The organism is Ruegeria sp. F5, from assembly GCF_056533845.1.
The window spans coordinates 111,844-227,186 of the sequence record NZ_JBQFOU010000004.1 but is presented as its reverse complement, the minus strand read 5'-3'; the positions used below and the strand labels follow the sequence as shown (position 1 = coordinate 227,186).

The window sequence follows — 115,343 nt, the reverse complement described above, 5'->3', positions numbered from 1 at the left end:
GGATGCACCGCCTTCGCGCGCGCCCTTTGAGTTGATGCGCAAGAATGCCCGGACGGCCTTTCCGGGCGTGACATGGAAGGAGGAGGTAGAGTGGATGGGGCACAGGCCCGCACCGGCTGACTCGATCCCGATCATTGGCGATGTTCCGGGGGTTGATGGGGCGTATATGGGTTTTGGTCATCATCACATCGGCCTGACAGGCGGGCCGAAAACCGGGCGTCTTCTGGCGCAGATGATCGCGGGCAGAACCCCAAACACGGATATGAGCGTCTATGCGCCCTCACGTTTCGCAATATAACAACAGGCCGGTGGCAAACATCGGCGCTTTGAAATCAAACAGGGAGACTATGATGAAAAAACTGACACATCTTCTGGCAGCGACCGCTCTGACTGCCGCTGCAGCCGCACCTGCACTGGCCGAGAAATGGGACATGCCGATGGCCTATTCGGCGTCGAACTTCCATTCGGCCACGGGCGCAGAGTTTGCCAAATGCGTGACCACCGGCACGGGCGGCGAGATTGAAATTGTCACCCATCCGTCGGGCTCGCTGTTCAAAGGCGGTGACATCAAGCGCGCGATCCAGACCGGGCAGGCCCCGATTGGCGAACGTCTGCTGTCCGGCCACCAGAACGAAAACGCGCTGTTCGGGTTCGACTCGATCCCGTTTCTGGCGACTTCTTTCGACGACAGCGCCAAGCTGTGGGAGGCTGCGAAGCCTGCAATCGAAAAGCTGCTGGCCGAGCAGAACCTGACGCTGCTTTATGCCGTGCCATGGCCGCCGCAAGGCCTCTATTTCAAGAACGAGGTGAACTCGGTCGCTGACATGAAGGGCATCAAGTTCCGTTCGTACAACAACGCCACATCGCGTCTGGCCGAACTGACGGGGATGCTGCCCGTGACCATCGAAGCGGCTGAGATCAGTCAGGCCTTTGCCACCGGTGTCGCGGATTCGATGGTGTCTTCCGGGTCCACCGGATATGACCGTAAGGTCTGGGAAAGCCTGAACTATTTTTACGAAGTCGACGCCTGGCTGCCGCGCAATTACGTCATGGTGAACTCGGACGTCTGGTCGGGCGTGTCGGATGCCAACAAGAACGTCATCAAGGCCTGCTCGGAACTGGCCGAATACGCCGGCAACTGGCGCGCCAAGGAATACACCGGCTTCACCCTGCAGGGTCTGCGGGATGGCGGCATGACCGTTGGTCCGGCCTCGGATCAGATGGTGGGTGAGTTGAAGGAAATCGGCGTCACCATGACCAATGAATGGCTGGAAGCCGCCGGGGACGAAGGCAAGGCCATCGTCGACGCGTTCAATTCGTCACAGTAACGGCACATGCGGGCGGCGGGGTCCCTGCCGCCCGAAACCTGCACAATCATAACATAACGGGGACGGTATGGCGGTATTGCGAGGGCTTCGGTCCGTACTGGATTTCATCTATCTGGCAGCAGGGGTTCTGGCGGCGCTCAGCCTGATCGCCATCCTGTTGCTGATTGTCGTGCAGATGCTGGCCCGCTGGACCGGCGAGGTCTTTCCGGGCGCGCCCGACTATGCCGGATACGCGATGGCCGCCGCCTCGTTCCTTGCTTTTGCCAATGCCCTGAACCGGGGCAGCCATATCCGCGTCTCGATCCTGCTGAACGCGGTTCCGGATGGCGTCCGCCGCATCCTTGAAATCTGGTGTTTTGCCATCGGCACCGCCGTCATGTGGTATTTCTGCTGGTACGCCTACCGCTTCGTCTACTGGAGCTGGAAGTTCAACGATATCAGTCAGGGGCAGGACAAGACCGCCCTTTGGATACCGCAATCCGCCATGCTGATCGGGGCCGTGATCCTTGCCATCGCGCTGACCGATCACCTGTTCCATGTCCTGTTCAAGGGTGACCACCGGATAACCCGCGATCTGGCCGACCAGAGCCACGGAGAGTAAGCGCATGGAAAACCTGTCCGTCATCATCCTCTTCCTCTTTGTTCTTTTCACCCTTCTGGGCACCGGCGTCTGGGTCGGGCTGGCGCTGATGGGCGTCGCCTGGGTCGGGATGGAGTTGTTCACGACCCGCCCCGTCGGCGACGTGATGATCACCACCATCTGGTCGGCATCCTCATCCTGGACCTTGACCGCTTTGCCGATGTTCATCTGGATGGGCGAAATACTCTATCGAACGCGATTATCCGAGGACATGTTCAAGGGTCTGTCGCCCTGGATGGCGCCGCTGCCCGGTGGTCTGGTGCACACCAATATCGTGGGGTGCACGGTTTTTGCCGCCGTTTCAGGCTCTTCCGCCGCCACGCTGACCACGGTTGGCAAGATGTCGATCCCGGAATTGCGCAAGCGCAATTACCCCGAGCGGATGATCATCGGCACCCTTACAGGGGCGGCGACGCTGGGTCTGATGATCCCGCCGTCACTGACGCTGATCGTCTATGGGGTCACGATCAATGAATCGATCACCAAGCTGTTCTTTGCGGGCATCCTGCCGGGCCTCGTGCTGGCGGCGATGTTCATGGGTTATGTCGCGATCTACTCGAAGCTGGGAAAGGACTGGAACCCGAACAGCGAGGGCAAGCTGACCTTTTCCGAGAAGCTCAGGAACTCGCGTTTTCTGCTGCCGGTGATCCTGCTGATCATGGTGGTGATTGGATCGATGTATCTGGGCTATGCCACCGCGACCGAGGCCGCCGCCTTTGGCGTGATCGGCGGGTTGCTGCTGGCCGCAGGGCAGGGTTCACTGAACTGGAAGACCTTCACCGAAAGCCTGATGGGCGCGACCCGGACCAGCGCGATGATCGCCCTGATCCTTGCGGGTGCTGCATTCCTGTCGCTGTCGATGGGCTTCACCGGCCTGCCGCGGGGCTTGGCCGACCTAATTGCCGGGTGGGAGCTGACACGGTTCGAGCTGCTCATGGTCCTGCTGGTGTTCTACATCATTCTTGGCTGCTTCCTTGACGGGATTTCCTCGGTCGTGCTGACCATGGCCGTAGTCGAACCGATGATCCGCGAGGCCGGGATCGACCTGATCTGGTTCGGCATTTTCATCGTGGTTGTTGTCGAAATGGCTCAGATCACGCCGCCGATCGGGTTCAACCTGTTCGTGATGCAAGGCATGACCAACCACGAGATGAGCTATATCGCCCGCGCCGCGATCCCGATGTTCCTGATCATGGTGCTGATGGTCTTTATCCTGATCTGGTTCCCCGACCTCGCCACCTGGCTGCCCGAGAACCTGCGTCAGAGTCCCGGCGGGTAGGGCGGCGCCTGTGAACCCGCTGCTCTGGGCGGCGCGCAACGGCCCTTATGTCATGGTCTCAGGGCTTGTGGCCGGGTTGCTGCTGCCCGGGCTGGCCGAGCCGATGCTGCCCCTGTTGCCGCCGCTTGTGGTTCTGCTGCTGTTCGTGACCATTCTGCGGATGGAGCCCGCAGCCATTCTGGGATCGCTGGCCGATCTGCGTCAGGTCATGACTGCGGTGATCGCGTTTCAGCTTCTCACGCCGCTGGCCTTCATCGCGGTCGGGTTCGTCGGAGGATGGATAGGGACAGCGATCATCCTGTCAGTGCTGATCATGACCGCCGCGCCCTCCATCTCGGGCAGTCCGAACATGTGCATGATGATGGGCTACCCCGCCGAACATGCCATGCGTCTGGTCGTGGTCGGTACCGCCCTATTGCCGCTGACGGCATTGCCGATCTTCTGGCTGATGCCCGAGCTTGGCGATCTGAGGGCGGTTCTGAAGGCGGCATTCAATCTGTTTCTGACGATTTCCATCGTCACGCTGGTTGCCGTCAGCATCCGCCAGTCCGTACTGCGCAATCCATCGCAAAGAACGCTTTTGAAACTCGAAGGCGTCGCGACGATCACCTTGGCCGTTTTTGTCACTGGTCTGATGCCAGCGGTCAGCGCGGCGGCGCTGACCGATCCGTGGCGTGCCGGGTTCTGGATCGCTTTCGCCTGTCTGGTGAATTTCGGCGCTCAGATCGTCACCTTCCGACTGACACGCAATCGCTTGCCACCGGCCAGCGCGACCGCAGTGTCCGTGATCGCCGGAAACCGCAACGTCGCGCTTTTCTTCCTGGCCCTGCCGCCCGAGGCCACGGCACCGATCATGGTGTTCATCGGGGCCTACCAGATACCGATGTACCTGACGCCTCTGGTCATGCGCCGGATGTATCGCGCGTGATCAGGCGGCGTGCGGTTGGGGCCTTTGTCCAGTCAGTCAACTTTCACGACCATCTTGCCAAAGTTGCCACCGGCCAGCAGTTGATTGAAGGCTTCCGGGGCATTCTCCAACTCCTCAACCATATGTTCCTTGTAGTGTATTGACCCATCCGCCAGCCAGGCGGTCATGTCGCGGACAAACTCCTGATACACGTCGGCACCGAAATTGTCGTAGATGATGAACCCCTGCATTTTGACTTTCATCCGCAGGATCGTGCCCAGGATCGCTGGCCCCATGTCCGGGCCGTCCGGCAGGCCCGGCAAGTTGTACCACGATACAATGCCGCAGACAGGGACGCGCGCGAACGGGTTCAACAGCGGCAGCACCGCGTATAGCACCTTGCCCCCGACATTCTCGAAATACACGTCAATGCCATCCGGGCAGGCCGCGCGCAATTGTGTCGCCAGATCGTCGGAGCGGTGGTCCAGACAGGCGTCAAACCCAAGGTTCTCGACAACATGCGTGCATTTGTCCGAGCCGCCGGCGATGCCGACCACGTGGCACCCTTTGAGCTTTGCAATCTGCCCGACCGTTGCGCCAACCGGGCCTGCCGCAGCGGCCACGACAACCGTCTCGCCAGCCTTGGGCTCTCCGATTTTCAGCAAACCGGCATAGGCCGTGTATCCCGGCATGCCCAGAATGCCGAGCGACCATGACGGGTTGTCCGGGGATTTGCCCAGATTGACGACCTGCGTTCCGTCTGAGACGGCGTAGTCCTGCCACCCGCTTGGATTGAGCACGTAGTCTCCGGCCTCGTAGCCCTCGATGTTCGATTTCACCACCTGTCCCACGACCTGAGCTGTCATCACGCCGCCAATCGCAACCGGTTCAGCATAGGATTTGCCCTCATTCATGCGACCCCGCATGTAAGGGTCCAGCGACATATACACCGTTCGCACCAGCATCTCTGCCGGGCCGGGTTCGGGGATGTCCGTGGTTTCAAGACGCAGCGTATTTTCGTCCGGTTGTCCCTTGGGGCGTTCGGCCAGTACGAAACGACGGTTGGCGGTGGATGTCTGGGGCATTGTGACCTCGTGCAAAGCGGATGTCGTGCAGCAGAAACCGTATGCGGCCGGAGTGCAACCAAAACAGTGTCAGCACTGGGCTTATGAACTTCGTAGCCTCAGAGTCCTTTTAGAAGCGTTTCGCCATCTCACACCGCTTTGATCCTGAGTGCGACCGGGAAATGATCGCTGAAACCGGTCTTGTCCACGTTCTTTCCGGCATTTCCCTTCGGCAACCCGAACCGGCGCGGCCCTTCACCCGTTTTATGGGAAACCATGGCAGGAAAGGCGAACAAGCCCGCACTGCCATCGACATATTTGAAGCCGCTGTCTTTCTTTGCATCAAGAAGCGGGCGATTGATCAGGATCTGGTCGAACAGATTGCCGTTGCTCTTGAAATACAGCGTGCCCTCCAGTTGGCGCTTCTTCCCGTTCAGATCCACGGCGTCCGAGATCAGGTAGTCCCAGGACAGGTTGTAGAACTTCGGGGACGTCGCCCGCCGAACATCGCCGCGTTCCCGCGTGGCCAGCGCGTTCACGGTGACACTTCTGTCCCACGGATCGTCATTCAGATCGCCAAACGCGACGACCGGCGTTCGCTTTTTGAGAGGCGCGGCCTCGAAAATACGGCTGTGCCAGTAAGACAAGGTTTCCCCCGCCGTGGCCCGGAACCCGGCCGAGTCCTGCGCGCTCCCTCCTGACCGCGAGGGCCAGTGATTGGCCATGACCACGATTTCATTGTTATCGGCAACGGCCTTGAACGTTGCCTGCAAAATATCCCGCGTCCCGGTTCGGCGCATGACGAAATGGTTGAAGACCAGCTTCTTGTCGACGCTGAACTGGTTTTGATCATAGATGAACGCGGTGTCGATCCCCCGCGAACTCAGGTCATCCGAGGCAAACACCGTCGCAAATTTCCGGGCGGGCAGCATCGGTGCGAGTGTTGCGATGAGGTCCTTCAGAACCGCTTCATCCTCGGCCTCGCAAACGCCAAGAATATCCGGCCCTGCACCTTCGTTCATGGCCGCGATGACTTTTGCCAGTTGCTTAAGCTTGGTGCCGTAAAGCGCCTTGGTCCAACCCTTCAGATCGTTCTTGACCTGCTTTTGCACCCATTCCGGCCTGTCCGGATGGTTCGACGGGCCAAAGAGGTTTTCCAGATTCCAGAACGCAAGATAATACTCGGCCATTGTCTTTTCTCCCAAAGCCGCTTTTCAAGAAATCCTTTGCCGCCACTTTAGGCACAGCGCTTGGGCTGGCTGCAACAGCTTTGATTAACGTGTCTGGCTGCGGTGCAAGGTTGGGGTGAGCCGTTCGGATTGATTTGACCGCACACATTCCGTCACTCAAAAACTTCAAGCTTAAAATATTTTTACTTGAAAGGACTCATTCCCCGATCTAACCTTTCAGGCAATCAGCTTTTGGGGGGATATCATTTCATGCGCATTGCATGTCTTGGCGGTGGTCCCGCAGGTCTCTATTTCGGGATATCCACGAAGTTGCGCGATCCATCTGCCAAGGTGGTGGTGATCGAACGCAACCGCGCGGATGATACATTTGGCTGGGGCGTGGTTCTGTCGGATGAAACGCTGGACAATCTGGCCGCCAATGACCCCGTCTGCGCTGAAGCCATCCGCAAGCATTTTGCCTATTGGGATGACGTGGCGCTGGTGCATCAGGGCAAGCGGACGGTTTCAAGCGGCCATGGCTTTTGCGGCATCGGGCGCAAGCAACTGTTGTTGATCCTTCAGGACCGTGCCCGCGAGTTGGGTGTCGAAATGCGGTTTGAGACCGAGGTGGAAAGCGCCTCGGCCTATATGAGCGAGTTCGACGTGGTGGTGGCCGCAGACGGGCTGAACTCGAAAACGCGTGTGGAATTTGCTGATGTTTTCAAGCCCGATATCGACGAACGGCTGTGCCAGTTCGTCTGGCTCGGCACCCATCAGAAATTTGACGACGCGTTCACATTTATCTTCGAGCACACCGACAAGGGCTGGGTCTGGGCCCATGCCTATCAGTTCGACGACGATACAGCGACCTTCATTGTCGAATGCACGCAAGAGACCTTTGATGCCTACGGCTTTGGCGAGATGAGTCAGGCAGAGTCAATCAAGGTCTGCGAAGAGATTTTCCGCGATCATCTGGGCGGCCATTCCCTGATGACCAATGCCAGCCATATCAGGGGCTCTGCCTGGCTGCGCTTCCCCCGGGTGCTTTGCGAAAAGTGGAGCTACAAGAATGTCGTCCTGATGGGAGATGCGGCCGCAACGGCGCATTTTTCGATCGGCTCGGGAAGCAAGCTGGCGATGGAAAGCGCGATTGCATTGGCCGAATATATCGTCAGCGAAAATACGCTCGAGGCCGCGTTCGCCCGCTATGAAGACGAGCGGCGGCTCGAGGTTCTGAGATTGCAGTCAGCGGCGCGGAACTCTCTGGAATGGTTCGAAAATGTCGAGCGTTATCTAGATCTTGATCCGGTGCAGCTGAACTATTCGATGCTGACCCGCTCGCAACGGATCAGCCATGAGAACCTGCGCGAACGCGATGGTGCGTGGTTGAAGCAGGCCGAGGCCTGGTTCCTGCGGCAAGCCGGTGCAGGGGCCAATGCGCCCGTCCGGGCACCGATGTTCGCGCCGCTTCGTTTGCGGGACATGAGCCTGAAGAACCGTGTCGTCGTCTCCCCCATGGCGCAGTACAAGGCGGTCGATGGCGGCCCGACCGACTGGCACCTGATCCATTATGGCGAGCGCGCCAAAGGCGGTGCCGGGCTGGTCTATACCGAGATGACCTGCGTTGCCGCTGATGGACGGATCACCCCCGGCTGCCCGGGGCTCTATGCGCCCGAACACGAAGCCGCGTGGAAGCGTTTGACCGATTTTGTCCATGCTGAGACCGAGGCGAAGATTTGCTGCCAGATCGGTCATGCGGGGCGTAAGGGGTCGACCCGTTTGGGGTGGGAGGGCATGGATCAGCCGTTGGAGACGGGCAACTGGCCGATCATTTCAGCCTCGGCCATTCCCTGGTCCGAAGGCAACGCCGTGCCAAAGGCGATGGACCGCGCCGATATGGATCGGGTCACGGCTGAATTTGTGGCCGCCGCCGAAATGGCGGATCGCGCGGGCTTTGACATGATCGAACTGCACGCGGCACACGGCTATCTGATCTCGTCTTTCATCTCTCCCCTGTCGAACAGGCGCGACGATGCCTATGGCGGCGCGCTGGAAAACCGGATGCGCTATCCGCTTGAGGTTTTCAGCGCAATGCGTGCCGTCTGGCCCGACGCAAGGCCAATGGCCGTGCGGATTTCGGCCAGCGATTGGGCAGGGGATCACGGGGTGACGGCTGAGGAAGCGGTCGGGATTTCCAGGATGTTCGCCGCCGCGGGGGCCGATATTGTGGACGTGTCTGCGGGCCAGACCTCGACCGGGGCCAGGCCTGTTTACGGGCGCATGTTCCAGACCCCGTTCTCGGACCGTATCCGCAACGAGGCCGGGATCAGGACAATGGCGGTGGGCAATATCTATGAGCCGGACCATGTAAATTCGATCCTGATGGCGGGGCGGGCCGATCTTGTCTGTCTGGCGCGCCCGCATCTGAACGACCCTTATTGGACGCTGCACGCCGCGACCGCCCTGGGCGACCGGCAGGCGGTGTGGCCGAAACCTTATGAAGCGGGACGGGATCAGGCGTGGCGACTGGCGGATCGGGAAGTGGAAATGGAGTTGAAGGCATGAGACGGGTTCTGGTCACGGGTGGCGGCACAGGTATTGGTCGGGCGATTGCTCGCGCGTTCGCCGAAGAAGGCGATGATGTCACCATCTGCGGCCGTCGGTTGGAGCCGTTGAAGGACACTGCCGAAGGCTTTGAAATGACGGTGAAACAAGCGGACGTGACGGATGAGGACTCGGTCGCGGAGCTGTTTGAAAGCCCCTTTGACGTCGTGATCGCCAATGCCGGGATCGCGCGCACCGGGAAAGTGAAAGACCTGTCGCTAACCGATTGGAACGACACGTTGAACACCACGCTGACCGGAGTTTTCCTGACCTTCCGTGCTGCGCTCAGGGGCATGGATCCGGGGGGGCGGCTGATTGCCATCGCCTCGACCGCGTCTTTGCAGGGTGGCGCGACGCTGGCGGCTTATTGTGCGGCCAAGCACGGGGTTCTGGGTCTGGTCCGGTCGACCGCCAAAGAAGTCGCCAAGGGCGGGATCACCTGCAACGCCATCTGCCCCGGCTTTGTCGACACCGAAATGGCAACGAATGCGGCGCGCGGTGTGGCCGAGAAATTCAATGTGGATGAGGCAACCGCGATGGAGAAGATCACCGCCGCCAACCCCATGCACCGCCTGATCGCGCCCGAAGAGGTTGCGGCGACGGCGATTTTTCTGGCCTCGAAAGGGGCGGCGTCGATCAATGGTCACGGCCTCAGCGTCTCGGGGGGCGAGGTATGAGTTCGGGCCTGGCGCAAATCCCGCTGGAGGCCGCATCGAAGGAGCGGTTGCGCCTTTGGCTGCGGCTTCTGAAAACGACCCGCGCTATCGAAGGGCGGCTGCGCGAGAACCTGCGCGATGAATTCAAAACCACGCTGCCCCGGTTCGACGTGATGGCGGCGTTGTCCCGCTACGAGGATGGTCTGAAGATGAGCCAGATTTCGGGTGCACTGCGTGTGTCCAATGGAAACGTGACCGGGATCGTGGATCGGCTGGTCGAAGACGGCCATCTTGAGCGTGTGGCCGTACCGGGCGACCGGCGCGCGCATCGGGTTCGCATGACGCGGCAGGGGCGCGCGGAATTCGCCCGTCAGGCCTCGGCCCATGAGGCGTGGATTGCCGATTTGCTGGGCCAGTTCTCGGCCGAAGAAGCCCGCGCCTTGGCCGCCGAATTCAACATGCCGGAGGATACCGATGCGCAGTGACACAAAGCACTTCCAGTGCCGAATCGAAAACCGGGTTGCCACGGTGGCGCTGAACCGGCCCGAGCGGAAAAACCCGCTGACCTTTGAAAGCTATGCCGAACTGCGCGACTGGTTCCGGGATCTGGGTTATGCCGATGATGTGGATGCGGTGGTCTTTGCCTCGAACGGTGGGAATTTCAGTTCGGGCGGGGATGTGCATGACATCATCAGGCCGCTGACGCGCATGAATATGAGGGAGCTTTTGGCCTTTACCCGGATGACCGGCGATCTGGTCAAGGCGATGGTCAATTGCGGCAAGCCGATCATCGCGGCGATTGATGGCGTCTGCGTGGGGGCGGGTGCAATCATTGCCATGGCCTCGGACCTGCGTATCGCGACGCCCGAGGCTAAATGCGCCTTTCTGTTCACCCGGGTCGGTCTGGCGGGTTGTGACATGGGGGCTTGCGCCATTCTGCCCCGGATCATCGGGCAGGGTCGGGCGGCAGAACTGCTGTATACGGGTCGGTCGCTGACCGCCGATGAGGGCGCGGCGTGGGGGTTTTACAACCGGATCGTTGGTGTGGACGAACTGGACGGCGCAGCGCGCGAGTTGGCCGAACGGATCGCGGCAGGGCCGAACTTTGCGCATATGATGACCAAGACGATGCTGGCGCAGGAGTGGTCGATGTCGATCGAACAGGCCATCGAGGCCGAGGCGCAGGCGCAAGCCATCTGCATGCAGACCGGCGATTTTGAACGGGCCTACAATGCCTTTGTCGCCAAAGAAAAACCGGTGTTCGAGGGGGATTGATGGCGGATCAGACCTTCCTCGACTGGCCTTTCTTTGAGCAACGCCACCGCGACTGGGCAGCGCGGGTGGAAGAGGTTGCGGCAGGTCTGGACGTGGATCATGCCGACACCGATGCCGCATGCCGCCAGTTGGTGGCGCTTTTGGGCGAGGCGGGGCTGTTGAGTGTCACCGCCGACCAGAACGGTCAATTGGATGTGCGCACGCTGTGTCTGGCACGCGAGACATTGGCGCGCCATGACGGGCTGGCCGATTTCGCCTTTGCCATGCAGGGGCTCGGGACCGGGGCGATTTCGCTGTTCGGCTCGGACGCGCAAAAGGCGCGGTGGCTGCCCGAAACCCGCGCGGGACAGGCCATTTCCGCCTTTGCCCTGACCGAACCGCAATCGGGCTCGGACGTGGCAAATTCCACGATGACCGCCACGCCGGACGGCGACAGCTATGTGCTGAATGGCGAGAAAACATGGATATCGAACGGCGGCATCGCCTATCTCTACACGCTGTTCGCGCGGACCGGAGAGGCCCCCGGGGCCAAGGGGCTGTCAGCCTTCATCGTCACGCCCGACCTGCCGGGTTTCGAAGTTGTCGAGCGGCTGGACACCATCGCACCACACCCCCTCGCACGGCTCAGGTTTACCGATTGCCGGGTGCCGGTGACGGCGATGATCGGCGCGCCGGGGCAGGGGTTTCGCATTGCCATGTCGGTGCTGGATGTCTTCCGCTCGACCGTGGCAGCGGCGGCTTTGGGCTTTGCCCGCCGCGCGTTGGACGAGGCGCTGCAGCGGGTCACCACTCGGCAGGTTCAGGGCGCGCCGCTGTTCGATCTGCAGATGGTGCAGGGCCACATCGCCGACATGGCGCTGGATGTGGACGCAAGCGCCTTGCTGGTCTATCGCGCGGCCTGGGCCAAGGACAGCGGCGCGCCCCGGATTACCCGCGAAGCCGCCATGGCCAAGCTGTATGCCACGGATCAGGCCCAGCAGGTGATCGACAAGGCGGTTCAGCTGTTCGGCGGCGAGGGCGTCCGCTCGGGCAAATCGGTCGAGCGGCTTTACCGGGAAATCCGCGCGCTGCGCATCTATGAAGGCGCGTCTGATGTGCAAAAGGTCATCATCGCACGCGCGGCACAGGCGGCACATTTGGGAGGTTCGTGATGCTTGGTCCTTCGGCCCATACCGACACATTCGCACGGGACAACCTGCCGCCGCAGGATCAATGGCCGGACTTCCTGCTGGACGGGTTCGACTATCCTGATCGGTTGAACGTCGGCTACGAACTCACTGATAAAATGGTTGAAAAAGGCTTTGGCGACAACACCGCGCTGATCGGCAATGGCCGCCTGCGCACCTACAAGGAACTGACCGACTGGACCAACCGTCTGGCCCATGCGCTGGTTCAGGATCTGGGTGTCGAACCCGGCAACCGGGTGCTGATCCGGTCGGCCAATAACCCGGCCATGGTTGCCTGCTGGCTGGCCGCGACCAAAGTGGGCGCGGTGGTGGTGAACACTATGCCGATGCTGCGGGCCTCTGAGTTGACCAAATATGTCGACAAGGCCGAGATTCAGTTCGCGCTGTGCGACACGCGGCTGATGGATGAGATGTCGACCTGCGCCAAGGGCAGCCAATATCTAAAGAAGGTTGTGGGTTTCGACGGCACCTCGAACCACGACGCCGAACTGGACCGGATGGCGCTGGAAAAGCCGGTGAAGTTCGATTGTGTCGCCACCGGGCGCGATGACGTTGCGCTGCTGGGGTTCACCTCGGGTTCCACCGGCGAGCCCAAGGCGACGATGCATTTCCACCGTGACATCCTGATCATCGCCGACGGTTATGCGCGCGAGGTTCTGGGTGTCACGCAAGAGGATGTCTTTGTCGGCTCGCCGCCGCTGGCCTTCACCTTTGGCCTGGGCGGGCTGGCCGTGTTTCCGCTGCGCTTCGGGGCGACGGCAACCTTGCTGGAACAGGCCTCGCCCCCCGGCATGATCGAGATCATCGAGAAATACAAAGCCACCGTCTGCTTCACCGCGCCCACCGCTTATCGCGTCATGCTGGGCGCGATGGACGAGGGCGCGGACCTGTCGAGCCTGCGCGCTGCTGTTTCCGCCGGTGAGACCTTGCCCAAGCCCATCTATGACGACTGGATGGCGAAGACCGGCAAACCGATGCTCGACGGGATCGGCGCGACCGAGCTTTTGCATATCTTCATCAGCAATCGCTTTGACGATCACCAGCCTGCCTGCACGGGCAAACCGGTCTCGGTCTATCAGGCCAAGGTGTTGCGCCCCGACGGGTCCGAAGCGGACATCGGCGAGGTTGGCCGCCTGGCCGTGCGCGGCCCAACGGGCTGCCGCTATCTGAATGATGACCGGCAGGCGGGTTATGTTGCAGATGGTTGGAACATCACCGGCGACAGTTTCTCGAAGGACGCCGATGGCTATTTCCACTTTGCCGCCCGCAACGACGACATGATCGTTTCGGCGGGCTACAACATCGCGGGCCCCGAGGTCGAGGCCGCGCTGCTGTCGCATCCCGCCGTCGCCGAATGCGCGGTGATCGGCGTGCCGGACAAGGAACGGGGCCATATCGTTCAGGCACATGTGGTTCTGGCCGAAGGTGCCGAGCCGTCCGATGCCACTGTCGAAGCGCTGCAAGAGCACGTCAAAGCCGCCATCGCCCCCTACAAGTACCCGCGCAGCATTGTTTTCTGCGACGACCTGCCAAAAACGCAGACCAGCAAGGTGCAACGGTTCAAGCTTAAAGCAGAAGCGGTTGCAAGCTGATGAAACCTAACCATAATCGCCGGGATTGGGGCGTGAAGCCGATAACCAACAAGGGGAGACTGAAATGAAAAAACTACTTATGGCCGCTGCCGCCACGGCGCTGTGCACCTCATCGGCACTGGCCGAGGTCAAGGTCGGTATGATCACAACGCTGTCCGGCGGCGGGGCCGGGCTGGGCATCGATGTGCGCGACGGCTTCATGCTGGCCATCGCACAGTCGGGCCGCGACGATATCGATGTCGTGATCGAGGACGACCAGCGCAAACCCGACATCGCCGTGCAGCTGTCCGACAAGATGATCCAATCCGAGCGTGTGGATGTGATGACCGGCATCATCTGGTCGAACCTTGCGATGGCCGTTGTGCCTGCTGCGGTGAACCAGAACGTGTTCTACCTGTCGCCGAATGCGGGGCCGTCGCCATTGGCGGGCAAGAACTGCCATCAGAACTATTTCAACGTGGCCTGGCAGAACGACAACCTGCACGAGGCCGCAGGGGCGTATGCCAATGGTGCCGGATACAAGAACAGCTTCATCCTGGCCCCGAACTACCCGGCGGGCACCGACGCGCTGACCGGCTACAAACGCTTCTTCGAAGGGGATCTGGCGGGCGAGGTGTATACCCAGCTTGGTCAGACGGATTACGCCGCCGAGCTGGCTCAGATCCGGGCCAGCGATGCCGATAGCGTGTTCTTCTTTCTGCCAGGCGGTATGGGGATTTCTTTCCTCAAGCAATATGCAGACAGCGGCATTGATTTGCCCGTGGTCGGCCCCGCCTTCAGCTTCGATCAGGGTATTCTGCAGGCCGTTGGCGATGCGGCGCTGGGCGTGGTGAACACCTCGCAATGGAACAAGGATATCGACAACCCGACCAACGTGGGTTTTGTCGAAAGCTTCCAGGCGGAATACGGGCGGCTGCCGTCGCTCTATGCAAGTCAGGGATTTGACACGGCAAACCTGTTGCTGTCGGCGCTGGATAAAGCCGATCCTTCGGATGCCGATGCCTTCCGCGAAGCGCTGCGCGCCGCCGAATTTGACAGCACGCGCGGCGATTTCTCGTTCGGGCCGAACCACCACCCAGTACAGACGATCTATGCGCGCGAGGTGATCAAGGACGGCGACGTCTTCACCAACAAGATCATCGGCACCGCGCTGGAAAACCACTCGGATGCCTATGCGGCTGACTGCAAGATGTAAGCCCTTTGCGCGCCCGGTTTCGGGCGCGCAACGTCCGGAGATTTCATGTCCTCGATCCTGATTATCGAACAGGTCCTGAACGGTCTGCAGTTCGGCGTCATGCTGTTTTTGATGGCCGCCGGTCTGACGCTGATTTTCGGCGTCATGGGGCTGATCAATCTGGCCCATGGCTCGCTTTACATGGTCGGTGCCTTTGCGGCTGCGGCGGTGGCGGGTGCGACGGGGTCGTTTTTTCTGGGCCTCGTGGCCGCCTTGGCCGCGGCGGCGCTGGCCGGGGCGGTGATCGAAATGGCGGTGATCCGGCGGCTCTACAAGGCGCCGCATCTGGATCAGGTGCTGGCAACCTTCGCGCTGATCCTGATCTTTTCGGAAGGAACGCGCTGGGTCTTTGGCTCATTCCCGCTGTTTCTGGATATCCCCGAGGCGCTGTCGGGCCCGGTCACGCTGCCCGGTGGGATCGAATACCCGCTTTACCGCCTGACCCTGATCGCCATCGGCCTTGCGGTCGCCATTGGTCTTTGGGCGCTGATTGAACGCACACGTCTTGGGGTGCAAATCCGCGCCGGTGAAAACGACCGCGAGATGATCGCGGCGCTTGGGGTCGATATCTCGAAACTCTACACGCTGGTCTTCGCGCTCGGTGCTGCACTGGCCGGGCTGGCCGGGGCGCTGGTGGGGGCCATCCAATCGGTGCAGGTCGGTATGGGAGAGCCGGTTTTGATCCTTGCCTTCGTGGTGATCGTCATCGGCGGCATCGGCTCGATCCGGGGGGCCTTTATCGGTGCGCTACTGGTCGGGTTGACCGACACGCTGGGCGGGGTTTTCCTGCCCGAACTGTTCAAGCTGTTCATGGACACCGGCGCGGCGCAGAAAAGCGGCGCGGCGATTGCCTCGATGGGGATTTACGTGCTGATGGGGCTGGTGCTGTTCTTCCGACCCACCGGACTGTTCGGAGCGCGTGCATGAGGGTCAATGAACGCTTGCTGAACGCGCTGGTGATCGGCGGTCTTGTGGCGCTGCCCTTGTTTGCGCTGGTCGTGGATGAGCCCTTTACCATCACACTGGTCACGCGCGCGGTGATCCTGGCACTGGCCGCCGTGGGGCTGAACATCATCCTTGGCATCGGCGGCATGGTCAGCTTTGGCCACGCGGTGTTTTTCGGCCTCGGCGGTTATGCGATGGGCATTCTGGCCTATCACGCGCAGACCTATACCACGCTCGATCTGGGGCTGTTTTCCACCGGCGGCACCAATTCCATGCCGGTGATCTGGCTGGTGGCCATGCTGGTCTCGGCCATCATCGCCTTTCTCATCGGGCTGCTGACGCTGCAGACCACGGGCGTCTACTTCATCATGATCACGCTCGCCTTCGGGCAGATGTTCTTTTACTTCGCCATCTCCTGGGCTGAATACGGGGGTGAGGACGGGGTGTCGATCTATGTGCGCAACGGGTTTCCGGGGCTGAACACATTGGTCCCGATCCAGTTCTTCGGCATCTGCTTTGTGATCCTGTGTGCGGTCCTATACCTCAACGCGCGGCTGCAGGCGTCGCCCTTCGGTCTGGCGCTGAACGCCGCCCGGCAATCCAGTATCCGGGTCGAGACGGTGGGGATGAACCCGGTGCGTCTGAGGCTGCTGGCCTTCGTGATCTCCGGCGCAATCACCGGGCTTGCGGGTGCTTTGTTCGCCGATCTCAACCGCTTTGTCTCTCCTTCCATGTTCGGCTGGCAGTTGTCGGGCGAGTTGATCGTTCTGATCATCATCGGCGGGGTCGGTCGCCTGATGGCGCCGGTTGTCGGAGCCTGCGTTTTTGTGGCGCTCGAGCATTTTCTGGGCGGGCTGACCGAGTACTGGCACGTGTTTCTGGGCATCATCCTGCTGTGCATCGTCCTGTTCGGGCGTGGCGGATTGATCGGTCTGTTGACCGGCAAGGAGGGCGCACATGTCTGATCCTGTCCTCGCCACCCAAAACCTGAGGAAGAGCTTTGGGGCCCTGAAAGCCACGGATGACGTATCAATCGATCTGAAAGCCGGAGAGATACATGCAATCATCGGACCAAACGGCGCTGGCAAGTCGACCCTGATCCAGCAGATTTGCGGCGGGCTGACGCCGGATTCCGGGCGGGTGTTTCTGCAGGGGCGCGATGTGTCTGCCCTCAGCACACAGGCGCGGGCCCGGGCGGGGATGGGGCGCACCTTTCAGATCTCGGCCCTGTGCATGGAGGATACCGTGCTGGAAAACGCGGTTCTGGGCGCAATCGGGGCCAGCGGGGCCGCCTGGCGGTTCTGGCGTGCTGCGTTGAAGACCAGGGCATTAACCGAACGGGCCGAGGCTGCGCTGGAACGTGTCGGCCTCAGCGATGACCGCAACACCCGTTGCGCCAACCTGAGCCACGGGCAGCGCCGCCAGCTAGAGGTCGCCGTTGCCCTGACACTGTCCCCCCGCGTGTTCGTCATGGACGAGCCGATGGCCGGGCTTGGGGCAGGGGGTTCGAAACGGCTGACCGGTTTTCTGGATGGCCTGCGGGCCGAGGCGCCGATCCTTCTGGTCGAACACGACATGGACGCGGTCTTTGCGCTGGCCGACCGCATCAGCGTTCTGGTCTACGGCAAGGTCATCGCCACCGGTACGGCGGACGAAATCCGCACCAGTGCCGAGGTGCGCGAAGCCTATCTGGGGGAAGAGGCATGAGCTTTCTGACCCTCGACACCCTCACCGCGACCTATGGCGTCAGTCAGGCGCTGTTTGGCGTTGACCTGACAATGGCCGAGGGCGAGGTGACGGCGCTGATGGGGCGCAACGGCATGGGCAAGACGACAACGGTCAAGGCCATCTGCCGCATGATCCGGTCCGAGGGCGGGCTGAGGTTTGACGGCCACGACCTGCACGCGCTTCCCAGCCACAAGGTTGCCCGTTTGGGCGTCGGGCTTGTGCCCGAAGGCCGTCGGTGCTTTGCCGATCTGACCGTGCGGGAAAACCTGATCGCCGCCGCGCGGCCCGGCGCGTGGACCTTGCGCACCGTGGCCGACCTGTTCCCGCGCCTCGGCGAACGCTCAGATCAGCGCGCGGCGTCCTTGTCGGGGGGCGAGCAGCAGATGCTGGCCATCGGCCGCGCCCTCATGACCAACCCACGCCTGTTGATCCTGGATGAAGCGACCGAGGGGTTGGCCCCGATCATCCGGCAGGAAATCTGGGCCGCATTGCGCCGCCTCAAGTCGGAAACCAGTGTCGCCATCCTGCTGATCGACAAATCGCTCAAGGAAATCGCTGCCGTGTCGGACAAGGCGGTGATTCTGGAGCGTGGCAAAACCGTCTGGTCGGGGGTGATGACGGATCTGACCCCCGACATCTCGGAACGGTATGTGGGGGTGTGATGGCGTTTTCCTTTCCGCAAAAAGTGCTGTTCAAACATTGCGACCCTGCCGGGATCGTCTTTTTCCCCCGATATTTCGAGATGATGAACGACTGCATCGAGGCTTTTTTCGACGAAGCGCTGGGCCTTCCGTTCGAAACCCTGCACAAGACCGGCGCTGTGCCCACCGGCCAGATCCAGACGCGGTTTTCCGCCCCCAGCCGCCATGGCGACCATCTGGTGCTGCAATTGGTCATCACCCGGATCGGCACCAGCTCGGTCGATTACCGCATGACCGCCCATTCGGGGGACGAGTTGCGCTTTACCACCACAGCAACGCTGGTTCACACCGGTCCGGGCGGGCGCTCGGCCCCGTGGCCGGACGAAATTCGCGAAAAACTCTCAGCATTCAAGGATGAAACCTCAGGCCCCGCACAGTGATTCATCCGCAAGGCTGGCTGTCGGTCAAGGGCTACGCAAACGGCACGCTGACCCGAGACAGGTCTGAACTGACCCGACGTCGCCACGGGGTCGAACCCTCGCTCTGATATCCATTGTAGTGTAAGATTGCCAAGTATCCGAACACATGTACGGAGGCGACAAGCATGCGCGTCTACCTTTCGTCAACGTTCCGCGACCTTCAATCCTATCGGGATGCCGCAGCGGCGGCCTTGCAGCGGCTGGGTTTTGCCGTCGTTCAGATGGAGCACTACGGGGCCGAAAACCGAACGCCGCTTGCAAAGGTCATGCAGGACATTCGCGGCTGCGACGCCTTTGTCGGCCTGTATGCGTGGCGGCTGGGGTCCAAACCTCCGAAAACGGGGAATAACAATCTGGTGTTGCCCGATGACATCAAGCTTGGCGTGTCCTCTTACACCCAATGCGAATTGGCTATCGCCAAAGAGGCCGGGGTTCACGATTTTCTCTTCGTGCTGGAAGACACGGTCCCCTGGCCGCCCTATTACATTGACGGGCTGGACGAAAATTCGACGATCGAGCCCATCAAGGCGCTTAGAAAGCAGGTACAGGTCAGCAATCTGGTGGCGCAATTCCGCAGCCCCGAGGATCTGGCAACCAAGGTCGCGACCTCGCTGTCCAATTTTGAACCGACCCGCCAGTTTCTGATACTGATCTCTCCGGCGATGGCTATGAACATGAACGATGAGCTTATGCTGGCAAACACGGAGATTAGTGAAAGCAGCCTGAGCGCGATTAGCGAACACTTGGACGACATCGCCACCGCCGTGGCCAGCGATCGAAGCGTTCGCGTTTTCAGGATCAATATCGACAACGTCTGGTGGTCGACACGACTTCTGCTGCTAGCCGCTTTAGGCAGGAAACTTTCCGACATTCAAAGGATCATGATCACCGGAGGTCAGGGGGAAAACGAAGCGTTCGTTGGGCTGATCTCGACCGATACGGTCATCAGCAAGCTCTTGCAGGTTCACCCCGAACTCAAGGACGCCATAGACAAGATCGGAACCCTGACCGACGACAAGACCACCCGTGAGGAAGAAGTTAAGTCCTACATAGAAGAATTCCGGCAGACCTTTTCGCAGAATGCGCCGTCAACCGGGGCCAAAGGCGGTCGCGGCAAGAAATCCGCCCGGTCAAGCAGCGCCAAACCTAAAAATAAAGCCGAGTGGGAACACAGCATCGTTGTCACGCGCGAAATTCTGCGGCGCTGGTTCGGGGATGCGCTTCTGACAAAGCCACTGGTCATCAGCGATGCGGAAAGACCGACGCGCATCGATCTGGCCCTGGTTACGCGCTATCCGCACAACTTTGTCCCCATCGAGCTGCGCCGACCCTATGAGCGCAAGGGTGACAAGAACCCAACCGGATCAGCCCAGCGTTTCTGGGTGATCGATCAGTCCGGATTGTCCGAGACGATGGCCGAGTTCTACCTTTCCGAATTGTTTGCCCGGTAAAATTTCCAGCGTTGGTAGCGACTTGGGTGGCGTAGTTAAAGTCTAGCAACCGGCTTCGTTCAGGATGTCTGGCAATCAAATTCAGCCAAAGAACCAGATCGGTTCGTCTTCTTCGCGCCAAGGTTTGTATTTGTTCATGATCAGCCCAAAGGCTTTGCTATCCAGAAACCGGTCCAGCCACGCGATCAGATTTGGCCAGGGCTGATGGTCAAACCAAGCCCGGTCGATATGAGCAAACTGGCGGACAAACGGCAGCAGCGCCAGATCGGCAAGGGTCGGGCGGTTTCCGAAAAGCCATGGCCGACCGCTTAACTGCCGGTCGAGGTCGATCAGATAGCTGGCCGCCTTGATCCGCTCGGCTTCGTGGTCCAGTTCGGGATACCGGGTGGCGTATTTTGTGTGATCCAGTGCTGCCTTGAACGGGCCATCATTCGTCTCGATCAGGTGCCATCCGTCCTTAGGCATGTCCAGCAAGCGCTTTGGATCGTTTCGCTCCAGCGCCCAGATCATGATGTCCAGGCTTTCATCGAGAACCCGATCCTCCAGACGCAGGGCGGGTACCGTTGCTGTGGCCGAGGTCTCAAGAAAAGCCTGCGGTTTGTCCCTTAGCAGGATTTCCCGCAACTCGACGGTTACGCCCGCGCTCAGGATGCCAAGGCGTGCCCGCATGGCGTAGGGGCAGCGGCGGAACGTCCACAGGATTGGATGCTGCGTCATGCGGCACTCTATCCGTGAAATTTCCGGCGGGGTCAAATCGCTACCGGATGCGCATCTCGAGCCTTGCGGTTGGGAACGATTTAAGGATGGTCTGCGATTGCGCAGCGGGGGCGGCGCAGAGGGCGGTCGACAGGCCGTCCGCAAGCGCTGCCTCGGGTGCGGAAACAGATACGGTGTCCGGTGTCGCCGCCGGACCGTTGGGGTTCAGGATATGGCCCTGGCCATCCGCAAACAGTGTGCCCTTGGCCGATGAGGTAGCAACCGCCCGGTCCCGCAATGCGATTTCCCGGATCACCGTTCCCGCGTCGGACAGACCGACCTGCCAGGGCCGTCCATCTTTGCGATGGCCCATGGCGACAATTTCCCCCATATCCACCATGACATCCCGCAACCCGAAAGATCGCAGTAAGGCCGCGACGCGATCCGTGATCGCGCCCTGCGCGATGCCGTTCAGCGTAAGGGCCGAGATACCGGGCACCGGCAGGCGCACCTCGCGCCCGTCAAACCGGACCCGGTGCCAGCCAACGGTCTTTTGCGCCGCGGCAAGGTCCGAGGCATCGGCCTGCAACGCCAGAGCCTGCCAAACCGGTTGAATGGTCGGGTCGAATGCCCCGTCCGAGGCCGCATGCAGCGCCGAGCACAGGCTCAGGACGTTCAGCAATTCGGGGGCCGGTGCTGTCAGAACCCCGTCCCGGTTCAACTGGCTGAGCTGCGATTGCGGTTGGTAAAGGCTGAAAATGTTCTCCAGGCGGCTCAGTTCGGCTTCGATCGACGAGATGAACGGCGCGGCTTGCGTGTCGTCCATCCCCACCAATTGCAGGCTGGCCTTTGCCCCAAGCGCGGTACCGCGCCAGCGGGCGACGGGTGCAGCGAACGTGATCGTCGGAACCGCAGCGCAGGCGGCGGAAATGGACAGGAAGCGGCGGCGGGACAGGGGGGTCATGCGGGGGTCTCCAGCTTTAGGTCCAGATCGACGGGGCCCAGCACCTCGGCATCCGGGATATCGGACAGGGGCAGGGCCGCGCCGCCATAGTCATTGATGAACGCCTCGGCGGCGGTCGGGTCGGCAAAGGGCACTACTTCTCTTGCGCCCATGCCGCCGGCGACGTTGGAGCCCACCACGAAAGTCGCGCCATCGGCGGCGATCCAGTTGGAAATACCCGGCTGCCGCCAACTGGGGGCCGCGCCCATATCGCTGACATAAACGGCGGTGATGTCCGCATCCCGCTCGGGGCTTTTTAGATAGGCCACCATATCGCGCACTTGGGCAAAGAACAGCGGCGCGGGGTAACCTTCCAGATGGATCTGACCCTTGGGGCCGCCATGTTCGGCGATGTTCATCTGGCAGAAAAAACTCAGCGCGTCGGGGGTCAGGTCGACCGGGTCGGGGACCTCGGCCAGCTCTTCCTTGCAGGCCACCAGCGCGACCAATGCGATCAGGGCAAGGCGTTTCATGGCTCGACCCTCCGGAACGCCAGCCGCGCGAGGGCAAAGCCCAGCACCGGCCAGATCATCAAGGACACGGGCGCGGCCCAGACCGGCAGCGCCTGCGCGGCCCCGGTCATGCCGGATGCCATGGCGACGCCTTCGGTCGCGGCGATGTTCCACAGACGGAACGCGTCGGCCGGGTTGGCCACCATCACCCATGGAAAGACGGATTGGGTGAAGACGCCGCCCTTGTCCATGACGACGGCCCCCAACAGGCCCAGATCATAGAGGACGACAAAGACCAGCCAGAGCCCGGCCGACAGACCCGCCGCCGCCGTGGCCCCCTTTGCCAGGGCGGACAGCAGGTATCCCAGCGCCAGAAAGACAGCGCCCAGCAGGATGGAGGTGAGGATGAGGCGGACCAGTGCCATCAGGCTGTCCGGCCCCGCGCCGCCAAAGAACGCGGCCACCGCGCCGGCGGTACCGAAACCGACCGTCATGGCAAAGGCCAGCGCGGCAAGATGGGCGGTGAATTTGCCCAACAGGATCTCTCCGCGTCCCGCCGGATAGGACAGCAGCAGCGACAGGCTGCCCCGATCCACGTCGCCTGCGATGGCGTCGAACGAGATCATCAGCGCCAGAAGGGGCGCGAGGTAAACCGACAGCGTGGTCATCGACGCAACCGAAACGGTCAGCATGTCAACGCCCAGCGTGCCGGTGGGCGCGCTGCCTGCAAAGGTCAGGGCCAGCGCGAACAGCACCATGATCAGCGTGGCGACCAGCAGCCAGCGGTTGCGGCGCAGGATCAGCATTTCGGTGCGGGTGATGGCGAGGAAGCGGGTCATTGCAAATCCTCCTGTGCGTAGTGGCGATAGAGGTCTTCCAGCTTGGGCGGGGTCATTTCCACATCCGCCACGGCGTCGCCCAATCCGGCGATGCGGCGCAGGGCCTGCATCTTGTCATCGGGGGTGCAGAGCAGTTCGACCGACGCTCCGTTGATCCGATTGCCGCCCAGTTCGGCGGCCAATGCGTCGGCGTTGGCGCTGGCGCGGACCTTCAGGCGGATCGGCAGACCGGCCAGCGCCGACAGGTTGGTCAGTGTGTCGTCGGCCACCATCCGGCCCTTGCGCATGATGGCGATGCGGTCGGTGCGGGCCTCGACCTCGGTCAGTGCGTGCGACGCGATCAGAACGGCGGTGCCCTGCGCGGCCAGCTCGTCGATGATGGCATAAAGATCCTGTCGCGAGATCGGATCCAGCCCGCTGGTCGGTTCGTCCAGCAAAGCCACTGTCGGCTGACCCAGCAGCACCTGCGCCAGACCCAGACGTTGCCGCATCCCCTTGGAATAGGCTCCGATCCGGCGGTCCAGCGCGTCGCTCAGGCCGACGCGGTTCAACAGGCCGGGCACATCGGCCTTTGCACCCGACAGTTGTGTAAACAGGGTCAGTTGTTCTCGGCCCGTCAAAGCCGGGTGAAACGACACCGCTTCGGGCAGATAGGCCGTCTCGCGCCGCGCTTGCGCGCTGCCGGGGGTGGCGTCTCCGATCCGGATGGCGCCGCCATGGATCGGCGTCAGGCCGAGGATGGATTTGATCAGCGTCGACTTGCCCGCGCCGTTATGGCCCAGCAGTGCAACGCGCTGACCAGGGGCAAGAGACAGGGTGATATCGTCCAGAACGCGGGTTTTCCCCCGGTCCTTGCAGACGTTGTTTATCGTCAGGGCCTTATCCGTCATGAGGCACCTTTTTCATAGCTGGGGGTTCAGGGGCTTGCATTAAGGGGTTGCTGTCCATCACGCCCCCCGGCAACAGCGCCGGGAAGGCCGATTGCGACCAGCGCACCAGCTGAACGGCGGGCGAGCCGAGCAGCAGTTTGGCTGCGGGTTGGGTCCACAGCACATGGTCCATCGAGTCATTGGGGCGATAGGGGGCGTCGGCGATGCCGTTGCCATCCACATCAAAAGCGGCGAAATCGGACCAGTAATTGCCGCGGCCACCTTCCGACCACTCGACCCATTTGGTCGAGACGTATTTCACTTGCGTCCTATTGCCGACAAAGGCGTTGCCGACGATCCGATTGCGCTCGGACCCGGCGGTAAAGTGGATGCCGATGCCGCAACCCTGGAACCAGTTGTCGGTGAATTCGTTCTTGTTGGAATTATACAGGAAGGTGCATTTTTCCTTGGCACCTTTCACCACATTGCCGGTGATGGTGCTTTTATTGGCATAGTTCAGCATCACGCCATGCTCGCGGTCGCCGATGGATACATTGTTGGCGACAGTCACATTGGTCGTGAACATCACCGCATAGCCCAGATGATTGCCGATTGAGACGTTATCGCTGACCACCGAATTGTCGGCATACATGTAGTGCACAGCGAACCGCAGGTCGCGGAACAGGTTGCCGGTAAAGGTGTTTTTCTTGGACGAGTTCACAAAAATCCCGTCACGACCAAACCTTATGTCATTGTCTTCAACCACCGATCCCGGCGCATTCCAGACATAAACACCGTTGCCACGCGCGTTCATGTGGCGGTCCTGCCGCCCTTCGATCCGGTTGCGCCGCACGATACTGTCTTTTGCGCCGTGAATGTCGATGCCATAGAGATTGCCCAGCAGCACGTTATCCTCGACCACCGGCGCGGTGGCCGTTTTGGTCAGCTGGATGCCGCTGTCGATCCCGTCATGGTCCGAGCCCGAGCCGATCACCGTCAGCCCGCGCACGGTCACGCCCGGTCCGGTCACGGTGATGACGCTGCCTTCCCCCTGTCCGTCAATCGTCGCCAAGCCCTGACCGTCGATGGTGACAGGCCGGTCCAGAACCAGCGTTTCGGCATAAGTGCCTGGGCGCAGGCGGAGGGTGTCTCCATCCGCCGCCTGCGCCAGTATCTGATTGATGGCCCCCGCCCGGTTGGGCACATCCCAATCCGCCGCCCAAAGGGGCGAGCCGAGCAGGAGCGGTATGAGCAGGGACCAACGCATGTTTATGCGCTCCGCGGCTCAACGAACATCCGGCCGCGCATTTCCATGTGCAGCGCGTGGCAGAACCACTGGCAATAGAACCAGTGCACGCCCGGACGGTCAGCAATGAACGTGACCGAGGCGGTGGCCTGCGGCGCGACCTCCATCGCGATGCCGAAATTCGACAGGCACAGCCCGTGGGTCACGTCATCCACATCGTCCAGGTTGGTGACATAGATGGTCACCTCGTCGCCCTGTTTGACCGTGAACTTCTCCATGCTGAAGATCGGCGCGGTTGAGGTCATGTAGACGCGGACCTTGTTGCCATCGCGGATGGGTTCCTCGGCGCCTTCCTCAAGATCGACACCGTCGGCGGCGGCCTGCTGGCGGGCATCTTCCCACATCGGGTCGTTGCGGTCCCAGACATTGACCGGGTTCACCTTGGAGCGGTGCACAAGGATCGAGTCATGCGGCTCGGCAAAGGTCGGGCCGTCATGGACCACCTTCATCTTGTCGCCCGAAATGTCGATCAACTGCTCGTTTTCCGGCTTCAACGGGCCGACGTTCAGAAAGCGGTCTTTCGAGAACTTGTTCATCGAAATCAGCCACTTGCCGTCAGCTTCGGCCGTTTCGCCCATCGAGGTCGAGTTGTGGCCCGGCTGATAGTGCACATCCACCTTGTCGACGATCGGGTCAACATCCGCCCCACCATAGGCCTCGATGGCTTTGGCGATGTCCCATTTTACCACCTGGCTGTCCAGGAACAGGGTGGTATAGGCGTTGCCCTTGCCGTCGAACGCGGTGTGAAGCGGGCCAAGACCCAACTGCGGTTCCGCCACGATGGCCGAACGCGGGTCGGCATTATCGGCAAACAGCGCGTCGACCTTTTCCACGTCGATCACGGACACGGTCGGCGACAGTTTCCCGTTGATCATGATGTGTTTCTTGTCAGGCGCGGCGTTGACACCATGCGGCGAGTTCGGGATCGGAATGTAACGGGTCAGGTTGCCACCCGCCTCTTTGCGGCCATCCACAACCTTGACGCCGTTCAGTTCCTGAAAGTTCCCGGCAGCAATCGCGTCTTCGATGCCCTTGAGGTTGAACACGACCACATGGTCCAGCTCATTCTCGGTCATCTCGGCCAGGTTCATGCCCATTTCCGAGTTGTACGAGGTCGAGAAGGCGTATTTGCCCTGATAGTCGCAGTCGGTGTTGTCGAGGTTGCCCGACACCATTACCTGCCATGCGATCTCCATCGTGTCGCCGTCAATCGCGGTGAAGATGTTCACGTATTGCGACGGATCGTCGAGGATTTCACCATCGTTGACCAGCGGTGCCTCGTGTTCGCCGTTCGCAAAGACATAACCGGTGCGCGGATATTTCTGCGGGCGCAGACCGTGGATGTCATGGGCGTTCGGGATCTCAATGATCTTGTCGCATTTCATCACGTCGCAGCGCACACGGGCGACGCGGGTGTTGGCCTTGTCGTTCATGAACAGATAGCGGCCGTCATAGGTGCCATCGGTGAAGGACATGTGCGGGTGGTGCAAGTCGCCGTTGTCATAGGTGACCTTGCCGTTTGCGGCCAGATATTCCTTGGTTTCCGGCAGCAACCCTTCGGTCAGGATCTTCAGCGATTCATTGGTCTGACCCCAGCCCGTGGCCGAGCAACGGTTGAACACGGGAATACGCATCAGCTCGCGCATTGAAGGCACACCAAGGATGCGAACTTCACCGGTCTGACCCGAAGACCAGAAGCCGTAGTATTCGTCCAGCTCACCGGGTTCCAGATGCGCATTGGCGGCGGCACTGGCCTCGCGCGCGGTCATCAGGGTTGACCCCAGACCGGTCCCCGCGATCACGGCACCGGTGGCAGTTGCTCCCAGCATCCCGCGGCGGGTGATGTTCAGTTTGTTTTCGTGGTCCGACATGATCGTTCCTCCTTTTTAGGAAACGGATTGCGGTTTGGCGTTCGGATGGTTCGCCGGTGGTTGCCCGAGGGGGGTCTTGATGGTGACCGACCCTGTCTTGGCCCGCCGTTTCAACTGGCGGATAACGACGGGACATGTGTCCTCGGACTGGTAGAGCACCTGACAATGCAGGCAGGTGACGCACTCGTTCGGATTGATCTCGCCAGTGGGGTGGATCGCCTGAACGGGGCATTCATTGGCGCAGGTCTGACAGGGGGTGCCGCAATCCTTGTAGCGGCGCAGCCAGTCGAACATGCGGATACGGGCGGGGATCGCCAGCGCGCCGCCTAAGGGGCAGAGATAGCGGCAGTAGAACCGTTCGATGAACAGCCCGATCCCCAGCAGGGCCAGCGCAAAGACCACAAACGGCCAGTCGCGCATGAATTTCAGAATGATCGCGGTCTTGAACGGCTCGATCTCGGCATATTTCTCGGCCAGCGGGATCGAGACGAAACTGATCCCGAACAGCACGAGGAAGATCATGTATTTCGCAGGCCAAAGCCGTTCGTTCAGGCCCCAGGGCAGGGTCCATTGCGGCACTTTCAGCGCGCGCGCGAGTTTGTTGGTCAGTTCCTGCAGCGCGCCAAACGGGCAGAGCCAGCCGCAATAGGCCCCACGCCCCCAGAACAGCAGCGCGGCGGCGACGGCGAACCATTGGATAAAGACCAGCGGGTCCAGCAGGAAGGCATCCCAAGAGAACCCGGTGCGCAGGCTGCCGGCCAGTGCCATCAGGTTCACCACGCTTAGCTGCGCATTGGCGTACCAGCCGATGAAGAACAGCGTCATGGTCAGGAACCCGATGCGGAACCAATAGAAGACCCGCGCATTCATCGTGGCGTGGAACTGGAAGAAGAAGGTGGCCGTCAGCAGCAACAGCATCGCGCCCAGCACCGCGATCTCGGCCACGCGGTCTTTCCAGATTCGCTGCCACAGGGCGGCCTTGGCGGCGGCCTCGCCGGTCGCGTCATCAACCACTGCGGGGGCGGCGACGGGCAGCAGATACTGTTCCGGCAGCTTGTAGCCCAGATCGAAGGTCAGAAAGGTCTTTTCAACCGCACCCACGGCGCGCTGCACCAGCAGTTGCAGGCGGAAGGGCTCGGCCGGGTCGAACTCGGCATCCGCGGGGATCTTGAAGATATCCAGCTCGGTAAAGCTGGGTGCATCGGGGGCGGCGACCTTGCCCAGACGGCGCTGCTGCTTGTCGAAGAACCGAACCGAACTGTCGCCCTGGATCAGCTGAATCCGGTCGAATATCCCACCGCGCACATAGCCCGATCCCTTGAAGCTGTAGGCGCCGCGCCCCAGCACCAGAATGGCCTGTTCGCCTTCGTCCAGCCAGTCGACAAGGTTCTGGTACTCGGCTTCGCCCAGCAGCGACTTGCCGATCGACGGCACCGAAACCAGCGCCATATGCATGTCGATAAAGGTGTCATCGGGTTCACCCGGTTCGGGGCGCTTGATGGCGCGCTGATCGCCCGTGGCCTCGAACGCCGCATTGACCTGTCCGATATCCAGCGTCAGCCGCCGGACCGAGCCGTCACCGGACAGGGTGGTCCAGTCATAGACCGCATCCTGCGCCATATCGACTTCGCGCTTTGGCCCATCGGCCTGCAAGGGCGACAGCCCGCCCAGCCCCAGCGCCCGCGCGACTTTGATGCCGCCGCGCACGAGGCTGTCATCGATCACCATGATCGTGACCGTCGCACCCGAGATGATGTCGAGGTCATGCCCCTCGCCCCCGGTTTCGGCCTCGACCTTCAGGTCCAGACCCGCATAGCCTTCGGTCAGTTCGACCATGCGCGCGTTGGGGATGCCGATCAGAACGATGGGTTCGGAATGTTTGACCAGTTTCACCCCGGTCAGCACCGCATCACCGTTGATGGCGGCAACCACGTGGATGGGTTTGCCGGAATAGCCCGTGGTGCCCACGAAATCCGAGGTCAGAAAGGCCCAGGCAACGGTGTCTGCGCCCTTCAGCACCGGGGCCACCGGCACGTCATCGCGGACGGGGCCAAAGGCATCGGCACCGGGCACCAGATCGGCGGGGTCTATGTCGGGCAGGAAGCTGGCAAGGCTGTCGGCACGGGCGCTGATCGCCATCAGGCAGGACAGGGCAAGGGCCAGCAGGATATGGATTGCGCGACTTACGACCATGGCGCACCTCCGGTCTTTTGGGTGGGGGCCATGGACGCGCGCAGGGCGCGTTCAGATGTGTCTTGGATTGCTGGCGGAGGCCCACGGGTTTCGGGCCACAACCGTTTCACGCCATCGGGCCGGACTTCACAACGCGGTGCTGCAGGCGCGCTCTGAACCCGGTCGTGCTGCATCAGAACCGGCAGGCCGGGCACCGGGGCCGCCGAGGTGACGGCGCATAACGCGCAGTCGGCGCATTTGGTGCAGGGCACGGTCGGGTCGTGATCTTCCTCCTCTAGGTCTATCTGGACCCAGACCGCCCCTGCGTCCGAGCAGATCTCAACCCACATGCTCTGCCCGGGACTCGCCAGCACCGGGCCAAGCATTTGCATCAACAGCAGGAAGATACCCGCCCATGCACAGGTCGCGCGCAGGGCACGAACAGGGAGACTGTGCAGAGGGTTAGAGGCGGGCATTGAGAATCCAACTCGGCAATCTTTCCTGAGTCCTATGCCTCTCTCTCGATTCGAAACTTGACTTATGTCATTTGTTTTTGAGCGGGCTGAAATTTAATTTCCGGCATTTTTTGATATGAAAACATGCGATTAGAGGGGCGCCTCAGCCATCCGCCTCATCCATCAGCCCGCGCAGCCAGCGGCCCGCCAGCCACGCCGCTGGCACGCCCAAAGGCACGGACCATATCAGCGCGGTGACCGGCGGGATCACCCCGAACCCCGCGCTGTTGGCGATCAGACCGGCCAGAAACAGGTTGATGGCCACCGCCAGCGCCGTGGCGGGATAAAGCAGGAGGGCCAGTTTCCAGACCGGCCAGCGCCCGTCAGTGGCTGGTGCCTTCCGAGAAGGTGATCTTGTTCCAGACATTGTATTTCCCCGAGGGTTTGCGCATCGGCAGGCGGCGGACCTCTTCCAGCGTCTGCGCGTCATAGACAATCACCGCGCCGTCATCTTCCCAGATTGACACCAGCGCGTGGCGGCCATCCTTGGTGAATTCCACATGTGCCACCGTCTTGCCGGGGGCGGGGCGCAGGGTTTTGACGATCTCAAGGCTCTGCTTGTCGATCACATGCATCGCGTCCTTGTTGGGGCCAAAGAACACGTCGGCCCAGACATAAGGCGAGTTTTCATGGCTGCGCATGAAAAAGCCCGGCCCTTCGGTCTTGATCCGTTTGACGGTCTCCCACGTTTCCATGTCGATCACCGACACGGTGCCATCGGTCAGATGCGGCGTCGCCATTACGGTCGTGTCGCCATGTTTCCAGGTAATCCCCGAGCCCAGATGCGGCATCCCCGGCAGGTCCAGATCGGCCACTTTCTGACCGATCACCAGATCGATCACCTGACCGCCCGTTCCTTCGCGGGACGCGCCCATGACATATTCATAGCTCTGGTCGAAAAAGAAATCGTCCAGATAGTCGGGCGTGGTGATCTTGCGCACCGGGAACGGGTCAGGGTTCTTGAACTGACCTTCGATGCGGAAGTCGTGCCCCAGCCCGAATTGCGGCGGGTTGGCACCGTAGAAGACTTCCCAAATCTCGGGCACGTCTTTCAGCGCCAGAACAAAGCTTTCACGCGGCGGCGCCTGATAGACGGCAGAGACCCGGCTGGGAACGCCCTTCTTGCTTTTAACGTCGACAACCTTGGCGACCGACAAATCCTCGGTCGACAACAGAGTCAGAGAGTTGGGCAGATAATTCGCCACCGCCACCCATTTGCCATCCCCCGACATGGCGATGTTGCGGCTGTTCAGACCGGCGCGCACGCGGCCCACCTGCCGCAAAGCCCAGATGTCATATTTTTGCACCCAACCATCGCGGGACATGATGAACACATAGCGCCCATCGGGGCTGAATTTCGGCCCGCCATGCACGGCAAAGGGCGTCTCGAACCGGTCCAGAACCTCGAACGTGTCGCCATCCAGAACGCTGACATGGTGATCGCCGGTCTCGACCGCCAGCGTGATGTTCATCGGATCGCTGTCCCAGATCGGCGCATCCACCGCCACATATTCGTCATCCAGCGAGCGGCTGGCCATGATATCCGCCTCACCCCATTCCGGGTTGGTCTCCAGCGGAGATTTCAGCCACCCCGCCAGTTCCTCGATCTGCAGCGCATCCAGTTCATGCGAAAACGCGGGCATCTGCGTTGCCGCGCGCCCCTCGGCAATCACCGCCGCCACCCGTGGCCCCCGCATCCGCTTGAGCGTCTCGGGGATCAGCGCCGGACCAACTCCTCCCAACCGGTTCTCGCCATGGCAAGAGGCGCAAAACTCCGCATAATCCGAAGGCGCATCCGCCCAGGCCGCACCCACGCTCAGAAGGCAGACCAGCCCCCCCATCTTCATCTTTTCAAGAATACTCCCGCCGGAGGCTCCCGCATTCTCAACCCGAGCAGGGGCTGGGCTGGAACGACCAAGGGTTTCAAAAGAACTGATGCGCCGGATCATGACGTTTCCCCCGGAATGGCGTGACCTGCAGGCGTTCGCCCGCCTCATCCACGCCGATTTCTTCGTTTGACAGGTAACAGGCCGGATCTTCCGCCCAGGGATCGCCGGTCAGTTGCAGCGCGCGAATGCGGGTGTTGCCGCCGCACACGTCCTTCAAGCGGCAGGCCCCACAGCGCCCTTTCAAAGGTCGCGGGCGGGTGCGCAGCATCGCCAGCATCGGGTCATCACCGGTCCAAAGCTCGGAAAATGGCGTCGTTTTCACGTTCCCCACCGTGTAATCCGACCAATAGGTATCGGGATGCACGCGGCCCAGATTGTCGATATTGGCCACGCCCAACCCGCTGGAGTTGCCACCCCACGCGGCCAGATGCGCGCGCACATGGGCCATTTTCTCGTCGTCGAAATGCGCCTGCACCCAGTTCAGGAAATAGCCCGCATCGGCGTCATTGTTGCCGGTCACTACATCCAGCGGACGCCCGCCCGAGGCGGCCTCCCACGCGCGTTCCAGCAACAGGTCCATGCCCTTGCGGGTGCGCAGATGCTCGGCATCCTCGCCCCGGTTCTTGTCGCCACGTCCGGCGTAAACAAGGTGGGACAGGTAGAACTTGTCCACCCCTTCGTCGTCGCACAGCTGCAGCAGGTCGGGCAGGTGATGCTGGGTGCCTTCGGTCAGGCAGAACCGCAACCCCACCTTGATGCCGCGTTTCTTGCATTCGCGGACACCGCGCAACGCGTCGGCAAAGGCCCCCTCGACGCCCCGGAACCAGTCATTCGTGGCCCCGATCCCGTCCAGCGAAATGCCGACATAGCTGAAACCGACATCGGCGATCATGTCGGCGGTTTCATCATAAATCCGCGTGCCGTTGGTCGACAGCGCCAGCATCGGCACCAGTTCACGCGCCCGTTTGGCGATGTCGAAGAAATCGAACCGGTCCAGCGGTTCCCCACCCGAGAGGATCAGGGCCGGGACGCGGAACTGGCCCAGATCCTCAAGGGTTACCATGGCTTGCTCATGGCTGAGCTCACCGGGGAAGGCCACATCCGCCGAGACGGTGTAGCAATGGCGGCACTTCAGATTGCAGCGCCGCGTCAGGTTCCAGATCACCACCGGTTTCACCGGTCCGGGGCGGCGCTTGCGCACGGGAGTTGGGTGAACCAGTTGATGCATGTATTCGGTCAGGCGGAACATGGATCTCAGCCTTTCGCTTTCAGGCGCAGCCCGGTTTTCTTCAGGATGCGCGTGGAATAGAGGATATCTTTAGCCCGGCAGGCATCGCCAAGGATCGCGGCGATTTCGGCGCGTTTCTCTTCGACCTCGGCCTTGTCGGTGCCATGCACCATGGCAAACAGGTTATAGGGCCAGTCGGGCAGGGCGCGGGGGCGTTCGTAGCTGTGGGTGACAAAGGGCAGCGCGCCGATCTGCGCGCCCAACTCGGTGATGCGGCTGTCTTCGACATCCCAGACGGTCATGCCATTTGCGGTCATGCCCAGCTTAAAGTGGTTGGGCGCTGCCGCGATGCGCCGGATGACGCCGCGCGATTTCATGTCGGCCAGACGGAACAGCAGGGTGTCTTCATCCAGACCCAGCCCCTCGGCCACCTGCGCGTAAGGTTCAGGCACCAGGGGCAGACCGCCTTGCAGCGCCGCGATAATCTCTCTGTCTTTTGCGTCGATCATGCTGCCACCCGGAAGCCGATGAAGAATTCCTGAAGTTTGGGGAATTGCAGGACCTTGATCCCGGTTTCCCGTTCGATTGCTTGGGCTGCGCCGGCGATCCCTTCGGGCGTTTCTGTCGCCAGAACGAACCACATGTTCAGCCGGTGCGTGCGCTCATAATTATGCGCGACTTCGGGATGCGCATTGACTTTGGTCAGTACGGTTTCAAAATCTTCCGAGGGGACTGCCATCGCGCACAGGCAAAAGGCCCCGCCCATCGCAGCGGCATCGAAGAAGGGGCCAAACCGGGTGATCACGCGGTCGTCCTTCATGCGGGTCAGTCGGGCCAGCAAGTCAGCCTCGTCAATCCCCAGTTCTTCGGCCACGGCGGCGTAGGGGCGCGAGGTCAGCGGCAGGTCGTCCTGCATCCGGTTCAGAATCGCGCGGTCGGTGTCGTCGAGCGTCATGCGGCCACCTCTTTCGGTTGGATCAGCGCACCGGTCTGTTTAAAGCAACGGGTCGAGAACAGCACTTTGTGCCGCGCGCCCGCCATTTCGGGCAGGGCGGTGGCCCCGGACAGAACCTCGTGCGCCTCGGGGCGCGAGCGGGCGTGGATCATCGAATACAAACGATAGGGCCAGACCCCTTCGACCGGGTTGCGTTCGTAGCACAGCGTGACACCGGGATGCGCCGCAAGGGCGGGCCCAGCAGAGCCGACCTGTTCGGCGGGCATATCCCAGACCACCATCGCATTGGCCGACCATCCCAGCGCACGGTGTCGCACGATGACGCCCAGACGCGAAATGATGCCCGCAGTATTCAGCGCCTCGATCCGCGCCATTACCCCGTCTGCGTCGCGGTTCAGGCTATGGGCCAGCTTGGTGTAAGGGTCAGAGATCAGCTGCAACCCGGAACTGAGGGCCTGCAACAGGTGCCGGTCACCGTCCTGCATGACCGAGCGATCCACCTTGCGCGCGCCGGGAACGTTGCGGGTTTCCCCGGACATCCGGAACCCCAGATCCACGTTGAACGGACGCACCAGCCGCAGATCGAGAACCCGCAGCCCGGTGCGCTGGGCGATCCGGGCGAGCGTGTCATTGACGTGCTGCCGGTCGGGGCCGGTGGCGACGAACCAGAGGTTCCAGTCATCCTCGCGCTGGTAATTGTGGTTCACGCCGGGTTCCGCGTCGATCAGGGCCGCGACCTGTTCCAGCCGGTCGTCTGGCGCGGCGACGGCGGCCAGAGTACTGGCTGAAACGGCGCCGGGTGCGATGGTAGCACCGACGCGCGTGATCCGCCCGGTTTTGCGCATCCTGGCCAGACGGTCCAGCACCTCGGCCTCGTCCAGACCCAGCGCGTTTGCCAGAACCTGAAACGGGCGTTCGGTGATTGGGAAATCGCGCTGGAACTCGTCCAGCAGGCGACGGTCGATCGGGTCGGTGATGTGCTGCATCGGTTACAGCCCCGTTCTGTGCGCGCGGGCGGTGAAGAATATGCCCGAGGGGCTGTCGGCCTCGATCTCGCGCAGTTTCTCGAAAGTCTGCGTGTCGTAAACCATGACCTTGTTCGCATCGCGCACGCTGAGCCAGACCTCATGGCCGCGCGGCGTAAACTCCATATGCAGCACCGCAGGGCCGGGTTGGAGTTCGTGGATGATCTCTTTGCTGACCGAGTCGATCACCTGAATCGTGTCGTTCAGCGGGTGGGCGAAATTCACCCAGACCTGCCGTCCGTCAGGACGCGCCATGGCAAAGACCGGCTGACCGTGGGTCTTGGTGCGACCGGTTTCGGTCAGGGTGTCAGCGTCGATCCACAGAACCTCGTGATGGCCAACGGCGGGCAGCACGAATTCGCGGCCCGTCAGCGCCCAGCCTTCCAGATGAGGCATCTTGTAAACCGGCATTTCTTCCTGTCCGCGCCCGTAGTTCGGCAGCACGCGGATCGGTTCCGGCGTCTCGGCCCACAGGTCCAGCGCGGTCAGGCCGTCTTCGCCGAACAGGCCGGTGATATAGGTGCGGCCATTGGCGGTGATCAGCGCGTCATAGGGGTTCTTGCCCATGTCGGGGATCTTTGTGATCGCGGGGTCACCCTTGGCGAAATCGGCGATCCAGGTCTCGCCCGTGTCCCACATGGTGAACACAAACCGGCGGCCGGGTGCATCGACCAGACCGATGGTTTTGCTGTCGGTGGGAATGTCGGCGACCAATTCCAGCGTGTCGGCGTCAAAGACCCGCACGCCGCCGGGTTCATAGTTCGATACGGCAACCAGTTTGCCATCGTCCGAGATCGCGCCGCCGATGGCGTTGCCCGCCTGCACGACACGGTTCACGATCTGGCGGGTGACGATATCAACCTTGGTCAGCCCTCCGTCCCGTCCAAAAACATAGGCAAACCGTTCGTCGGGCGAATAGACCAGCGAGGCGTGGGACAGATCGCCCAGCCCGTCGATCCGGGCCAGCGCGGCGCGGTCGGATTGATCGACCAGCAGGACCGAGCCCTTGGCCCGTTCGATCACAAGCCCGAGGTCCCCGGTCGCGGTGGGTTCCGCTTGTGCGGTGGTCATCATCAGGGTGGCGGCAAGGGTGAGGATGAGCTGTTTCATTGTGCCTCTGGCTCCAGAAGATAGCGGGCGATCCATTCGGCCTCTTCCTGGCTGATCAGGGGCCGCCATGGGGGCATCGCGGTGTCGGGAATGCCGTCAAGGATCACGCCGGTCAGGACATCCGCGTCGTAGTGTTCCAGCGTCCCGGACCGCAGATCGGGGCCAAGCCCGCCTTTGAGCGACAGCCCATGGCATGAACCGCAATCCTGATGGACAAGGCGTTTCAGCGCATTGGGGTCGAGGGTTTCGGCGGCGAAGGCCGAGGTTGCAACAAGCACTGCGGTCGTCAGAACAGCGCGCGCGGTCCAGCCGGATCGTCCGGCGGGCAACGCCCGGGCCTGCCCCGAACTTCTACATCCAAGCCTAGCCATGAGCCTGCTCCAGCAACTCGGTTACAGGCTGGTCCGCATAAAGCGAGACCACCTTGCCGATGATAAACAGCGTCGGTGCTTTCAGATCGGCCTCGCGCACGTCTGCCGCCAACCGGTCCAGCCGTGAGACAAGGCGGCTTTCATCCGGTGTGGTGGCCTTGCCAACCGCCAGAACGGGGGTCGAGCCGGGCAGGTTCTCGGTCATCAGCCCCATGGCGATCTGGCCGATATTGGCGACGCCCATATAGACGACCAGCGTTGAATCCGGGTCGGCCAGACGTTTCCAATCGAGGTCAAGCACCTTGTCGGCCTGCCGATGCCCGGTGACATATTGCACCGAGGTCGCCAGCCCGCGATGGGTCAGCGGCACGCCGGTGGAACAGGACGCGCCCTGAGCGGCGGTGATACCAGGCGCGTATTCGACCGGGATGCCTCGAGCCATGAGGAAGGCAGCCTCTTCCGAACCGCGCCCGAAAATCATCGGATCGCCGCCCTTCAGCCGCGCAACCGTGTGACCGGCGCGGGCTTCTTCGACGAGGATGTCGTTGATGCGATCCTGAGGCACGGTGTGGCATTTGGGGGCTTTGCCCACGGGGATCAGCCTTGCGCCATCGGCGTGCAGGTTCAGGATGTCGGCCGAGACCAGACGGTCATAAACCACCACATCCGCCTGTTGCAGCATCCTCAGGGCGCGCAGGGTCATCAGTTCGGGGTCGCCGGGGCCTGCGCCAATCAGAAAAACCTTACCGCTCATGTGCAAACTCGCTTGGTCTGAAGCTTTCCGAAGCCCGGGTTACCCGCACGATTCCGCTGAGTTTACGGGACGTTGCTGGGAAGGCCGGGCGTGTCATGGGGGCAGACTGGCGCAATCGAAAACAATCCTCCTTGACATAAGTTAAGGAGCGCGGGTTTTACGCCCGCGCTCCTCTCTCTCGTGCCTGTATGGTTGCCTCGGCTCAGGGTTCGACTGTGATCATTCCGATCATGTTCTGTGTCTCCCAATGCGGCCCGCACAGGTATTCCTGCGGGCCGGGGGTGAGGAAGGTCAGGTCAACCGTTTCTTCGGGGAAAAGCCGGTCGCTTTCGGGTTTGCTGCCGTCTTTCAGCAGCACCGAGTGGCTGGTGCGTTTGTCGACGTTCACCCAGCGCACCGTTGTGCCCGGTTTCACAGTCAGCTCGACCGGGCAGAAGGTGTATTTGTACATCAGCACCACCTCGGCATCCTCAACAGCCGAGGAGGGCTGGCCGAACAGTTCGACATAGCGCTCTTCCGCTTCGGCGCACAGTTCGGCGGTCTCATCCGCCCATGCGGGGGCGGCCAGACACAGCAGTGCGGGAAGAAGGTGTTGGGGTTTCATCGACTTCTCCTCATCCAGGGGAAGGGGCCGGATTGCCCGGCCCCGATCCGTTATTGTTTGACCACGTTTATGAAGGCGCTGTCGTCATCCAGCGCCAGGCTGGTGTCCAGCGTTACGTGGTGGAACCGCGCGGCGGCAAAGTCATCGTGGATGGCAAAGCCCACAGTGTAGGTTTGGCCTGCTTCCAGCGGTACGTCGCCCGGCGCGCCCGAGTTCAGCGGGCGGGTGAACACCACCGTCCAGATGCCGCCGTCCAGGCTGGCCGAGGCGGCAATCTCTCCGTCATTGACCACGCGCTGCTCCAGCAGATAGCCGTTGGTGGCGCTGCCATCGGCATAGACGCGCATCAGGTCCAGATAGGTGCCATCGGCCAGATACTGCTCGATCTGTTCAGCGGCCTGCAGCTTGTCCCAACCTCCCAGCGCTTTGCCGCCACGGCCTTTGATTTCGACCTCGGTCCGGCTTTCGCTGATGTATTTGGTCACGGTGTCCTGTGCGGTCATGCGACCGGCGACATCGCCGTTGGCGGCAATCGCCTCGGCGCCCGGATCAAAGGGCATATAGCTGTTGTCGGCGTGGCACGAGGCCCAGCAACCCACCTGATCACCCATCTCGATACCGGTGCCGGTGATCATCATCGCCACCTTGATCTGGTTGTCGGGGTCCATCTTGCCACCATCGACGAAGGGCGCAGGATTGTGTCCGGCATCCGGCCATTGCAGACGGATATACAGGTTCTCGTCATCATGGGCCGCCTGCACAGAGGCGTCTATCACGCCGCGCTTGCCGGGGATCGGGGTTGGCTCCAGATCGCCGCCCGCCACGATCTTGTTGCCGATCGCATCCAGTTCCTTGGCGTGACAGGTCGTGCACTGATCGCCGCCCTTGGTCAGAGGCCGCGCGCCGCCATGGGATCGTCCGTTCTGCACCCATTCAAACGAGGCCTGACCGGGGTAGAACAGTTTCATGTCTGCGCTCGCAACCGCGTTCCAGTCGATATTGCCTGCGACATCGCTACCGCCGCCTGCGGGCGCCGCCGGGGCGTCACCGCTGGCGCTGGCGCGTTCCTCGGCCAACGCGGCGTCAACTGCGGCTGCAATCTGTGCCTGCACAGCCTCTTGCTGGGCGACGCGCGCGGCTTTTTCGGCCTCGGCTTCGGCGGCTTCCTTGGCTTCGATCCGCTCAAGGCTGGCCAGATATTCAGGCGGAATCTCGCGGATGAAGGCGGGGTTCGGGGCTTCGAGTTCTTCCAGATACTCTTCATCCGCCCGGTCACGGGCATCCGAGTGCGCAATCCCCTTGTGGCAGTCGATGCAGGTCTGACCGACCGTCATCGCGTTCAGGTGCTGCTGACGCGCGCGGGGTTTCTGGAACTCGGGCATCATCGATTCGAAATCGTGGCAGTTGCGGCATTCGCGCGAGTCGGTGGACTTCATCCGCTCCCACTCGTTCATGGCCAGATGCACGCGCTTGGCTTCGAACTTCTCGCGCGTGTTGATCGAGCCGACCATCTTGCCATACAGCTCTCGGGACGCCTTGATCTTGCGGATCATCTTATGCGTCCAGTCCTTGGGCACGTGACAATCGGAACAGACCGCCCCCACGCCCGAGCGGTTCACGTCGTGGATCGTGCCGGTATATTCCTCGTAGACGAAATCGCGCATCTCGTGGCATGAGATGCAGAATTCCTTGGTGTTGGTGGCTTCCATGGCGGTGTTGAATCCGCCCCAGAAGATGATGCCGGCGGCAAACGCCACGGCGATGCCGGCCACGGGCATTCCCCACAGGAAATACCGGCGCCAGATTGGTTTTTTCTTTTCCGGTTCCGAGGTCATATCCGGGCTCCGTTTTGGCTGTCTTGACTGGCCCGGTGTGCCGGGCGGGCGTGTTTGGCTGATGGGTCAAACGTGGAAAGGGCGGGCGAGGGGCCCGCCCTTTCCGGTTTCTGGTGTCATATCCGTCAGGTGACGTGGTTCGACCGGTTGTAGACGTTGAACTTGCCGGTCGGGGCAAACAGACCCTTCACGCGGCCGATCTCTTCCAGCGTCTTGGCGTCGAAGATTACGATCTCACCGTTGGCCTCTTTCGAGGTCGAGCGGTTCCACTTGGAAACCCAGACCTCGGAGCCGTCCTGGTTGAACTCGAAGTGGACGGCGACGTTGCCTTCCTCTTCGGTGATCTGGATCGTTTTCACGATCTCACCGGTTGCCTTGTCGATGACCTGCACCGATTGCTGAATTTCAGGCTCGGGGTGCTTGGTCTGGTCGGCCCAGATGTAGTCCGAGGTCGGGTGTGTCCGGATGAACAGACCGGGACCATCGGTTTCCACCTCATAGCAGACCTTCCACGCGTCATCCGGGCGACCTTCGGGGTCGTTGCCCCAGACGGTGACCGTGCCTTCGCCCAGGTGGGTCGTACCGGCGACGGGACCGCAATTCGGGTCATCCCAGTTCGCGCCCGGGCCGGGGTGCGGCAGCGGTGCGGTGTCGATCATGGCTTCCAGCTTGTGGGTCTGGGTATCGACCACAACCATCTTGTTCGACGCATTCGCGGCGATCTGGAAGAAGCGACCGGACGGATCGAAGAACCCGTCATGCAGGAACTTGGCGCTGTCGATCTTGTCGATGCGCAGGTTCTCGAGGTCGGTATAGTCCACCTGCCAGAGCTGACCGAGTTCCTTGACGGCCACGATCCAGGTCGGTTCGTTCGGGGTGGTGTAGATGGCGGCCACGCGGGCCTCTTCCACGTAATCCCCGTCCACGTTGTAGCCGCGGGTCGAAACGACCTTTTTCGGCTCCATGGTATGGGCATCGACGATGGCGAAATGCGGCGGCCAGTAGGCCCCGCCGATCACGTATTTACCGTCACCCGATACGGCCACGTCGCGGGCGTCATAGCCAATGGTAACTTCCGCGACCAGCATGTTCTCGGGGTTCTGCCACAGGTCGATCTTGGTCATCTTGCCGTCGCGGCCCATGGTGTACCAGAAGCGGCCCGGGTTTTCCGGCTCTTCCAGCTTGTGGTGTTCCGAGGCTTTCAGAACGTGCACCGCATATCCGGTCGGAATATGCGCCAGCACCTCCTTGGTGTCGCCGTCGATCACGGCCACCTTGCCCACGTCCCGTTCGATGACCACAAAGAAGTTTTCCCAGTTGCGGCCATGCAGCGGCTCGGTCGGGTAATCTTCGGGTTCGACATAGACCTTGCGGGTCGCCATCATCTGCTCAAGCGACATTTCCGGCGGCTTGGGCGGCTCCATCTGGATATAGGTCGCCATATCGCGGATTTCGTCCTCGGACATCACGTCCGAGAAGTTGTTCATCCCGCCTTCGGTGCCCCAGGCGATGATCTTTTCAAGCCGCTCCTGACCCAGTTTCAGGGTGCCGGATTCGGTGACGGTGCCATCGGCGTTCTTTGTTTCCACCAATGGCTCGAGGCTTTTGCCCGTCGCCCCTTTGCGCAACACGCCGTGACACCCGGCGCAGCGTTCAAAGTAAAGTTGTTTGGACGATTCAAAGGCTTCCTTGCTCAGGGTTGGCTCTTCGGCAAAGGCTGGCGCGGCAACGCTGCCCAGCAACATCGCCAAACCGACCCCGAAGGCGCGGCCAGTTTTGTTGTAGCTGATTCCAAGTGACATGATCACTCTCCGTTTGCTGGTGAGGCAGGTTCCAGCCTGATACATCGACGCAGGATGGTCCTTGACGAAAGTCAACAGCGCGGCGGTGAGCGTGGCGATTTCCGCAAAAAGATTGCCGTAAAATCTGAGTCTTAGGTTCATATTTCCGCGCCGTTTTGACTTTGGTTAAGCCGCGCGTCCGGACGGCCTGCTAGGGTTGCCAAAACCGTTCAGGAGAGCAGTCATGCCCGCAATCATCACCCGTATATTCGGGGAGGGGTTCCGTGTTTTCTTTTTGTCCGCAGGGCTTTACGGTCTGTTCGTCGGGCTGGTCTGGGGGCTTTGGCTGACGGTGCCCTATATGGCGCCGGATTACGGCATGACCCCACCGATGTGGCACGCGCATGAGATGATTTTCGGCTATGCCACTGCTGCGCTGGGCGGCTTCTTTCTGACAGCCGTGCCCAACTGGACCGGAGCACCCGACGCGCGGGCGCGATTCATCACTCTGGCTGCGGGTCTGTGGCTGGCCGGGCGGATGGCGATGTGGTTTTCGGGGGTGCTGTCGCCGGTGCTTGTGGCAGTGGTCGATCTGGCCTTTGTGCCGATTCTGGCGGCCAAGATCGCAACGCAGCTGGTCCGGCGTCCGAAACCGCAGAACATGATCTTTCTGCTGCTGCTGACCTTCATCTGGCTGGCAGATTTGCTGACCCATCTGGAATGGATCGGCCTTACCGCCGGCACGTTGCAAACCGGGCTGCGCGCGGGGCTGCTGACGCTGTGTTCCATGATCGCGATTCTGGGCGGGCGCATCACCCCGGCTTTCACCCGAAACGCCATGAAACGCGCCGGAGTGCCCGAGGCGGGCTGGCCGATTTCGGTCGCTGGTCTGGACAAGGTGGGGATGGTGCTGGCCCTTGTTTTGCCCCTTAGTGTTCTGGTGCTGGGAGTCGGGCCGGTATCTGGCGCAGTGGCGCTGGTTCTTGGGATTGTGCAGATCCTGCGCATGGCGCGTTGGCGCACGCGCTGGGCCGTGCGCCAGCCGATCCTGCTGGCGCTGCATCTGGGGCTGGCCATGCTGGCGCTGGGGCTGATCCTGTGGGGGCTGGCGGGGCTGGGCATCGGCAATGAGGTCGCCGCTGTCCATATCCTTGGCATCGGCTGCGTGGGTGGCATGACGCTGGCGGTCATGAGCCGCGCCGCTTTGGGCCACAGCGGCCGACCGCTGGTGGCACCGGCGCCAATGGTCGTGGCCTACGGGCTGATGGCGGCGGCTGCTCTGGCGCGCTGGGTCGGCACCGATCTGAACGCAGGCTATCTGGTCGCCATGCTGCTGTCGGATGGTCTGTGGGTCGGGGCGTTTGCGCTGTATCTGATCGCAATGTGGCCCGCGCTGACGGGCCCCCAGGCCGCTCGGGAGGGATGAAGTTCAGTTCCGGTCGAGAGTCTTGACTTTCGTTAAGGCACCCGGACGACCCAACCGCCATTGTCGTCATACTAGCTAATCTGCGCAAAGGAGAGCGCAATGCGAGAAGTCATGACAAAGAGCATGGCTCGTAACATATTCTATGGCGGGTCATTGTTCTTCATACTAATCTTTCTGGCCCTGTCGGCCCATTCCCACCTGTATATCGTGCGATCCGAGAATGCTGCGAAACTGGATGAAAGTGTCATCCGGGGGAAGCACGTCTGGGAAAAGCACGCCTGCATCAACTGTCACACGATTCTGGGCGAGGGGGCCTACTTTGCCCCCGAAGTCGCGAATGTGATGACCCGCTGGGGCGTACTGGACGACCCGGAATCAGCCTTTGAAGCCCTCAAAGGCTGGATGGAGGCGCAGCCCACCGGAATTCCCGGCCGCCGGCAGATGCCACAATTCAACCTTAGCGACGAAGAGCTCCGCGACCTGACCAACTTCCTGATCTGGACGGACAATATCGACGCGCAGGGCTGGCCGCCCAACGAGGCGGGCTGAGAAGGGGACAAGGACAATGAAATACGAATCCCAAAAAATCGCCTATGCCTACTTTGCGGTGGCAATGGCCCTGTTCGCGATACAGGTGATCGGCGGCCTGCTGGCCGGTTTCATCTATGTATTCCCGAACTTCCTGAGTGAGCTTCTGCCGTTCAACATCGTGCGGATGCTGCACACCAACTCACTGATCGTCTGGCTGATCCTGGGCTTCTTCGGGGCCGCCTACTTCTTGATCCCGGAAGAGGCCGAGCGCGAGATCCATTCGACCAAGCTGGCCTATCTGCAGCTGATCATCCTTGTGGTCGGCACGCTGGGCGTTGTGGTCACTTATGTCTTCAACCTGTTCGAAGGCAACTGGCTGCTGGGCAAAGAGGGGCGCGAGTTCCTTGAACAGCCCAAATGGGTCAAGGCGGGTATCGTCGTGGCCGCGCTGATCTTCCTTTACAACGTGTCGATGACCGTTCTGAAGGGCAAGAAAACCGCCATCACCAACATTCTTCTATTGGGTCTGTGGGGTTTGGCGCTGCTGTTCCTGTTTGCCTTCTACAACCCGGGCAACCTGAGCCTCGACAAACAATACTGGTGGTATGTCGTCCACCTGTGGGTCGAAGGTGTGTGGGAGCTGATCATGGCCTCGATCCTGGCCTATCTGATGCTGAAACTGACCGGTGTTGACCGTGAGGTGGTCGAGAAATGGCTTTATGTCATCGTCGCCGCCGCCCTGTTCTCGGGCATCCTTGGCACCGGGCACCACTATTACTGGATCGGTACGCCTGCGTACTGGCAGTGGATCGGGTCGATCTTCTCGAGCCTCGAGGTGATCCCGTTCTTTGCGATGATGGCCTTTGCCTTCGTCATGGTCTGGAAGGGCCGCCGGGACCACCCCAACAAGGCCGCGCTGCTGTGGTCGTTGGGCTGTGCCACATTGGCCTTCTTTGGCGCTGGCGTCTGGGGCTTCCTGCACACGCTGCACGGGGTGAACTACTATACCCACGGCACGCAGATCACAGCCGCACACGGTCACCTGGCCTTCTACGGCGCCTATGTCTGCCTCAACCTGGCGATCTTCAGCTACGCGATGCCGATCCTCAAGAACCGTGATCCGTACAATCAGGTGCTGAACATGGGTTCGTTCTGGCTGATGACCAGCGGCATGGTCTTCATGACTTTCGTCCTGACCTTCGGCGGCACCGTGCAGACACATATGCAACGTGTGGTCGGAGACTACTTCATGGACGTACAGGACCAGATCGCGATCTTCTACTGGATGCGTCTTGGCTCTGGTGTGGTCGTGGTCCTTGGCGCGCTTCTGTTCATCTACTCGATCTGGGTTCCCCGGAAAGAGGTCATTGAACCCGGCGCAGCCGAAACCCCTGCGGAGTGATGGATATGGACGGCTCCATGCAACTGAACGAGGGGGCGGCAAACGCCCCCTTCTATCTGCCCCAGGGCGATGAATGCGATGTGTTCACCGCCGCCTATAACAACGACCTGCCTGTTCTTCTGAAAGGCCCGACAGGCTGCGGCAAGACCCGGTTCGTGGCCCATATGGCCACCCGCCTTAGCCGCCCTCTGTACACCGTGGCCTGCCACGATGATCTGGCCGCCGCCGATCTGATCGGGCGCTACCTGCTGAAAGGCGGCGAGACGGTTTGGGTCGATGGCCCTCTGACCCGCGCGGTGCGCGAAGGCGCGATTTGCTATCTGGATGAGGTGGTCGAGGCCCGCAAGGACGTCACCGTCGTGCTGCACCCGCTGACCGACGACCGGCGCATCCTGCCGATCGACCGCACCGGAGAAGAGCTTGAGGCCGCGCCCGGCTTCATGCTGGTCGCATCCTATAACCCCGGATACCAGAATATCCTGAAAACCCTGAAACCCTCGACCCGCCAGCGGTTCATCTCGCTCGAGTTCGACTTCCCGTCGCCTGACATGGAGGCACAGGTCGTCGCACAGGAATGCGGGCTGGCGCTGGAGCGCTGCAAGCCGCTGATCCGGCTGGCGAACAAGCTGCGCGGGCTCAAGGGTCAGGATCTTGAGGAGGGCGTCTCCACCCGACTGGTCGTCTATGCCGCGACGCTGATTGCACAGGGCATGTCCACCGACCGCGCCATCCTTGCCGCAATGATCGAACCTCTGACCGATGACGAGGATATCAAACGCGGGCTCCTCGATCTTGTCACGGCTGTCTTTGGGTGAGGCCGGCCGATGGTCAAGATCGATTTTGAGCCATGGGAACCCGAAGAAACGATCGGGAAACTGTGGCACACCCTTGCCAGCCGCCTTGATGCACCTTTGGTGCATGATGGAGCCGCGGTCGACCTGTCACAGGTCGCAGGGCGGCTGGCTGTCCTCTTTCGGGGGCTTGGGGGTAGCCCGGGCGTTGAATTGCGCCCGGTCTCACCCGAGATTTCACGCCACCGTCTAAGCTGGCGCCGCAAACTGGCGACCGAGGCGGAACTGATGCCGCGCGCGTCGTTCGATGGCGAAGTGTTGCGCCTTCCCGACCGGCTGGCTGTTTTCCCTGCGCGCGAAGCCAACGGCGCGCTGTATGTCTGGCTGGCCGCCGCTGCCGCCCATGCCGGAACCCGGATTGACGAAGGTGATCCGTTGCGCGCCGACCTGCGAGCCCTGATCGCCGCGCGGAACATGGTCAACGCGACGCTGGACGATGCCCCGGGCCTGCGCCCCCTTTATTCTGAACTGTGCAAGGGCGTTCTGCACCTTCGCGATGTTCCCGGCCTGCCGCCGGTCGAGGCTGCGGTTGAGGAACTGGTCCGTCACATGCTGGGTGATCCTCAGCCGCTGTCGGAACGGGCCGAACAGATGCTGGCGCTGCCCGACGACCTGACCGCCCCGCGTCGCTATCAGCCGATGCGCCCGGTGCCCCTGTGGCCGGACCTGCGCGCCGTGGGCTTTTCCGAACATAACGAGGTCGAAAACCCCGACACCGAAGGCCCGCCCGAGGAATCGGGCGAAAAAACCCACCGCGCCCGCCGCCGCAAATCGGATCAGGCCTCGCGCAGTGACAGCTTCATCCTGCACAAGTTCGAAGCCATCCTCAGCTGGGCCGAGTTCCTGAACATCAACCGGCGCATCGACGATGACGACCCCGACAACGCCAAGAAAGCCGCCGACGACCAAGAGGAGATCGGTCTGGGCCAGATCTCCAAGGCCCCACCGACCAAGCTGAAACTGCATCTGGACCTGGCTCCGGAAGATGTGAACCGCGAACGTCTTTCGGGCCGCATCCTTTATCCCGAATGGGACGTGCGGACGGGGCAATACCTGCCCGATCACGTCAACGTCCTGCTGTCGGATGCCGACATCCGAGAAGATGCCGCCGAGTTTGGCAAGGACCTCGCCACCGCCCGCCGCATCCGCGCCGTCAAACGCCAGTTCGAAGCCCTGCGCCCGGGTCGCGTCATGACCCGAGGCCATCTGGATGGCGACCAGCTGGATATCGAAGCTGCCGTGCGCGCCGAAACCGACCGCCACGCCAGCGGCGAAGGCAATGAACGTGTCTGGATGCAATCCCGCCCCGAAGCGCGCGATCTGGCTGTCTCGATCCTGCTGGATGTCAGCCGATCCACCGAAAGCGCCGTGACAGGCCGCGCCGTGATCGATATCGAACGCGAGGCGCTGGCCGCGCTCGCGTGGGGCCTGAACGCCTGTGGCGACGATTTCGCCATCCACGCCTTCAGTTCCCTGAAACGTCAACGCGTCTATGTGCAGCGCTGCAAGCAGTTTGACGAACCGATGGGCGCTAAAGTTGAACAACGCATCGCCTCCCTGCGCCCCGGTCACTACACCCGGCTCGGCGCTGCGATCCGCCATTGCTCAGCCGATCTGGCAGACCAATCCCGCAAACGCCGCCTGCTGCTGGTGATCACCGATGGCAAGCCCAACGATCTGGACCATTACGAAGGTCGCCACGGCATCGAAGACACGCGGCAAGCCGTCCGCGAAGCCCGCCGCGCCGGGCAGTCGGTGTTCGGCGTCACCATCGACAAAACCGGCAAAAGCTGGTTCCCGCGCATGTTCGGGCAGGGCGGTTTCGCCGTCATCCCCGACCCGAACCGCCTGACCATGGCGCTGCCGCAGATCTACCGCCAACTGGTCGGCGCATGAGCGACACCTCCCTCATCGACGAGCTTCCGGGCGAGTTGCTGATGTGGGTGCTGATCATCTCGGAACTGCTGGTCTTCGGCGCGGGCATGATCGCTTTCATGGGCGTGCGCCTGACCGACCCCGCAGGCTTTGCCGAGGCGCAATCGCACCTCTACCGCACCGGGGCCGCGTTCAATACGGCGGTGTTGGTCACGTCAGGCTACCTCGCTGCCCAGGCCCTGCACTGGCGGCAGACCGCCCGACGCGCCGCCGCCCGTTTGGCGCTGATCGTCGCTGCCGCGCTGGGTGTCGTGTTCCTGATCATCAAAGGCGCGGAATACGCCGATAAAGCCGCGCAGGGCATCACCTACGAAACCCATTCGTTCTTCCTGTTCTACTACCTGCTCACGGGCTTCCACGCCGCGCATGTGCTGGCCGGGGTCGGCATCCTGCTGCTGGTCGCCTGGCGCGACGAACCCCGCAACATCGAGGCGGGCGCGCAGTTCTGGCACATGGTCGATCTGGTCTGGATCATGCTCTTCCCCGTGATCTACCTGCTGGGATGAAAGCGATGCCGGCATCTTCATCTTTTCCCAAATACTCCCGCCGGAGGCTCCCGAACCAACTTACACGCGCCTGGCTCGGCCTTCTTGCGCTCAGCCTCGCATCAGCGCTGCTGACCCTTCTGCCCATCCCACCGGCGGTCCTTGGCGGCGGTATCCTTGCCCTTGCACTGGCCAAATCCCGCATCATCCTTGCGCGCTACCTCGATCTTGCGACAAGCGCTGCCTGGCTGCGTGGCTTCACGATGGTGCTGACCGGCTTCGCGCTAATCATCTTCACGCTCTACCTGATCTGACCAAAGAAAAACGCCGCCTCTTCGCGGGGCGGCGCTTAAGCAGGCGAGGGGCGCTTTGGCGTTATTGGGCCGCCATCGGCATCCGCGCGATCTGACAGCGTTGCCACAACGCCGACAGCGCGCCGACGAGATGGTCGATATCCTCGTCCGTATGCACCGGCGAGGGCGTGATCCGCAGCCGCTCGGTCCCTTTCGGAACGGTGGGGTAGTTGATCGGCTGGATATAGATGCCGAATTCCTCAAGCAGCGTGTCCGAGATGAACTTGCATTTCACCGGATCGCCCACCATCACCGGGATGATGTGGCTGGGGTTGGGCAGATGCGGAATGCCCTCGGCGTCAAGCCGCGCGCGGACCTGCGCCACACGGGCCTGTTGCTGGTCACGCTCGGTATTCGATTGCTTCAGATGCCGGATCGAAGCGGCAGCCCCGGCGGCAATCGACGGGGGCAGGGCGGTGGTAAAGATGAACCCGCTGGCAAAGCTGCGCACGAAATCGCAGAGCGCGGCAGAGGCGGCGATATAGCCGCCGACCACGCCAAATGCCTTGCCCAAAGTGCCTTCGATCACCGTCAGCCGATCCATCAGGCCTTCGCGTTCGGCAATACCGCCGCCGCGCGGGCCATACAGACCGACGGCGTGCACCTCGTCCAGATAGGTCATCGCGCCGTATTTGTCGGCCAGATCGCAAATCTCTTGGATCGGGGCGATGTCACCGTCCATGGAATAGACCGATTCAAAGGCGACCATCTTGGGTGCATCCGGGTCGGCGGCGGCCAGTTTCGCCTCAAGATCCTCAAGGTCGTTATGCTTCCAGATCACCTTTTGCGCGCGCGAATGGCGGATGCCTTCGATCATCGAGGCATGGTTCAGCGCATCAGAAAAAACAATCAAACCGGGGATTTTCGCGGCCAGCGTTCCCAGCGCGGCCCAGTTCGACACGTAACCGGATGTGAACAGCAACGCGGCTTCCTTCCCATGCAGATCGGCTAGTTCGCCCTCAAGCAAGACGTGGTCGTGGGTTGTGCCCGAGATGTTCCGCGTGCCCCCGGCACCCGCACCGCAGCGGTCCAGAGCATCATGCATCGCGGAAATCACAGCCGGGTGCTGACCCATGCCAAGATAGTCGTTCGAACACCAGATCCGCACGTCGCGTTGGGTTGCGCCATCGGTCTGGCGCGCGTTCGGGAAGGCGCCGCAGCGCCGTTGCAGGTCGATGAAGACGCGGTAGTTCCCTTCTTCCCTCAGGGCGTCCAGGCTCTGGGTGAAAAATCGCTCATAGTCCATAACTGGCTCCCCGGCTTGCTGGTGTTGAGCGCAGAATATGCCCGGCTTGCCTCGGGCGACATGACAATAGTCAAGTTGTCCAGCCGAATTGGGCTGGTGGTCGAGAACCGATTTGGCTTAGGCTACTGGCGAAGGATGGGCTGGCCGGACCATCGGCCAGGGAAGAGGGGACCCTTCGTGGCGCATGAAACACAAAAAGCTGTTGCGCGGCAATCGCTTCTGCTCAAGAGCTTGCCGGATCAGTATCTGGACCATTTGCTGAGCCGCGCGATCTGGCGGTCTTATGACCGGGGGGAAACGATTTTCCTGCAGGAAGAAGAGGCCAGGGCCGTGCACGTGGTTCTGTCGGGCTGGGTGAAACTTTTTCGCGTGTCGCCCACGGGGGCCGAGGCCGTCGTCAGCGTCTTCACCCGTGGTGAAAGCTTTGGCGAAGCGGTCGCTTTGCGCAATGTGCCTTACCCGGTTTCGGCCGAGGCCGTGTCTGCCTGCGAGATCATGCATATCCCCAGCCCGGTGCTGTTGTCGTTGATGAAGGAAGACCCAGAGATCGGCATATCCATCTTGGCCTCGACCTTCACGCATCTTCATTCGTTGGTGGCGCAACTGGAACAGCTCAAGGCTCAGACCGGGGCGCAGCGGGTGGCCGAGTTCCTTCTGAACCTGTGCGAGATCGAAGATGGCGGCTGCGACGTGGAATTGCCCTATGACAAGATGCTGATCGCGGGCCGTCTGGGAATGAAGCCCGAAAGCCTGAGCCGCGCCTTTTCGCGGCTGAAATCTGTTGGCGTGAAGATCAACCGCAATCATGCGGTGATTTCAGATGTCATCGAACTGCGCAACTACGCCGAAAACGAAGCCTCATAGCCGGATTGGCAGGGGCGGTTCCTGCCCAATCCGCCGTTGTGCCGTCACGTGTGCAACAGCAGTTCGTAGACCCCACCCAGCGACACCGATTGCGAGGCCGGAGCACCGGCGACAGAAAACGTCATCGTGGTGCCGGAGGCCGAGATGCTCTGGATCGACAGCCCCGAATTTGCGCCATCCCACCAGCGGGCGTTGGGGGTGGTCGTGTCCGAGAAATCCGTGGCAACGGGAGCTGCATAAAGGTCGTCGGCATCCCCGGAATTGACGTTGTTTTCCAGATCGAACCGCCCGTCGGCTTGTTCCAGCGACAGTTCGTAGTGCATCGAAGGCGTCATCTGCTCGTCATTGTTCGAGCCGCCTTCATCCACATGCCAGATGGCCAGACCCGCATCCGGAACCGCAGCGTCGCGCCCTGTCTGCTGGCGGTTTTCAATGATGAAATACTCCGCATTGTTGCGCGGGAAGATGTAAAAGTCATTCTGCCCTGCGGTCACGGACGCGGTCATGCCGGGCGTCAGGGTCGTGATGCTCGAGGTCCATCCGGCAGCGTGTTTCAGATAGGCATCGATCTGCACCGGATTGGTCGGGTTGCCGCTGGAGGACATCAGCGAATAGCGCCCGGTCCCCCGGGATTCCCCGCCATAGTCGTAAAGATCCGGGAAATCGCAGATCATGTGGCCATTCTCGTGGCAGAACGTGCCCAGCGTCAGCGAACTTCCCATATTGGTGAACTGATAGTCGTAAAACCGCCGTCCGCTGGGAAGATTATAAGGCGCGGCTAGCGACCAGGAATGCGGCCAGAGCCCCTCGGACCAGTTGTTCACCCTCGGCCCAACATAGAAGACGTTCAGCGCGTAGATATAATTGCCGCCATCGGCGCTGAGCGGGCTGAAATCGAAGCCGGACGCGACCAGATCATCCAGCGCCTCGGTGATCAACTCGCGCGCGCGGGTGCCGAAAGCGATGGCAGGATCGGTGTAGTAGGACCGGTTGTTGGCCGCCGTGTAATAATGCGTGACGATGTTGGTATAGGTCAGCCTGCCGTCCGAGACGTCAAAGAAATAGTCCCGCACCGAGCCGTTATTGCCAAACCCGGAATAGCCGATCTGGTTGCAGTAATTTTCAACCTCGGTGGGCTGGATGGTTGCGGCCACGTCCGGGAACTCGATCAGAACACATAAGCCGACATAGGTGCCAACAGTCGCCCCCGGAGGCGGAGCCGCGCTGATCCCCATGGATTCGGGCGAGATCGAGCGCAACGCCATGTGCCGCGCAGCCCCGCGTTCCTCCCACCGTCTGCGACCGCTGAGCATGCGGGCATGCGCCGCTTCGGCCTTGGCGGCCTGCGGGCTGGCATGAAGATGTTCGGGCAGGTCCGAGGCTTTGGGATCATCGCGCCCGGGCACAAGCGGCGAAGCCTGCAGGCGCTGCCCGTCGGACGAGGGTTCTGCAAACCGCCACTCGCCGCTGGCGTAATCTTTCACGACGGTATAGCCGTCTTCTGTCTCGAAATGGGCAAAAAACTGATTTCCGCTGCCCCGGACTTTGAACGTGGTTCCGTCCGGGTTTTCGAAGGTAAATTCCTGATCATCAAATGGCATCGGCATGGGGGTCTCTCCCGGAATTGCGAATGGCGCGGGTCAGGGACAACGATTAAGACCGCCGGTCGTCTGACCGCGCTTAGCGTCACTTGCGTGGTTTTTTCGGTGCCGCTCGGCGTCTTGGTGCCTTTGGTTTCGCCTTGGCTTTGGGGTCTTCAGAAACGTCAGACGCGGGAACATTCAGGGGCTCAAGCGTTGGGGCCTCGTTCCGGGGCGCTTCTGCGCCTCCGGTGTCCCAGGGCGGCGGATTTTCGATTGACGATCCCGGCGCAGTGCCGGGCGCTGCGCCAACGCTGCCCGGTAAGGTTTCAGGGCTCGGGTTCAGGTGATCGTCAAGCGCGCTGTCACCATCAAGCGGCGGGTTGGCGATTGTGTCGGGCCGCGACGACGGCCCCTGGGCGGGCGCCGATTGGTCCGGCGGCGGGTTGGTAATCTCTGACATCGGCTCCTCCTTGCAGCATACAGGTGGCTCGTTCCAAGCCGGCGAGGCTGTCAATTGATGATGTAGAGCCTGTTGATGGTGCTGTAGCCCGAGGTTGAGGTCAGATATGTATTCACCCGCTTCGACAGGCTGACCGCGGTAAGCGCGGTGGCCAGCATTTCGCGCTCCATCGCGGGAACGGCGATGAACCAGTTGTGGAAACTGTTATCGGTCGCCCGCAATGCGATATAGATCGTTCCGTTCTCGGCGGGACCGGCCTGTGTCACGTTACATGTTTTCCAGGGCATAGCGTTCACTCCCATTCTGGGTCAAAAATCCAATAAAATAAGACAAACCCGCCTGCGGAATGCGGGCGTTTTATGAAACGTGGAATTTGCTGATTGCAGTTGGAAATATACCTCGATTCGCCGTTTTTCACAACTTGAGGGACTTTTGACAAGCGAACCGACACGTTGGGAACTTGCCCCGCACCGCACCTGTTTCAGCATGGTTCGCAGGGAATATGGGCCGTGTCAGAATGGCTTAGCGTTGGTCGGGCAGGGCTGTTTCGCCACCCGTTGCGATAAGCGGACTTTGACCCATGAATCACGTCGTGAAGTGCCCCGGCGCCCCAAAGACCGGCTTAAGATCTGCTCTGGCTGGGCACATCACCCGGCAAAGATGCCGGTTTGTGAACCGCCACGCCAATCATGACCAGCAGGACGCCGGTAATATCTGCGAGGCTGGGGATCTGCCGCAGAACAATCACGCCGATGATCGTCGCGGTCGCGGGTAGCAGCGCCAGCAGAAAGGCGAAACTGGCACGGGGCAATCGCGACATGGCGAGCTGGTCGCAGACATATGGGATAACCGATGAACAGATGCCAACGCCAATCCCCGCAAGAACAAGCAACGGTGCCCCGAAAACGGCCAGCGCCTGCATCAGGCCGATGGGCATGACAAAGAGGAACGCGGCAGCCATTGCAGCACCGAGCCGCTCGACCCCACCGGATGCGCCACCTTCGGAAACCCTGTGTCCGAGGATGATGTAAAGGACGAACAGCCCGCCATTCAGCGCCGCCCAGAACAGGCCGAGCAGGTCTGACGCAAGCGCCTGCCCATCGGCGGCCAGAAGCGATGGCACATCGATCAGCAAGGCAACGCCAGCGATAGCAACGGCCAAAGCCAGATAGTTTCTGCCGGTGCGCAGACCCCATAGGGCAATGCCGATGGTTCCGACGAACTCGATGGCGGCCACCAGCGCAATCGGCAGCCGGTTCAGGGCCAGATAAAACGAACAGTTCATCAAGGCGAGGCAGGCCCCAAGGGCCAGCAACAGAACGCGCTCGCGATTGCTGGACGTTCGGATAACCCTCCACGGTTTGGTGATGGGGGCAAAAACCAGTGCGGCCGACGCGATGCGGAACCAGGCTGTGCCAAGGACGCCGACAACCGGGAACAGAAGTATCGCAAAGGCGGGACCCAGATAGTGAAACACCGCCGAGACGCCGAACCATGTGTGGTGCGGCACCGCGCCCGCCATGCGTGACAGGGTGCCGGTTGGAGGTTTGATTATAGAACGCGCGGGTGATTGATTTACCATTTGGTTATGATGCAAGGTAACGCGATCAAACTATATGGTTTATCAGCATGCGGAATCCGAAAGTGACGACATATCCGAAGGAAGAAACCGACTTTGGCATTCGATCCGAAGTTTCGGGTTTGGACAGTATTGATGCAAAGATTCTGCGCGAGCTTTGCACCGATGCCCGCATTCCCCGGGCCGAGTTGTCGCGCCGCGTCGGCCTGTCCGCGCCCAGCGTTGCCGAGCGTGTCAGACGCCTTGAGGATGCAGGGATCATCACCGGCTATGGCGCGCGGATCGATCCGTCGCGCCTTGGTTATGGCCTCACGATCCTGATCCGCGCGCGGCCATTGCCGGGTGAGGTGAAAAACATGATCGAGGCAATCCGCGAGACTCCGCAGATCGTGTCCTGCGACAGGGTTTCCGGTGAAGACTGCTTTGTCGCCCGCGCACATGTCCGCGACGTGGCAGAGATGGAAGCGGTGATAGACCGGATCGTACCCTTCGGCGCGACCAACAGTGCAATCGTGCAGTCCTCACCGGTGGAAGAGCGTTTAGTGAAACTTTAAAAGATCCGTGTATCTGTTTAATATAATTTGAGAAAGGCAGAATGGTTCCAAGCGGACCGGTCGGCTACAAGGCAATGAAGCCGCCGCAGGTCATGCTTGAACTAGGGGCTGCGATCAGAAACGCTCAATACGCGATGGACCTGCACCGGGCTGGCGATCCCTTTCAACTCCACACTGCCCAGCTCATCGGTTTGGGCGATGCCTTCTATGTCCATCAGCGCCCTTTGGTTGATCAGGATCTGCCCATCTTGTGAGACATCGCAAAGTCTGGATGCAGTGTTCACGACGCCACCAATCGCGGTGTAATCCGCGCGGCCATGGAAGCCGATCAGCCCGAGGGTGGCGTATCCGCTGCTGATCCCGATGCCCAGCCCCATCGTGTGGCCAAGCTTTTGCCAGGGTGCGCGGATGCCTTCGAAAGCCTCCCCAATGGCCATCCCCAACCGCACCGCTTCCAAGACCGGCTGGTCGCAGGGAACCGGGTCGTTGAAGAACACCATCAGCCCGTCCCCGGCGCGGTAGCCAATCGTGCCCTTGTGCCGGGCGACAAGGCTGCCGACCTCATCGTGGAAGCGCTGCAACAGCGTGATGACGTCTTCTGGTTCAATAACCTCGGACACGGCGGTAAAGTTCCGTATGTCGCAGAACAGGCAGGCGATGTAGCGGCGATGGGTCTTGAGCAGCTCGTCGCTGTCTTTCTCGACCACCAGCTCCGCGACCTGAGGGGCAAGGAACTGCTTTAAGCGGCCAAGCCTGTCGATTTCCGTTTCCTGCCGTTTCACCTTTTCGGTCAGCTTTTCGTTCAGCGCTTCGATCTGGTGCGTTTGGGTGCGGACAGTGTGGTTCAGGGTATCCAGAATGAAGTTCTGGTTGAGCAGGGCGGCGATCACCAGAAGCACATAGGCCAGCGCCTCGACCCGCTCATCATAGCCAAAATACAGCGTCACGATCAGGATCAGCGCTGCAAGACCGCCGAGGACAAGCGGAAGCTCTTTCGAGTGGCGCTTTCTGTCCCGCCAAAGGAAGGCCACCGCCAGCAGCGCCAGCGCCCACATCAGTACAGCCTGCGCGTGCGGGTTTTTCGAAAACGCCTGAAAGCCGAAGAGATAGGTTGCCAGTATCCCGGAATAGCACGTCGCCAATGAGGCCAGCGCGGCTATCACGGCCCCGATGCCGATGGGCATCGATATCCTGAACTCTTCGGTCGCCGCCCTAAACCCCTCGGCCACCGCATGGGGCGGAGGGGTTGAAGCCGTGCGATTTGTGTTCTCTGGATCTGGCATTGGTCCGGTCAGCTATTGGATGGTCCGAGACTACGGTTGAATTGTGATTGCGTCAAAAAACCCGAAGCCTTCCCGTCCCACGTCAAACGCCCAGACCAGATGCCGCATCCGCCAGTATTTCGCGGAACTGCGTGCTTGAGGCCGGGACAAGCGCCAGAATGTGCTCTTGCCGCAGGTCCGGATTTCGGCGGCGGGCCTCGTTCACCCACCACTGCGATCTTTCGGTATTGCCGTTCAGCCAATTGCTCATCGCGGCGAAAAAGGCCATCCCGGCGTGGGACCATGGTGTGCGGGCGGCAATTTCCGCCCATTTCGTCGCCTTTTCCAGATCGCCATGCGCGATATACACCCACATCTTGTTGCCCGTCATGCCGGGCCGGAACGGGTCAATCGGGCTCAGATCAATTGCGCGGTTGGCGTTTTCCATGGCGGTGTCGAAATCACCGGTGAATACGCTCGCCCAACTGGCACCGTAATGGCCCCACGTGTAGTTCGGGCACGAGGCGATAGATTGCGCGAACCATTGCTTGCTGGCTTCGGGGTCGTGGTCCAGCCAGTGACAGCGCCCCATCATGAAGTTGGCAAACGGGTCGCGCGGCTGCAGTGACAGGCTGGTTTCCGCAAATCGCCGCGCGCGTTCGGCTTCGGATTCCGTATCCGGCGAATAGCGCATAAAGGCGTTCTGAAAGTGAACGAAGGCCATTCCGGCGCTGGCACGGGCCAGATGAGGGTCCAGCTCCAGCGCGCGGCTCAGCATGGTCCTGGCCATCTCATTGCCGCTGCGGCTGAACTGGCTCATGTACCGAAATCCAAGATGCATGGCGGACCAGGCATCCAGATTTTCGGCCTCGGTCTGCGTCAGTGTCGAGGCCTCGTGCTGCGGGATCTCCAGTTCGGCCACCATGATGACATTGGCGGCGATTTCCGCGCGCAGGGCGTGAATATCGTCGATGTCGGCGCTTTTGCGCAGGGCCCAGATGACCTGAGAACTGCGGGTGTCGGACAGTTCGGTGTCGATGGTGATCCGGTTGCCGGTCAGATCGATAACGCCCGTCAGGCAATAGCGCGCGTTCAGGATTTGGTTCACCTGCGCCAGATCGATCTGCTTGCCACGGAACTTAAAGGCGGACCCGTGCGAGACCACCTTGATCCACCGCAGGCTTGCCAGCGTCATGATCAACTCGCGCGGGATCGCCTCTTCAATGGCCTCAAACCTGTCCTGATCGCCGTTTCTTTGAAAGGGCAGCACAGCGATCGAGGGTTGCGCGCGATTGCCGGTCATCAGTGGCTGGTCTGTGGTCGTCTGCGCGGTGGGTGTTGCCGCCGCAGGGGCCGCGCGCAAGGTGACATTGCCAGCGAACCGGAACCCGTGGCCGCGTACCGTGCGCACAAGGGCCGCGTCCTGACCGGCCTCTGCCAGAACGCGTCGAAGGTCCCGAATGCGGCTGGAGATTGCGTCGTCAGAGACGATGCGCCCTTTCCAGACCTTTTCAACAATCTCATCCCGGCTGATCACGCGATGGGCGTTTTCCACCAAAAGGGACAGAAGATCAAAGACCTGCGGCTGCAGGTGAACCGGCTGTCCGGCGCACCATAATTCACGGCGCGCATCGTCCAGCAGAAAAGGTTCGAACGCATATTTCACAACGACCGTTCGCTTCTTGAAATCCGTCTTTCAAGCATACCGGGATTGGGAAACCCTGCAATATCCCGGTTTTCTCCCCTTTGTCTCCAAGCAGCGGGGGTGAAATCGGTCTAGGGCTGACAGATCGAACCATTTCAACGGAGATAGATTATGTCAGATTTTGTTACGAACCCTGCACTGCCGCTGGCCAGTGACGGTTACTTTTTGACCGATGGCGGAATTGAAACCACGCTGATCTTTCACGACGGCATCGATCTGCCTCTGTTTGCATCCTTCGTCCTGCTGGAAACCGAAGACGGACGGCGGGCGCTGACCGAGTATTTTGAGCGCCACATCGCCGTGGCCCGCGCGCATGGGCTTGGTTTCATTCTGGAAAGCCCGACCTGGCGGTCCAGCCGGGATTGGGCGCGGAAGCTGGGCTATAGCGACGCCGATCTTGACAAGATCAATGCCGAGGCGATCTATCTGATGCGCACGCTGCGGAACCGTCACGAAGATACCGTCTCGCCACTGGTCATCAGCGGCTGTGTCGGGCCCCGGGGTGACGGGTATGTGCCGGGTGAATTGATGAGCGCGACCCAGGCGCAGACCTATCACGCGCCCCAGATTGCCGTCATGGCCAAGGCCGGGGCGGATATGGTCACCGCGATCACGATGAACAACACGCCCGAGGCCACGGGAATTGCGCTGGCCGCCAAGGATCAGGGCGTGCCCGTGGTCATCGCTTTTACCGTCGAAACAGACGGCGCGCTTGCCACCGGTCAAACACTGGCCGACGCTATTCGCGAAGTCGACGCGGCCACTGGCGGCTATCCGATCTACTACATGGTCAACTGCGCGCATCCCGATCATTTCGAGCATGTCCTGCGGGATGGCAGCGACTGGCTTGGGCGGATCGGTGGGGTCCGGGCCAACGCCTCGCGCATGTCCCATGCCGAACTGGATGAAAGCGAAGTGCTGGATGACGGAAACCCGGCGGAACTGGGGGAAGATTATCGCAGGCTGATGAAGTTTCTTCCCAATCTGCGGGTCATGGGCGGGTGCTGCGGCACCGATCACCGCCACGTTGATGCCATGGGTCGGGTGTGCACGCATGCCAGTCCTGTTGCCGCACAGTAATCGCCCTGAATGCCAGATCGATCCGGGCCAACGCCCGGATCACATTGTTTTAAAAAGGATTTAACACCATGGACTTTACAATTCGCGCCGTCGCTGCCGAGGACACGAAATCCGTCGCAGTGATCCTGTCTGATCCAACCGTCATGCTGGGCACCATGCGTCTGCCCTTTGTGCCGGATGCGCTGGTGGCCGAACGGACCGTAGCGGAACCCGGACTCTACCGTCTGGTGGCAGAGGTCGAGGATGAGGTCGTCGCATATTGCCAGATGCGCACCTTCCCTGAAACGCCGCGTCACAATCATGTCGGTGAAATCGACCTGATCGCCGTGCGCAGCGGGTTTCAGGGGCAGGGGATCGGCAAAGCGCTGATGGCCGCCGTTCTCGATCTCGCGGACAATTGGCTGCAGTTGCAACGCACCGGCCTGCTGGTCTGGTCGGACAATGCCCGCGCCATCGCCCTGTACGAAGCCTTCGGGTTTGAAATCGAAGGCACCCTGCGGCGCTATGCAAGACGACCGGGCGGGTTTGCCGATGCGTACACGATGGCACGGCTGGTCGATGATCCGGCGGGTGTTGTGGCTGTGTCCACAGTCGGTGACCAATCCCCGTTTGACCGACCGAGTTCTGAGCGCAACGGGGAAGCCCCGCAAACCGTCCCCGGTTGAAGGGTCACTTAGGTGAGGTATCTGGCGGGCGATCCGTACAGGGTCGCCCGCTCTTTGCGTCGTTAAAGCAAAAAACACTGGACAAGATCGGTTTTCCGTTTATTGATAGCGCTAACAATCGACCGTTAGTGGTCGAAAGGGTGGATTCGCTTGGGCGCTTGAAACCAGCCCGGCGTGCAGAAAAGAGAACGGTGCGAACGGCACCTTGTCGGGTGGAACCCCCGACTTGCCATCGGAGGAGGCAAGCCACACGCCGGGATTAAGTGCTCGCGCTGCGGGGTTTAGAAGTATCCAGATGGTTATCAGTAAGTATGGACTCGGTATCAGCCGAATGCCATGCTGGCCCTATGTAAAGAACAGAGCACCCTGAAAAAGGGGCCGAGCAATAGAGTACGCATTTAGGGAGGAAACAAGAATGCGCAATCTAATCAAGACAAAATCGCTGATTGTGGCGGGGCTTCTTTGCACGACGAGCATCGCGCAGGCCGAAGAGGTCGAAGTTCTGCACTGGTGGACCTCGGGCGGCGAAGCCGCGGCGCTGAACGTTCTTAAGCAAGACCTGGAAGGTCAGGGCATCGGCTGGACCGACATGCCGGTTGCCGGCGGTGGCGGAGAGCAGGCGATGACCGTTCTGCGGGCACGCGTCACGGCTGGAAACGCGCCGACCTCGGTGCAGATGTTGGGCTTTGATATTCTGGATTGGGCGGATCAGGGCGCGCTGGCAGATCTGAATGAGGTCGCGGCCAAAGAAGGTTGGGACGAGGTTGTTCCCGACGCGCTGAAAGCCTTTGCCAAGCATGACGGCAAATGGGTGTCGGCACCGGTGAACGTGCATTCGGTGAACTGGGTCTGGGCCAACAAGAAGATCTTTGACGACAACGGCATCGCTCCGCCCCAGACATGGGACGAGCTTGTCGCGGCAATGGAGAAGCTGCAGGCCGCAGGGATTACCCCCTTGGCGCAGGGCGGTCAGCCCTGGCAGGAAGCGACCATGTTCGACTCGATCGTGATGGCGACCGGAGGCCCCGATTTCTACAAGGCCGCCTTTATCGATCTGGATGAAGAAGCCCTGGGTTCCGACACCATGAAAGAGGCATTTGATCGCCTCGGGGTGATGCGCGCCAATACGGACGAGAACTTTGCAGGCCGTGAATGGAACCTTGCAACCGCGATGGTCATCAATGGCGAAGCGGCGTTTCAGGTCATGGGCGACTGGGCCAAGGGCGAGTTTGTGAACGCCGAAAAGGTTCCGGGCGAAGACTTCCTGTGTTTCCGCTTCCCGGGCACGTCTGATCAGGTGATGTTCAACGCCGACCAGTTCGCCATGTTCGATCAGGGCGGCGTCGTCTCGGCGGAACAGGCGGCTCTGGCCAGTTCGATCCTGTCACCCACGTTCCAGTCGGCCTTCAACGTCGTCAAGGGTTCGGTGCCCGCCCGCACCGATGTCAGCGATGCGGATTTCGACGCCTGCGGCAAGCAAGGCATGAAGGATCTGGCGGCAGCGGCGTCTTCGGGCAACCTGTTTGGGTCGATGGCACAGGGGCACGCGGCCCCGGCATCTGTCAAAAACGCCTATTACGATGTCGTAACGGCATTTTTCAACGGCGAGTATGACAGCGAAACAGCCGTGGTCGAGCTGGTCGACGCGGTATCTATCGCCAAGTGATCCGGATGTGATCCTGTCGACAGGGCGGCTGACTGACCGCCCTGTCCCGCAGGGGCGGGATAAGCCCCGAAGACAACAACTCTGGAACGAGGAGGGCGCGCCATGGCTGTTTCAGCCGACGCGGACTTCAAGACACGCCTTCAGAACTGGCTTCCCAAACTGGTCCTGTCACCATCGCTGGCCATGGTTTTGGTCTTTGTCTACGGCTTCATCCTGTTTTCGATCTATCTGTCCTTTACAGACAGCCGGATTTTGCCCTCGTTTGGCTGGGTCGGTTGGGAGAATTACGATAAGCTTTGGCGGCTAAGTCACTGGGAAACCTCGCTGATCAACATGGGCATCTTTGCGGGGCTCTATATCGTGATCTGCACCAGCATTGGTTTGGGTCTGGCGATTTTCCTCGATCAGAAAATCCGGGGCGAGGGGTTTCTGCGCCCGATTTACCTGTACCCTATGGCACTAAGCTTCATCGTGACCGGCACGGCGTGGAAGTGGTTTCTGGACCCCGGCATCGGGCTTGAGAACGTCATGCACACATGGGGCTGGACCAGTTTCGAATTCGACTGGATCAAGAATCGCGACTACGCGATCTATACGGTGGTCATGGCAGCCGTCTGGCAAACCAGCGGATTTGTCATGGCAATGTTTCTGGCGGGTCTGCGCGGGATCGACAACGAAATCCTGCGTGCGGCGCAGATGGATGGCGCCTCGAACTGGAACCTCTATCGGCGGATTATCATCCCTCAATTGCGCCCCGCGTTCCTGTCGGCCTTCGTGATCCTCAGCCACCTGGCGATCAAGACTTTTGACCTTGTGATCGCCCTGACCGGAGGCGGGCCGGGCCGTGCAACCGAACTGCCCGCGACCTTTATGTATTCCTACACCTTCACGCGGAACCAGATGGGGATCGGCGCGGCCTCGGCTACGATCATGCTGATGACCATCGCGGCGATCATGATCCCGTACCTGTATGCAGAACTGCGGGAGAAACGCTGATGAGCCAGGCCTCGCAAGATACCGCAATCCGCACCGGCCGCGTCACGCGCACGCTGATCTATCTGGTGCTGGTCCTGTTCGCATTGTTCTACCTGCTGCCGCTTTACGTGATGCTGGTGAACTCGGTTAAACCGCTGGAAGAGATCACGGGCGGCGGCATGATGAACCTGCCGCAGGTCTTCACGCTGGAACCATGGTTCAAGGCGTGGAATTCAGCCCAGATCGGTGTCGAGCCGACCGGTCTTAAACCTTACTTCTGGAACTCAATCAAGATGGTGGTTCCGGCGGTGATCGTCTCGACCATTTTGGGCGCGCTGAACGGCTATGTGCTGACCAAATGGCGCTTCAAGTATGACACCATCCTGTTTGGAATGATGCTGTTTGCCTGTTTCATCCCGTTCCAGATCGTGCTGATCCCGATGGCGCGGATGCTGGGGATCATCGGTCTGGCGGGCACCACTTGGGGTCTGGCGCTGGTGCACGTGGTCTATGGGATCGGCTTCACCACGCTTTACTTCCGCAACTACTATGCTGTGTTCCCGACCGAACTGATCCGGGCTGCGCAGATCGACGGTGCGGGGTTCTTCCAGATCTTCTGGCGCATCCTGCTGCCCAGTTCCGGGCCGATCGCGGTGGTGTCGATCATCTGGCAGTTCACCAACATCTGGAATGACTTCCTGTTCGGCGCCTCCTTTGCCGATGCCAACAGCCAGCCGATGACGGTGGCGCTGAACAATCTGGTGCAGTCGTCAACCGGTGTTAAGGAATACAACGTTCATTTCGCAGGGGCCATTCTGGCCGCCATGCCAACTCTGCTCGTCTACATCGTGGCCGGTCGATATTTCGTCCGCGGCCTGATGGCGGGTTCGGTGAAAGGATAAGACCTGATGGGTTTTCTGGACATAGATAACGCGACCAAATCCTATGGGTCGGTCGAGGTTCTGCACAAGGTGGACATCTCGGTGCAGGAGGGCGAGTTTCTGGTGCTGGTCGGCCCCTCGGGCTGTGGCAAATCCACCCTGCTGAACATGATCGCGGGGCTGGAAGAGATCACCAGCGGCGAGATTCGCATCAAGGATCAGGTCATGAACGGGGTGCACCCGTCGAACCGCAACATCGCCATGGTGTTTCAAAGCTATGCTTTGTATCCCAACATGACCGTCGGGCAGAACATCACCTTCGGGCTTGAGATGCACGGCGTTCCCAAGGCAGACCGCAACACCGCAATGCAGGAGGTCGCCAAGCTTCTGCAGATCGAGCAGTTGCTGGACCGTAAACCGGGGCAGCTTTCGGGCGGTCAGCGTCAGCGGGTCGCGATGGGCCGGGCTTTGGTGCGCAATCCGGATGTGTTCCTGTTCGATGAACCTCTGTCCAACCTCGACGCCAAGCTGCGTGTGGACATGCGGACCGAGATCAAGAAACTGCACCAGAACCTCGGCACCACCATCGTCTACGTGACCCACGACCAGATCGAGGCGATGACCCTGTCCAGCCGCATCGCCGTCATGAACGGTGGTTATGTGCAGCAGCTTGGTACGCCGCAGGAAATCTACGACACGCCCGCCAATATCTTCGTCGCGACCTTCATGGGCTCGCCCGCAATGAATGTCGTGCCCGCACGCGTGGCGGTGCTGAATGGCCGCCCCCATGCCGAGGTCGCGTTGCACGACGGATCAATGGCGCAACTGCCCTTCAGTCAGGACAATCTCTCTGCCTGGGACGGGCGCGAGATTTTGTTGGGCATCCGCCCGGAAACCATCACGGATATGGATGGAGCTGACCGGAAATCGTCGAATATCGCGCCTATGACCAACCGCATCGTGGTCACGGAACCTGCAGGCTCGGACACATTCGTTTCGATGCAACTGGGCGGGCGGGACGTGATTGCCCGGATGCGCTCGGATGCCGAGGTTGCGCCGGGGCAGGATTTCCCTTTCGCCGTGAACATGGAAAAAGCCGTGGCTTTCGATCCCGAGACCGAGATGCGGATAACTCCATGACGAGAGCTGCGCGCCGCTAAGACGCTCTGAGGGCAAGCCGGATGCCTGAAGGATATGATTTCATCGTAATCGGCGGCGGCTCGGCGGGCTCGGTCATCGCCGCACGCCTGTCCGAGGAACCCTCTGCCTCTGTGCTGCTGCTCGAGGCCGGTTCGACCGACCGCCATCCGTTTTTCCACCTGCCCGCCGGGTTTGCGAAGATGACCAAGGGCATCGGCAGCTGGGGCTGGTCAACGGTTCCGCAAAAGCACATGCAGAACAAGGTCTTCAACTACACGCAGGCCAAGGTGATCGGCGGCGGGTCTGCCATCAACGCCCAGATCTACACCCGAGGTGCTGCGCAGGATTACGACGAGTGGCGGCAGATGGGGTGCGCGGGCTGGGGCTATGCCGATGTGCTTCCCTATTTCAGGAAATCCGAAGACAACGACACTTATGAAAACGCGTTCCACGGCACGGGCGGGCCTTTGGGCGTTTCTATGCCCGCAGCCCCTTTGCCGATCTGCGACGCCTATATCAAAGCCGCGGCGCAGGTCGGCATAGCCGAAACGCGCGATGTGAATGGCGCGAAACAGGATGGTGCGGGGTACTACCAACTGACCCAGCGCAACGCGCGGCGCTCATCCGCTGCAATGGCGTTTCTTGCGCCCAACCGCACCCGATCAAACCTGACGGTGCACACGGGCGCTCAGGTCCGTCGCATCCTTGTGGACAAGGGCAGGGCGCGCGGTGTCGAGATGCTGAACGGTGAGAAGATCAGCGCCGCGAAAGAGGTTATCCTGTCCTCCGGGGCCATCGGCTCTCCGCGCCTGTTGCAGCTTTCAGGGATCGGCCCGGCGGAGCATCTGGAAAGCCTGGGGATCAGCACAGTTTACGATCAGCCGCAGGTTGGCGAGAACCTGCAAGACCATCTGGACCTCTATGCAATCTGCGAGGTGAGCGGTCCGCACACCTATGACCGGTTCGCCAGACTGCCTTTCTCGGCCCTTGCGGGTTTGCGGTACCTGTTTACCCGCAAGGGTCCCGTGGCCTCGAGCTTGTTTGAAACCGGCGGGTTCTGGTACGCGGACCCCGAGGCGCGCTCGCCGGACATTCAGATGCATCTGGGGCTGGGCACCGGTATCGAAGCGGGGGTCGAGGCGATGCCGAATGGCGGCGTCACGCTGAATGCGTGTTTCCTGCGGCCCCGGTCGCGCGGCACTGTGCGGTTGCAAAGCACCGATCCTGCGGCGATGCCGTTGATCGACCCCAATTATCTGGCTGATCCTTATGATCGCGAGATGTCCATTCGAGGTCTGAAACTGGTGCAGACCATTCTGGCGCAGGACGCCCTGAAGCCCTTTATCCTTGCCGAACGCCTGCCGGGCCCGGATGTGCGCACCGATCAGGACTATTTCGACTTCATCTGCGTCCATTCCAAAACCTCGCATCATTGTGCCGGCACCTGTCGGATGGGCGGCGATGAGCAGGCGGTGCTGGACCCGCGCTTGCGCTTCTACGGGATCGGGGGGCTGCGGGTTGCGGATGCGTCGATCATGCCGAGGGTCAATTCCTCGAACACCAACGCGCCTGCGATCATGATCGGTGAGAAAGCCGCCGATATGATCAAGCAGGATCACGGGTTTACTTTGTGATCCGCCACGTTGCGCCGCCATCTCTTTTCCATTGGGTGGATTTGTGCCGATTGTGCGGGCTTAGGGCAGCGAAAGGCCCGAAAATCGTCGAATTGTGCTATGGTCGGGGCGCTATTTTCCCATTTTTTCAGCAGCGGGGGATGCCACGTTGCAAGATCATTTCAAACATACCGTCCAGCAAAAGCCCGCAAAACGGACGTATTGCAAACGCCGAAACCTGAATACGCCGAGGGAGATTCTGTCGGCTGCGGATGGCATAGCTGCGCTATCAGATGACGCAAAAACGCTGGTGGTGCCGACCCGGACCGGCATTGCCGTTCTGGATCTAAGCGCCGAGGCTTCGGGATGCAGCCTGGTCTGCATCGATCTGCCCTCACGCGCGCGGGCTTTGTCCATAGCGCCCGACGGCGCGATCTTTGCCCTGTCCAAAGACCCCTGCGCGGGCTGGGCCATTCACCGGGTGCGTGGTGACGACGCGCATTGCGTTCTTGAACTTCCGCTGCCGGTGCGTGATTTCGTGGCCACCCGGCACAGGCTGGTTGTTGCAACCGCCGCATCGGGGTTGGAGCCGCCGGGCCTTGCCGTGTTTGGCCGGGACAGTGGCCGCATAATCTCTCGCGAGGCTGTAAGGCGTCCGCCCCGCCTTCGCCGCGGTAAGCGGGATGAGGTTCTGGTGATGGAGCCGGGCTCGGGCAATCTGCGCCGGGTTGACGTGAACCGCAGGAAGTCTGCCTGCGACCCGTCCGACGATCCGACGCGGCCCGAACGTGATCCGACCCCGGACACGGATCACCGTCCGCCCAAAAAGCCCTGTTGCTGCACACCCGATGACCGGGAGCCGCCGAAAGACGATGACCGGGACCGCGTGCCGCCGCGCCGTCCCGAAGAGCCGCCCGAGACATGCGTACCGGGCGACGATGGCGATTCGGACGGCTGTTTTGTCTATGTGCAGGCCGGGTCGTCGATCATCGTGCAGAATATCTGCGATCCGGGGCAGGGGCCGTGCGCTCAGGACCTTGGCTTTGGCATTGCCGCCGTGCGCAAGGCGGGCCGGTCCGTGGCCGCGTTGTCGGATGATGGCCGTCAACTGACCCTGCTTGGGGCGGAAACTCTGAAACCGCTGTCCACGCTCAGCCTGTCACGCGGCACCACGCCGCTTTTTGCACGCGAAAGTGATACAATTCTGCTGCTGGCCCCGGATGGCGGGCTAGAGGAAGTGGACCCGACGCCTGTGCTGCCCAGCCTTGACCTGCAATTGCAAAGCAACGCGGGCGGGCGCGTCTATATGGGACAGGAATCGCCGGTAATCTGGTCGCGCGGCGGCGTTCAGACCGGGCCGGTTCGCGTACTCATCATCCCGGTTCTGGAACCCGGGCAGGGCGATTTCCGGGGCACGATCAACGAGTATTTCGATCACCCCGATTTCGACGAAGCGCTGGAACTTGTCCGCTCATACTACGCCGAAGTGTCCTATTCCGACGACCGCGAGGCGAATGACGTCGATGTCAGTTTCAGGATCTTTGGCCGCGACACGCCGACGGCCTATTCCGGCCCGCCGGTTGTGCTGGATCGCCCGTTCCGGGAGTTCTGGAACACCGGCTACATTCCGGGCGGGATCATCGCCGAGGCGACATTGCCTGCAAATGGCATCCTGCGCTTTGACGGCGACGAACGCCTGACGCTGGAAACCTTCACGGCGATCCCGACCGTGAACACGCAGTTCGATATCGATTTCCCGGCCGCCTGCATCAAGGTCCGGATACCCGAAAGCACCTCTGGCTATTCCCTTGAATTCAGCGGTGGCAGCGCGCCCGGCCGAAGCTTTTCGCTATCCGGCACCGACCGGACGGGAAGCTCGTTCAACACCAACGCAAACAATTCGGCGCTGAGCGGATCGCAAACCGTCGTGATCCCGAATGTCGAAGCGATCCCCGGCGTGATCGACCAGATCGCCGATATTCTGGAAGAGATGCTAAGCGGCGCCACAGACCAACCCTTTGCGCGGCCAACGGTGGTCTGGCACGATGACGGCGAAGGCTGGGGCAGCCTGAGCGTGACGTTCTTTTTTGCCGGCAGCGGCGGGTCGCCTCAGGTCGATCTGGTGGATTTTGCGAACCTGTTCGTTATGGGCGAATTGGGCAGCCTCACCGCGATTGACGGGGAATTCGACATGTCCGTCACAGGCGATGTGTCGGATTTCGCCAGCTACATCTCAATCGCGCTGGCCCATTCGATGGCGTCGCAGGGTGGTATCTACAACTCATCAACCGGGCAATTCGACCTTGGCCGGTTTCAGGCCCCGCAAGTCAGCGTTGACGGCAACCAGCTTACTGTCGATATCCGCCTGTCACAGGACTATGCCTATTCGCTGGACAAGGACAGCAACAGCGATACCGACCAGTCGCGGATCGAGGTTGCTTCGCAGCAGGGCCTGTCGAAGATCGGCATGGACAGCGCCACACCGTTCATCGGCGAGGAAACCAAGCGGAGCAGTTCGGGCGGGCCGACGCTGGACAAGGCCAATACTCTGTTTGATGTGACCTATACGCGGATGATCGACGCGATTATCCGCGACGGTGGCGGCAACCTGCAAACCCGGATCGACAGGGCCAATACGCTGTTCAACTGTGACGGGCTCAGCGCCATCGAATGCAATGTGTTCGAGCTGATCAATGTGTATATGATCATGCCGGTTTTTCGGCGATACGGCGGCATTTTCGGCCCGGCGTTCGATCCTGACATTGACGACAACGGTACCGACAAACGCCGTTTGCGGGCCTCGGCCCCGATTGTCGCCATGGATGACAAGCCCGCAGACTACAGCGACAAGGACCCGACCCGCACGCTGAAGGCGATGCAGATCCCGAACTCGCGCGGGATGATGGTTACGCGATTGCGGTTCGGCGATCCGCTGGACCCCGACCGGCACCTGTCAGACGCAGCCACGCTGGCGCATGAAATCGGGCATTCGCTTCTGGCCTTTTCCGATCAGTATCAGCAAAGCCAGGACCGCGATGATATGGACTATGCGGGGGCGTATGACCCGATGGCGTCGTCCAGCCTCGCGCTGCCGCATTTCTCAAGTTATCACAAGCTGATTTCGGGGTGGCTGGGCGTTGGCTCGATCATCGATTTCACCCGCCCCCGCGAAGGCGACCGGATCGACGAAGACATTGTTTTGGTCAATATCGAAGGCTGGGACCCGCTGGACAGGGACAATCTGGCGCAGATGGCGCGGGATTTCCTGGACGTCCAGGACGAGTTCCGCATGGGACCCGCCGCGCTGTTGCGGCTGGGTGAGGACAGCACGCAGTTCAACCTGCTTGAACTGCGTGGGCCGGGCAATCAGTTTTCGCAGGAGCTTTCGCCGCCACGGCTGGTCATGCTCAACGCCATCGATCCGCGCGACAGCACCCGCTATGGGGTGGGTGTGGACGACCCTGACACGCCGGAGGATGAAGGCGAGACCGGCCACAGTGTACTGACCCGTTATCGCCGACAGTTACACCTGATTGACGACAGCGTGCGCAATCAGCAGATCACCGGAGGGTCCGGGCCCGGAACGACCTATGACGTGGGCACGCATGATGCGCTCGCCGAAGTGGGGCTGCGATACACGCTTGTGCATCTGGTTCAGGTGGGCCTCGCCGCCCGTACCATCTGGATGGCCAAGGTCCGGGTTGAGTGGGAACGCGGACCGGCGGTTGATGTGGGGTTCGACAGTCAGGTGCCCGAGTGGCAGAGCCCCGATATCGCGGTCCTGTTGCCCGGCGATTTCACCTCGGGGGAGATCGGGGATTTCCCGGACCAGCAGGACCCGCAGGGGATCGAGTATTTCCGCACTCCCGGCGACGGGAGCGATCCGCTGGAACATCAGGTTCTTGTGCGCGTCCATAACTTCGGCGATGCCGAGGCCCGCAATGTCGAGGTTCATCTACGCGCCCGCATCCCCTATGGCAACGGCGACTGGACCAGCGATCCGTTCGACAATGACATGCCGTTCGCCCCGCAAGTGATCGACAGTATTGGCCCGGACGCCGAGGTCGTGATCGCGTTTCCCATGTTCGTCGAAAATGTCGAGGACGCGCATATGTGCCTCAGGGCTGAGATTGCGGATCTTGATCCCGTGTCGGGGGCCTCGAATGACGGAAACTCGAACAATGACTGGACGCAGCAGAACGTCTTTCGGGAAGAGGTCGTGCAAAACAGCCCGCTGCCGCCGCTTGACCGGCTGGTCTCGGTCACCAATGACGGGCCTTATGCCGAGGATGTCTTTATCGCCCCCCGCAACATGGTGCCGGGTGCAAAGCTGACGATCCGCCCGGCGCAGATGCGCATTCCGGGCAAGTCGCGCGGCGTGTTCAGCGTGCGGGCGGAACTGGACGATGCCATGCTCGATGCCAAATGCGGTGGCGATTTTCCGGTGGTCGTCGACGCGTGGATGCAACGGGACCACTATTGGGATCGCTGGGGCGCGACCAAGATTGTGTACCAGCCGAAACGTGACACCAAGATCGACCTGTCCATCAACCTCGCCCCCGGTACGGGCATTCGGCTGTTCGGCGCGGCGACGCCGGACATTGGTGGTGAGGATCTGGACTTCCACGTCGTCCTGCCCGGCGCCGACCCGGTCTGGATTCGCCGCCCGCTGGGGCCTGGATCGACATTTGAGCACGTGATCGAGGGGGCGGTCGGGCCGAACGAGACCGCCTTTGCCACAGCCTATTTCGATGGCAATGACGAGTTCGCGTCGTCGGTGTCACAGACGGTTTCTGTCACGAATGTGATCGCGGGATGATCCGGTTGTCAGGCCGGGGGACACACGACCTCGATCAGAGAGGGTCCTTCGCTCGCCAGCCCGTCGGTTAAGGCCTTGACGAAGCTGTCGATATCTTCTGCCCGCGTTCCCGGAACACCGTGGCCCTTGGCGAGGGCAACCCAGTCCAACACCGGATTTTCCACATCGAACATGGCCTGAGCATTGCGGCCATAGCTTTCGACCCCGACATTCGCAAGCTCGTCGCGCAGGATCTGATAGCCGCGGTTTGCAAAGACGATCACGGTGACGTCCAGGTTCTCGCGGGCCATCGTCCACAAGGATTGCAGCGTGTACATCGCCGACCCGTCACCGGTCAGCGCAATCACCTTTCTGTCGGGGCATGCAATCGCCGCCCCGGTCGCGCAGGGCAGGCACAACCCGATCGCCCCGCCGGTGCCGGAAAGCACCTCATGCGGGTGCGCTGAGGCTGTCGGCGGCATGACATGAAAGCCCGAGGTGACGGATTCATTACAGATAATCGCGTTCTCAGGGATCAGCGCCGCCAGCGCCTGACCGACCTTTGCCAGCGTCAGGCCTCCGGTCGGAATGTCGGGCAGGTTCAGCGCATAGGTTTCCGGCTGGGTTTTGTCCGACACGCCGACCGCATCCGCCAGCGCCTGTATCGTCCATTGGATGTCATCCGTGGGGCTGCACAGGCTTGTGATCGAAGAACCGGCAGGTTCGGGCGTGCTGGGTTTTTTCGGGTAGGCAAAAAAGGCGACCGGCCTGTCGGTGCCCAGCAGGGAAATCGACGAGGTTTGTTCCAGTTGCGCGATCTTGGGCGTGATCGGATACACAAGCTGGTCCAGACGGGCCGCACCGACCCCCTTCGATATGCGCGGGATCAGCGTATCGGCCAACAGGCGGCACCCGGTTGCTGCGGAGATTTTGCCGGCCAACATGCGCAGAGGTCCGAACAGTGCAGGCCCGCCGATCATCAATGCCGCACCTTGGGTCTTCAGGCGCGCGGCTGTAGCCTCGACCTCTTCTGCAGACGGGCGATGCAACTGGGGCAGAGCACTGGCCGTTGCCGGACCGGTGGCAGGGTCCCAGGCGGTGTCCGCGGGCAGGATCAGCGTGGCGATCTGGCCATTTCGCGAGCGTGCGGCGCGGATTGCGGCGGCCCCGTCCGCCGCCACGCTTGAGGCATGATCCGACACGCGGGTCCAATGGCTGACCGACTGGCTGATGCCAACGATATCGCCTTTCAGGGGGCTTTCGTGGCGCAAGTGACGCGTCGCATGATCGCCCACCACGTTCACGAGGCCAGAGTTCGCCTTGCGGGCATTGTGCAGGTTGGCAAAGGCATTGCCAAAGCCCGGTGCCAGATGCAGCAGCGTTCCGGCAACGTCCCGTTTCATGCGATAGTACCCGTCGGCGGCCCCGGTTGTGCCGCCTTCGAACAGGCACAGAACGCAGTTCATTTCGGGGTGATCGTCCAGCGCGGCGACAAAATGCATCTCGGACGTGCCGGGATTTGCGAAAACCGTGTCCACGCCGCTTTGCAGAAAGGTTTTGACCAGAGTTTCCGCGCCGTTCATGTGACCCCCATTTGCTCAGCCATTGCAAGAGACTAGGGGACGGATGATCCGGGTGTCACTTAAAACTTTGGGCGCGCGACTAATTCTGAACCATGCAGCGCAGTCTATCCGTGCCTTGCGGGTTGCCCGACTTTGACCAGATATCCGAGAACAGGGCCTGAACCTCCTGCAGCGATTTCTTGTCGACCAGCACGATGATCCTGTCGGCCGGAACGCGCTGGGCCAGTGCCTTGATCTCGAACTGAATGCCTGTGCTGGACTGCTCGAACCCGCGCATATCGATCAGCACGCGCTGCGCGTGGCTCATCAGCGTCAGGACGGTGGGCCGCCAACTGTTGTCCCGGCAATAGAAATCCCGCATCGGAAAGAGGCCGTCGCTGAGCCGGGTGTCGCCTTCGGCCTCGGCCTGCTTCAGGTCATCGGGGGTTTCGATGAAGATGTCCCGCAGGCGACGCCTGAGAAACGCCGAAAGCTCGGGCGCGTCCAGCGTTTCGGTGGCAAGATCGGCGGACCCGACCAACAGTACCGGGCCCGTTCTACGCCAATCCAGAAGCAGCCCCCGGGCGAGCGAGGTTTGCAACCGCCGTTGTCCGAAAACGCGAAGCAGCAAGTTCACGTCCGTAGCGCCGGAGGTGGGGCGTAGAAGACGGAGCGTGACCCGGTAGGCCACGAAGGCGAGGACATAGGAAAGAGCTAATAGACCGCTTGTGTTCCACGCCAACCCGATCATCCAGATTGTCTGGAACAGCCAAAGAAGATCAAGCTGCATGGTCAATTCACTTGATCCAGTCGATGCCCGGGCAACAATCCGTACAGCAATCAACGCGCAAGCGATGCCGATCGCAAGTGAAATCCCCAAAGCGATGAGGCCGTAGAAAACGGTAACGAGTTGTACCGGAACGAATAAAAGCAGAAAATCCAGAACTCCGCTGATCATCAGGACATAAAGCACATCCAGTGAAAAAACGAACGGCACGACAAGAAAAACTGCGACGACGAAAAGTGGTATCGCCGTTGTTCTGAGGTGTGGATTGCCAACGATCAGCGACATGATAACGGCCGGTCCGACAAACATGCCAATCAAACCCGTGCTTTGGGGTGCGATGAGATTGAGCAGAAACATCCAGAACACGCCAAACAGCAGCACCCAGTACCAGCGCAGGCCCGCCACGTAGAGCGCCATGATCATCACCGGAAACGAAAATGACACGACTACTACGGTAAAGCGGAACGGAAGAAATGCGATCCCGTCGAGGACAAACAGGATCACCACCATAACAATGGCAAACACCACACCGGACGCCAAATACCGAAACGCAAGCCCAAACCGGAAAGGAAGGCGCTGCGCCGCTGGGGAGACGTCGAACTCAAGCGCCGATTTGTTCGGGCGTATCGCTTGTGGCACGTCAAACGCAGATTCCGGCGCGCCTGATCGGGCCATCATTTCTCGTCTAATTGCCTTTCGATAGCGCGCTTTGACAACCATCCCCAGGATTGCAGCCACCGGTACCGCAAGGAAAAACACGAAAGCCAGAAATCCGCTGAAGTTGTATGCGTTAACCATGTCAGCTCCGGTCACGTCGGTTGGCTTTTTCGCATGGGGAAACGTGTCGCCCCGCAAAGGGACCTCAAGGCAGGCTCAGAGGCCGTGCGCCACCCCAATTCGTGATGCAATTCTAAGCCATGCGATCAATCCGGCAAAGCGCCGCTTGGAATGCGCCCTTTGGACCCGGAGGTTCCTGCTAAAGCGCGCGTTGAAACCCAACCGTGGCCTCACCACGGGTTTCCGGCTGCACCGTGTCACAGATGGCTTTGCCGCCGGGCGCGGGGACGCAAGAGATTTTGCGCTGGTGAATATACCCGTTGTCCTGACACGGCAGATTTCCGGGCTCCAGCAGGTCAAGCCGCCCTTCGGAAAACTGCGCCTGAACCGGCCCTTCGCAGGTGATCCCACCGTCGGACCGCATGATCTGGTTGCCGTTACCTTCGGTATCGAAGCACATTTGCCAGTCGCGATAGGTTCGGATGTCTCCGGTATCGACATCGCGGGTGCGATAGGTCGTATCCAGCGCCCAGCAGCCATAGAGCATCGTGAGATCAGCGTTGTCCCAGCCCTCGTCATTCAGCGGTCCGGTCGCATCGGGCGGGGCCTTGACGCATTGCAGGGCGGCCAGTTCCCGTTCAAGCTGGAAAATCCGGCGGTGCAGTTCCTCGTTATACGCGCCCGAGGTGGAAAGGCGTTCGACCGTCGCCAATTCCTCAGGCTGGGGGCACCGGGACAGGTGCCGCAGCAGCGGAATGTTCAACGCACAGGCCTGCAGGATAAGGGCGGTTGCCACACCGGCCAGCCCGATCAGACCGGCACTGGCCAGAACGACGGAAATCACGGATTTAAAAGACATAAACGCTCACAACAACCGCCAGATACCTGCCATACATCGTGTCAGAGTTGCGGATTATCCGGCGCTGGTCAATCCGTTCGCGATGATAGTTTTCGTCACTTTGCGGGACCTTCAATTGCGCTATAGTGACCGGATATTGAGTGTGGAGTAAATTCGTGTCGCGGTTCAGCCAATCCTTCAGGTCCCTGTTTGCCGTCATCCTGTTTGTTGTCCTGGGCGCGGCTGCCCTTGCCCAGCACCAGAGCCCGAACCAGATCACCCGAGTGCTGTGGTTCAGCGGGATGCCGGATATCGGCGCTGATTTCACGTCCCGGCATCGCCAGAAAATGGCTGATTATCTGGGGCAATACGGGGACGGCAAGGTCTTTGCCGTCACTTATACTCGGAACCTTTCGGGGGGCGGTCTGGCTAATGCACTGCGCGGCGGGCAGTATGATATTGTGATCCTCGACATGGCGAACCGGCGCAAACGCGTGAATGGTGCTGATCTGCAGGCCCTGCAACAGTTTTACCAGGCCGGAAACCGGACCCTGATGCTGGATGGCTCGTTCGCAATTCGCAGCTTCAGGCACAATACCACGACCAATTTTCCGGGCCGCAACGGATCGAGTGCGGCGATCCTTGTCAACCAGCTGTCGGCCATGGCCCAGCGGGGCGGTGGTATTCTGATCGGGACGGATCACAACATCTGGCAGGTCAATGCGAATGCGGTCCTCGCGGCGCTACTGCCAGGCGCGCAGTTCCGGGGCACGACAAATCCCTCGACCGATGGCGATTTTATTGGTGTGACCCTGATCGGCGGTCGCGAATCGATCAAAGCGATTGATCTGCTGAGGCATTGGGAATCGGTTCCAAATCAGGGGGAAGCTCCGGTCGGGACGTTTCAGGATTTCACCGGCCAGCAGGTGGTGCTGTATTCGCTGGTCGAAACGGCGGATAAACCCGGCGGCGGGCGCAAACGGCCCTATATCTCGGCCAGCTATTTCCCCGGAGATAACCGCATTCCAATCGACAGCGAAGAAGAGATTTTCGACAATCTCCCCACCCACAAAAGCGGGGGCTGAATCAGGTCGCGCCTTCGCGCAGAACCTCGGCCGGGTCCACCCGCGCGGCGCTTCGGGCGGCAAAGAAGGCGGATGTGCCGACAAACAGCAAGGTCAGCCCGATAATCGCGATTGTCTGCGCGAAGCTGAGAACGACAAGCCCGCTTTCCCCGGTCAGTCCGTTGTCAAACATTGTTTCCGCAACCGCCCCCGCGATCCGGTACAGGGCAAAGCTGACAAAAAGCCCCAGCAAGCCGCTGACCAGCGCCTGAATGACCGGGAACAGCCAAAGGCGGCGCGGGCTGATACCCAACAGCGCCAGCGCCGCAAGTGTCTGACGTTTGCGCGCAACCTCGCCCCAGAAGCCGAAGACCAGCGCCGCTGCCAGCCCGAGGCTGGCCACGACGGCAATCAGGATCAGCGCCAGATTCAGGTTGCGCCCAAGGCTGAGCACACCGCTGACCTCGGCTGTGCGCGCCTCGGTCTGGACACCGAAGCGCTGTTCGACTTTTGACTGTAGTTCAGCCAGTTCGGTGATGTCGCGGGCAAAGATGCGCATGCCTTCGAATTCGGGAACGCGCAGGTTCAGATCGCGCCCTTCGGTGATGCCGTGATCGGGCAGGGCGTATTCGTCATAGAACGCCTCGACCAGATCAAGCACGGCGATGTCGGCCAGAACGGTTCGGCCAGACAAGGCGGAATCCGGCAGAATGGCGATCAGGTTCAGCGGCAGCATCAATTGCCGCTTCCGCTCGCTGGCCTGAGTGAATATCTGCACCGTGTCGCCCACCGTGAAATCCAGCTGACGTGCCAGACTGGCGCTGAGGACGGCCTGATTGGCCGCCAGTTCCATGCCTTTCGGTAGTGTCGGGTCGCCTGTTCCCGAGGGGACAAGTACGGCATCCCGCTTGGCAATCTCACCCTGTTTGCGGACGTTGACGAAATCGAAAACCGACCGCGTTTTGGCGGTGGCAAAGGCGGTCTGGTTCCAGCCAGCAACCTCGGCCACGTCGCTGTCGACAAACGCGCTGTTGCCGGTGGTTTCGATCCGCAACGTCGCGGGGTCGTTCAGAAGCCGACCGATCAGGGCATCGTAAATCCCGTTCTTGGCCCCGAAAATCACCATCAGCGGCACCAGCACGCCGGCCAGGATCGCAACATTGCAGATCAGGTGCGTGCGCTGGCGCAGCAGGTCGCGCAGGGCCAGATCGAACATCAGCTTCATGACGCATCTCGCTTTGGCATGGCATGGGTCTGTCCCTGCAACTGGCTGACAACGGCAGTGGAACCGGGTTCGCTGATCAGGTTCAATGTCACGCGTCGCAGGTCGAATTGATCCAACAAGCCAAGATCATGGGATGAGATGATCACGCCAGCCCCATCCGAGGCTGCCATGTCGATCAAAAGCCCCATCGCGGTTGCGGCGGCATCGGGGTCCAGTGCCGCCGTGGGCTCATCCGCGATCACGAAAGAGGGGCGATGCGCCAGCGCCCGGCAGATGGCAACGCGCTGGCGTTGTCCGATGGACAGCGCGCCGGGGTACAGCGCGGAAATGTCGCCGATGCCAAGGCGATCCAACAGAACGGCGCACCATTGCGGATCGGGTTTCCCGGCGATTTTCTGAGACAGCGCGATATTCTCGGCCACGGTCAGAAAAGGCAGCAGCCCGCCACTTTGCGGCACGAAGCCAAACTGTGTCCCGCGCACAAGGGCAGGGGGCATCTGCCCCGAGTCCCAGACCCCGGCAAGATCAATCCCGCCTTGCTGCGATTCAATCTGAAACCGTTCCACAGCCTGCGGTCGCCGCAGCAGCCCAAGCGTTTCCAGTAGCAGCGTTTTCCCGGTGCCGCTTGGGCCGGTCAGCCCGACAGCCTCGCCCGAGGCCAGATCGAAAGCAGGCACACTCAGCGTAAAGCGGCGGTCCTGATCGGCCAGACTGACCGAAACATCCCTGAGAAACAGAGTCTCGGTCATCAGTTACGGCAGCACATCGAAGGGCATGGCAAAGACATGTTCACCATCTGGCGCGCCATCATAAAGCGGGGTCCAGACGGAACTGTCGAACAGCCATTTGCGGTACTGCGCCAGCTTCTGGCGCATGCCGTCGATGACACTGCGGCGGAACATGGCGCTTTCGGCCCAGCGTTGCTCGCTCATGCCCAGAACCTGACTTTGATAGGGTAGCCGATCGAGAAACTCCATCGCGCCACCCAGCGTATCGGCATCGGCATTGACCAGCAGGTCGGGGTTTTGCGCCATATCCGCGATCAGACCGCGCACCTGCGAGAAGAAATCAAGCGATTGTTCCGAGCTTTGCGCGGTTTCGCCAAAACGGACGAGGTTATCCAGAAACTCGGCCATGCTGGCCATTTCGTTCTTGGTCACCAGCAGGCGGGGTTCGATGGCCAGCCGGTCCGGGGCCTCGACCGCGCGGTTTGACAGCCAGCCCTTGATCACGCTGGGGGCCTGTGTTCCCTTCTGCTCACCCAGCCAGGCAAGCTGCATGGCGCGGCCCAGTTCGACCAAACCCTCTCCCGCCTCTTCGGGGTTCAGCACGGTCTTTTCGCCGCGCACAAGCCGCACGTGGTCGGTCAGGGCGGTAACAACGCGGCTGACCACGCCTTCGAACGCTTCTTCGGAACCGCCCTCAATCGGGAAGTAGTATTCCCGCCCGGCAAAACGCGACAACTCGCGGTACTTTCCGGCGGCATAGGCATGGTTGCCCGACCCGTTCGGGGTTTTCAGGTGCAGCGTCATGATGACGATGTTGCGGCCTTCGGCGTCTTTCTGCAGCTCAACCGTGCCGATTTCGGACCGGGCGTTCGGATCGCGCGGGTCTTTCGGCCCGGCATCGGTGACAAGGATCACGTAGCGCGCATCAATCTTGTCGCCATCGGCCTTGGTCAGATCCCAGTCGATCTTGTCGATGGCGTCCTCAACCCCCGCCAGACTGTCCTCGTTGAAGCCCGGAGAATTGGCCTGCGCCACATTGGTAGCCTGCCCAATCGCGGCCAGAACCGGTGTCTGATCGCTGCGGCGATCGACATCCATCAGCGTTTTGGTGCGGTATTCCAGGTCCGGCACCGCTTCGGTGTTGTCGCGAAAACCGATCACGCCGAAATTCACCAACTCGCCGATTTCCGTGCCTTCGATCTGCCGCACGGTGTTTTGCAGCACCCGCTGCGTGGCGGCGATATAGGGTTCCATCGACTGCGTGGTGTCCAGAACAAAGACGATGCCTACATCAAAGGCCGAGGTTTCGCCCTGCAGTTCCTGCGCGCCCGAGGTATCTTTCTGTTTCGGGACCGACGCGACCTGCATCATCAGGATCTCGTCATAGGTCAACGGGTGCAGCGCCTCGGTGAAGTCGAGGATCGGCATCAGGTACAGCTCATCCTTGATGTTGACGAATTCCTGCGGTTCAACCGAAACCACACCGTTTTCCCCGTTTATGACCCCGGCCGAGGCTTCGGCGACCAGACGTTCCTGAATGTCCCGCAGCGCCTCGTGATTCATCAGCCAGTCCAGATCGCCCTGTGTATCAAACAGCAACTGACGGCTGCGCCCGGCCGAGTTGGTGAAGGCACCGACGATGTTTTGTTTCCACGGAACGGTTCCGTTTTCCTGAACCCACCCTTCCGGCGCGGCGTTGGGGCTGGGCCCGACCTCCAGCCAGTCACCTTCGCGGGCAAACACGTAGAGCGGCTGAAAAGCGGGGTAGGTGACCTGCACAGGCCCATTCGCCGCTGTGTGTCCAGTAGTTCCGGGGCGGGTCAGGACGCGTTGATAGATGGTCTGAGTGCCCTCCAGCAGCAGTGGTTTGCGCTGCTGCGCCACCGCATCCGCCGGAACAAAGACCCAGAGAAGCGCGGTCAGACAGGCCAGCCGGAATGTCAAAGCGAGTTGCATAATATTTGGGCTCCTCAGGTTCACTGGCAATAGTCTTCAAGCGCGCTTTGGGACAGTGTGTCGGATTTCAGCCTGAGCCGGTTGCAGACCGCGTTCAGGTGTGTGGCGGCCTGTTCCGAGCCTGCTGTGGCGGCACGGCTGTAATACTCTGCCGCGCGCGAGGGTTGGTCCGGGAAGGTCAGGCCGATCTGGCCTTCGATCACGTCGTCGGTCACGGTGGCGTCGTACAGCGTTCCGAACAGCGCAAGCGCATCCGCATCGCCGGAATTGGCTGCCTTTTCGACAAACCCAAGCGCGTTGTCGGCGGATACCGAACTGCCGCACTCGCGTATTTTACCAGCCAATGTGGTGAAGCCTTGGGACGACAGTTCCGCCAATTGGGACTGTTCGCAGGGGTCCGTTGCGGGGGCGTTCTGTTCAGGTTCGACAACGGCGGTTTCGGTCGCGTCGGCTTCGGGTTCGTCCGACATGTTCAGGAAGAAATACGCGCCGCCCGCAAGTAGCAGAACCAGTGCCGCAATGCCCGCTATCAGGCCGATCGAGCTGGATTTGCCCTCATCACCTGTGTTGTCCTCGGTCGCGCTATCTTCTTCCGCTGCGGCTTCCTGATCCTCATCAGATGCTTCCGTTGCGGACAGCACGGTTTCGGAATTATCCGCCTCGGGCGCGGCGACCATGACTGTGGGCGCTTTGGCTTCCGGCGTTGCACCGGTGCCGCCGATGCCGCCGATGATGGCCTCGTCCGGACCGGCGTTGATATCATCCGGCCAATACGTATCCCAACTGCCCGCGCCGACCTCGACCCGGATCGGCGTATCCTCTTCGATCTGATTGACGATTTCGGGGCCGACGATCAGACGCAGCACATCACCGTCCTGAATTGCGGATCGGGCGGGAATGGCGGCCTTGTTCGCCTGCCACCCTTCGGGGCTAAGCCACTTTTGCTGGTAGCTGTTGAACACCGCCACCGTCACCGGGTCACCCTCGGCCACGGCGCCAGAGATGGTGAGTTCGGCAAAGCCGCCATGCGGGTGCTTGGAATCTGGCCTGATCTCGATCACGAGGGCTGCTCCGTTCCTGTTGACAGCTCGGTCAGGACGCCGCCAAGTTTGATGTTCTGTTCGATATTCACCGTGCCCGCATCACTGTCCTTAGCGTTTTCAACAAAGAGCGAATCCAGCGCAAAGACCCAGTCGGTCCAGGTGTCGGTTGCCGCGGCGCGCGGGGTTTCGGGCAGGCTTTCGGCTGTGTCGGCCCCAATGCGCGGCGCAAACGCCTTTCGGCTGTTTCCGTCGCCCAGATCGATGTCCAGACCCTTGCCATCCCGTACATCCCGCGCGCCAAGGGTCGTGACGAAACTGTTGATACGTTCGGAACAGACGATTGCCGCCGAGGGGGCCTGTTTGTCTACCGTCAGCCCATAAGAGATCGCCCGCAGCATCCCCATGATGTCGTCCTGGACATTGGTGCGCGACAGCCCGTGGATCATCTCGTTGACCAGATCGCCCGCTTTTTCCTGATTCAACTGGTAGACGGCAAGGCGCTCTTCGTCTTCCTTGAACCGGTTAAGTTCTTCAATCCAAACGGAAACAGCCGTCGACGCCTGAAAGGATTCCGGCGTCATGGTTCGGATAGTGTTTGCCTTTGGCTTGGCGGCTTCTTCCTCGGCGGGGGCCTGTTGCGCCCCCGGGGCCTCTGCCGCAGGTGAAGCCGGACGGGCTGGCGCACCGGGGCGCAGTGGTGCCCCCGGACGGGCAGGGCGCGTGGTTGCGGCGGCCGGGGCTGCCGCCGCAGCGGGTTTCGGGGCCTCGTTCGCCACCGCGTTTGTGATGCGGATCGAGGACGGCACCCGCGAAATCCGATCCTGAACCGCGTCCTGATCCACCGAAAGCGCCTTGAGAAACGCCCCGAACCGGTGGTTCGACAAGGTCAGTTCCAGACTGTCGATGATCCCGGCGGCGGCCAACCGTTTCTCTTCAATGCGCTGTTCGACGTCGTCCGAGACGTAGAACTGGGCCAGTTCCTGATGCAGGGATGCGGCGACGGCCTCGACCTGAGTGCTGATCTGGCGCAGTTTGCTTTCCGGTTTGCAGACCTTGGTGAGTTCGTCGATCAGATAGCTGACGCCACCATCGTTCAGGCCAAGGGCGGCCTCCCACGCACGGTCGGGGTCTTTGAAGTGCTTTAGCACGGGCTCTGCCTGCAGGCATCCGGCCTTGAGTTGCGAGACCCGTTCCACCTTTTCGGGGATGATTTCGACTTCGCGGTCATCTTCGTAGCGGATGAGCGCCTCAATCGGATAGTAGGGATTGCGCAGCCAATAGCAGTTCGTAAAGGGTTCCGATCCGGCCCATTTATGCACCCAGGACGTCGGTACCTTGCCAAACCCCTTGAGCAGCGAGGCGTCCATGCGCCGCTCGAACCGCTCATAATCTTCCGCGCCCGAGGCGCTGTCGATCAGGTGTTTGTCGAATTTGGTCATCACAAAGAACAGGATGCAGTCGTTCTTGGCTCGCTCATCCGGGGTCGCGCCATGGGTCAGTTCGATCCATTGTTCGACCAGCCCCGGCAGGCTGAGCGTTTCCATGTTGCTGTCCGGCACGCAGAGCAGCATCGAGGTGATTTCCTGGTTCGACACGTAGCGGTCGAACAGATAGGCCACCTTGCCGCGCAGAAGCATGTTTGTGACAGCTTCTTCCGGGTTTCGCAGCGTCACCGACAAAGGGGCCTCGAACCGGTTGCGGGCACCGGGGAAGTCGAGCAGGTCGGTCTCGGCAAACAAGGGCGAGGGCTGCTCGTCCATCGGAAACACCAGTTCTGCCGCCAGTGCCGTTGTCACCGCCCGGTTCAACTGACCGTTCTGACCGGCAGCGGTCTGGATCGACAGCATGTCCTCATTTTCGGGGCCGAACAGACCCGACAGGGTGTTCACGTCGATAATCGACGTCTCGCGCGGTTGCAGCGAGTCGAGCGAGGCGTAGATCACCTCGGCATGGCTAATAGTCGCCAGCGCTTTGGACAGCTTGATATAGAGGTTCGTCAGAGGTTCATAACCGCCCCACAGAATCGCAAGAAACTGACCGCGATCTTCGGGTGAAAGCCGGGGGGCCAGTTCCGCCGCCTCGTCCCAGAACCCGCCGAGGTTAAAGGCATAAGACGATTTGCTAACCCATTTCTGCACATAATCGGCGATCTCATAGACTTCTTCATAGTCCAGCCCGCCAGTGGGCGCGCCCTGCGCCTTGCCGGAATGCGCTTTGAAATGCGCCTCAAGCGCTTCGGGCGTCGGGGGTTCTTCGCTCAGGTCGCCGTCTTCGTAGAAGCTGTTGATCAGGGTGCGGGCAATGTCCGCCTCGGTCAGCAGGTTCAGCTGGATCGGATAGCCGTCCGGGGTCGGGGCCTTGGTCATGGTGAAACGCGTCACAAGACCGGTGGATTCGCCATCGCCTGCCGGGTTGACCTGGCTGATATAGTCCAGTTTGCCGCCCGGTCCGTTGAAATCGGCCACCAGTCGCCCTTCGTTCGGGCGCGCCAGAACCGAGACCAGAAAGGACTTACCGGCCTGCGACGGGCCGAAAACACTGACGCTCATCTTGGTTTGCGCCGCGCGGCTCAGCCGTTCGGCCCGCCGTGCGCTTTTGCGCAGAACCTTGGGCAGATGGGCAACCCGGCCTTCGACGGTTTTCTCGTTTTCAGGATCATTGATCCACTCCAGCGCGGCGCGCGACAGGCGGGCGACCTCGGTGCAGCGGGCGGACAGGGCGTCTTGTTGGCTCATTTCATCGTCTCATCTCTTCAAACGGTTCAGACCTGGAATACGCCAGTGTCGATCCAGTATTCATCTTCAAAACCAAGGGTGTGCAGACGCAGGATAACCTCGCTGGATTTCATCGCGCCGCCTTCGCCATCCTCGACCTGATCGATCTCGAACGCTTCGCGCATGGATTCGCGCCGCAGCTTGTCTTCGCTGGTCTCGCCATCACTGTCGTCGAAATCGGTCTTGCGCAGTTCAACCTTGATCGGCAGGGGCCGGGTCTGATTGCCGGTATCCGCAAAATCCAGCCGGAACAGCGGCGTCGTGGTCCAGCGATCCAGCGGCAACTGGCGCGAACCGATATAGACCGGGGAATACAGGTTCACGGTCGCCGTGTCATTGCTGGATCCGTCTGAATCCAGATCAACGTCGCGGAACAGAATACGCGCGTCGGGAATCTGGCCGTTGATGTCCATTTCCCCGACATAGCGCGCGGTGGATTGCATCTGGAACGCGCCGGTTGTGACCTTGAAGTTGGGGATGCGGTTTTCCGACAGCGCGATCAGCATGCCCCCAACGGCCACCGTCGATTTCGGATCGCCGATCTTCTGCGAAACCGGATCACGGAACGGATACCAGCGGCCGGTCTTGTATTGATGCATCGAGATCAGGCGGTGCGGTGGAACCACCAGCATTTCTTCGACAATGGATCGAATGGCGGGCAGGCGCGAGGGCCGCCCGGTCAGCAGAACCACATCGACGCCCAGATGGTCGATCACCTCGCACATGTTGCCCAGAACGCGCTGGAACACTTCGCGGCTGATCGCATCCACATCCTCGCGCGAGGATGTCAGGATCAGATCCGCCAGTTTCCAATCCCGCGCGCCCAGAGCGGCGGCGGCATCTTCGACGTATGACAGGATTTCCGACCCAACTTCTCCGCTGCTGTCGGTTTCAGGGGTGGTCTCGGACGGCGTGTCGGGCGTGGTTTCCTCTTCACCCTCCTGCTCTTCAGGTTCGACCGGTTCGGGCATGCCCAGAATGCGGGCAACCGGCAGGTCGAACCGTTCGAACTCTTCCGAGGTTTCGCAATGGGCCAGCGTGGCCTCGGCCAGTGGCACCAGCACCCTTAGCGAGAATTGCCGTCGTCGTTGTACCGCCTGCTGGTCCTGTCCGCCGATATCGCCGCCGAACAGTTCCCGCAGTTTCTCGGCGACATACACGCCGCCCGCGGCTTCGATGGATTCCTGAATGCGTGGAATGACGATGGCGCTGACGACCCGGTGGACAAGGTCATCGCCGGCAACCCGGAACCCTTCACGGAAGGTCTGCTCGGGGTGCAGAACGCGGTTGGCTTCGTTCCGGTAGGTGGTGATCATCAGGTCGGTCGTGCCGCCGCCCACGTCAATGCTGGCCAGACGCAGCGAGGGTTCCTCGGCCCCCGACGGGGCCATCCGGGGCTTGCCCTTGAGATCGATGAATGTGTCCAGCCGACCGTCAAACTTCTGCGTCAGTTCGCTGTAGAGGTAGACCAGTTGCGTGCACGATGCCTCATCCCAATCAACCTTGACCTCGGGCTTGGTCGAATAGGGTTTCTGGGCGTTGTCCAGACCCAATTGGTGCCAGATCAGGCTCAGCGCGCCCTGCGTGCGGGACCGGATGATCGCCTGTTCCTTGATCGGTGTCGCGGTCGGCAGGCTGAGGATGATGCGGTTCAGGCGTCGGGGCAGGTCCGATTGCGCCCGGCGGGACCGGCCAGCGGGGTCGTTAATCTGGATCAGGGCATGCGCGATAATCTCGCCCATCATGAACCCGAACAGCGAACTGCGCGAGAAACGCGGGCGGATCGCCGGTGTCGTCGGAGTTTCCCCACGACGGCGCAGGCGCTGTTCTTCTTCGTACCGGACCTGTTTCATCACATCGCCCGCCTCGTTCAGGTGGCGCATGGCTGACCGCACCGCCTTGGGCAGGTTGTTCGGGTCCATATGGTTGTGAAACCGCCAGTCCTGCTGCACGGCGGCGCTGTCCCAGAGATAGCGTTTGGGTGAGGACAGGCCCGACAGCGTTTCCGTGCCTTCTTCGCCTTGTACCAACCGCACCGCCTCGGGGCCGATACGTACGAAGCTGGGCCACAGAAACGCATTGCGGCGACCCGACCGACTGGCATAGCGGTCATCGCCGAAACGGACATCCGAAAACTCGACCCGGCTGGGGAACAGGCCGCTATAGTGAAACTCGGGGCGGCTCAGGTCGCGGATTTCCAGCGGGAAGGACCGGGCCAGATCGACCCGGGTTTCGCCGGGAAACTGTTCGATCAGAATGCCACAGGTGCGGCTGTTGCCAACGTCGAGCACAAGATCGACATTCACCGGCGTCACCGAATCGCGGGGGCTTACCGTATTGGCAAAGCGGATGGTCGGCGGGTTCGCGGCCTTTTGCACAACGTGCAAATATGCAAGGTAGCGGGCCCAGTGTTCGAACCGGTGGGGCAGGTCCTCTTCTGCGAACCGGCGACCGGGGCGTTCGGCACGTTTGAAATCCAGAAACAGCTCTTTCAGCCAGTCCGAGACCCAGCGCTGATGATCCAGCATGTTGCCGTTTTCATCCGTCTCGGGGCGGCGCAGGAACCAGCGCATGTCATTGGGTTCAGAGACCAGCCTGAAATCGCGGGCCTTTTCGGCGTCAGACTTTTCAGGCGCAACATAGTTCACGTCCTGCTGCAAATCGACCAACGCCGTATCCAGCGCGATCTGAATGCGGTGGGTGTGCCCGGTTTCCGGATCGGGTTCGGCCAGTTCAACCGTCCGCATCCGCGCCCAGCTTGTCGGGCCGGGATCGAATTGCAATTCACCCGCATGGCCGCGCTGGCTTTTCTGCCGCAGGAACGGAATGGGCACCCATTTGTCCAGAAACGGATCGAGCGCGGCGGTAACGCGGACGGAATACTCGTCATCGTCGTCCTGCCGCGCATCCAGCACCTCGGCATCGCGGGTATCGTCGCCGGACAGGGGGAACAGGGTCAGGATCTTCTCGCCATCCTGCTCTCCGGTCACGCGTTCGATATACCGCAGCGGGCGCATTTCCAGCTTGGCAATGTCAAAGCCGAAGTCCAGCATTTGCGTGCCTGAAAATGGAATCAGAGTGATTTCATCGCGCAAATTCGCGAGTTTACGAATTTGTGGTTTGCGATCTCTGAGCATTAGTTACCCTTTCCGACTTCGTATATAGCGGTCCAGGCCGGTTGGTTTTGGGATACCGAGCCTGTGAACGTTTTGATCTTGCTGCCCTCTTTGACCCGCAGGCGAAACGGTTGCGTCGTGCTTTGGCCGTGTGGGTGGAAAAGAGAGATTGATATGAAATAGGTCCCGTCTGCCGGCGCGTCGAAATACATGCTTTCAATCGCGTTCGGCACGGCAGTGGTGATGTCGTGGTTGCCGCCGATATCGAGCGTTCCGCCACAGGCTGACCGGTTGTCGTAGTTGATGATCTGGCTGCCGGGGCATCGCACATCCATGTGCAAATCCGCAATCGAGTCCCATAGCAGCGAAATCGTCAGCTTCCCTTCGCGCGCGCCGCGTTCGGTCAGTCTGTTGCTATCGACATCGGGGGCGGCCTCGGTCCGGTCTTGCGGGTCGGGGATCGGGGCCAACACCTTTTCAGGCTGGCAGGCCCGGTCGGCAATGCCGATCTGCCGTTCCAGGCTGGCAATTCGGTCCCTTAGCCAAAGCGTGCGGCGTTCCTCTTCCGAAGCCTCCGCAGCCGGAGGCGGGCAGTAGCTTTCCACGCCCGGAAGGCGCAGGGCGCAGGCTTCGACCATCAGATACCAGATCGCAGCGATCATCAGCAGCAGCAACAACCAGCCAAACCACATCAACCACCACAGGTTGAGGGAGCCCCGGTCGGCGGTGGCAACGGCTGCAGGTGCCGTGTCTTGACCGGTTGGCTGAGCGGCGGACGCCGCCGTCGCGGCAGCCTGCGCCGCCGCTTTCTTTTGCGCCCGCGCGGCCCCTTCGGCCCCGCTCAGGTCACCGGTCACGGCGGCCTGATTGTCGGACACCCAGGCCCAGTTCAGCATAACGGGCTGTTTGGTGTCCCCGTCTTCCAGCACATAAACGCAGTCTGGTCCGGGATGCTGCACGGCGTTGCACAAAGCCTCGCCCAGACGCTGCTGGTCGGGGTCTTTGCTGTCCAGCAGCGACTGGCCATATTCGGTGATATCGGACAGCAGCGACTGAAAGTCGTCTTCAATTTCACCGCGCGCGTCTTCGTCGAAACTGTCCAATTGGCGCGGCTCGCCAGCGGTGGTTGCGTACCAGTCGAACCGGTCGCCATATTGCGTCGCCACCGGTTCGGCGAACAGGGCGGCGTGCCGCTCGCCCAGTTTGTCGCGCACGGTGCCGGTGATCAGCTCAAACGACCGCTGCGGTGCGGTTCCAAGCGGGGACAGGCCCTGCGTTGATGTGTTTGCGAGGAAAGCTTCAAACATTACGCCAACTCACTCGCTTTTCGGCGTCAGTGTAGGAAGCTTGGGTAGGGGGGCCTCGGTGCTTTCCGGCACTCCCGAAGCCTGCGCGCTGTCCGGCGGCAGCGGGCGCTGGATCTGTGGCGCACAGTTCTGGGTCACAACCGTCGGCAGCGCGCCGGTGCCGTTCAGAAACTGCATGAGGTCGGGCGTGGACAGGGCAAAGTTCAGGCTGCGCATCGGCCCGACTTTGACATACGTATTCACGCCGACAAGACGGCCGCACATGTCAACAAGCGGTCCGCCGGAGTTGCCCCGTGAGATCGGCGCAGAGTGGACAACCACTTTGTACTGCGGGTTGATCTGCTGTTCGGTCGAAACCGTTCCATCCGTGACGGCCAATTCCGGCACAGCTGTCCGGTCGCCCGCCCGCAATTGCTGAAACCGCGCATCGCTTTGCAACAGATCGCCGGGATACCCGGCTGCGATGACAGATTGCAGGCGCAGGGATTCGTTTGAATCCAAGACGTTGAAGGACGGTTGTTGCGCCCCTTCGACCCGAAGAAGGGCGAAATCCCCTCCGGTCGCTTCCAACGGACCCAACGTCTTGAGGACCTGCGCCTCGCGCAGGGAACCCAGCGCGTTGTTGGTGACATAGATCGTCGAACCGGGGGCCGCGATGACGTGGTAATTCGTGACCAGCAGATCGGGGCCCACAAAGAACCCGGAGCCGCTGCCCAGACCCGCCGGGGAAGGGGCCAGCACAATTGCGGTGCGCTCTTCGATATAGGCCAGCAGCGATTTGGTGTCCTTCGGGCCGTCCGAGTCCGGAACCTGCACGCGCTCGGGATCGGGGGGCAGAATGGCTGTCCGCTCGGCGGGCCGGATCGCGCCGGGGATGTCAGTGCGATCATTGGGGTTTGGCGGCAGCAGCCCTTCGATAGTGCGTCCGTTGGGCATCAGAAGCGTTCCGTCCGCCTCGCAAACGGCACCGTCGATGGCGGTCTGCAACGTGGCCAGCCGCTGTTCCAGCGACTTGTTGGCGTTTGCCACAGCGGCCAGCGCGGCCTCGTCTGTAATGGCCTTGTCGCCCGCCTGTTCCGGGAAAATGCGATTGCCGGGGATCAGCAGCCAGATCAACACAACGCCCGCAATCAGCACCAGAAGCAACAGCGGCAACCATGCCCACAAGGGCACCCGCTGCGGTGCGGCGGCGGCAGGCTGCGGCGCCTGGGGCGGCGGCGGAGGGGGCGTGCCGCCTGTGGCACCAACCGGCGGTGCGACCGAGGCGGAAGCGGGGACTTGTGAAGCTTGGGATGCGGCCTGTGCGGGCGCGGCCACCTCGGGGGGTGCAGCTGCCGCCGCGGCGACCGGCGCTGCCAGCGGCAGAAAACGCCCGAGGGTCTGGGCGTAATGCGCCCTGCGCGTATCCGCATCATGCTTGGAGCCTGCAGGCATCATGCCCCAGTTGATAATGACCGGCGTGCCATCTACGGACCACACATCGTTCAGGTCGGAAATATGCAACGCACTGCCCAGCAGGCCGCTGTTTTCATCACTCAAAGCGGACCGAAGCGGTTCCAGCCTGCGCGACAGTTCTGCCGACAGCGCCGATTGCGAGGCCTCATCCAGCCGCCCGAACGGCGTGGCGTTGCCCTGAACGTTTGTATACCAGGACACCGATGGCGAAACCTGATCATTGCCGCGGCTCAGCAAAGGCTCGGCGAAAAGCTGGGCAGCCTCATCCCCCCCGGCTGACTTGAGGGCGTCCTGCAGGGCCGCAAAAGCCTCGATCGCCAGCTCGCCATCAACCTCGAGGCATTGTTTCAGTTCAATCTGTGTTTTGGTCAGAAAATGTTCGGCCATCAGTTGCCTCTTGTGGATCGGCGGAATTCTACGGTTGCGGAACTTCCGACCTCGGGTTGTGTCACGACACAGTTTGCCGTGCCGGCCTGGTTCAGTTCGCAACTGCTGCGCAGGCGGTAGATATAGCCGCCATCGCTGCAGGACAGATCGCCGGGTTCTTCAATGATCAGCGCGCCGCTGCCGTCAAATGCGCCCGTAACAGGGCCCTCGCAGCTGTTGCCGTTGGCGGCGCGCATCTCTTCGCGGCCAACACCGTTTGCATCGAAACACATGATCCATTGGTTGTACGTGGTTTCAACGCCGGTGGTGCGGTTGGTTGTCACGAAACTGGAATCCAGTTCCCAACACCCTTCCAGCAATCCGATGCGCCTGCCTTCCCAATCCCCGCGATCGATCTTTTCGGGCAGCGGGGCCGGTTCCGGCAGGGCTGCCTGTTGGGGTTCCTCCGGCTGGCACTGTATCAGGGCAAGCTCGCGTTCGCGTTGAAGAATGCGATCCAGCAAAATCTTGTTTTGACCTTCCAGAACCGCCAACTGCGCTTCGGTCTGTTCGGCCTTGTTCACGGGGCACCAGTCGAACCATGTGGCAGCAACACGGTCCCCGGCACCACATGCCGGCACCAGCGCGGCAGCGGACCAGGCGACAATTGCGACAAGCAATGCAGTGCCAAAAAAGACCGAGACAATTCGGAGCAAAACGAAAACACCCCCTACAAATCGAAAGTCAGTAAACGTGACTCAACACTGATGGTCAACGCAATTCTGCGACTGCGATCAGTTACAAAAAATGTCATGCCCACCCGATTACAAAAGCTGTCATTTCAAACGGCTAACCGTACCCGCTACGAAGTTACCAAATGGTAAACACGTATGGGATTTGGGTCATGTTCGACTTTGAAACAGCAGAAAGAAACGAAACTCCGAAGTCGCTTTTGTCGGTTTCCGGAGGCGGCCTGCTTGGGGTCATTCCAGCCGCGATGCTGATGCGTTTCGAGGCGCTTGGAAAAGACGCTTACGGACCTGCCTACCGGCTGTGCGACAGCTTCGATTCCGTTTCGGGGACTTCCACCGGAGCGGTCATTGCCGCCGGGGTCGCGCTTGGGCTTTCGGCCCAGGATATCGCCGACTTCTATCTGCACGACGTGCCCCGTGGTTTCAAGCGGCGCAAGCGCGCTGTTCCCCTGCTGCATGATGTCTTTGACGGCGAACTGCTGCACAGTTTCTTCGAGCAACGCACCCAAGGACGGCTGCTGGACCGCAGCCAGCTGGAATGCGATCTGACGGTGCTGACCAAGGACCTGCAGCGCGGAAAAGCCATTGCTTTTACGACAGTTGACAGCGATATCGATACGATCTTGTCCGCAGAAATTCGCCGCGAAAAACTGCCGCTGTCTGACCTGTTGCGCGCCAGCACCGCCGCACCGGGGTTGTTTTCTCCGATCACACTGAACTTGAAGGGTCTCGGTCAGACCCGGTTGGTGGATGGCGGTTTCAGTCTGTTCAACGACCCGTCCTATCTGCTGACCCGGCTGACCCGCGAAGCGGGGGCCCGCCGTGCGGCTCTGATCTCGCTTGGAACCGGCAGTTCGCGGCCGACCTATTCCGGCAAAGACCTGGTGGACCGGGTCTCGGTTCTGCGCGCCTTTCGCGGTCTGTTCGGCCTGATCAAGGATGCCGAGGCGCTGTCGCAGGAACTGATGCGCGACATGGCGCAGATGTTCGGCCCGTCCCTGCAGCACGACCACTATGACATGAGCCTGACACGCGACACGTTCGAGGCGCTGTCCTTTTCCCTGAAACCCGGCGAGTTAAGCGACATGCGGAAATTCGCGGATTTCGCGGGCAAAGAGCGGCTGTTCGAAGCCGCAGGTCTTTTGGCCGAGCGCCTGATTTCAGAGCCACTGCCGCTGACCGGCAGCGCATTAGTTACTGAAACGGTTGACAGATAATTCCATTTCCGCACCATTTGGGCAGTTGGGAATTTTAGCATGAAAACAATTGATGTCTCATATCTGGGTGGCATTCCCGAAAAAAAGGCCGCGCGCATAGCCATACTGGATGCTCAGAAGCTATCTGTCGCCAGTTCCGGCGAAGGGACCGTGACTGTTCTGGATACAGAAACGCTGTCGGATGAAGATGCGGATGCCCGACTTGCCGAAGTCTCGCAAACTGCATCCCGGATATTGGTTTTGTTTTCCCTGTCGCACGGCGTCAGCTTCCGCAACCGGCGCGACGCACTGCTTGCTCTTGGCGCAAGTGACGTCATGTCGGCGGATGGAACGGACGAAGAGTTTCTGACCCGTGTTCAGGCGCTGAAACTGCAGGCACAGCCTCCGCGCATTCTGATCGTCGAGGATGAAGAGGAAATCGGCGATTGGGCCATCGACGTGCTGCGCGACGCCGGTATGGACGCAACCCGCGTACGCACATTGAAAGAGGCGCAGGACCGGTTCGAGGCCGGTCCCGTCGATGCCCTGATCGTTGATCGTGGCCTGCCCGACGGCGATGGCCTGACCTTCATCAGCCGGTTGCGCGACCTCGGCATCCGCATTCCGGCGCTGCTGTTCACCGCGCTCGACTCCATCGAGGACAGAATTCGCGGTCTCGAAACGGCCCGCGCAGATGACTACATCTGCAAACCGGTGCACGAGGGCGAATTGCGCGCCCGTGTTCAGGTTTTGCTGCGCCCGCTGATCTCAGAGGAAACGATGGTCTTCGGCCCGCTCGAGATCAATCGCAAGGACAGAATAGTACGCTGGCGTGGCACACGGGTCGAGCTTCGGCCAAAAGAATGCGAGATGCTGATCTATCTGGCCGAGCGTGAAGGCCTGCCGATCCCCAAGCGGATGATCTATCTGGATGTCTGGCAAAAGACGTTCATGGATGTGGGTTCGAACCCGGTGACAGCTGCGCGGCACCGGCTGGTGCGCGATTTCAAATCGGCGCTTGGTGAACGTGGCGAAGAGTATCCTGAATTTCTGGCAACCGACGGCGATGCCTATGTGTTTCTGTCCGAAGAACTGTTGCGCATTCCGCCGGTTATAGGATCGGGACCGTGAACAAAAGGGCCGCAGCTTTCCCGCAGCCATTGCGCATGGTGACAGGGCAGGGGCTGTTTTACGCCGCGCTGGGCGTGTACCTGATGCTGGCGGCCGTATTTTGTGTTTCGGTCTTTACAGCCGCCGACAGGGCGGATCAGAGGGCGCTGCAAAGCGTCGAAGCGCAGATGCTGCGCATCCTCGAAGATACAGGGGTCAGCGGGCTGGCCACCGCGTTTGACCGGTCGCGCAACATTGTTCTGCCGGGAACGGATCGGCTGGAACTGGCGCTGTGGCAGATCGGTGGCGGCAAGCGGCGCGTGTTGCTGGAAACCGCCCCCGGCGCAGCAGTGGCGCTTGACAGTGAGGCGACGCAAGCGACCGTCGATGGCATCAATCTGGAACTGCGGTCGGTCGATGTTGCCGCCGCGTCCAGTGACTGGGCCTTGCCCATGGGGGACGTGGCGCTTGTGTTCGGCATCGAAGCCCCCAGCGCTGAGGCCAAACGAGCCCGGCGGCTTGCGCTTGCGACAGGTTTCATCTCGCTGTTTGTCTGCGGGCTGATGGTTCTGCTGCAGGTCGCGCACTGGCAACGCTATCGCCGCAATTTGCAGCGGATCAACACTTTGCTCGACCGTTATTCCTCGGGCGAAACCCGCATTCGGTTCGAGGATGAAAACCCCGCGCCCGAACTGCGCGAACTGGCGCGGCAGTTGAACACGGCGCTGCCCAAGATTGATGAACTGTTTGCCGACTTGCGCGCCCTGTCGGCGCATCTGGCGCATGAAATGCGAACACCGCTGCAGAATATCCGCAGTGGCCTGCGCAAGATCGTGCGTGCCGAAACGGATGAGGAGAGACGCGCGCAAGCCCAGCGTATCGATATGGGCATCGATGCCGCCGATGCGCGCCTGCAGTCGATCATGCAACTGTTCCGCCTGCAGGCGGATGCGGATATCCAGTTCGAGCCCGAGGTCGCCTTGGGCGTCATCCTCGAAGACCTGGTATATGACTTCGAGGAAGACCTGACCGCGCAGGGCCGCGATCTGACAGTACGGATCGACAAATCGGTGCGCGTGACGGGTAATACTCATCTGCTGGAGCTGTTGTTGGCCAATCTGCTGTCCAATGCGGTGAAATACGCGCCCGACAATTCGGATATCTCGGTGGATCTGCAGCAGCGGGCCGGACAGTTTGAACTGAGGATTTCCAATGACGGGTCGTTGCCGGAGGGGTTCACAGACAACGCGTTCGACCGTTACGCGCAAAGCGCCGAGAATCCGGGCTATGGGCTGGGCCTGGGGCTGGTCAAGGCTATTGCGCAAAAGCATGGGTTCAAGGCAGAGTTGGCCAGAGGCGAAGACGGAACCCGCGTCACCGCATATGTGCATGGCGCGGCGCTGCCCCAACCTGCGGAGGACGGTGATGACTAAGACGCACATCGTTTCAACCGTCCTTGGCCTCTGCCTTTGCACCGCAGTTTCGGCGCAACCCGATCACCCCGTCACCCGTGTTGCGGCGGGTCTGGTTCTGGCGGAAACAGCGGTCGAGGCGGAAAACGCGCCGCTGCTGTTATCGGCGCTTGAGATGATCTCGGCCCATTCTCCGCAGGGTGCGGCCGCAGCGCGATTGCTGGGGCAGTATCAGGCCGAGGCTCAGTTTCTTGCGCGCGGCGATCCGGGCTTGATTGACCGCCATGGCAAACTGTCCGGCGAAGAACCGGTTTCATCGCAACACGCGATGATATGGATTCTGGACGGCAGCGACAGCTTCCAGGTGCCCGAAGCGCAGGGGATTACGGCGTTCGCATCGCAATCCGGTGCGCCTGCGGATCAGGTGCTTGGGGCCGCCGGATCAGCCTGCCACCGCGATGGGTTTATTTGGACATGCGCTCCGCCGCTTGTGCAGGGACAGGTGACGATCCGCCCCGAAACATGGGTTGTGATCGAGACCCGCCCGGCAGCGCAATGAGACGTCTGGCCCTTTTGTTCAGCGCCTTGGCCTGTGTTTGCACGCAGGCCGCCAACGCAGAGCACAGGGCGCTGATGATCGGTGTCATGAACTACGCAGCCGATCAGGCACGCGATTTTGGCACGCTGGGCGGACCGGGGCCGGACGTGGCCCTGATGACGCAGGTTTTCGTAGATATGGGGGTCGAGGCGCATCAGATCACCGTTCTGACCGACGCGCCCGAGTTCCTTTCCTCAGAGGGTATCACCCCATCCATTCCCGACCGCGCCAACATACTCGCCGCCCTGAACCGGCTTGCTGAAAACGCAAGGCCGGGGGACCTGATTACCGTCTATCTGGCGGGTCATGGGGCGCAGATACCAGCGCATGCCACGTCTGCAGAAACCGATGGCTTTGACGAGGTGTTCCTACCCGCAGACTTCGGCTTTGACGCGGATGGGGCACCCGTGAACGTGGTTCTGGACGACGAAATCGGTGCCAGGATCGACCAGATGATTGCCGCCGGGGCACATGTCTGGCTGATTGCCGATACCTGCCACTCGGGCAGTTTTCGGCGCGACTTCGGGTCTGAGTTGGTGCCCAGGTTCGTTGACCTGAACCCGGACAACTCGCCCGGGGACGGGGCGGATACATTGGCCGAACTTTCGCCACCAAGCGCGCAGACCTCGGGGCAATTCACAGGGTTCTACGGGGCGGCAGCCGGGGCGCTGGCCTATGAAGCAAAGGTTGCAGGGTCAGAAACGCCTCATGGGCTGCTCACATGGGCACTGGCCCGCGCGCTGCGTGAGGGGCGGGCAAGCACCTTTTCAGACCTCGCGCGGCAGGTGACGTCCACCATCTGGACTGTTGGAAAAGGCCGGGCTGACCCGCAGTTCGACGGAGCGCTGGGCGCGCCCCACGCCTTTGCCGAGCATGCAGCGGGTGCTGGCCGGTTTGCCCTGTCCGTTGATCAGGACATTACCATCGCTGCCGGTCGAATTGATGGCATAACACCCAGCACCGTTTTTTCAGTGCGCGACCAGACCGAAACGGTGTTGTTCGAGGTGGTGGTGAGCGAGGTGTCCCTGACGCACAGCACCGGCTCACTACCCGCCGGGGCGCAGCTGGAACTCGACGGGAAGCTGACATCCGAAGGGCTGGACCCGACCCGTTTCCGTCTGCGCTGGCTACAGGACCGTGCGCCCGTTCTGACGGCCGAAGTAACGTCCCGGCCAACGGAATTGACTTATTCGGTGGCGCTGTCCCTGCCGGGCGTCGATGCCGGGATGTCGAAGCGCATCGCGCAGATGATCGCCGACTTAAGCCCGCGCCTCCGTCTCGGACATGAGAGGGCAGACCTGCGCATCGTGGCCGAAGAGGATAAGCTTGTTCTGCAACCAACCGCACCCGGAGCGCGTCATGCGATGGCGGTTCCCATGGATTCCGCGCAGTTGCCTCGGTTGCAGAACATGCTGCAGCAATATACGAAATCGCGCTCTTTGCTCTCGGTCGCACGGTCTTTGCAGGCAACGGAGCTTGCGACAAATCTGACGGTCGGTCTGCAGCAACGCGCCGGACAGGCGGACGAGGGCGGGGTGTGTAAGGACACCGTTGATGCAAGTCCGAATGCGCAGGACCCATCCCCCGGCGTGCCTCGGATAACGCACTGCGACACCGTTTCCGTCACGGTCCAAAACCGCAACCCTTGGCCGGTCGATCTGACGCCGCTTTATATCGCGCCCGACAATCAGGTGTATTTCCTGCCCGGATACCGGGATGCCGCGAAAGGCGGCTGGCGCATCGGGGCCAACGAAGCGGACACCCTGCGCTATGTCGAGGCGACGCAACTCCCCGATGGATCGCCGCTTGCGACGGGACCGATGCGTCTTGTTATACTGGCCGAGCGTGGCGTTCCCGGTGCTGTTCCGGCCGATTTCCGGTATCTGCAATCGTCTGTCGCGCCGCCCGCCACCAGATCGGCAGACTCCGCGTCGTTGACCGCGCTGCTGACAGAGGCCGGGTTCGGACAATCCGCGCGCCGCTCGATCGGGGATACGGTCATGCGGCAAAGCGGGGCGGTGATCTTGCCGCTCAGAACGGTAGGGGAAGAGGGGAAGGATCGCGTTGCTGAGTAGATACAAGACAGTTGCGATAGGCCTGATTTGCCTGACATCGATGTGTTGGGCCGCTGCGGCAGTCGCACAAGACAACAGGCTCAGCGCACAGGTTGCAGCGCGATGGGCCGTTGAGGCTCGCAACCCGCAGGCTTTGGCCGACAGCCTGTCTGTTTTGCTGGCAGAGGGCAGCACGCTGGATCGCGAAGATCCGTTCTCAGTTTCGCATTTCGCCGATGAACTGGCAGCCATGCCCGGTGGCCCGGACCTGCTAAAGGCCGTTCTGGCCGCAAAATCCCGCGGTCAGTTGGGCGGCGCGGCCCGGCTGGATCTGGAGCTTGCACCGGGCGAGGCGCATGAGGTGGAAGTCGTGCTTGTGGGCCGTGAACTGACATGGGTCGAAGCCCGCCTCTGGCGCGGGTCAGCGGGTGCGGACATAGACGTTGTTCTGACCGGCACAGATGGCACAGGGCTTGCCGCCGACACGCAGCCGCAAACAGGCGTCGAAGGGGTTGCCGCTTTGCTGGATGTCTGGGTCGAATCCTGCACGCGCGCCAGATTGCGGATCACCAACGCCGGGACTGCCGTTGGCCGCGTTGCCCTGTTTGTCCCCCAGACCACCCGCCCGAATTGCGAGGCACCGGGATGAGGGCGATTATCGCGCTGGTAAGCAGCGTCTGCACCACATTGCTGCTGTCAGGTCAGCCCCTGACGGCACAGTCCCGGCCCGAGACGTTGCGTGAGCAAGCCGTTCAGGCGCTGGTCGCGCAGGACTTCACGACCGCCCGGGAACTGGCTGTTCAGCTTGAGCAGATGATAGATCAAGGGCAGCGCCCCGAAGGGGCAAGCGGCGTGTCGCAATATGGACTTGTGGCCGAGATGTTGTTCCATATGGGCGATGTCGAGGGCGCTGAACGCGCCTACTCAAAAGCCGTTGAAGCGGCGCGGACCGAGGGGCTTTGGACCAGTCAGCAGGGTCTCTATGTCCGTTACGAATATGGCAGTCTGCTGTTGGTGCAGGGCCGGACTCCGGCGGCGCTGGCGGTGGGGCAGGCGCTTCTGGCTGATCTCGACCATCTCGGGCAACTGGCCGGTCCCGCCGGTCTGGATACCGCTGTTCTGGTCGGCATGGCGCAGCAGACAATGGGCGACGCCGAGCAGGCGAGCCGGACTTTCAAGGCCGCGGTTGACGCTGCGCAGGAGGGTGGCGAAAGCGGCCAGAAACTCAGGCTGGCGCTTGTGGGTCTGACGAATGCACTGACGGAACTTGGCGCGTTCGAAGCGGCGCTGGACCCGGCCCGTCGGGTTGTTGACATCGACCGGAGGCAGGGCGCGTCGGGCACCGAACAGGGGCTTTTCGCTCGCCTGCGCTATGGCATGGCGCTGGAAGGCGCGGGAGAGTTAACCGAGGGCAGATCCGTCACGCAGGCCATTTTGGACGACGCGCTGCGCAGCCTGCCGCCGGGGCACAACGTGACGCAATTTGCCCGCCACACGCTTGAAAAGATCGAGCGCGCGGAAGGGCGCAAGTTTGCGGCGCGCGCGTTGAACCGGCAGATCACAGACGCCGCCATCAACAGCGAGGACCCATCCGTCCGATTGGATGCGCTGCTGAATCTGGCTGCTCACAATCTGGCCAATGGCGCGTTGGATGGCTACGAAACATCTCTTCTGGCGGCGCTGGCGTTGATAACCGAGCATCCCCAGGCCGCGCCACCAACGCGCCGGGCCGAGATATTGTTCTCGCTGGCGGATTTTCTGGTCAATTACCGTCTGATGTTTGCCGAAGCCAAACCGCTTTATGAGCTTTCGATCGGTATCCTGACACAGGAATTGGGGCCGCATCACCGGGAAACACTGCGCGCAAAGGTGCGTAGGATTCAGGCGAAAGACAAGGAAATTCAGGTCTCGGCCTTGCCAAACGCCAGCGATCAGCCGGTGTTCTGGGACGGAACCGACGCAGGCAAAAAGCCGACAGCGGATGATCTGGATACACTGCGCCGCCTCGCCGATGAGGAAGGCAGGCATGGAACAAGGTTCGAGGCGTATGCCGCACATCTCAAATACGCGTTTTACCTGTCGGAAGCGGGGCAGTTTGACCTTGCGCTGGGCGTGATTGAAATGCAGATCGACAAGCGCCGGGCAGAGCATCCCGTGCCCGACCCGGAAATCGACTACAGGCTGGCCGATGCTCATGGGACGGCGTTGCTGAAAAGCGGGCGCCATGCCGATGCGGCTGAGGCCTTTGGCACTGGCACTGACGCCCTTTTGCTGTATCTGCGCGGTCTTCAATGGCTGGAAGGTCAGGTAAACGCGACGGCGCTGAACCTGCAGGGGCAGGTTTATGGTGAGCTTTACGCCTCGGCTGTTCTGCGCGCGGCGGAGGGCAGCCCATCTGCAGATAAAGAGCGACTGACCCAAATGGCGTTCGAGGCGATGCAACTGGCCGGGTATGGCCCGGCGTCGGTGGCGGTTGCCCGGGCAGCGATCCGTGAGGTCGCCGAGGACCCGGAGTTGGTCAAGCTGGCGGCGGACTGGCAGCAGGCGGTTCTGGACACGCCCGCCGAAGGAGAAAACGCGGATCTGGACCGCCTGCGATCCCGTATGTCCGCCGATTTTGCACAGTATTTCGAATGGCAGATTCCGGCCCCGGCGGACCTGATCGATGTGCAGGAAAACCTTCTGGACCCGGATGAGGCTCTGATCACGCTTCTGACCGCAACGACCCAAAGCGCCAGTGACGGGGCGGTCAAAGGGTTGGTGCTGGCGGTCACACAGGACCAAGCAGTGTTGGCCGAGATACCGTTGGACTGGGCGCAGGTGGTCCAGGACATAAGTGCCCTGCACCAATCGCTCGACCCGAAGGTGCCGGAGCGGATGGCGGCGCTTCGGGCACCGCTGGCCAGTGTTCAGGAGACATCTGACCCCGCACCAAGGCTAGCGGCCCCTTTCGCCTTCGATGCGGCCCAACGCCTGCACGATGCGTTCTTTGGCGAGCCGGAAATCGCGGACCTGATCATTTCCAAACCGGTCTGGACGCTTGTGCCTTATGGCGAGACGATGGGCATCCCCTTTGCCGCCCTGATTGCGGGCGAGGAACGCAGCAACGCCCCGATGCAGCGCCGCACCGCAGACGAACTGCGCCAGATACGGTGGTTGGGGCATGAACGGGCCTTGCAGGTGGTGCCCTCGGTGCATGCGCTGAAAGCGCTGCGCGCGGGCCGGATGCATACGCCCCAGGCCAGCCGATTGGCCTATGTCGGGATCGGTGCGCCCGAGTTTTCCGGCACACAATATGCCGCCTTGCCCAGCACGGATGCGGTCATGCTGCGATCCGCGTCCGAGCGGTTGAAGGCCGTCAGCGCTTTGCCGGCCTTGCCCGGCACGCGGCGTGAAATTGAAGCGTTGGCCGATGTGTTTGGCATGGACCGCAGCGAGGTCCGGTTGGGTGCCGAGGCGAACGAGCTTCAGATCAAGTCGCTCAATGACGAAGGCGTATTGGCGCAGGCCGATATTCTTCATTTCGCAACGCATGGCTTGCTGTCCGGAGCGTTCGAGGGGTTGTCGGAACCGGCCCTGGCGCTGACGCCCGATCTGGCCGCAAATGACGATCTGATGCGGGATCGCGATGGCGTTTTGACGGCGTCCGAGGCTGCTCGGCTGAACCTCAACGCCGATTGGGTCATCCTTTCGGCCTGTGACACCGCAGGCGAGGACACGCTGGGCGGTGAGGGGCTGGGCGGGCTGGTTCAGGGATTCTTCGCGGCGGGCGCTCGTAACGTGCTTGCCTCGCATTGGCGGGTTGATGATCAGGCGGCCGAGCGGCTTATCACCCGCACGGTCGGTCTGTCGCAGAATGGAACAGGCAAGGCCGAGGCGTTGCGCCGCGCCATGGTGGAATTGTCGGAAGATCAAACGCGCGATCAGTCTTTGCTGACCAATGCTCACCCGTCTGTTTGGGCTCCGTTCCTGATGATCGGTGGTGGTTGAGCTGCGCCAACAAAAAATGGCCAGCCCGAAGGCTGACCATTTTGCAACGTCTGTCGATACTGCTTAGTTCTTCGGTGCCAGAACAGGCAGCGTATTCGAGACCGGTACGACTTTCGGCAATGTATGGTTGCCGCCGCTTGCGCGCTGGCTCTGAACCTGCAGCGCGGTGCGGATGACCTGAATGCGCTCGGGCGTTGTGCTGGGCACGAAGACCGGGGTTGCGCCACGCTCCAGCGCGTCCATCGCGTTCACGTACCACGGTGTCGCCGCCGAGGCAGAGGTCTGTACACCAAATCCTTCACGCAGATGGTGACCGACCAGTTCGCCGTAAGGATCGTTCCCGGCTGCCATCATCGTCAACGCGCCGGCCAGTGCCATTTCCGCATTGTCGAGGCGATATCCGATGCCGATGCAAATCTGTCCGTAGACGCCCATCGTTGCAGCATCGCTCAGACCCAGTTGCTGGGCTGTCGACTGCACGTTCGGAATGACCTGGCCTGGAGCTGCGGTGCCAAGACCGGCAATCGTGTCGCCAAACCCTGTGGCAATCTGTTCGCACAAAGCAGTCATTTCATTTTCGGACACCGCATATTGCGACGCCACCGATCCGCCCTGCGTGATTGCAAATCCGCGCGCTTCGCAGAACTTCTCGCTCAGGGCCTGGTTCGGGTCCGTCATATTGGTCGCCTGAACGACGCCGCCCTGAATACGCGTGGTTTGATCCACCAGTTCACAGCGGGCCGCCGCAGATGCCGCAACCTGACCCAGAGGCTGCAACGGCTTCAGTTTCGGCACCGTGCCACCGGCGTTCCCGATGACCTGACCACCCTGAGGCTGTACCTGAGGTACCTGCGCCTGCGGCACCTGTGCCTGAGGCTGAATAGCCGCGTTCTGAGTGCCATTATCGGGCCAGCGGTTGATCGTGCCTTCGTTGTTGGCGCCGTAATTGGTACCCACGAGGTCGCCATAGCGCGACGCATAGTTCGGATCACGACCGATGTTCAGCAGCCCGCGCGGGCCTTCGGCGGCCATGGTGCGCGGATAGGCACCACCGGCACCGGCCTGATATTTCTGCCAGCCATCGATCAGGTTCTGACGTTCCCAATCCGACAGTTGGCCGGTCTGGGGGTAGCCCATGTAACCCTGATAATCACGGATCGCCGCGCGGCTTCGGTTGCCCATCACCCCGTCAACGGTGCCCGCATTCCAGCCGAACCCGTTCAACGCGGTCTGAATCTGTCTGTTCTGCTGACGCGCTGCGGAATTCACGGTCGAGCGGGGCTGTGACCGGGTTGTCTGCTGTCGTTGCTTCTTGCCCTTGCAATTGAGCGCGCCGGATGCACAGCCGATAATGGCCGCAGCCCCTGCGCCGATGATGACATCCGCAAGATCAGCCTGTGCGCGGCCCACTCCGGTAGTGATAAATATGGAGGCAAGAAGCGCGCCACCGATTGATTTACTAATGAACTGAAACCGCATTTCAGCTACCTCCATACCAAATACGTTGCACCGTAATATCTACGTAAACATGTGATTCAATGCATGTTACAAAAATTGTCACCGCATTGCATCCAACCATTTCTGGCGGGTTGCTGAATGTGAACCTGATGCCATGGGTGATTCTTCTGGTTAAGCCTTTGTTAAGAAATTAAAAAGTTGCCTTTTCAGACGCTCCACGCCCGACTTCCTCACGCGTCCGTGATTCGCCTTCATGTTGTAGGGGCGACATAGGCTCTCGAAATGCGTGTGCCAGTGATCGTCCTACCCGAAGTCTCAAAACGATTCGCGGGGAAGAGAGAGTCCACGAAAAGCCAACAACTTACGTTGCTTACCCCGTCCTACTGTATGGCAATCTGCATCAACTGGTCCTTTTCCATGTCCGGAGACTCGAGATACAAGGCCATGTCGTCCCAGAACCGGTTAAGCATATCCAGAAGCTGAAGCTGCTCTGCCTCTGCAAGGTCCTGCGCCAGCACCGAATAGGCGGTCACGCGCATCTCGGTTTCGACGTCCGATCCCAGCGTCTCAAGCGCAGCCCGGTAGGACAGCAGATACGTGTCCCGGCTGGCCCGCAACGCATCCAACCGGTCGAGGTTGAGGTTCAGCGTCTGCATCAACTGCGCCCGCTGATCGCCGACCGTGACCTGAACGGTGTCCAGCAGCCTGCGGCTGTCACGCTCCAGCTGCCGGATTTCCCGGCTGCCCTCGATCAGTGTTTCGACAAAGGCCGCGCCGCTCAGCAAAGTGGACTTGGCCGCCTGAGACAGGGATTCAGCCGCCTCTTCCCGCGCAATGCGGAACTCAAGCTGCAGATCCCCCAGCGCCGAGCGGCGGCGGGGGTCGACTTCGTCTTCCAGCAGCGTTTTCAGGGTGGATAGCGGGTCGGCCTCAGAATCCGTCGACCTGTCGGCCTCTTCCGTCCAGCCGGTGCGGATGGCGTTATACCGGTCTTCCGAGACCACGATTGCGCTGATCACCAGCCGGATGCCAAAATATTCCCCCGCCAGCGCTTTGCCGGTCAGGTTGCTGTACATCGGGTATTCGTTGCGCCGCGCCGTGTAAATCTGCGCGTCTTCCTGATCGACCGAGCCACCCCGGGTCACAAGCCCACCGGGCTGGCCATGGGTACGGCCGATGGCATTCAGGCGGAAGGGTTCCAGCATCAGTTCCTCGGCATTACCGTAGATATCCAGCAGCCCAAGCGGGTTCGGCGTGCGGCGGGCGCCGATGATCGACAGTTTCTTGCTGCCGCTGCCCGGCGCAAGATAGACCGCGTAATCCGTCAAAGACCCTTCGGAAAAGAAGCGCCGCGCCGCAAAGACCGAGGCATCCGCCTTGGCCCCGCCACGGGCGGCAAATTCCCATTCCGGCTCGGTTGGCAGGCGCAGGAACCCGATCCTGTCCCCTTGTTGCGGCAGGCTATCGCGCGCGTTCTGCATCAGCCACTCGGAATAGGCGCGCGAGACATCCACCGCCTGAAACCACGTCAGCCCGCCCTTGGCGCGGGCGTCGACGGGTTTGAAACCGCCCTCGCAATCGCCGGTGATGGCGCGGTATTGTCCTTCGTTCAGTTCATAGCGCGCGATGTAATAGTAGCTGACCTGGGTTTCCGGGTCGTCGAATGCGCCGCGCAGATAGGTCGGCTTCAGGTAATCCGAGAATGCGGTGTCCGCATCGGACTGGCCCATGCGAAACGGCCGGTCGGACAGTGGGCTTGCCACGTCCACCGGGACGTTTACACGCTGAAACGCCATGCCGCCGCCGCAGGGCATGGGCAGGATCAGGTCTGCCGGGCCGTGGAACTTGCTGGACGGGTCCGTCAGAAGTTCGGGCCATTGCGCGTCATTCGCCAGCGCTGGCGCGCACCAGGTCAGGAATACCCCCAGGCAGAAACGGATGGAAACGGGCAACTCGGGATCTCCTTCAACCAGCAGTCCGCATGAACCGCATTGGCCAGTTTTGCACAAATCGGATGAACTTCAACCGACAAGATCGGGGTATTTCGGCTGACTGCGCAGGCTCTTGCGGCGGGTGCGTTCTGCTTTTGCGTGCATCCGCACCGAGACTGTTTCGCGAAACGTTAATTTTTGTTATCGTTGAGAATTATTGTTCATATTTTTTGGAGCACATTATGCGAGTTTACGAAGCAGTTGTCGCTGCTCTCGAAACAATTGGCGTTGATGCAGCGTATGGCGGCGCGGGGGAGAACGCGGCCGGGATGATGCTGGCGCTGGATGCTTCCGACAAAATCCGACCCGTAATCGCGAAGAACGAACAAGGCGCGTCCTTCATGGCCTGCGGTCACGCGATGTTCACCGACAAGCTGGGTTTCTGTTTCGCAACCGCCGGGCCGGGGGCGTTCAATCTGCTCTCGGGTATGTGCGTGGCGCTGACGGACAGTTATCCGCTTTTGGCCGTCAGCGGCTATTCGACGGTCGCCTGGCAGGGGCGGGGCGGGCTGAACGAAACCTCGGGGCTGGCGCGTACGCCGGATTCGCGGATGATGTTCCGCGCCGCAACCAAGAAAGACCCGGCCACCGGTGAACCCGCCGATTTTCTGGTCACGGATCCGGACGATCTGATCGACACGCTGCAAAAAGCCATCGACATCGCGTTCGAAGGGCGGCCCGGTCCGGTGCATGTGGCAATCGCTGAAGATATCACCGACCCCAAGGTCGAAGTTACCAATTTCCGGCCCCTGCGCCTGCCACAGATGGGAGTCACCCCTGAACCCGCCGCGCTGGACAAGGCGGCAGAGGTTTTGGAACACGCGATCAAGACCGAAAAGACCACGGTTTTGCTGGCTGGATTCGGCGCAATCCGGGCCGGAGCGAACGAGATCACCGAGAAGTTCATCGAGCGGTTCCAGATCCCGCTGCTGACGACGATGGACGGCAAGGGGATCGTGGATGAGGAAAATCCTCTGGCCATCGGGCTCTATTGCGATTCCGGGCACAAGGCAGCGTGGGAGCTGTTCTCGGACGCGGATGTAGTGCTGGCGGTGGGAAACTCGTTTGCGCAGCACGCGACTTTTGATTTTCATGACGGGCTTTTCGATGGCAAGACGCTGATCCACGTGAATATCGACGCCGGCGAGTTCGACAAGTTCTACAAACCCGATCACGTGGTTCTGGGAGATGCCAGGCAGGTGATGCAGGGGCTTTATGACCGCATGGACGCGGATATCGGCCCGGTGCCCAAGCGCGACTATCGGCCCAAGGATTATGACGAACGGTTCATCATCTCGCCGCAGAAGCAACTGCATCCGGGTGAGATGGTGCAGAAGATTTCACAGATGCTGCCTCCGGGAGGGATCGTTCTGACCGACGCGGGCGCGCATGCGGCCTGGGCCGGGTATTATCTGGAACTGAAAGAGGGGCAGAATTTCCGCAAACCGGGCACCTATGGCCCGATGGGGATCGGCGTCTGCGGCGCTATCGGCGCGAAGTTTGCCGAAATGAACCGCCCGGTTGTGGCCGCTGTGGGCGACGGGTCGTATCTGATGAGCGGGTTCGAGTTGATGACCGCCGTGCAGTACAACATCCCGGTGATCTGGGTCATCTTCAACGACCGTGAATTCAAGCTGATCAAGCTGTATCAATTGTCGGCCTTCCGAAAGACCGGATTGGTCGAATTCGACAACCCCGACTACGCCGCCTACGCCCGCGCCTGCGGGGCCGAAGGCTACGCAGTGGACCGGCTGGAAGAGTTCGAAGATGCGTTCCGCGCCGCGCTGGCCAGCGGAAAACCCTGCCTGATCGACGCGCGGATCACGCGCCTGGCATTGCCCAATTACTCACCGCATCCCGAAGGCGTGCTGGCAGCGATCTGGTCAGGTGTGCGCGAACGGTTTGGATTGTAAGCAGGAGGTTCCGATGGACGGCAGCCCAAAAACACAGCCGAAATGGCGCGAGGTTTATGTGGGCGGATCGCCCGAGGCCGAGTTGAAGGAAACCAAAGAGCTTGCCCAGATGATGATGGCCGCGCAGCTCAAATCCATGGCGGCGGCCAAGGCGCGGGGTGTGGACCGGGCCTTTCACAAGAAGCCGATTGCGGCGTTCAAAGGGGCCGAGTTGCGCTTTGTCGACGACCTGCCCGAAGACCTGCAGGTCGGTTTCGCCAAGCCCGGCGCGCGCTATCCGGCGATGGTGCGGTTTTCCAGCGCCTCGTCGCAGACTCAATCCGATGAAGACAAAGACCTGCGCGGTCTGGCTGTCCGTGTGACCGAAGCCGAGGGCGTGGATCACGACCTGCTGGCCACCAACTTCGCGGTGCCCCATGCGCGCAATGCGCGGCAATTCGTGGTTTTTGCCCACGCGCTTGCAGGCGGTCGCCTGTCGAAGCTGGTGGGGTTGGTGCGGCTGTGCTTTGTGCTGGGCCTGTCGGAAACACGCCGGATGCTTGGCAATGTCCGCACTGCGCTGCGTGAATGTGAAAGCGTCGCGCTGGAAAGCTATTGGAGCCGGGGCGCGATTGCCTGGGGGTCCGAGGCGGTGCGCTATACGTTCAAACCCGCGCCCGGTAGTTCGGGTTTTCAGGGTGCGTTCACCGGGGCAGGGCGGCTATCGGCGGAATATGCCGCGCGGCAGGCCAGCGGGGACATCACCTTTGACCTGTTTGTGCAGCGTTTCTATGCGGAAGATCAGACACCCATCGAAGACGCGGCCCATGAGTGGAGCGAGATGGTCTCTCCTCCGGTCAAAGTGGCCGAACTGGTTCTGCCCCAGCGTGACCTGTCAACGCCCGAGGCGCTGGCCGAAGCGCTGGAGATCGAGCGGATGGGGTTCAACCCGTGGAACACAACTGATGAGTTCCGCCCGCTGGGCAATCTGAACCGGGCGCGCAAGGCCGCGTATGACGCCTCGGCCGCGCATCGGCAGGGCAAACGCTTCAAGGCGCCGCCGCCACCATTGCAGAACCGGATCTTCGGCACCGCCGCACGGTCGATCCTGCGGGTGGTGAACCGGCGGGTGCCGTGGCACCGGATTCCAAGCGTGCTGTTGCAGATGCTGAACCTCGATGCGTTGCGATACGATCTGCGGCAGAAGAGTCTGATCGACACCGACCCGGAAGAGCCTGTGCCAAGTGCCCGCGCGGTGCCCCCAGAACCCGGGGCCGAACACCGCGTCTATCGCACCCATGACGGCAGCTATAACGACCTGTCCGATCCGAAGATGGGCGCGGCAGGGGCCACGTTTGGCCGCAATATGCCGCCGCAAGTGCAGCCCGACGGCAGCCCCAACCCGATTGAGGTGGCGCGCAAGCTGATGGACCGGCAGGCCTTTATCCCAGCCAAGATCCTGAACATTCTGGCGGCCTCGTGGATTCAGTTTCAGGTGCATGACTGGGTGGCGCATGAGCGGCGCAAGCTGGGTGAGGACGATGATGTGGTGCCCGTTCCCGAAGGATACCCGGACTGGAAGAACCGCCCGGACGGTGATCCGGAACGCGAGATGCGCATCGGTGGCAACGTCCCGAAAGAGGGGGCGGATGACCCGTACCTGTTCGCCAATGAAAACTCGCACTGGTGGGATGGCTCGCAGGTCTACGGTGTGGATGCCGAGGCCGCGCAGAAATTGCGTGTGGATGGTGTTGGCCCCAAGCTTGAACTGACGGACGAAGGCTATCTGCCAGAGAATGTCAAAGGGTTCGAACTTACCGGTTTCAACGAAAGCTGGTGGCTGGGCCTGTCGACCCTGCACACGCTTTTTGCACGCGAACACAATGTGTTGTGCGATGAATTGAAAGCGGCCTATCCGACGATGGGTGACGAGCGTCGCTATCAAACCGCGCGACTGATCGTCTCGGCGCTGATCGCCAAGATACATACGGTGGAATGGACCCCGGCGGTTCTGGGCACCGAGGCGCTGGACATCGGCATGAAGACCAACTGGTACGGCCCGCCGAAATCCTGGCTGACGCGTCTGGGCATCTGGCTGACCGATACCCATGCGCTGAAAGGCATCCCCGAGACCGAGCCGGATCACCACACTGCGCGCTATTCCCTGACCGAGGAATTCGCCACCGTTTACCGGATGCATCCGCTGATCCCGGACGACTACATCTTCTACGATTTTGAAACCGGTCAGGAAAAAGCGCGGCGCAACTTCCTTGAAATCCAGGGAGAGGATACGGACGAGCAGCTGCGCGATCTGGGCCTGCGGGATTGCCTCTACTCGCAAGGCATTGCCCATCCCGGCGCGATCACCTTGCACAACTTTCCGAAAACCCTGCAAAACATGGAACGCGAAGGGGAAATCATCGATCTGTCGGTGGTCGATATCGTGCGCACCCGCGCCCGCCGGGTTCCCCGGTACAACGAATTCCGCAAGGGGCTGCATATGCCGCCCGTGACCGAGTGGGACGACCTGACCGCAAGCCCCGAAACCAACCGCATCCTTAAAGAGCTGTATGGCGACATCGACAAGGTCGATACGGTGATCGGTCTGTTGGGGGAAACGCCCCCGGACGGGTTTGGGTTCTCGGATACGGCGTTTCGGGTGTTCATCCTGATGGCCTCGCGCCGGTTACAGTCGGACCGGTTCCTGACCACCGATTTCCGGCCCGAGATCTACACCCCGCTGGGCATGGACTGGATCGCGCAGAACGGGATGAAATCGGTACTGCTGCGGCACTTCCCGGAATTCGCACCGGTGCTGCCAAAGAACGCCACGGCCTTCGCGCCGTGGTCTGCCGTGTAGGAGGGCCGAGCGATGGCAAAGAACTCTTTTTCAAAGGGTCTGGAATCCTTTGTGTTCGCCAAGACAGCCGAAACCCTGTGGAGCCGGCGCACCAAGCGGGTCAGCCGGGGGTCGAACGTGGTGGCGGGTTCGCTGAGTTGGGAATCCAAGAACGAACGCTCGCCGCTGTCGCCGCTGCAAGAGGCGATCCTGATTGCCGCGACGGGTGCCTCGGGCATGACAATGCCGGACCGGCCGTTTTTCGACGATGAAAGCGGCGATCCGATCATGTCCAAACCCAATCTGGTGATGGAGGGGCGCACGGCAGGCAGCCCCGACAACGCACAGGGCACGCATTTCTTCATGATCAATGACAGCGGCACCTATTTCCTGCGCCGCCTTGATCCATTGGAAGGCGGGACCAACACCTGGACGCCCGAGGTGCTGATCGACCGGGCCGAGCAGGCCAAGGTGCAAATTCTTGACCGCCGTATCGATGTTCCGGGCGACATGCGCGATTTCCCGGCCTATCTGGATTCGAACCGGTTCCTGTCGAACACACCGGGTTCGACTATTTTCTTCCCGGTGGTGGACCTTTCGCACCAGTATATCAACGCGTTGATGTACCTGCTGACGCAGCCGGAAAACGCCCGGCCGGTGATTGTGGATGACCGCAATTTCTATCAGCCCGCAGGCGTCAAGAAGTGGATCGAGAAAGGGTTCCTGAACCCCGACATCAAAATCCCGCTGGGCGTGCTGGGCCAGATGCGCACCCAGATCGAAGCCGACCTGCTGATCCAGAACCTGTTTCTGGTGACCGAAGCACTGGGGTTGGGCGGCTGGATTCACGCGGCAATCTCTCCGCCGGTGCTGATGGGTGATCCCAAATTCAGCGACCGCTATGGCACGATGCTGGGCTTTGACTATGTAACGCCGAAATGGCGGGTGATGGACCTGCTGCGCTGGCACACATTGCCGATTGCGGCGATGAAACACGTCCGCGCGCACGCCGTTGGGCTGCGTCATCATGGCGAGCACCTCATCAAGGGCAAATGCCCGCCGTACTATCCCACCATGTCAGATGCGGTGGACGCGGTGATCGCGGGCAAGTTCGGGCCGGACGGCATCTACAAGAACGAGGCGCTGTTCGAGCGCATCTACAAGGGCGAATTCGGCGACAAATATCTGGAAGAGGCCGGGGAATACGAGCAGGACGTGATCGACTGCGCCCGTGACATCTGCACTTATATCCACAAAACCCACGGCCGCTTCCCCGCCCATTGCGAGGCCATCCATGCGCCCGGCATCTGGTTGCAGACCCATCGTGTCGAAAACGAGTATTACGACACCTATTTCGACAATGGCCTGACTGCCGCGCAACGCGCACATGACGACAACTGGGGGGTGTAACCTCAGAAACCGGCCAGCTTCAGTCCTTCGAGGAAGTGCTGTGTATCGGCTTGCAGCCGGTCGGGCTGAATGTCGGCCCAGCGGGACAGAGAGAAATTCGGATGCACGGCGCGGTGCTTGTCGGCAACCAGCCGCGCCATTTCCAACTCGCCCAGTTGCGCGTAACTGGCGGCAAGCATGCGCTGACCCTCGGTGGGGTTGTGCATTTTGTTCACGGTTTCAATGACATCCCCGTAGCGCTTCAAGTTGAAATACGCGCCGCCCAGATGCCACAGATACTGATCGGGGAAATACGGGTTCAGCCGCATCGCCTGCTTCAGGTGTGAGATCGCGCCCTCATTGTCGCCGGAATGCGCCAGTGCATCGGCGAAGTCCGAATGCAAGTCCGCGTCGTTCGGGTTCAGCGCCAAAGCCCGCTTATAGGACTGAATCGCCGAGTCATGTTCCTTGCGGTAAAGCTGCACAAAGCCCAGCTCACCAAATCCGCGCGCGTCGGTCGGGTCCAGATCAATGGCACGCTGAGCATAGGACAGCGCCTGATCCAGCGCGTTTTCAGCGCCATTGTCCCAGGAATAGCGCCAGTTGATGTTCAGCGTCCGCGAAAGGGCTGCCGAGGCGCGGGCATAGCCATCGTCGCGTTCAAGGGCAAACTCATAGCAGCTCTGCGCCCTTTGATTGTCGTTGCGGGTGTATTTGAAGATATAGTGCTGGCCCTTCAGAACCGCGCCGTAAGCCTCGAGGTCCGAGGGCGTGGCCTGTGCCATCCGCTGCTTTTCCTGCGACTCGATCATCACGGCGGCGGCAGCGACGATACACTCCGTCACCTCGTCCAGTATGTCGAAAACGTCATCGATCTTGCGATCAAAGCGCTCGGCCCAGATGGTGCGTTCCGAGTTCACGTCGATCAGTTCGGCGGTGATCCGGATACGGCTTTGCGACCGGCGGATTTTGCCCCGGGCGATGTAGCGGACGTTCAGCCTGCGGGCGGCCTCTTTCGGAGGCATCGTCTCGGCCTTGAAGAAGAAGGATGAGTTTCGGGCGATGACGAACAGATTTCGGAACTTCGACAAGTTCATGATGATGTCGTCGGTCAGCCCCTCGGCGATCCAGTTGTCTTCGGGGTCGCCGCTGGCGCTGGAAAACGGCAGGACCGCGACCGAGGGCATATCGGGCCGCTGCATGTTGCCCTCATGCAACTCGGGGCGCAGGGTTGCCGCCATCGTTGCGCCTTCGACCTCGCTGCGGACGCAATAGGTCGCCACCGGGGCCAGGATGTTCTTGAGGTGTTTCGGCCCAAGGAATTCATAGCCATAGCGCAGACGATTGCGGATCTGGTCGTACACGACGGCACTGATAAAGACGCGCTCGGGCTCGGCAATCTCTTGCAGGCGAGCGGCGATGTTTACGTTGTCGCCGTGAACGCCCCGTTCGTCGATCAGAACCTCGCCCATATGGACACCGGCGCGGAACTTGATCCGGTGGTCCTTATCGCGCTTCTGATTGTGCTCGGCAGCAATGCGGTGCAACTCGACGCTGAACTCGACCGCGCTGGTTGCGGTGTCGAACAGGGCCAGAATGCCGTCGCCCCGAACCTCGACGATGTTGCCCTGATACTGGGTGCAGGTGTCTTCAAGCCTGGACAGCAGGGATTTTAGCGCGCTGTACGTATCAAGCTCGTTCTCGTTCATCAGACGCGAATACCCGACAACATCCGCAAACAGCACCGCGCCGAGCTTCTGCTTGATTTGTGTGTCTGGCCTGGTGTTTGTCACTAACGGTACTCGGTCGAGATTTTAGCAAGAGTTCAGGTAGTACGGTGCCCCGATATCATCCTGGGCGGTCAGAGGAAGCCCCTGTGCTTTACTTCCCGGCCCGTCTGTGATGGCGCAGGAAAGTACCAAAACTGGGACCGACCACAGTTTCCTGCCATCGATCCGCCCATTCCGGTTTAAGGAATCCCCACCTGAGCATGTCATGAAACGGACCGCCTGCAAACCATGCTTTTCGAGGCGTGGCCAGAATGCCACTGCGTGTTTGCAACCGATTGGCGGGCGTATTAGAAACCTGATTCCGTGACAGATACGGCCTCTGATGCTAAGATTCAGTAAACAGGGCAACGAAAAGTCTGCTCATATTTCGGGCAGACGTGCAGCTTTGTAAGGATTCATAGGTTCAAGATTTTTCGCCATTAAAGATTTCGACAGGAGTTTGCGATGGACCAAACTGCAGAAAACACCCCGGCCCAGCTGATTGATGCCCGGCCAGAACTGCGGGTGTCCGAAAGCTCGGCGTGGCTTCAGGCCTATGAACAGCGGCAGCGTTTTATCGCCGCTATCGAGGCAGAACTTGCACGGCACAATGTCAAGGCGCTGGTGACAAAGTCGATCAATGGCGTTTACCCGCCCTGGCTCAAGGTCGAGGCATGGCTGCCGGACAATTCGGCCCGCCCCGAAGGCAGCGACCCGCGCGTGCGGTGCGAGATGCAGATCATCATCGACACCCGCCCGTATCACGAACACGATGTGGTCACCACGGCGCGGGCCGATGATGGCCGCAAGAAGATCGCCGTTTTCGATCGTTTGCATTTCGGCGAAAAGCAAGCGGCCGAATGGGTCGCCTACACTATCCAGAAAGGGCCGAAGCCAAGCGATTATACGCCCTGGCAGGACAGGCTCGAATCCCTTTTCCTGGCCTTCATTCCTTTTGCCAGAACCCGGCATTCCAATCGCATTCGCGATATCTATCGCAATAAACTGCGGTTCTCGGGGCCTGGATTTCTGCTGATTGCCGGGGCTCTGATCGCCTTTGTCGGATCGGCCAGCGCTATCGCCGTGGTAATCGGGCTGCTGGTGATCGCCGCCGCTTTGGTGATCCTCGCCCGGCGGCAGAAAAAGGTTTCGGTCATCAACACGCCCGATACGTCGCCCCGGGCGCTTTTGTCGGTGGATTCCTGGCAAACGGTTGTACCGCAACTGGGTGAGCGGCTGGCGGATATGAAGGGGCGCATCCTCAAGGCGCTGGGGGACCATGCCGAAGACGGGCTTATGGTCGAGGAAGAAACCTATGGTTTCAGAACGCCCCGCGGCTTTGAAGAGCGTGACCGTATCGTCGTCACCAAGGGGCAGGGTGTGGCGCAGATCCACATCTATCAGTTCGGCAAAGATATCTATGTCGGCTGGGAAAGCTTCGTGAACTGGGCGAAATGGGGAGAGACCAAGGCGATTTCCGCCCTGTCCGACATGACCTCGATTGTCGAGTTCCGGGCCGTGCAGGAAGAGCTGTACATCCCGAACCAGTTCGACCTGATCGACCTGAACAGCCTGTCCGAAGTTGTGCATCGGGACACCTCGGAAGTGGTCAAGGCGATGATGAAAGAGTTCAAGATCGATCAGGAGATCGACTTTCAGATCATCCGGGGCGATCGCGATAGTGCGCTGGACAAAGACCGCTTTGACAAGAGGAAGAAAAGCGAACGCAGCACCAAAACGCGGCGCTGGTCGATCCGCTAAACTGTTGGGTGCGTGATGCATATTCTGACGATTGACCGGCAAGACGACAGTGTCATTCAGGGCGCTTTGCGGGTGGAATTTCCCAAGGCGTCCGACGGTGCTTTTCCGGCCCGCCTTGCGCGTGTCTGGGGGCATATGCGGGTCGCGTTGCGGGGGTTCGCGGGCCTGTCCGCGCTATCTCGGTTTATGGCGGTCGACTCGCAGCCTGACGGAACGGTTTCCTTGACGCTAAGCGCGATATGCGACACCCGGCACGAGGCCGCGCTGAGACATTGCCTGGCGGCCTTCTTCCGCTTGGACGGGCATGGTGAGGTCAGGGTTTCATCCCCGGGCTCGGCCGAGGATTTTGGCGAAACCTATCTGGACCCCGAGGCTGAGCGATGGAGCATTCATACTGACGTGACAACCAGCGATGGCCGCATCCCGTTTTTGTTGCCGATCAGCTTGTCGACGCTGCTGCAGCAGGTGCTGACCCAAGCAGAGCATTTGAGCCTGCCGTTTCGCTATGAATGCGCGCTGGCCCCCGGGCGTCCCGACCCCGACATGGTGCGTCAGGCCCGATACGCGGCCGCCGCGCTTGAGGCGCAAAATGTCCCCGAAGCAATTGTTTCGGATCAACTTGCAAGAAGTGAGGGATTGGCCAACACCACGACCCACGCGGTCGAGGCGTTGATTGCACCGCAAAGCCTGTTGGAAGCGGTCGAAGACGAGGCCCGGCGCGCCGTGTCCGGGCACCCGCTGGGCGCCTCGGGCTACGCGCCAAAGCTTGAACTGTCGGACGAGTTGCAGGCCGAAGCTTTGGCGTATCTGACCCATCCCGGCATTCTGGAACCCGGCGCTGATCTGGATGCGAACGGATTTCTGGACGAGCCCGCGCGATTGGCCCGACTTCTGCTGGACCCGTTGGCGCTTTATCTGGGCGTTTCCGACCCCGACGCAGCCGAGACGCTTGGCCCCATAGCCCAGCCCTCAAAACCGCCGGAACCAGAGATTCTGGGCGAACCGTTCCTGTTCCTGTCTTATGCCCGTGACGACTGGGACCGGGTCGAGCCATTGGTTCTGACCCTGCGGGAAAAGGGCATCCGCATCTGGACCGACGCTCAGATTCAACCCGCACAGGAATGGGACACCGCGCTTGAGGAAAAAGTGCGGGGCGCTGCGGGGATATTCTGCGTGGTGACGGACGCGTTCGTGCAATCCAAATACTGCCGCCGCGAGATCAAGTTTGCCGACGCGCTGGACAAACCCATTCTGGCAGCGCTTGAGGAAACCGCGACCTTGTCGGATGGGCTGGCGATGATATTCGCCTCATGCCAGTACGTGCCAATGGATCACGATCTGATTGCCGACAAGCTTTATGGCGCGGCAAAGGTCATGGTGCAGGAGAGGGATCATGAATGAACCCTCGATGCTTGTTTCATTAATGCCGCTGCTTCTTCTGGCGGTGCTGTACTGGACGTTCAGAGGATGGCGGAAGCGACGGGCAGAGCTTAGCTTTGACGAACCAACGCGCGAGTTGTTTCAGGACAAGGCCGATCGGACGGAACGTCTGCTGCGCACGGGCAAACGGGCCGGGTCGGGGGCGGCAATCGGGGTCGTTGCCCTGCTGATTGCTGCGCTCATGGG

At 61.1% G+C, this 115,343-nt stretch carries 94 protein-coding genes (2 of these 94 only partly in view); 49 read left to right on the top strand and 45 right to left on the bottom strand.

The window, feature by feature from the left end; all coding sequences use genetic code 11:
• From ACR0K1_RS08250 to ACR0K1_RS08230, 5 genes are all read left to right on the top strand, one after another.
• Nucleotides 1–298, top strand: the 3' portion of a protein-coding gene (locus ACR0K1_RS08250) for an NAD(P)/FAD-dependent oxidoreductase (protein WP_480849854.1). Its footprint begins 953 nt before the window's first position; only the last 298 of its 1,251 coding nucleotides appear in the window; its start codon lies beyond the left edge, outside the window; the stop codon is at nucleotides 296–298.
• Nucleotides 299–350: 52 nt separating this feature from the next.
• A complete protein-coding gene (locus ACR0K1_RS08245; RefSeq protein WP_480849852.1) occupies nucleotides 351–1,328 on the top strand; it encodes a TRAP transporter substrate-binding protein in 978 nt (325 codons plus the stop codon).
• A 67-nt stretch (nucleotides 1,329–1,395) separates the two neighbouring features.
• Nucleotides 1,396–1,929 carry a TRAP transporter small permease gene (locus ACR0K1_RS08240; RefSeq protein WP_480849850.1) on the top strand — a complete coding sequence of 178 codons (534 nt, stop codon included), beginning with the start codon at nucleotides 1,396–1,398 and terminating at the stop codon, nucleotides 1,927–1,929.
• A 4-nt stretch (nucleotides 1,930–1,933) separates the two neighbouring features.
• Nucleotides 1,934–3,247, top strand: a complete 1,314-nt coding sequence (locus ACR0K1_RS08235; RefSeq protein ID WP_480609688.1) for a TRAP transporter large permease — start codon at nucleotides 1,934–1,936, stop codon at nucleotides 3,245–3,247.
• 10 nt (nucleotides 3,248–3,257) lie between these two features.
• Nucleotides 3,258–4,175 carry a hypothetical protein gene (locus tag ACR0K1_RS08230; protein WP_480849847.1) on the top strand — a complete coding sequence of 306 codons (918 nt, stop codon included), beginning with the start codon at nucleotides 3,258–3,260 and terminating at the stop codon, nucleotides 4,173–4,175.
• Between the two features lie 32 nt (nucleotides 4,176–4,207).
• Here ACR0K1_RS08230 and ACR0K1_RS08225 read toward each other — a convergent pair whose 3' ends face one another.
• Together ACR0K1_RS08225 and ACR0K1_RS08220 are read right to left on the bottom strand one after the other, a co-directional pair.
• Nucleotides 4,208–5,239 carry an NADP-dependent oxidoreductase gene (locus ACR0K1_RS08225; protein ID WP_480849845.1) on the bottom strand — a complete coding sequence of 344 codons (1,032 nt, stop codon included), beginning with the start codon at nucleotides 5,237–5,239 and terminating at the stop codon, nucleotides 4,208–4,210.
• A 128-nt stretch (nucleotides 5,240–5,367) separates the two neighbouring features.
• Complete coding sequence (locus ACR0K1_RS08220; protein WP_480849843.1) at nucleotides 5,368–6,408, bottom strand: endonuclease/exonuclease/phosphatase family protein; 1,041 nt, start codon at nucleotides 6,406–6,408, stop codon at nucleotides 5,368–5,370.
• A gap of 249 nt (nucleotides 6,409–6,657) precedes the next feature.
• On the opposite strand from ACR0K1_RS08220, the gene ACR0K1_RS08215 reads away from it, so the two are divergent.
• The 13 genes from ACR0K1_RS08215 (at nucleotide 6,658) to ACR0K1_RS08155 (ending at nucleotide 20,179) form a co-directional block, all read left to right on the top strand.
• A complete protein-coding gene (locus tag ACR0K1_RS08215; RefSeq protein ID WP_480849841.1) occupies nucleotides 6,658–8,952 on the top strand; it encodes a bifunctional salicylyl-CoA 5-hydroxylase/oxidoreductase in 2,295 nt (764 codons plus the stop codon).
• Nucleotides 8,949–9,668, top strand: a complete 720-nt coding sequence (locus ACR0K1_RS08210) for an SDR family NAD(P)-dependent oxidoreductase (protein ID WP_480849839.1) — start codon at nucleotides 8,949–8,951, stop codon at nucleotides 9,666–9,668. The genes ACR0K1_RS08215 and ACR0K1_RS08210 overlap by 4 nt, the downstream gene beginning before the upstream one ends.
• On the top strand, nucleotides 9,665–10,132 hold the full coding sequence (locus ACR0K1_RS08205) for a MarR family winged helix-turn-helix transcriptional regulator (protein WP_480849837.1): 468 nt from the start codon (nucleotides 9,665–9,667) through the stop codon (nucleotides 10,130–10,132). Before ACR0K1_RS08210 ends, ACR0K1_RS08205 begins: the two co-directional genes overlap by 4 nt.
• The gene (locus tag ACR0K1_RS08200; RefSeq protein ID WP_480849835.1) at nucleotides 10,122–10,922 is read left to right on the top strand and encodes an enoyl-CoA hydratase family protein; all 801 of its coding nucleotides are present in this window, start codon (nucleotides 10,122–10,124) and stop codon (nucleotides 10,920–10,922) included. Before ACR0K1_RS08205 ends, ACR0K1_RS08200 begins: the two co-directional genes overlap by 11 nt.
• Entirely contained in the window at nucleotides 10,922–12,073 is a 1,152-nt protein-coding gene (locus tag ACR0K1_RS08195) for an acyl-CoA dehydrogenase family protein (RefSeq protein ID WP_480849833.1), read from the top strand. The genes ACR0K1_RS08200 and ACR0K1_RS08195 overlap by 1 nt, the downstream gene beginning before the upstream one ends.
• Nucleotides 12,073–13,701 carry an AMP-binding protein gene (locus tag ACR0K1_RS08190; RefSeq protein ID WP_480849831.1) on the top strand — a complete coding sequence of 543 codons (1,629 nt, stop codon included), beginning with the start codon at nucleotides 12,073–12,075 and terminating at the stop codon, nucleotides 13,699–13,701. The genes ACR0K1_RS08195 and ACR0K1_RS08190 overlap by 1 nt, the downstream gene beginning before the upstream one ends.
• A gap of 64 nt (nucleotides 13,702–13,765) precedes the next feature.
• Nucleotides 13,766–14,896 carry an ABC transporter substrate-binding protein gene (locus ACR0K1_RS08185; protein WP_480849829.1) on the top strand — a complete coding sequence of 377 codons (1,131 nt, stop codon included), beginning with the start codon at nucleotides 13,766–13,768 and terminating at the stop codon, nucleotides 14,894–14,896.
• A gap of 45 nt (nucleotides 14,897–14,941) precedes the next feature.
• Entirely contained in the window at nucleotides 14,942–15,862 is a 921-nt protein-coding gene (locus ACR0K1_RS08180; protein WP_480849827.1) for a branched-chain amino acid ABC transporter permease, read from the top strand.
• Nucleotides 15,859–16,845, top strand: coding sequence for a branched-chain amino acid ABC transporter permease (locus ACR0K1_RS08175; protein WP_480849825.1), 987 nt, complete (start codon nucleotides 15,859–15,861; stop codon nucleotides 16,843–16,845). Before ACR0K1_RS08180 ends, ACR0K1_RS08175 begins: the two co-directional genes overlap by 4 nt.
• Entirely contained in the window at nucleotides 16,838–17,587 is a 750-nt protein-coding gene (locus ACR0K1_RS08170; protein WP_480849822.1) for an ABC transporter ATP-binding protein, read from the top strand. Before ACR0K1_RS08175 ends, ACR0K1_RS08170 begins: the two co-directional genes overlap by 8 nt.
• Nucleotides 17,584–18,270 carry an ABC transporter ATP-binding protein gene (locus ACR0K1_RS08165; RefSeq protein WP_480849820.1) on the top strand — a complete coding sequence of 229 codons (687 nt, stop codon included), beginning with the start codon at nucleotides 17,584–17,586 and terminating at the stop codon, nucleotides 18,268–18,270. The genes ACR0K1_RS08170 and ACR0K1_RS08165 overlap by 4 nt, the downstream gene beginning before the upstream one ends.
• Nucleotides 18,270–18,689 (top strand): acyl-CoA thioesterase, encoded by a 420-nt coding sequence (locus ACR0K1_RS08160; protein ID WP_480849818.1) that lies wholly within the window; start codon nucleotides 18,270–18,272, stop codon nucleotides 18,687–18,689. The genes ACR0K1_RS08165 and ACR0K1_RS08160 overlap by 1 nt, the downstream gene beginning before the upstream one ends.
• 164 nt (nucleotides 18,690–18,853) lie before the next feature.
• Complete coding sequence (locus ACR0K1_RS08155) at nucleotides 18,854–20,179, top strand: DUF4062 domain-containing protein (protein ID WP_480849816.1); 1,326 nt, start codon at nucleotides 18,854–18,856, stop codon at nucleotides 20,177–20,179.
• A gap of 81 nt (nucleotides 20,180–20,260) precedes the next feature.
• Here ACR0K1_RS08155 and ACR0K1_RS08150 read toward each other — a convergent pair whose 3' ends face one another.
• The 21 genes from ACR0K1_RS08150 to ACR0K1_RS08050 all read right to left on the bottom strand — a co-directional run bounded on the left by ACR0K1_RS08150 (nucleotide 20,261) and on the right by ACR0K1_RS08050 (nucleotide 41,475).
• Nucleotides 20,261–20,896, bottom strand: a complete 636-nt coding sequence (locus tag ACR0K1_RS08150) for a glutathione S-transferase (RefSeq protein ID WP_480849814.1) — start codon at nucleotides 20,894–20,896, stop codon at nucleotides 20,261–20,263.
• A 40-nt stretch (nucleotides 20,897–20,936) separates the two neighbouring features.
• Entirely contained in the window at nucleotides 20,937–21,839 is a 903-nt protein-coding gene (locus ACR0K1_RS08145; protein ID WP_480849812.1) for an FAD:protein FMN transferase, read from the bottom strand.
• Nucleotides 21,836–22,351: a nitrous oxide reductase accessory protein NosL gene (locus ACR0K1_RS08140; RefSeq protein ID WP_480849810.1), complete on the bottom strand. Its 516-nt coding sequence runs from the start codon at nucleotides 22,349–22,351 to the stop codon at nucleotides 21,836–21,838. Before ACR0K1_RS08140 ends, ACR0K1_RS08145 begins: the two co-directional genes overlap by 4 nt.
• Nucleotides 22,348–23,169, bottom strand: a complete 822-nt coding sequence (locus tag ACR0K1_RS08135; RefSeq protein WP_480849808.1) for an ABC transporter permease — start codon at nucleotides 23,167–23,169, stop codon at nucleotides 22,348–22,350. The genes ACR0K1_RS08140 and ACR0K1_RS08135 overlap by 4 nt, the downstream gene beginning before the upstream one ends.
• A complete protein-coding gene (locus ACR0K1_RS08130; protein WP_480849806.1) occupies nucleotides 23,166–24,059 on the bottom strand; it encodes an ABC transporter ATP-binding protein in 894 nt (297 codons plus the stop codon). The genes ACR0K1_RS08135 and ACR0K1_RS08130 overlap by 4 nt, the downstream gene beginning before the upstream one ends.
• Complete coding sequence (locus ACR0K1_RS08125; protein WP_480849804.1) at nucleotides 24,049–25,305, bottom strand: nitrous oxide reductase family maturation protein NosD; 1,257 nt, start codon at nucleotides 25,303–25,305, stop codon at nucleotides 24,049–24,051. Before ACR0K1_RS08125 ends, ACR0K1_RS08130 begins: the two co-directional genes overlap by 11 nt.
• A gap of 2 nt (nucleotides 25,306–25,307) precedes the next feature.
• A complete protein-coding gene (gene nosZ / locus ACR0K1_RS08120; RefSeq protein WP_480609769.1) occupies nucleotides 25,308–27,215 on the bottom strand; it encodes a TAT-dependent nitrous-oxide reductase in 1,908 nt (635 codons plus the stop codon).
• A 15-nt stretch (nucleotides 27,216–27,230) separates the two neighbouring features.
• A complete protein-coding gene (locus ACR0K1_RS08115; RefSeq protein ID WP_480849801.1) occupies nucleotides 27,231–29,408 on the bottom strand; it encodes a 4Fe-4S binding protein in 2,178 nt (725 codons plus the stop codon).
• Nucleotides 29,399–29,773 (bottom strand): hypothetical protein, encoded by a 375-nt coding sequence (locus ACR0K1_RS08110; protein WP_480850078.1) that lies wholly within the window; start codon nucleotides 29,771–29,773, stop codon nucleotides 29,399–29,401. Before ACR0K1_RS08110 ends, ACR0K1_RS08115 begins: the two co-directional genes overlap by 10 nt.
• A 232-nt stretch (nucleotides 29,774–30,005) precedes the next feature.
• Nucleotides 30,006–30,269 (bottom strand): hypothetical protein, encoded by a 264-nt coding sequence (locus tag ACR0K1_RS08105; protein WP_480849799.1) that lies wholly within the window; start codon nucleotides 30,267–30,269, stop codon nucleotides 30,006–30,008.
• Nucleotides 30,226–31,743, bottom strand: coding sequence for a cytochrome D1 domain-containing protein (locus ACR0K1_RS08100; RefSeq protein WP_480850076.1), 1,518 nt, complete (start codon nucleotides 31,741–31,743; stop codon nucleotides 30,226–30,228). Before ACR0K1_RS08100 ends, ACR0K1_RS08105 begins: the two co-directional genes overlap by 44 nt.
• An 82-nt stretch (nucleotides 31,744–31,825) precedes the next feature.
• The gene (nirJ, locus tag ACR0K1_RS08095) at nucleotides 31,826–33,040 is read right to left on the bottom strand and encodes a heme d1 biosynthesis radical SAM protein NirJ (RefSeq protein WP_480849797.1); all 1,215 of its coding nucleotides are present in this window, start codon (nucleotides 33,038–33,040) and stop codon (nucleotides 31,826–31,828) included.
• 5 nt (nucleotides 33,041–33,045) lie between these two features.
• Entirely contained in the window at nucleotides 33,046–33,528 is a 483-nt protein-coding gene (gene ahbB / locus ACR0K1_RS08090; RefSeq protein ID WP_480849795.1) for a siroheme decarboxylase subunit beta, read from the bottom strand.
• The gene (locus tag ACR0K1_RS08085) at nucleotides 33,525–33,974 is read right to left on the bottom strand and encodes an Lrp/AsnC family transcriptional regulator (protein ID WP_480849793.1); all 450 of its coding nucleotides are present in this window, start codon (nucleotides 33,972–33,974) and stop codon (nucleotides 33,525–33,527) included. Before ACR0K1_RS08085 ends, ahbB (ACR0K1_RS08090) begins: the two co-directional genes overlap by 4 nt.
• Nucleotides 33,971–34,960 (bottom strand): siroheme decarboxylase subunit beta, encoded by a 990-nt coding sequence (gene ahbB, locus ACR0K1_RS08080; protein ID WP_480849791.1) that lies wholly within the window; start codon nucleotides 34,958–34,960, stop codon nucleotides 33,971–33,973. The genes ACR0K1_RS08085 and ahbB (ACR0K1_RS08080) overlap by 4 nt, the downstream gene beginning before the upstream one ends.
• 3 nt (nucleotides 34,961–34,963) lie before the next feature.
• The gene (locus ACR0K1_RS08075; protein WP_480849789.1) at nucleotides 34,964–36,109 is read right to left on the bottom strand and encodes a cytochrome D1 domain-containing protein; all 1,146 of its coding nucleotides are present in this window, start codon (nucleotides 36,107–36,109) and stop codon (nucleotides 34,964–34,966) included.
• Nucleotides 36,106–36,480, bottom strand: coding sequence for a c-type cytochrome (locus ACR0K1_RS08070; protein ID WP_480609794.1), 375 nt, complete (start codon nucleotides 36,478–36,480; stop codon nucleotides 36,106–36,108). Before ACR0K1_RS08070 ends, ACR0K1_RS08075 begins: the two co-directional genes overlap by 4 nt.
• On the bottom strand, nucleotides 36,473–37,234 hold the full coding sequence (gene cobA, locus ACR0K1_RS08065; RefSeq protein ID WP_480849787.1) for a uroporphyrinogen-III C-methyltransferase: 762 nt from the start codon (nucleotides 37,232–37,234) through the stop codon (nucleotides 36,473–36,475). Before cobA ends, ACR0K1_RS08070 begins: the two co-directional genes overlap by 8 nt.
• Nucleotides 37,235–37,436: 202 nt before the next feature.
• Nucleotides 37,437–37,838, bottom strand: a complete 402-nt coding sequence (locus tag ACR0K1_RS08060; protein WP_480849785.1) for a cupredoxin domain-containing protein — start codon at nucleotides 37,836–37,838, stop codon at nucleotides 37,437–37,439.
• Between the two features lie 50 nt (nucleotides 37,839–37,888).
• Complete coding sequence (locus ACR0K1_RS08055) at nucleotides 37,889–39,673, bottom strand: NapC/NirT family cytochrome c (protein ID WP_480849783.1); 1,785 nt, start codon at nucleotides 39,671–39,673, stop codon at nucleotides 37,889–37,891.
• Nucleotides 39,674–39,798: 125 nt separating this feature from the next.
• Entirely contained in the window at nucleotides 39,799–41,475 is a 1,677-nt protein-coding gene (locus ACR0K1_RS08050; protein ID WP_480609806.1) for a cytochrome D1 domain-containing protein, read from the bottom strand.
• 223 nt (nucleotides 41,476–41,698) lie between these two features.
• Here ACR0K1_RS08050 and ACR0K1_RS08045 point away from each other — a divergent pair, with 223 nt between their 5' ends.
• The 7 genes from ACR0K1_RS08045 to ACR0K1_RS08015 all read left to right on the top strand — a co-directional run bounded on the left by ACR0K1_RS08045 (nucleotide 41,699) and on the right by ACR0K1_RS08015 (nucleotide 48,398).
• Nucleotides 41,699–42,880 (top strand): NnrS family protein, encoded by a 1,182-nt coding sequence (locus tag ACR0K1_RS08045; RefSeq protein ID WP_480849780.1) that lies wholly within the window; start codon nucleotides 41,699–41,701, stop codon nucleotides 42,878–42,880.
• A 99-nt stretch (nucleotides 42,881–42,979) separates the two neighbouring features.
• Nucleotides 42,980–43,429: a c-type cytochrome gene (locus tag ACR0K1_RS08040; RefSeq protein ID WP_480609812.1), complete on the top strand. Its 450-nt coding sequence runs from the start codon at nucleotides 42,980–42,982 to the stop codon at nucleotides 43,427–43,429.
• Between the two features lie 16 nt (nucleotides 43,430–43,445).
• A complete protein-coding gene (locus ACR0K1_RS08035) occupies nucleotides 43,446–44,813 on the top strand; it encodes a cbb3-type cytochrome c oxidase subunit I (RefSeq protein ID WP_480609815.1) in 1,368 nt (455 codons plus the stop codon).
• Entirely contained in the window at nucleotides 44,813–45,628 is an 816-nt protein-coding gene (locus ACR0K1_RS08030; protein WP_480849778.1) for an AAA family ATPase, read from the top strand. Before ACR0K1_RS08035 ends, ACR0K1_RS08030 begins: the two co-directional genes overlap by 1 nt.
• Before the next feature lie 9 nt (nucleotides 45,629–45,637).
• Entirely contained in the window at nucleotides 45,638–47,560 is a 1,923-nt protein-coding gene (locus ACR0K1_RS08025) for a nitric oxide reductase activation protein NorD (protein ID WP_480849776.1), read from the top strand.
• A complete protein-coding gene (locus ACR0K1_RS08020) occupies nucleotides 47,557–48,105 on the top strand; it encodes a cytochrome c oxidase subunit 3 (protein ID WP_480849774.1) in 549 nt (182 codons plus the stop codon). The genes ACR0K1_RS08025 and ACR0K1_RS08020 overlap by 4 nt, the downstream gene beginning before the upstream one ends.
• Entirely contained in the window at nucleotides 48,102–48,398 is a 297-nt protein-coding gene (locus tag ACR0K1_RS08015; protein WP_480849772.1) for a nitric oxide reductase F protein, read from the top strand. The genes ACR0K1_RS08020 and ACR0K1_RS08015 overlap by 4 nt, the downstream gene beginning before the upstream one ends.
• 61 nt (nucleotides 48,399–48,459) lie before the next feature.
• On the opposite strand, the gene hemA is transcribed toward ACR0K1_RS08015, so the two are convergent.
• On the bottom strand, nucleotides 48,460–49,683 hold the full coding sequence (gene hemA / locus ACR0K1_RS08010; RefSeq protein WP_480849769.1) for a 5-aminolevulinate synthase: 1,224 nt from the start codon (nucleotides 49,681–49,683) through the stop codon (nucleotides 48,460–48,462).
• Between the two features lie 177 nt (nucleotides 49,684–49,860).
• Here hemA and ACR0K1_RS08005 point away from each other — a divergent pair, with 177 nt between their 5' ends.
• Complete coding sequence (locus ACR0K1_RS08005) at nucleotides 49,861–50,547, top strand: Crp/Fnr family transcriptional regulator (RefSeq protein ID WP_480609833.1); 687 nt, start codon at nucleotides 49,861–49,863, stop codon at nucleotides 50,545–50,547.
• Between the two features lie 44 nt (nucleotides 50,548–50,591).
• On the opposite strand, the gene ACR0K1_RS08000 is transcribed toward ACR0K1_RS08005, so the two are convergent.
• The 4 genes from ACR0K1_RS08000 to ACR0K1_RS07985 all read right to left on the bottom strand — a co-directional run bounded on the left by ACR0K1_RS08000 (nucleotide 50,592) and on the right by ACR0K1_RS07985 (nucleotide 54,172).
• Nucleotides 50,592–52,154, bottom strand: a complete 1,563-nt coding sequence (locus ACR0K1_RS08000; protein ID WP_480849767.1) for a M6 family metalloprotease domain-containing protein — start codon at nucleotides 52,152–52,154, stop codon at nucleotides 50,592–50,594.
• Nucleotides 52,155–52,233: 79 nt separating this feature from the next.
• The gene (locus tag ACR0K1_RS07995; protein WP_480849765.1) at nucleotides 52,234–52,590 is read right to left on the bottom strand and encodes a hypothetical protein; all 357 of its coding nucleotides are present in this window, start codon (nucleotides 52,588–52,590) and stop codon (nucleotides 52,234–52,236) included.
• A 50-nt stretch (nucleotides 52,591–52,640) separates the two neighbouring features.
• Nucleotides 52,641–52,877: a hypothetical protein gene (locus ACR0K1_RS07990; RefSeq protein WP_480609841.1), complete on the bottom strand. Its 237-nt coding sequence runs from the start codon at nucleotides 52,875–52,877 to the stop codon at nucleotides 52,641–52,643.
• Between the two features lie 335 nt (nucleotides 52,878–53,212).
• On the bottom strand, nucleotides 53,213–54,172 hold the full coding sequence (locus ACR0K1_RS07985; protein WP_480849763.1) for an EamA family transporter: 960 nt from the start codon (nucleotides 54,170–54,172) through the stop codon (nucleotides 53,213–53,215).
• 62 nt (nucleotides 54,173–54,234) lie between these two features.
• On the opposite strand from ACR0K1_RS07985, the gene ACR0K1_RS07980 reads away from it, so the two are divergent.
• Entirely contained in the window at nucleotides 54,235–54,723 is a 489-nt protein-coding gene (locus tag ACR0K1_RS07980) for an Lrp/AsnC family transcriptional regulator (protein ID WP_480849761.1), read from the top strand.
• 101 nt (nucleotides 54,724–54,824) lie between these two features.
• On the opposite strand, the gene ACR0K1_RS07975 is transcribed toward ACR0K1_RS07980, so the two are convergent.
• Together ACR0K1_RS07975 and ACR0K1_RS07970 are read right to left on the bottom strand one after the other, a co-directional pair.
• Entirely contained in the window at nucleotides 54,825–56,006 is a 1,182-nt protein-coding gene (locus ACR0K1_RS07975) for an adenylate/guanylate cyclase domain-containing protein (RefSeq protein ID WP_480849759.1), read from the bottom strand.
• 82 nt (nucleotides 56,007–56,088) lie between these two features.
• Nucleotides 56,089–57,651, bottom strand: coding sequence for a winged helix-turn-helix domain-containing tetratricopeptide repeat protein (locus ACR0K1_RS07970; RefSeq protein WP_480849757.1), 1,563 nt, complete (start codon nucleotides 57,649–57,651; stop codon nucleotides 56,089–56,091).
• A gap of 150 nt (nucleotides 57,652–57,801) precedes the next feature.
• Between ACR0K1_RS07970 and ACR0K1_RS07965 the strand changes: the two genes are divergently transcribed.
• From ACR0K1_RS07965 to ACR0K1_RS07930, 8 genes are all read left to right on the top strand, one after another.
• A complete protein-coding gene (locus ACR0K1_RS07965; RefSeq protein WP_480849755.1) occupies nucleotides 57,802–58,770 on the top strand; it encodes a homocysteine S-methyltransferase family protein in 969 nt (322 codons plus the stop codon).
• Between the two features lie 68 nt (nucleotides 58,771–58,838).
• Nucleotides 58,839–59,435, top strand: a complete 597-nt coding sequence (locus ACR0K1_RS07960) for a GNAT family N-acetyltransferase (protein ID WP_480849753.1) — start codon at nucleotides 58,839–58,841, stop codon at nucleotides 59,433–59,435.
• A 415-nt stretch (nucleotides 59,436–59,850) separates the two neighbouring features.
• A complete protein-coding gene (locus tag ACR0K1_RS07955; RefSeq protein WP_480849751.1) occupies nucleotides 59,851–61,101 on the top strand; it encodes an ABC transporter substrate-binding protein in 1,251 nt (416 codons plus the stop codon).
• A gap of 102 nt (nucleotides 61,102–61,203) precedes the next feature.
• The gene (locus ACR0K1_RS07950) at nucleotides 61,204–62,097 is read left to right on the top strand and encodes a carbohydrate ABC transporter permease (RefSeq protein ID WP_480609860.1); all 894 of its coding nucleotides are present in this window, start codon (nucleotides 61,204–61,206) and stop codon (nucleotides 62,095–62,097) included.
• Nucleotides 62,097–62,978 carry a carbohydrate ABC transporter permease gene (locus ACR0K1_RS07945; RefSeq protein WP_480849749.1) on the top strand — a complete coding sequence of 294 codons (882 nt, stop codon included), beginning with the start codon at nucleotides 62,097–62,099 and terminating at the stop codon, nucleotides 62,976–62,978. The genes ACR0K1_RS07950 and ACR0K1_RS07945 overlap by 1 nt, the downstream gene beginning before the upstream one ends.
• A 6-nt stretch (nucleotides 62,979–62,984) precedes the next feature.
• Nucleotides 62,985–64,097, top strand: a complete 1,113-nt coding sequence (locus tag ACR0K1_RS07940; RefSeq protein WP_480849747.1) for an ABC transporter ATP-binding protein — start codon at nucleotides 62,985–62,987, stop codon at nucleotides 64,095–64,097.
• A gap of 41 nt (nucleotides 64,098–64,138) precedes the next feature.
• Nucleotides 64,139–65,731: a GMC family oxidoreductase gene (locus ACR0K1_RS07935; protein ID WP_480849745.1), complete on the top strand. Its 1,593-nt coding sequence runs from the start codon at nucleotides 64,139–64,141 to the stop codon at nucleotides 65,729–65,731.
• A 148-nt stretch (nucleotides 65,732–65,879) separates the two neighbouring features.
• Entirely contained in the window at nucleotides 65,880–70,529 is a 4,650-nt protein-coding gene (locus tag ACR0K1_RS07930; RefSeq protein WP_480849743.1) for a hypothetical protein, read from the top strand.
• An 8-nt stretch (nucleotides 70,530–70,537) separates the two neighbouring features.
• On the opposite strand, the gene ACR0K1_RS07925 is transcribed toward ACR0K1_RS07930, so the two are convergent.
• From ACR0K1_RS07925 to ACR0K1_RS07915, 3 genes are all read right to left on the bottom strand, one after another.
• Nucleotides 70,538–72,091, bottom strand: a complete 1,554-nt coding sequence (locus ACR0K1_RS07925) for an acetolactate synthase large subunit (RefSeq protein WP_480849741.1) — start codon at nucleotides 72,089–72,091, stop codon at nucleotides 70,538–70,540.
• Between the two features lie 79 nt (nucleotides 72,092–72,170).
• Nucleotides 72,171–73,655, bottom strand: coding sequence for a hypothetical protein (locus tag ACR0K1_RS07920; protein ID WP_480849739.1), 1,485 nt, complete (start codon nucleotides 73,653–73,655; stop codon nucleotides 72,171–72,173).
• A gap of 178 nt (nucleotides 73,656–73,833) precedes the next feature.
• Nucleotides 73,834–74,493 carry a hypothetical protein gene (locus tag ACR0K1_RS07915; protein WP_480849737.1) on the bottom strand — a complete coding sequence of 220 codons (660 nt, stop codon included), beginning with the start codon at nucleotides 74,491–74,493 and terminating at the stop codon, nucleotides 73,834–73,836.
• Nucleotides 74,494–74,648: 155 nt separating this feature from the next.
• Between ACR0K1_RS07915 and ACR0K1_RS07910 the strand changes: the two genes are divergently transcribed.
• Nucleotides 74,649–75,557, top strand: coding sequence for a hypothetical protein (locus ACR0K1_RS07910; protein WP_480849735.1), 909 nt, complete (start codon nucleotides 74,649–74,651; stop codon nucleotides 75,555–75,557).
• Nucleotide 75,558: 1 nt separating this feature from the next.
• Here the strand turns inward: ACR0K1_RS07910 and ACR0K1_RS07905 are convergent, their stop codons facing one another.
• Genes ACR0K1_RS07905 through ACR0K1_RS07865 form a run of 9 tightly spaced genes read right to left on the bottom strand, consistent with a single transcriptional unit; the run spans nucleotide 75,559 to nucleotide 90,186 of the window.
• The gene (locus ACR0K1_RS07905; protein WP_480849733.1) at nucleotides 75,559–76,761 is read right to left on the bottom strand and encodes an ABC transporter permease family protein; all 1,203 of its coding nucleotides are present in this window, start codon (nucleotides 76,759–76,761) and stop codon (nucleotides 75,559–75,561) included.
• A complete protein-coding gene (locus tag ACR0K1_RS07900) occupies nucleotides 76,758–77,510 on the bottom strand; it encodes an ABC transporter ATP-binding protein (RefSeq protein WP_480849731.1) in 753 nt (250 codons plus the stop codon). The genes ACR0K1_RS07905 and ACR0K1_RS07900 overlap by 4 nt, the downstream gene beginning before the upstream one ends.
• A gap of 3 nt (nucleotides 77,511–77,513) precedes the next feature.
• The gene (locus ACR0K1_RS07895) at nucleotides 77,514–79,445 is read right to left on the bottom strand and encodes a vWA domain-containing protein (RefSeq protein WP_480849729.1); all 1,932 of its coding nucleotides are present in this window, start codon (nucleotides 79,443–79,445) and stop codon (nucleotides 77,514–77,516) included.
• 20 nt (nucleotides 79,446–79,465) lie between these two features.
• A complete protein-coding gene (locus ACR0K1_RS07890) occupies nucleotides 79,466–80,506 on the bottom strand; it encodes a hypothetical protein (protein WP_480849727.1) in 1,041 nt (346 codons plus the stop codon).
• Nucleotides 80,503–83,223, bottom strand: a complete 2,721-nt coding sequence (locus ACR0K1_RS07885; RefSeq protein ID WP_480849724.1) for a virulence factor SrfC family protein — start codon at nucleotides 83,221–83,223, stop codon at nucleotides 80,503–80,505. The genes ACR0K1_RS07890 and ACR0K1_RS07885 overlap by 4 nt, the downstream gene beginning before the upstream one ends.
• 26 nt (nucleotides 83,224–83,249) lie before the next feature.
• The gene (locus ACR0K1_RS07880; RefSeq protein WP_480849722.1) at nucleotides 83,250–86,399 is read right to left on the bottom strand and encodes a virulence factor SrfB; all 3,150 of its coding nucleotides are present in this window, start codon (nucleotides 86,397–86,399) and stop codon (nucleotides 83,250–83,252) included.
• Nucleotides 86,399–87,685, bottom strand: coding sequence for a hypothetical protein (locus ACR0K1_RS07875; protein WP_480849720.1), 1,287 nt, complete (start codon nucleotides 87,683–87,685; stop codon nucleotides 86,399–86,401). The genes ACR0K1_RS07880 and ACR0K1_RS07875 overlap by 1 nt, the downstream gene beginning before the upstream one ends.
• Nucleotides 87,686–87,694: 9 nt before the next feature.
• Nucleotides 87,695–89,527: a S1C family serine protease gene (locus ACR0K1_RS07870; protein WP_480849718.1), complete on the bottom strand. Its 1,833-nt coding sequence runs from the start codon at nucleotides 89,525–89,527 to the stop codon at nucleotides 87,695–87,697.
• On the bottom strand, nucleotides 89,527–90,186 hold the full coding sequence (locus ACR0K1_RS07865) for a hypothetical protein (protein WP_480849716.1): 660 nt from the start codon (nucleotides 90,184–90,186) through the stop codon (nucleotides 89,527–89,529). Before ACR0K1_RS07865 ends, ACR0K1_RS07870 begins: the two co-directional genes overlap by 1 nt.
• Before the next feature lie 224 nt (nucleotides 90,187–90,410).
• Here ACR0K1_RS07865 and ACR0K1_RS07860 point away from each other — a divergent pair, with 224 nt between their 5' ends.
• Genes ACR0K1_RS07860 through ACR0K1_RS07830 form a run of 7 tightly spaced genes read left to right on the top strand, consistent with a single transcriptional unit; the run spans nucleotide 90,411 to nucleotide 100,618 of the window.
• On the top strand, nucleotides 90,411–91,475 hold the full coding sequence (locus tag ACR0K1_RS07860; RefSeq protein ID WP_480849714.1) for a patatin-like phospholipase family protein: 1,065 nt from the start codon (nucleotides 90,411–90,413) through the stop codon (nucleotides 91,473–91,475).
• Nucleotides 91,476–91,514: 39 nt separating this feature from the next.
• Nucleotides 91,515–92,585, top strand: coding sequence for a response regulator transcription factor (locus ACR0K1_RS07855; RefSeq protein WP_480849712.1), 1,071 nt, complete (start codon nucleotides 91,515–91,517; stop codon nucleotides 92,583–92,585).
• Complete coding sequence (locus tag ACR0K1_RS07850) at nucleotides 92,582–93,997, top strand: sensor histidine kinase (protein WP_480849710.1); 1,416 nt, start codon at nucleotides 92,582–92,584, stop codon at nucleotides 93,995–93,997. Before ACR0K1_RS07855 ends, ACR0K1_RS07850 begins: the two co-directional genes overlap by 4 nt.
• A complete protein-coding gene (locus tag ACR0K1_RS07845; protein ID WP_480849708.1) occupies nucleotides 93,990–94,535 on the top strand; it encodes a hypothetical protein in 546 nt (181 codons plus the stop codon). The genes ACR0K1_RS07850 and ACR0K1_RS07845 overlap by 8 nt, the downstream gene beginning before the upstream one ends.
• Complete coding sequence (locus ACR0K1_RS07840) at nucleotides 94,532–96,649, top strand: caspase family protein (RefSeq protein ID WP_480849706.1); 2,118 nt, start codon at nucleotides 94,532–94,534, stop codon at nucleotides 96,647–96,649. The genes ACR0K1_RS07845 and ACR0K1_RS07840 overlap by 4 nt, the downstream gene beginning before the upstream one ends.
• A 40-nt stretch (nucleotides 96,650–96,689) precedes the next feature.
• Nucleotides 96,690–97,277, top strand: a complete 588-nt coding sequence (locus ACR0K1_RS07835) for a hypothetical protein (protein ID WP_480849704.1) — start codon at nucleotides 96,690–96,692, stop codon at nucleotides 97,275–97,277.
• Complete coding sequence (locus ACR0K1_RS07830; protein WP_480849702.1) at nucleotides 97,274–100,618, top strand: CHAT domain-containing protein; 3,345 nt, start codon at nucleotides 97,274–97,276, stop codon at nucleotides 100,616–100,618. Before ACR0K1_RS07835 ends, ACR0K1_RS07830 begins: the two co-directional genes overlap by 4 nt.
• A 63-nt stretch (nucleotides 100,619–100,681) precedes the next feature.
• Here the strand turns inward: ACR0K1_RS07830 and ACR0K1_RS07825 are convergent, their stop codons facing one another.
• A complete protein-coding gene (locus ACR0K1_RS07825; RefSeq protein ID WP_480849699.1) occupies nucleotides 100,682–102,028 on the bottom strand; it encodes a peptidoglycan-binding domain-containing protein in 1,347 nt (448 codons plus the stop codon).
• Between the two features lie 428 nt (nucleotides 102,029–102,456).
• Nucleotides 102,457–104,028, bottom strand: coding sequence for a formylglycine-generating enzyme family protein (locus ACR0K1_RS07820; RefSeq protein ID WP_480849697.1), 1,572 nt, complete (start codon nucleotides 104,026–104,028; stop codon nucleotides 102,457–102,459).
• A 221-nt stretch (nucleotides 104,029–104,249) separates the two neighbouring features.
• On the opposite strand from ACR0K1_RS07820, the gene ACR0K1_RS07815 reads away from it, so the two are divergent.
• The 3 genes from ACR0K1_RS07815 to ACR0K1_RS07805 are packed head-to-tail and all read left to right on the top strand — an operon-like array spanning nucleotide 104,250 to nucleotide 110,208.
• The gene (locus tag ACR0K1_RS07815) at nucleotides 104,250–105,980 is read left to right on the top strand and encodes a thiamine pyrophosphate-binding protein (RefSeq protein ID WP_480849695.1); all 1,731 of its coding nucleotides are present in this window, start codon (nucleotides 104,250–104,252) and stop codon (nucleotides 105,978–105,980) included.
• 13 nt (nucleotides 105,981–105,993) lie between these two features.
• Nucleotides 105,994–108,819 carry a peroxidase family protein gene (locus ACR0K1_RS07810; protein WP_480849693.1) on the top strand — a complete coding sequence of 942 codons (2,826 nt, stop codon included), beginning with the start codon at nucleotides 105,994–105,996 and terminating at the stop codon, nucleotides 108,817–108,819.
• Nucleotides 108,820–108,831: 12 nt separating this feature from the next.
• Nucleotides 108,832–110,208 (top strand): hypothetical protein, encoded by a 1,377-nt coding sequence (locus ACR0K1_RS07805; RefSeq protein WP_480849691.1) that lies wholly within the window; start codon nucleotides 108,832–108,834, stop codon nucleotides 110,206–110,208.
• 2 nt (nucleotides 110,209–110,210) lie between these two features.
• Here ACR0K1_RS07805 and ACR0K1_RS07800 read toward each other — a convergent pair whose 3' ends face one another.
• The gene (locus ACR0K1_RS07800) at nucleotides 110,211–111,980 is read right to left on the bottom strand and encodes an adenylate/guanylate cyclase domain-containing protein (protein WP_480849689.1); all 1,770 of its coding nucleotides are present in this window, start codon (nucleotides 111,978–111,980) and stop codon (nucleotides 110,211–110,213) included.
• A gap of 441 nt (nucleotides 111,981–112,421) precedes the next feature.
• Here ACR0K1_RS07800 and ACR0K1_RS07795 point away from each other — a divergent pair, with 441 nt between their 5' ends.
• The 3 genes in view from ACR0K1_RS07795 to ACR0K1_RS07785 are tightly spaced (at most 15 nt apart) and all read left to right on the top strand, a layout consistent with a single transcriptional unit that may run on beyond the window.
• On the top strand, nucleotides 112,422–113,717 hold the full coding sequence (locus ACR0K1_RS07795; RefSeq protein ID WP_480849687.1) for a hypothetical protein: 1,296 nt from the start codon (nucleotides 112,422–112,424) through the stop codon (nucleotides 113,715–113,717).
• 15 nt (nucleotides 113,718–113,732) lie between these two features.
• Nucleotides 113,733–115,118 (top strand): toll/interleukin-1 receptor domain-containing protein, encoded by a 1,386-nt coding sequence (locus tag ACR0K1_RS07790; protein ID WP_480849685.1) that lies wholly within the window; start codon nucleotides 113,733–113,735, stop codon nucleotides 115,116–115,118.
• Nucleotides 115,111–115,343, top strand: partial view of a hypothetical protein gene (locus tag ACR0K1_RS07785; RefSeq protein ID WP_480849683.1) — the beginning only. It continues 364 nt past the right edge of the window; 233 of the gene's 597 nt are visible here — the first part of the coding sequence; it begins with the start codon at nucleotides 115,111–115,113; its stop codon lies beyond the right edge, outside the window. The genes ACR0K1_RS07790 and ACR0K1_RS07785 overlap by 8 nt, the downstream gene beginning before the upstream one ends.

What these genes read in the sequence shown, in the direction of transcription:
- ACR0K1_RS07860 (WP_480849714.1), top strand. Translation starts at nt 90,411, where the DNA reads ATGTTCGACTTTGAAACAGCAGAAAGAAACGAAACTCCGAAGTCGCTT.
- ACR0K1_RS08245 (WP_480849852.1), top strand. Translation starts at nt 351, where the DNA reads ATGAAAAAACTGACACATCTTCTGGCAGCGACCGCTCTGACTGCCGCT.
- ACR0K1_RS08225 (WP_480849845.1), bottom strand. Translation starts at nt 5,239, where the DNA reads ATGCCCCAGACATCCACCGCCAACCGTCGTTTCGTACTGGCCGAACGC.
- nirJ (WP_480849797.1), bottom strand. Translation starts at nt 33,040, where the DNA reads ATGTTCCGCCTGACCGAATACATGCATCAACTGGTTCACCCAACTCCC.
- ACR0K1_RS08145 (WP_480849812.1), bottom strand. Translation starts at nt 21,839, where the DNA reads ATGACCCCCCTGTCCCGCCGCCGCTTCCTGTCCATTTCCGCCGCCTGC.
- ACR0K1_RS07870 (WP_480849718.1), bottom strand. Translation starts at nt 89,527, where the DNA reads ATGGCCGAACATTTTCTGACCAAAACACAGATTGAACTGAAACAATGC.
- ACR0K1_RS07920 (WP_480849739.1), bottom strand. Translation starts at nt 73,655, where the DNA reads ATGGTTAACGCATACAACTTCAGCGGATTTCTGGCTTTCGTGTTTTTC.
- ACR0K1_RS08190 (WP_480849831.1), top strand. Translation starts at nt 12,073, where the DNA reads ATGCTTGGTCCTTCGGCCCATACCGACACATTCGCACGGGACAACCTG.
- ahbB (WP_480849795.1), bottom strand. Translation starts at nt 33,528, where the DNA reads ATGATCGACGCAAAAGACAGAGAGATTATCGCGGCGCTGCAAGGCGGT.
- ACR0K1_RS07795 (WP_480849687.1), top strand. Translation starts at nt 112,422, where the DNA reads ATGGACCAAACTGCAGAAAACACCCCGGCCCAGCTGATTGATGCCCGG.
- ACR0K1_RS07955 (WP_480849751.1), top strand. Translation starts at nt 59,851, where the DNA reads ATGCGCAATCTAATCAAGACAAAATCGCTGATTGTGGCGGGGCTTCTT.
- ACR0K1_RS08055 (WP_480849783.1), bottom strand. Translation starts at nt 39,673, where the DNA reads ATGACCTCGGAACCGGAAAAGAAAAAACCAATCTGGCGCCGGTATTTC.
- ACR0K1_RS08140 (WP_480849810.1), bottom strand. Translation starts at nt 22,351, where the DNA reads ATGAAACGCCTTGCCCTGATCGCATTGGTCGCGCTGGTGGCCTGCAAG.
- ACR0K1_RS07875 (WP_480849720.1), bottom strand. Translation starts at nt 87,685, where the DNA reads ATGTTTGAAGCTTTCCTCGCAAACACATCAACGCAGGGCCTGTCCCCG.
- ACR0K1_RS08185 (WP_480849829.1), top strand. Translation starts at nt 13,766, where the DNA reads ATGAAAAAACTACTTATGGCCGCTGCCGCCACGGCGCTGTGCACCTCA.
- ACR0K1_RS07815 (WP_480849695.1), top strand. Translation starts at nt 104,250, where the DNA reads ATGCGAGTTTACGAAGCAGTTGTCGCTGCTCTCGAAACAATTGGCGTT.
- ACR0K1_RS08125 (WP_480849804.1), bottom strand. Translation starts at nt 25,305, where the DNA reads ATGCGTTGGTCCCTGCTCATACCGCTCCTGCTCGGCTCGCCCCTTTGG.
- ACR0K1_RS07840 (WP_480849706.1), top strand. Translation starts at nt 94,532, where the DNA reads ATGAGACGTCTGGCCCTTTTGTTCAGCGCCTTGGCCTGTGTTTGCACG.
- ACR0K1_RS07805 (WP_480849691.1), top strand. Translation starts at nt 108,832, where the DNA reads ATGGCAAAGAACTCTTTTTCAAAGGGTCTGGAATCCTTTGTGTTCGCC.
- ACR0K1_RS08050 (WP_480609806.1), bottom strand. Translation starts at nt 41,475, where the DNA reads ATGTCACTTGGAATCAGCTACAACAAAACTGGCCGCGCCTTCGGGGTC.
- ACR0K1_RS07945 (WP_480849749.1), top strand. Translation starts at nt 62,097, where the DNA reads ATGAGCCAGGCCTCGCAAGATACCGCAATCCGCACCGGCCGCGTCACG.
- ACR0K1_RS07935 (WP_480849745.1), top strand. Translation starts at nt 64,139, where the DNA reads ATGCCTGAAGGATATGATTTCATCGTAATCGGCGGCGGCTCGGCGGGC.
- ACR0K1_RS08195 (WP_480849833.1), top strand. Translation starts at nt 10,922, where the DNA reads ATGGCGGATCAGACCTTCCTCGACTGGCCTTTCTTTGAGCAACGCCAC.
- ACR0K1_RS08070 (WP_480609794.1), bottom strand. Translation starts at nt 36,480, where the DNA reads ATGGCTAGGCTTGGATGTAGAAGTTCGGGGCAGGCCCGGGCGTTGCCC.
- ACR0K1_RS08130 (WP_480849806.1), bottom strand. Translation starts at nt 24,059, where the DNA reads ATGACGGATAAGGCCCTGACGATAAACAACGTCTGCAAGGACCGGGGG.
- ACR0K1_RS08175 (WP_480849825.1), top strand. Translation starts at nt 15,859, where the DNA reads ATGAGGGTCAATGAACGCTTGCTGAACGCGCTGGTGATCGGCGGTCTT.
- ACR0K1_RS08030 (WP_480849778.1), top strand. Translation starts at nt 44,813, where the DNA reads ATGGATATGGACGGCTCCATGCAACTGAACGAGGGGGCGGCAAACGCC.
- ACR0K1_RS07950 (WP_480609860.1), top strand. Translation starts at nt 61,204, where the DNA reads ATGGCTGTTTCAGCCGACGCGGACTTCAAGACACGCCTTCAGAACTGG.
- ACR0K1_RS08035 (WP_480609815.1), top strand. Translation starts at nt 43,446, where the DNA reads ATGAAATACGAATCCCAAAAAATCGCCTATGCCTACTTTGCGGTGGCA.
- ACR0K1_RS07845 (WP_480849708.1), top strand. Translation starts at nt 93,990, where the DNA reads ATGACTAAGACGCACATCGTTTCAACCGTCCTTGGCCTCTGCCTTTGC.
- ACR0K1_RS08015 (WP_480849772.1), top strand. Translation starts at nt 48,102, where the DNA reads ATGAAAGCGATGCCGGCATCTTCATCTTTTCCCAAATACTCCCGCCGG.
- ACR0K1_RS08170 (WP_480849822.1), top strand. Translation starts at nt 16,838, where the DNA reads ATGTCTGATCCTGTCCTCGCCACCCAAAACCTGAGGAAGAGCTTTGGG.
- ACR0K1_RS08220 (WP_480849843.1), bottom strand. Translation starts at nt 6,408, where the DNA reads ATGGCCGAGTATTATCTTGCGTTCTGGAATCTGGAAAACCTCTTTGGC.
- ACR0K1_RS08000 (WP_480849767.1), bottom strand. Translation starts at nt 52,154, where the DNA reads ATGCCGATGCCATTTGATGATCAGGAATTTACCTTCGAAAACCCGGAC.
- ACR0K1_RS07960 (WP_480849753.1), top strand. Translation starts at nt 58,839, where the DNA reads ATGGACTTTACAATTCGCGCCGTCGCTGCCGAGGACACGAAATCCGTC.
- ACR0K1_RS08110 (WP_480850078.1), bottom strand. Translation starts at nt 29,773, where the DNA reads ATGCTTGGCCCGGTGCTGGCGAGTCCCGGGCAGAGCATGTGGGTTGAG.
- ACR0K1_RS08235 (WP_480609688.1), top strand. Translation starts at nt 1,934, where the DNA reads ATGGAAAACCTGTCCGTCATCATCCTCTTCCTCTTTGTTCTTTTCACC.
- ACR0K1_RS07905 (WP_480849733.1), bottom strand. Translation starts at nt 76,761, where the DNA reads ATGAAGCTGATGTTCGATCTGGCCCTGCGCGACCTGCTGCGCCAGCGC.
- ACR0K1_RS07940 (WP_480849747.1), top strand. Translation starts at nt 62,985, where the DNA reads ATGGGTTTTCTGGACATAGATAACGCGACCAAATCCTATGGGTCGGTC.
- ACR0K1_RS08115 (WP_480849801.1), bottom strand. Translation starts at nt 29,408, where the DNA reads ATGGTCGTAAGTCGCGCAATCCATATCCTGCTGGCCCTTGCCCTGTCC.
- ACR0K1_RS07995 (WP_480849765.1), bottom strand. Translation starts at nt 52,590, where the DNA reads ATGTCAGAGATTACCAACCCGCCGCCGGACCAATCGGCGCCCGCCCAG.
- ACR0K1_RS08135 (WP_480849808.1), bottom strand. Translation starts at nt 23,169, where the DNA reads ATGACCCGCTTCCTCGCCATCACCCGCACCGAAATGCTGATCCTGCGC.
- ACR0K1_RS08150 (WP_480849814.1), bottom strand. Translation starts at nt 20,896, where the DNA reads ATGACGCAGCATCCAATCCTGTGGACGTTCCGCCGCTGCCCCTACGCC.
- ACR0K1_RS07810 (WP_480849693.1), top strand. Translation starts at nt 105,994, where the DNA reads ATGGACGGCAGCCCAAAAACACAGCCGAAATGGCGCGAGGTTTATGTG.
- ACR0K1_RS08210 (WP_480849839.1), top strand. Translation starts at nt 8,949, where the DNA reads ATGAGACGGGTTCTGGTCACGGGTGGCGGCACAGGTATTGGTCGGGCG.
- ACR0K1_RS07915 (WP_480849737.1), bottom strand. Translation starts at nt 74,493, where the DNA reads ATGTCTTTTAAATCCGTGATTTCCGTCGTTCTGGCCAGTGCCGGTCTG.
- ACR0K1_RS07895 (WP_480849729.1), bottom strand. Translation starts at nt 79,445, where the DNA reads ATGCAACTCGCTTTGACATTCCGGCTGGCCTGTCTGACCGCGCTTCTC.
- ACR0K1_RS07925 (WP_480849741.1), bottom strand. Translation starts at nt 72,091, where the DNA reads ATGAACGGCGCGGAAACTCTGGTCAAAACCTTTCTGCAAAGCGGCGTG.
- ACR0K1_RS08045 (WP_480849780.1), top strand. Translation starts at nt 41,699, where the DNA reads ATGCCCGCAATCATCACCCGTATATTCGGGGAGGGGTTCCGTGTTTTC.
- ACR0K1_RS08105 (WP_480849799.1), bottom strand. Translation starts at nt 30,269, where the DNA reads ATGTCTGGAACAAGATCACCTTCTCGGAAGGCACCAGCCACTGACGGG.
- ACR0K1_RS08060 (WP_480849785.1), bottom strand. Translation starts at nt 37,838, where the DNA reads ATGAAACCCCAACACCTTCTTCCCGCACTGCTGTGTCTGGCCGCCCCC.
- ACR0K1_RS08165 (WP_480849820.1), top strand. Translation starts at nt 17,584, where the DNA reads ATGAGCTTTCTGACCCTCGACACCCTCACCGCGACCTATGGCGTCAGT.
- ACR0K1_RS07830 (WP_480849702.1), top strand. Translation starts at nt 97,274, where the DNA reads ATGAGGGCGATTATCGCGCTGGTAAGCAGCGTCTGCACCACATTGCTG.
- ACR0K1_RS07885 (WP_480849724.1), bottom strand. Translation starts at nt 83,223, where the DNA reads ATGAGCCAACAAGACGCCCTGTCCGCCCGCTGCACCGAGGTCGCCCGC.
- cobA (WP_480849787.1), bottom strand. Translation starts at nt 37,234, where the DNA reads ATGAGCGGTAAGGTTTTTCTGATTGGCGCAGGCCCCGGCGACCCCGAA.
- ACR0K1_RS07790 (WP_480849685.1), top strand. Translation starts at nt 113,733, where the DNA reads ATGCATATTCTGACGATTGACCGGCAAGACGACAGTGTCATTCAGGGC.
- ACR0K1_RS08075 (WP_480849789.1), bottom strand. Translation starts at nt 36,109, where the DNA reads ATGAAACAGCTCATCCTCACCCTTGCCGCCACCCTGATGATGACCACC.
- hemA (WP_480849769.1), bottom strand. Translation starts at nt 49,683, where the DNA reads ATGGACTATGAGCGATTTTTCACCCAGAGCCTGGACGCCCTGAGGGAA.
- ACR0K1_RS07990 (WP_480609841.1), bottom strand. Translation starts at nt 52,877, where the DNA reads ATGCCCTGGAAAACATGTAACGTGACACAGGCCGGTCCCGCCGAGAAC.
- ACR0K1_RS07975 (WP_480849759.1), bottom strand. Translation starts at nt 56,006, where the DNA reads ATGCCAGATCCAGAGAACACAAATCGCACGGCTTCAACCCCTCCGCCC.
- ACR0K1_RS07985 (WP_480849763.1), bottom strand. Translation starts at nt 54,172, where the DNA reads ATGGTAAATCAATCACCCGCGCGTTCTATAATCAAACCTCCAACCGGC.
- ACR0K1_RS08155 (WP_480849816.1), top strand. Translation starts at nt 18,854, where the DNA reads ATGCGCGTCTACCTTTCGTCAACGTTCCGCGACCTTCAATCCTATCGG.
- ACR0K1_RS08040 (WP_480609812.1), top strand. Translation starts at nt 42,980, where the DNA reads ATGCGAGAAGTCATGACAAAGAGCATGGCTCGTAACATATTCTATGGC.
- nosZ (WP_480609769.1), bottom strand. Translation starts at nt 27,215, where the DNA reads ATGTCGGACCACGAAAACAAACTGAACATCACCCGCCGCGGGATGCTG.
- ACR0K1_RS08200 (WP_480849835.1), top strand. Translation starts at nt 10,122, where the DNA reads ATGCGCAGTGACACAAAGCACTTCCAGTGCCGAATCGAAAACCGGGTT.
- ACR0K1_RS07880 (WP_480849722.1), bottom strand. Translation starts at nt 86,399, where the DNA reads ATGCTCAGAGATCGCAAACCACAAATTCGTAAACTCGCGAATTTGCGC.
- ACR0K1_RS08160 (WP_480849818.1), top strand. Translation starts at nt 18,270, where the DNA reads ATGGCGTTTTCCTTTCCGCAAAAAGTGCTGTTCAAACATTGCGACCCT.
- ahbB (WP_480849791.1), bottom strand. Translation starts at nt 34,960, where the DNA reads ATGCAGCACATCACCGACCCGATCGACCGTCGCCTGCTGGACGAGTTC.
- ACR0K1_RS07965 (WP_480849755.1), top strand. Translation starts at nt 57,802, where the DNA reads ATGTCAGATTTTGTTACGAACCCTGCACTGCCGCTGGCCAGTGACGGT.
- ACR0K1_RS08180 (WP_480849827.1), top strand. Translation starts at nt 14,942, where the DNA reads ATGTCCTCGATCCTGATTATCGAACAGGTCCTGAACGGTCTGCAGTTC.
- ACR0K1_RS08205 (WP_480849837.1), top strand. Translation starts at nt 9,665, where the DNA reads ATGAGTTCGGGCCTGGCGCAAATCCCGCTGGAGGCCGCATCGAAGGAG.
- ACR0K1_RS07900 (WP_480849731.1), bottom strand. Translation starts at nt 77,510, where the DNA reads ATGACCGAGACTCTGTTTCTCAGGGATGTTTCGGTCAGTCTGGCCGAT.
- ACR0K1_RS08240 (WP_480849850.1), top strand. Translation starts at nt 1,396, where the DNA reads ATGGCGGTATTGCGAGGGCTTCGGTCCGTACTGGATTTCATCTATCTG.
- ACR0K1_RS08025 (WP_480849776.1), top strand. Translation starts at nt 45,638, where the DNA reads ATGGTCAAGATCGATTTTGAGCCATGGGAACCCGAAGAAACGATCGGG.
- ACR0K1_RS08100 (WP_480850076.1), bottom strand. Translation starts at nt 31,743, where the DNA reads ATGGGGGGGCTGGTCTGCCTTCTGAGCGTGGGTGCGGCCTGGGCGGAT.
- ACR0K1_RS08215 (WP_480849841.1), top strand. Translation starts at nt 6,658, where the DNA reads ATGCGCATTGCATGTCTTGGCGGTGGTCCCGCAGGTCTCTATTTCGGG.
- ACR0K1_RS08085 (WP_480849793.1), bottom strand. Translation starts at nt 33,974, where the DNA reads ATGACGCTCGACGACACCGACCGCGCGATTCTGAACCGGATGCAGGAC.
- ACR0K1_RS07855 (WP_480849712.1), top strand. Translation starts at nt 91,515, where the DNA reads ATGAAAACAATTGATGTCTCATATCTGGGTGGCATTCCCGAAAAAAAG.
- ACR0K1_RS07835 (WP_480849704.1), top strand. Translation starts at nt 96,690, where the DNA reads ATGTGTTGGGCCGCTGCGGCAGTCGCACAAGACAACAGGCTCAGCGCA.
- ACR0K1_RS08020 (WP_480849774.1), top strand. Translation starts at nt 47,557, where the DNA reads ATGAGCGACACCTCCCTCATCGACGAGCTTCCGGGCGAGTTGCTGATG.